77 protein-coding genes and 1 pseudogene (1 of these 78 running past the window's edge) are annotated in these 115,343 nt (G+C 42.8%); 57 read left to right on the top strand and 21 right to left on the bottom strand.

Annotation, left to right across the window (positions count from 1 at the left end; genetic code table 11):
• Positions 1 to 9: 9 nt before the first annotated feature.
• The 8 genes from LN995_RS04470 (at position 10) to LN995_RS04435 (ending at position 12,269) form a co-directional block, all read left to right on the top strand.
• On the top strand, positions 10 to 3,051 hold the full coding sequence (locus LN995_RS04470; protein WP_229958769.1) for a tetratricopeptide repeat protein: 3,042 nt from the start codon (positions 10 to 12) through the stop codon (positions 3,049 to 3,051).
• A 12-nt stretch (positions 3,052 to 3,063) separates the two neighbouring features.
• The gene (locus LN995_RS04465) at positions 3,064 to 3,789 is read left to right on the top strand and encodes an ABC transporter ATP-binding protein (protein ID WP_262910404.1); all 726 of its coding nucleotides are present in this window, start codon (positions 3,064 to 3,066) and stop codon (positions 3,787 to 3,789) included.
• Entirely contained in the window at positions 3,790 to 4,338 is a 549-nt protein-coding gene (locus LN995_RS04460) for a cob(I)yrinic acid a,c-diamide adenosyltransferase (protein ID WP_229958767.1), read from the top strand.
• Positions 4,339 to 4,367: 29 nt separating this feature from the next.
• Entirely contained in the window at positions 4,368 to 5,441 is a 1,074-nt protein-coding gene (locus LN995_RS04455) for a branched-chain amino acid aminotransferase (RefSeq protein WP_229958766.1), read from the top strand.
• Between the two features lie 95 nt (positions 5,442 to 5,536).
• Positions 5,537 to 6,614, top strand: a protein-coding gene (gene prfB / locus LN995_RS04450; protein WP_229958765.1) for a peptide chain release factor 2 whose coding sequence is annotated in 2 segments (ribosomal slippage) — positions 5,537 to 5,596 and positions 5,598 to 6,614 — 1,077 coding nt in all. Because the reading frame shifts where the segments join, the coding sequence is not laid out codon by codon here.
• A gap of 426 nt (positions 6,615 to 7,040) precedes the next feature.
• Positions 7,041 to 10,082, top strand: coding sequence for a SusC/RagA family TonB-linked outer membrane protein (locus LN995_RS04445; protein WP_229958764.1), 3,042 nt, complete (start codon positions 7,041 to 7,043; stop codon positions 10,080 to 10,082).
• Positions 10,083 to 10,101: 19 nt separating this feature from the next.
• Positions 10,102 to 11,496, top strand: a complete 1,395-nt coding sequence (locus LN995_RS04440; RefSeq protein ID WP_229958761.1) for a RagB/SusD family nutrient uptake outer membrane protein — start codon at positions 10,102 to 10,104, stop codon at positions 11,494 to 11,496.
• A 173-nt stretch (positions 11,497 to 11,669) separates the two neighbouring features.
• Positions 11,670 to 12,269 (top strand): ribonuclease HII, encoded by a 600-nt coding sequence (locus LN995_RS04435; protein ID WP_229958759.1) that lies wholly within the window; start codon positions 11,670 to 11,672, stop codon positions 12,267 to 12,269.
• 46 nt (positions 12,270 to 12,315) lie between these two features.
• Here LN995_RS04435 and LN995_RS04430 read toward each other — a convergent pair whose 3' ends face one another.
• Positions 12,316 to 12,750 (bottom strand): response regulator, encoded by a 435-nt coding sequence (locus LN995_RS04430; RefSeq protein WP_229958757.1) that lies wholly within the window; start codon positions 12,748 to 12,750, stop codon positions 12,316 to 12,318.
• Between the two features lie 55 nt (positions 12,751 to 12,805).
• Positions 12,806 to 14,266 carry a sensor histidine kinase gene (locus tag LN995_RS04425; protein ID WP_229958755.1) on the bottom strand — a complete coding sequence of 487 codons (1,461 nt, stop codon included), beginning with the start codon at positions 14,264 to 14,266 and terminating at the stop codon, positions 12,806 to 12,808.
• A gap of 396 nt (positions 14,267 to 14,662) precedes the next feature.
• On the opposite strand from LN995_RS04425, the gene gcvT reads away from it, so the two are divergent.
• Entirely contained in the window at positions 14,663 to 15,751 is a 1,089-nt protein-coding gene (gcvT, locus tag LN995_RS04420; protein ID WP_229958753.1) for a glycine cleavage system aminomethyltransferase GcvT, read from the top strand.
• Positions 15,752 to 15,841: 90 nt separating this feature from the next.
• Positions 15,842 to 16,573, top strand: coding sequence for a 2-phosphosulfolactate phosphatase (locus LN995_RS04415; RefSeq protein WP_229958751.1), 732 nt, complete (start codon positions 15,842 to 15,844; stop codon positions 16,571 to 16,573).
• A 96-nt stretch (positions 16,574 to 16,669) separates the two neighbouring features.
• On the opposite strand, the gene LN995_RS04410 is transcribed toward LN995_RS04415, so the two are convergent.
• From LN995_RS04410 to LN995_RS04395, 4 genes are all read right to left on the bottom strand, one after another.
• On the bottom strand, positions 16,670 to 16,996 hold the full coding sequence (locus LN995_RS04410) for a nucleotide pyrophosphohydrolase (protein ID WP_229958749.1): 327 nt from the start codon (positions 16,994 to 16,996) through the stop codon (positions 16,670 to 16,672).
• A 161-nt stretch (positions 16,997 to 17,157) separates the two neighbouring features.
• Positions 17,158 to 18,138: an MBL fold metallo-hydrolase gene (locus LN995_RS04405; RefSeq protein WP_229958747.1), complete on the bottom strand. Its 981-nt coding sequence runs from the start codon at positions 18,136 to 18,138 to the stop codon at positions 17,158 to 17,160.
• Positions 18,139 to 18,143: 5 nt separating this feature from the next.
• Complete coding sequence (locus tag LN995_RS04400) at positions 18,144 to 18,617, bottom strand: nucleoside deaminase (protein WP_229958745.1); 474 nt, start codon at positions 18,615 to 18,617, stop codon at positions 18,144 to 18,146.
• A 245-nt stretch (positions 18,618 to 18,862) separates the two neighbouring features.
• The gene (locus tag LN995_RS04395; RefSeq protein ID WP_229958743.1) at positions 18,863 to 19,633 is read right to left on the bottom strand and encodes a glycerophosphodiester phosphodiesterase family protein; all 771 of its coding nucleotides are present in this window, start codon (positions 19,631 to 19,633) and stop codon (positions 18,863 to 18,865) included.
• Positions 19,634 to 20,348: 715 nt separating this feature from the next.
• Here LN995_RS04395 and LN995_RS04390 point away from each other — a divergent pair.
• The 3 genes from LN995_RS04390 (at position 20,349) to LN995_RS04380 (ending at position 26,737) form a co-directional block, all read left to right on the top strand.
• A complete protein-coding gene (locus tag LN995_RS04390) occupies positions 20,349 to 21,923 on the top strand; it encodes a hypothetical protein (RefSeq protein ID WP_229958740.1) in 1,575 nt (524 codons plus the stop codon).
• Between the two features lie 60 nt (positions 21,924 to 21,983).
• Positions 21,984 to 23,090 carry a purine nucleoside permease gene (locus tag LN995_RS04385; RefSeq protein ID WP_229958738.1) on the top strand — a complete coding sequence of 369 codons (1,107 nt, stop codon included), beginning with the start codon at positions 21,984 to 21,986 and terminating at the stop codon, positions 23,088 to 23,090.
• Between the two features lie 389 nt (positions 23,091 to 23,479).
• Positions 23,480 to 26,737 (top strand): TonB-dependent receptor, encoded by a 3,258-nt coding sequence (locus LN995_RS04380; RefSeq protein WP_229958737.1) that lies wholly within the window; start codon positions 23,480 to 23,482, stop codon positions 26,735 to 26,737.
• A 119-nt stretch (positions 26,738 to 26,856) separates the two neighbouring features.
• Here LN995_RS04380 and dtd read toward each other — a convergent pair whose 3' ends face one another.
• Both dtd and LN995_RS04370 read right to left on the bottom strand, forming a co-directional pair.
• On the bottom strand, positions 26,857 to 27,309 hold the full coding sequence (gene dtd / locus LN995_RS04375) for a D-aminoacyl-tRNA deacylase (protein ID WP_229958734.1): 453 nt from the start codon (positions 27,307 to 27,309) through the stop codon (positions 26,857 to 26,859).
• Positions 27,310 to 27,509: 200 nt separating this feature from the next.
• Complete coding sequence (locus tag LN995_RS04370; protein WP_229958732.1) at positions 27,510 to 28,166, bottom strand: hypothetical protein; 657 nt, start codon at positions 28,164 to 28,166, stop codon at positions 27,510 to 27,512.
• Positions 28,167 to 28,305: 139 nt separating this feature from the next.
• Between LN995_RS04370 and LN995_RS04365 the strand changes: the two genes are divergently transcribed.
• Positions 28,306 to 29,199, top strand: a complete 894-nt coding sequence (locus tag LN995_RS04365) for an ATP-grasp domain-containing protein (RefSeq protein WP_229958730.1) — start codon at positions 28,306 to 28,308, stop codon at positions 29,197 to 29,199.
• 17 nt (positions 29,200 to 29,216) lie between these two features.
• Here the strand turns inward: LN995_RS04365 and LN995_RS04360 are convergent, their stop codons facing one another.
• The gene (locus LN995_RS04360) at positions 29,217 to 30,095 is read right to left on the bottom strand and encodes a universal stress protein (RefSeq protein ID WP_229958728.1); all 879 of its coding nucleotides are present in this window, start codon (positions 30,093 to 30,095) and stop codon (positions 29,217 to 29,219) included.
• A gap of 145 nt (positions 30,096 to 30,240) precedes the next feature.
• Between LN995_RS04360 and LN995_RS04355 the strand changes: the two genes are divergently transcribed.
• Complete coding sequence (locus tag LN995_RS04355; RefSeq protein ID WP_229958726.1) at positions 30,241 to 32,961, top strand: hypothetical protein; 2,721 nt, start codon at positions 30,241 to 30,243, stop codon at positions 32,959 to 32,961.
• A 9-nt stretch (positions 32,962 to 32,970) separates the two neighbouring features.
• Here the strand turns inward: LN995_RS04355 and corA are convergent, their stop codons facing one another.
• Both corA and LN995_RS04345 read right to left on the bottom strand, forming a co-directional pair.
• The gene (gene corA / locus LN995_RS04350) at positions 32,971 to 34,101 is read right to left on the bottom strand and encodes a magnesium/cobalt transporter CorA (protein WP_229958724.1); all 1,131 of its coding nucleotides are present in this window, start codon (positions 34,099 to 34,101) and stop codon (positions 32,971 to 32,973) included.
• Positions 34,102 to 34,142: 41 nt separating this feature from the next.
• The gene (locus LN995_RS04345; RefSeq protein WP_229958722.1) at positions 34,143 to 34,748 is read right to left on the bottom strand and encodes an IMPACT family protein; all 606 of its coding nucleotides are present in this window, start codon (positions 34,746 to 34,748) and stop codon (positions 34,143 to 34,145) included.
• Positions 34,749 to 34,946: 198 nt separating this feature from the next.
• On the opposite strand from LN995_RS04345, the gene LN995_RS04340 reads away from it, so the two are divergent.
• The 4 genes from LN995_RS04340 (at position 34,947) to LN995_RS04325 (ending at position 38,680) form a co-directional block, all read left to right on the top strand.
• Positions 34,947 to 35,360, top strand: a complete 414-nt coding sequence (locus tag LN995_RS04340) for a sugar 3,4-ketoisomerase (protein ID WP_229958721.1) — start codon at positions 34,947 to 34,949, stop codon at positions 35,358 to 35,360.
• Between the two features lie 27 nt (positions 35,361 to 35,387).
• Positions 35,388 to 36,506 (top strand): DegT/DnrJ/EryC1/StrS family aminotransferase, encoded by a 1,119-nt coding sequence (locus LN995_RS04335; protein WP_229958719.1) that lies wholly within the window; start codon positions 35,388 to 35,390, stop codon positions 36,504 to 36,506.
• 31 nt (positions 36,507 to 36,537) lie between these two features.
• A complete protein-coding gene (locus LN995_RS04330) occupies positions 36,538 to 37,500 on the top strand; it encodes a glycosyltransferase (protein ID WP_229958717.1) in 963 nt (320 codons plus the stop codon).
• Positions 37,501 to 37,699: 199 nt separating this feature from the next.
• Positions 37,700 to 38,680 carry an acyl-ACP desaturase gene (locus tag LN995_RS04325; RefSeq protein ID WP_229958793.1) on the top strand — a complete coding sequence of 327 codons (981 nt, stop codon included), beginning with the start codon at positions 37,700 to 37,702 and terminating at the stop codon, positions 38,678 to 38,680.
• 113 nt (positions 38,681 to 38,793) lie between these two features.
• Here LN995_RS04325 and LN995_RS04320 read toward each other — a convergent pair whose 3' ends face one another.
• The gene (locus LN995_RS04320; RefSeq protein WP_229958715.1) at positions 38,794 to 39,075 is read right to left on the bottom strand and encodes a DUF427 domain-containing protein; all 282 of its coding nucleotides are present in this window, start codon (positions 39,073 to 39,075) and stop codon (positions 38,794 to 38,796) included.
• A 177-nt stretch (positions 39,076 to 39,252) separates the two neighbouring features.
• On the opposite strand from LN995_RS04320, the gene LN995_RS04315 reads away from it, so the two are divergent.
• The 8 genes and pseudogenes from LN995_RS04315 to LN995_RS04285 all read left to right on the top strand — a co-directional run bounded on the left by LN995_RS04315 (position 39,253) and on the right by LN995_RS04285 (position 49,799).
• Positions 39,253 to 40,353 (top strand): vWA domain-containing protein, encoded by a 1,101-nt coding sequence (locus LN995_RS04315; protein WP_229958713.1) that lies wholly within the window; start codon positions 39,253 to 39,255, stop codon positions 40,351 to 40,353.
• A gap of 147 nt (positions 40,354 to 40,500) precedes the next feature.
• A complete protein-coding gene (locus LN995_RS04310; protein ID WP_229958711.1) occupies positions 40,501 to 42,024 on the top strand; it encodes a sigma 54-interacting transcriptional regulator in 1,524 nt (507 codons plus the stop codon).
• 690 nt (positions 42,025 to 42,714) lie between these two features.
• A pseudogene (locus LN995_RS04305) lies at positions 42,715 to 45,978 on the top strand (lectin-like domain-containing protein); the annotation flags it as partial.
• A 345-nt stretch (positions 45,979 to 46,323) separates the two neighbouring features.
• Positions 46,324 to 47,181 carry a T9SS type A sorting domain-containing protein gene (locus LN995_RS22140; RefSeq protein WP_394801830.1) on the top strand — a complete coding sequence of 286 codons (858 nt, stop codon included), beginning with the start codon at positions 46,324 to 46,326 and terminating at the stop codon, positions 47,179 to 47,181.
• A 78-nt stretch (positions 47,182 to 47,259) separates the two neighbouring features.
• Positions 47,260 to 47,529 (top strand): hypothetical protein, encoded by a 270-nt coding sequence (locus LN995_RS04300; protein WP_229958707.1) that lies wholly within the window; start codon positions 47,260 to 47,262, stop codon positions 47,527 to 47,529.
• Between the two features lie 396 nt (positions 47,530 to 47,925).
• Positions 47,926 to 49,173, top strand: a complete 1,248-nt coding sequence (locus LN995_RS04295; protein WP_229958705.1) for a cysteine desulfurase-like protein — start codon at positions 47,926 to 47,928, stop codon at positions 49,171 to 49,173.
• Between the two features lie 78 nt (positions 49,174 to 49,251).
• Positions 49,252 to 49,437, top strand: a complete 186-nt coding sequence (locus tag LN995_RS04290; protein ID WP_229958703.1) for a hypothetical protein — start codon at positions 49,252 to 49,254, stop codon at positions 49,435 to 49,437.
• Positions 49,437 to 49,799, top strand: coding sequence for a GNAT family N-acetyltransferase (locus LN995_RS04285; protein ID WP_394801829.1), 363 nt, complete (start codon positions 49,437 to 49,439; stop codon positions 49,797 to 49,799). The genes LN995_RS04290 and LN995_RS04285 overlap by 1 nt, the downstream gene beginning before the upstream one ends.
• 167 nt (positions 49,800 to 49,966) lie before the next feature.
• Here LN995_RS04285 and LN995_RS04280 read toward each other — a convergent pair whose 3' ends face one another.
• Positions 49,967 to 50,758 carry an ion transporter gene (locus tag LN995_RS04280; protein WP_229958698.1) on the bottom strand — a complete coding sequence of 264 codons (792 nt, stop codon included), beginning with the start codon at positions 50,756 to 50,758 and terminating at the stop codon, positions 49,967 to 49,969.
• Between the two features lie 361 nt (positions 50,759 to 51,119).
• On the opposite strand from LN995_RS04280, the gene LN995_RS04275 reads away from it, so the two are divergent.
• From LN995_RS04275 to LN995_RS04265, 3 genes are all read left to right on the top strand, one after another.
• Positions 51,120 to 51,722 carry a TetR/AcrR family transcriptional regulator gene (locus LN995_RS04275; protein WP_229958696.1) on the top strand — a complete coding sequence of 201 codons (603 nt, stop codon included), beginning with the start codon at positions 51,120 to 51,122 and terminating at the stop codon, positions 51,720 to 51,722.
• Between the two features lie 84 nt (positions 51,723 to 51,806).
• Positions 51,807 to 52,340: a YceI family protein gene (locus tag LN995_RS04270; protein WP_229958694.1), complete on the top strand. Its 534-nt coding sequence runs from the start codon at positions 51,807 to 51,809 to the stop codon at positions 52,338 to 52,340.
• A 178-nt stretch (positions 52,341 to 52,518) separates the two neighbouring features.
• On the top strand, positions 52,519 to 53,250 hold the full coding sequence (locus tag LN995_RS04265; RefSeq protein ID WP_229958692.1) for a hypothetical protein: 732 nt from the start codon (positions 52,519 to 52,521) through the stop codon (positions 53,248 to 53,250).
• A gap of 52 nt (positions 53,251 to 53,302) precedes the next feature.
• Here the strand turns inward: LN995_RS04265 and LN995_RS04260 are convergent, their stop codons facing one another.
• From LN995_RS04260 to LN995_RS04240, 5 genes are all read right to left on the bottom strand, one after another.
• A complete protein-coding gene (locus LN995_RS04260; protein ID WP_229958690.1) occupies positions 53,303 to 54,493 on the bottom strand; it encodes an NRAMP family divalent metal transporter in 1,191 nt (396 codons plus the stop codon).
• A gap of 14 nt (positions 54,494 to 54,507) precedes the next feature.
• A complete protein-coding gene (locus LN995_RS04255) occupies positions 54,508 to 55,269 on the bottom strand; it encodes a LamB/YcsF family protein (RefSeq protein WP_317206928.1) in 762 nt (253 codons plus the stop codon).
• A 4-nt stretch (positions 55,270 to 55,273) separates the two neighbouring features.
• Positions 55,274 to 56,278, bottom strand: coding sequence for a 5-oxoprolinase subunit C family protein (locus LN995_RS04250; protein WP_229958688.1), 1,005 nt, complete (start codon positions 56,276 to 56,278; stop codon positions 55,274 to 55,276).
• The gene (pxpB, locus tag LN995_RS04245; RefSeq protein WP_229958686.1) at positions 56,268 to 56,999 is read right to left on the bottom strand and encodes a 5-oxoprolinase subunit PxpB; all 732 of its coding nucleotides are present in this window, start codon (positions 56,997 to 56,999) and stop codon (positions 56,268 to 56,270) included. The genes LN995_RS04250 and pxpB overlap by 11 nt, the downstream gene beginning before the upstream one ends.
• A 218-nt stretch (positions 57,000 to 57,217) precedes the next feature.
• Positions 57,218 to 58,522 (bottom strand): dicarboxylate/amino acid:cation symporter, encoded by a 1,305-nt coding sequence (locus LN995_RS04240; RefSeq protein WP_229958684.1) that lies wholly within the window; start codon positions 58,520 to 58,522, stop codon positions 57,218 to 57,220.
• Between the two features lie 358 nt (positions 58,523 to 58,880).
• Here LN995_RS04240 and LN995_RS04235 point away from each other — a divergent pair, with 358 nt between their 5' ends.
• Entirely contained in the window at positions 58,881 to 59,645 is a 765-nt protein-coding gene (locus LN995_RS04235) for a ZIP family metal transporter (RefSeq protein WP_229958682.1), read from the top strand.
• A 160-nt stretch (positions 59,646 to 59,805) separates the two neighbouring features.
• Here LN995_RS04235 and LN995_RS04230 read toward each other — a convergent pair whose 3' ends face one another.
• Positions 59,806 to 60,267, bottom strand: coding sequence for a peptidylprolyl isomerase (locus LN995_RS04230; RefSeq protein ID WP_229958680.1), 462 nt, complete (start codon positions 60,265 to 60,267; stop codon positions 59,806 to 59,808).
• 129 nt (positions 60,268 to 60,396) lie between these two features.
• Here LN995_RS04230 and LN995_RS04225 point away from each other — a divergent pair, with 129 nt between their 5' ends.
• From LN995_RS04225 to LN995_RS04145, 17 genes are all read left to right on the top strand, one after another.
• On the top strand, positions 60,397 to 61,044 hold the full coding sequence (locus LN995_RS04225) for a fasciclin domain-containing protein (protein ID WP_229958678.1): 648 nt from the start codon (positions 60,397 to 60,399) through the stop codon (positions 61,042 to 61,044).
• Positions 61,045 to 61,744: 700 nt separating this feature from the next.
• Positions 61,745 to 62,761, top strand: coding sequence for a GntR family transcriptional regulator (locus LN995_RS04220; protein WP_229958676.1), 1,017 nt, complete (start codon positions 61,745 to 61,747; stop codon positions 62,759 to 62,761).
• Between the two features lie 309 nt (positions 62,762 to 63,070).
• Positions 63,071 to 67,150, top strand: a complete 4,080-nt coding sequence (locus tag LN995_RS04215; protein WP_229958674.1) for a two-component regulator propeller domain-containing protein — start codon at positions 63,071 to 63,073, stop codon at positions 67,148 to 67,150.
• Between the two features lie 508 nt (positions 67,151 to 67,658).
• The gene (locus LN995_RS04210) at positions 67,659 to 68,924 is read left to right on the top strand and encodes a BNR repeat-containing protein (RefSeq protein WP_229958672.1); all 1,266 of its coding nucleotides are present in this window, start codon (positions 67,659 to 67,661) and stop codon (positions 68,922 to 68,924) included.
• Between the two features lie 30 nt (positions 68,925 to 68,954).
• Positions 68,955 to 70,184 carry a glycoside hydrolase family 88 protein gene (locus LN995_RS04205; RefSeq protein ID WP_229958670.1) on the top strand — a complete coding sequence of 410 codons (1,230 nt, stop codon included), beginning with the start codon at positions 68,955 to 68,957 and terminating at the stop codon, positions 70,182 to 70,184.
• A 143-nt stretch (positions 70,185 to 70,327) separates the two neighbouring features.
• Positions 70,328 to 73,471: a glycoside hydrolase family 2 TIM barrel-domain containing protein gene (locus LN995_RS04200; RefSeq protein ID WP_229958669.1), complete on the top strand. Its 3,144-nt coding sequence runs from the start codon at positions 70,328 to 70,330 to the stop codon at positions 73,469 to 73,471.
• Between the two features lie 29 nt (positions 73,472 to 73,500).
• Positions 73,501 to 74,679, top strand: a complete 1,179-nt coding sequence (locus LN995_RS04195) for a glycoside hydrolase family 43 protein (RefSeq protein ID WP_229958667.1) — start codon at positions 73,501 to 73,503, stop codon at positions 74,677 to 74,679.
• Positions 74,680 to 74,704: 25 nt separating this feature from the next.
• Positions 74,705 to 75,685, top strand: coding sequence for a family 43 glycosylhydrolase (locus tag LN995_RS04190; protein WP_229958665.1), 981 nt, complete (start codon positions 74,705 to 74,707; stop codon positions 75,683 to 75,685).
• Between the two features lie 438 nt (positions 75,686 to 76,123).
• A complete protein-coding gene (locus LN995_RS04185; RefSeq protein ID WP_229958662.1) occupies positions 76,124 to 79,081 on the top strand; it encodes a SusC/RagA family TonB-linked outer membrane protein in 2,958 nt (985 codons plus the stop codon).
• A 24-nt stretch (positions 79,082 to 79,105) separates the two neighbouring features.
• Positions 79,106 to 80,728: a RagB/SusD family nutrient uptake outer membrane protein gene (locus tag LN995_RS04180; RefSeq protein ID WP_229958660.1), complete on the top strand. Its 1,623-nt coding sequence runs from the start codon at positions 79,106 to 79,108 to the stop codon at positions 80,726 to 80,728.
• Between the two features lie 197 nt (positions 80,729 to 80,925).
• Positions 80,926 to 81,204, top strand: coding sequence for a hypothetical protein (locus tag LN995_RS04175; RefSeq protein WP_229958658.1), 279 nt, complete (start codon positions 80,926 to 80,928; stop codon positions 81,202 to 81,204).
• Positions 81,183 to 81,926 (top strand): family 43 glycosylhydrolase, encoded by a 744-nt coding sequence (locus LN995_RS04170; protein ID WP_229958657.1) that lies wholly within the window; start codon positions 81,183 to 81,185, stop codon positions 81,924 to 81,926. Before LN995_RS04175 ends, LN995_RS04170 begins: the two co-directional genes overlap by 22 nt.
• A 103-nt stretch (positions 81,927 to 82,029) precedes the next feature.
• Positions 82,030 to 84,663 carry an alpha-L-arabinofuranosidase C-terminal domain-containing protein gene (locus LN995_RS04165; protein WP_229958655.1) on the top strand — a complete coding sequence of 878 codons (2,634 nt, stop codon included), beginning with the start codon at positions 82,030 to 82,032 and terminating at the stop codon, positions 84,661 to 84,663.
• 99 nt (positions 84,664 to 84,762) lie between these two features.
• A complete protein-coding gene (locus LN995_RS04160) occupies positions 84,763 to 86,022 on the top strand; it encodes a DUF2264 domain-containing protein (protein WP_229958653.1) in 1,260 nt (419 codons plus the stop codon).
• A gap of 19 nt (positions 86,023 to 86,041) precedes the next feature.
• Positions 86,042 to 87,934, top strand: a complete 1,893-nt coding sequence (locus LN995_RS04155) for a glycoside hydrolase family 2 protein (RefSeq protein ID WP_229958651.1) — start codon at positions 86,042 to 86,044, stop codon at positions 87,932 to 87,934.
• Positions 87,935 to 88,246: 312 nt separating this feature from the next.
• A complete protein-coding gene (locus LN995_RS04150; RefSeq protein ID WP_229958648.1) occupies positions 88,247 to 91,309 on the top strand; it encodes a SusC/RagA family TonB-linked outer membrane protein in 3,063 nt (1,020 codons plus the stop codon).
• Between the two features lie 18 nt (positions 91,310 to 91,327).
• Positions 91,328 to 92,845, top strand: coding sequence for a RagB/SusD family nutrient uptake outer membrane protein (locus tag LN995_RS04145; protein ID WP_229958646.1), 1,518 nt, complete (start codon positions 91,328 to 91,330; stop codon positions 92,843 to 92,845).
• Positions 92,846 to 93,372: 527 nt separating this feature from the next.
• On the opposite strand, the gene LN995_RS04140 is transcribed toward LN995_RS04145, so the two are convergent.
• Positions 93,373 to 93,579 (bottom strand): hypothetical protein, encoded by a 207-nt coding sequence (locus LN995_RS04140; protein WP_229958644.1) that lies wholly within the window; start codon positions 93,577 to 93,579, stop codon positions 93,373 to 93,375.
• A 22-nt stretch (positions 93,580 to 93,601) separates the two neighbouring features.
• Complete coding sequence (locus tag LN995_RS04135) at positions 93,602 to 95,023, bottom strand: purine-cytosine permease family protein (protein ID WP_229958642.1); 1,422 nt, start codon at positions 95,021 to 95,023, stop codon at positions 93,602 to 93,604.
• 593 nt (positions 95,024 to 95,616) lie between these two features.
• Between LN995_RS04135 and LN995_RS04130 the strand changes: the two genes are divergently transcribed.
• The 9 genes from LN995_RS04130 to LN995_RS04090 form a co-directional block, all read left to right on the top strand.
• Entirely contained in the window at positions 95,617 to 98,790 is a 3,174-nt protein-coding gene (locus LN995_RS04130) for a SusC/RagA family TonB-linked outer membrane protein (protein ID WP_229958640.1), read from the top strand.
• Between the two features lie 21 nt (positions 98,791 to 98,811).
• Positions 98,812 to 100,323 carry a RagB/SusD family nutrient uptake outer membrane protein gene (locus LN995_RS04125; RefSeq protein ID WP_229958638.1) on the top strand — a complete coding sequence of 504 codons (1,512 nt, stop codon included), beginning with the start codon at positions 98,812 to 98,814 and terminating at the stop codon, positions 100,321 to 100,323.
• A gap of 357 nt (positions 100,324 to 100,680) precedes the next feature.
• Positions 100,681 to 103,155 carry a glycoside hydrolase family 31 protein gene (locus tag LN995_RS04120; RefSeq protein ID WP_229958636.1) on the top strand — a complete coding sequence of 825 codons (2,475 nt, stop codon included), beginning with the start codon at positions 100,681 to 100,683 and terminating at the stop codon, positions 103,153 to 103,155.
• A gap of 57 nt (positions 103,156 to 103,212) precedes the next feature.
• Positions 103,213 to 106,950, top strand: a complete 3,738-nt coding sequence (locus LN995_RS04115) for a DUF4450 domain-containing protein (RefSeq protein WP_229958634.1) — start codon at positions 103,213 to 103,215, stop codon at positions 106,948 to 106,950.
• Between the two features lie 125 nt (positions 106,951 to 107,075).
• Positions 107,076 to 108,689: an arylsulfatase gene (locus LN995_RS04110; RefSeq protein WP_229958633.1), complete on the top strand. Its 1,614-nt coding sequence runs from the start codon at positions 107,076 to 107,078 to the stop codon at positions 108,687 to 108,689.
• On the top strand, positions 108,686 to 109,525 hold the full coding sequence (locus tag LN995_RS04105; RefSeq protein WP_229958631.1) for a formylglycine-generating enzyme family protein: 840 nt from the start codon (positions 108,686 to 108,688) through the stop codon (positions 109,523 to 109,525). The genes LN995_RS04110 and LN995_RS04105 overlap by 4 nt, the downstream gene beginning before the upstream one ends.
• A 49-nt stretch (positions 109,526 to 109,574) precedes the next feature.
• Positions 109,575 to 109,886, top strand: a complete 312-nt coding sequence (gene rhaM / locus LN995_RS04100) for an L-rhamnose mutarotase (RefSeq protein ID WP_229958629.1) — start codon at positions 109,575 to 109,577, stop codon at positions 109,884 to 109,886.
• Positions 109,887 to 109,973: 87 nt separating this feature from the next.
• A complete protein-coding gene (locus LN995_RS04095; RefSeq protein WP_229958627.1) occupies positions 109,974 to 112,835 on the top strand; it encodes a glycosyl hydrolase in 2,862 nt (953 codons plus the stop codon).
• Between the two features lie 648 nt (positions 112,836 to 113,483).
• Positions 113,484 to 115,343: the 5' portion of a SusC/RagA family TonB-linked outer membrane protein gene (locus tag LN995_RS04090; protein ID WP_229958625.1), read on the top strand. Its footprint extends 1,278 nt past the window's final position; only the first 1,860 of its 3,138 coding nucleotides appear in the window; it begins with the start codon at positions 113,484 to 113,486; its stop codon lies beyond the right edge, outside the window.

The raw sequence follows: 115,343 nt of genomic DNA, 5'->3' as shown, positions 1-115,343 counted from the left end.
GGTTTACTGATGAATAGAATTAAGTTCTGGAATAACTGGGATACTGGTCATAAGTATCCCTATATTTTTTTATTGACTCTAGCTCTTGTAGCGTTGCTACAGGGCATATATTATTATTTTACAGGAGATAATTATGTCTTTGGCTGGGATAAGATCTCTGATCTGCAAGTAGTGCCTGTACCAGTAAATGAGGTGACAAGGTTGCTGGAACCGTTTACGCTGTCTATAGACGGTTATCTTGTGCTTGAGCAATATGATGTAGCGTTACCGAGACTAAATATAATTGCGGCCTGTGTTTTCCTGGCTGTTCTGGCTGTAGCGTTGGCTTACTATACGGCAGCTATCAGTACCATGCTACGGTTTGCTTATTATGGTGCTGCACTGCTACTAATGCTGTTTCTGGCCACTTTTAACTTCGATTTGCTAGATGTTTTCGGGAGCAATGCCAGCCAAACGACATTGTTGGTAAGCATTGTGCTTTTAATTGGAGTGAGCTATGGCTTCCAGGCGTTTTGGCAGCAGGTAAGCTTTGTATGGCGGGTGCTGGTTATGCTGTTGCTGATTGCCTTGCTAGGGGGCCTGATCTTTAGTGAAGCAAACCTTCCGGCAAGGCTAACTGCTTTACATCTTGTTAATTACAGTTCGCTTGGCACATTGATCGTCACTGTGCTTTTCATGATTTGGGTTTCTTATGAAAACGTTAATGCACTGCTTTGGATTAATACCCAAGGCAAAAGTCCGGAAAGGCGCTTTAGTCTCTGGCAGTTTATACTGATTAGTGGCCTCTACCTTACAAATCTGCTTTTGTTGTATCTGCGGCATGTAGGGTATATACAGGAAGAGTTGTTTTATGTAAACGCCTATGTTATTCTGTTCTTTTCAACGGTGGCAGGCTTTTGGGGAATGCGGCAACGAGAGGCATATTATAAGAGATTGTTCTCTTTTCAGCCTGCAGGTGCTGTGCTGTATCTTGTTTTTGGAACTATCGCATTCCTTAGTATAGGATATGCTTTTGCTACAGCTAATGACTCCCTAACTGTACTCTACCATGACCTGATTGTGTATACGCATCTGGCCTATGGTTTTATGTTCTTTGTGTACATCATGGTTAACTTTGGTCGTATGTTAGGTGAGCGTGTGGCAGTATACAAAGTAGTCTATGATCCCAGGAATCTGTCTTTGTTCTCCTTCTTCCTGATGGGAACAATTATATTAGGTATACTGGTGATGCGTACGCAGTACAGAACCTATTTTTATGCTCAAGGTGGTTATTACAACTATATAGGAGACTTTTATAGCGCCTCTGATAACACCATTTTAGCAGAGCGCTTTTATATGGAAAGCGATGTTTTTGATGCCAACAATGTTAAGGCTAACTACAGCCTTGCTGGCATGTACCGGGAACAGGAGCAACGGAATAATGAAATTCTGAGGCTACAGGATGGCCTGCTTAAACGCCCTAACCCAAAGCTTTACATTCGCCTGGCTAACCTGTACGATGAGAAGAAATATTTCTTTGAGAAACTCTATGTGTTACAGCAGGGAGTGGAGAAATTTCCGGAAAGTGCAGAACTCTACAACAACCTGGCGCTATTGTATACAGAGACAAGTATTATTGATAGTACCAACTACTATTTTAACTTAGCTCAGGAGTATACTTCAGACAAAGACTTTATTCGGAGCAACAGGTTAGCCTTTTATACGCGGCAAGCTATGCTGGAACCAGCACAGGAACTTTTGGATGAAAGTGGCAGAGGGAAGTATAAATCATTGCGTAGTAATATAGCTGTGTTGCGGCAATTGCTTGGGCAGGAGCCTGAAAGCAGAGAAGCTTTTGTGCCAGATTCGCTGAAGTCTGTAGAAGATTTTACTTTGTTTTATAACCAGACTGTCAGTGCTCTGGGAAATGGTGATACAACAAATCTCAGGTATATTAACAATTACCTTAATGTGCAAGGGAACCAGCTTTTCTACGAAGATTTACTTTACCTGAAAGGATTGGTGCATCATTACGATGGCAGAGCTAAGGAGGCCAGAAGCGTGGTAGAAAACCTGGCGCTTTCATCATCATCAGCGGAAAGTGGCTACTACTACAATGTCTTAGGGATATGGATGCTGGAGGAAGAGAATTTCAGAGCCGCCGCGCATTATTTTGCCCAAGCGAAAGATTTAGGATTTACACAGGCGTTCTTGTCACAGGGATATGCACTTGCACTGGCAAATCAGCCGAAAGAAGCCGTCTCGGCACTGGAAGAAGTAGGCTTTACAGAAATTGAGTCGGCTATGTCTGTCGCACAAAGTTTAGCAATGGTACTAAGGCAAGACATTTCCTCTATACTTACGCAGGCTTCCGATAAAGACAAAGTACAGTACTTATTGACTTACCTGCCAGACCTTAGCTCGGAAGAAGTAAGCTCTTTAGTGCAGTCTGTACAGGAGAAAGATCTTAAAAGAAGAGCACTGATAGCACGTATAGAGTATTTCTTAGCTAAGCAACGTTGGCGTGCAGCATATGATGCCATCAAAGAAACAGCCCCCTACCTGCGGGCTGAAGGGGAATTACGTTCGGCTCTTAACCTGCAGCAGTTAAAGCTGTGGCTCTATACAGACAATTACGATGCTTTGCTAAACCGCTTGGATAACTTGTACCTTAACGATCGGGATAAACGATATAAGTTCTACTTTCGTGCAAGAATTGCGGATGCCAAAGGCAGAAAAGAAGATGCTGCAAACCGTTATGAACAGGCACTCAAAGTTTTAATCTATGATGAAGAGGTTGTTATGGCAGCTGCTGATTTCTTTTCAAAGCAAGCCCCGGATAGCTTGAAGGCTTATAACATTCTGCTAGATGGAATTACCTATAACCCTTATGCTGCTCCCTTACTGAAAGCTTATGCGTTGGAGAGCATTGATCAAGGCTTGGGCAGCTATGCAGAGCATGCATTCGCTACTTTAGAAGATTTGCTTCCTGCTGAGGAATACAGTACATTTATAGAGAAATTCGAGAACCAGCGCCAGGAGGTTGAGGCTCGTGCCGAAAACTGGCAATAAAGAAAAAGCCCTATGAGCACCATCATCGAGACACACGACATCTCCAGGGTATACCGCATGGGTAGTGAAACTATACATGCATTGAAGTCGGTATCCATCAGTATTAACAAAGGTGAATACGTTGCTTTTATGGGGCCATCTGGTTCGGGAAAGTCTACGCTGATGAACATTGTCGGCTGCCTCGATACTCCAAGTGGCGGAAACTACATCCTGAACGGGAATGATGTAAGCAACATGACAGACAATGAACTTGCCGAAGTGCGGAATAAGGAAATTGGCTTCGTGTTTCAGACATTTAACCTGTTACCGCGTCAGTCATCTCTGGAAAATGTTGCATTGCCTCTGATTTACGCTGGTTATAGCAAAAGCCAACGCGAAGAAAAAGCACAGCGAGCCTTAGAAAGCGTTGGGTTGGGACACAGAAGCGGTCATAAACCCAATGAACTTTCAGGTGGCCAGCGCCAGCGTGTCGCGATAGCACGTGCTTTGATTAACGATCCTAGTATTATACTAGCCGATGAACCTACTGGTAACCTCGATACCAAAACTTCTTATGAAATAATGGAGCTTTTCGAGAACCTGCACGCCAAAGGCAACACCATTATAATGGTTACGCACGAAGAAGATATTGCCAAGTATGCACATCGCATTGTGCGCCTGCGTGACGGGCTTGTTGAGTCGGATATTATTAATGATGATGTAACCACTTTTGCTAAAATTCAGGCAGAGCAGCACTAAATGAAAATTTACACTAAAACCGGTGATAAAGGTACAACCTCCCTTATTGGCGGAACGCGTGTGGCAAAATCACACTTACGTATAGAAGCGTATGGTACTGTTGATGAACTAAACGCTTATATTGGTTTGGTGCGTGACCAGGATGTTAACAAAGGCAGATCAGGTATATTAAAAGAAATACAAGACAGGCTGTTTACCATGGGGGCTTCCTTGGCATCTGATCCTGAAAAAGAAACAAAAAAGACACCAGACCTGCACGAAAAGGATATAATACTACTGGAGCAGGAAATTGATGTTATGACGGCTGAAGTGCCCCCGCTGCGTGCCTTTGTTCTGCCGGGCGGGCATCAGTCGGTCTCTTTCGGACATGTGGCCCGGTGTGTATGTCGTCGTGCCGAGCGTCTGATTATTCGGTTGCAGGAAGAGTCGCCGGTAGAAGATCTGGTGGTTATTTATCTGAATCGCCTGTCTGATTACCTTTTCGCTCTTTGCCGTAAAATGACGTATGAGTTACAGGCAGAAGAAATTGTCTGGAAACCAAGAATGTAATTACCTAACCTAGAGATAAATATTGATTTATGTCAGTAGATACATTTACCATACCTGTACAACGCGTGGAGAAGTCGCGCATTTCGGAAGTAGATTTCGATAACCTTCAGTTTGGGAAAACTTTCTCTGACCACATGTTTGTGGTTGATTATAAAGATGGCGTTTGGCAAGACCCACAGGTACTGCCTTACGGCAATATGTCGTTGAGCCCTGCCACTTCATCATTGCATTATGGGCAGGCTTTGTTCGAAGGCATGAAAGCGTATAAAGATGCCAATGGTGATCTTCTGCTTTTCAGACCGCTGGCTAACCTGAAGCGTCTTAACTCTTCAGCAGAGCGCCTGTGTATGCCAGAACTACCGGAAGAACTGTTTATGCAAGGCCTGGAGCAGTTGCTTCGCCTTGATGCAGCGTGGGTGCCGTCAAAAGCAGGTTCTTCGCTTTATATTCGTCCATTGATGTTTGCCACCGATGATTTTATCGGTGTAAGACCATCTTTAACTTACCGCTTCCTGATAATAGCAGGGCCTGTGGGTAAGTATTATGATGTGCCTGTAAAAGTAGCTGTAGAACCTAATTATGTGCGTTCAGCAGAAGGTGGAGCAGGGTATGCCAAGGCTGCAGGTAACTATGCCGCTGCCTTGTTGCCAACCCGCAAGATGCAGGAGAAAGGCTATGATCAGCTTATCTGGACAGATGCCAAAGAGCACAAGTACGTGGAGGAATCTGGTACTATGAACGTGATGTTTGTAATTGATGATGTATTAATTACGCCAAGCTTAAGTACAAGCATTTTGCACGGAGTAACACGCGACAGTGTACTACAGGTTGCCAAAGATCTGGGTTATAAAGTAGAAGAGCGTAAAGTTGCAGTAGAAGAAGTGATAGAAGCACACAAAGCTGGTAAACTTCAGGAAGCTTTCGGTACAGGAACTGCAGCCATCATCTCTCAGATTGCTCTTATTCACTACAATGGACAGGATTATGAACTGCCTCCTGTAGAGGGTCGCAAAGTGTCTAACCAGGTAGCTATTGAGCTGGATAAAATAAGGACAGGCCAGGCACCGGACAAACACAACTGGGTGTACAAAGTTAGCCTTTGAGCTTTACAGTAAATTAAGATGCTGAAGTGTATGCGACTGTGCTTATACTTCAGCATTTTTCCTTTTTATATATTTGAACATTAATTATAAAACAGATGACTGCTGAGCAGGTAAAAGAGTTAAAGGCCAGAGTAGAGGCCTTGAGGAGGTATCTTTGACTACGATGCCAAAAAGGAACAAGTAGAAGAAACAGAAAAACAAACTACTGCCCCTGATTTTTGGGATGACCCAAAAGCAGCCGAGAAACTTCTAAAAGATATAAAGTCAGTAAAAGTGTGGACAGACCACTATGAAGAGGTAGAGAAGGCCGTAGCTGATTTTGAAGTGCTGTTCGACTTTTATAAAGAAGGCGATGTATCGGAAGAAGATATTAAGCAGGAGTTTAGTAAAGCCTCAGAAGAAGTAGAAGGTTTAGAGTTTAAGCGTATGCTTAGTGGGGAAGAAAACCAGCTAAGCGCTATACTGGAAATCAACCCTGGTGCAGGTGGTACAGAAAGCCAGGACTGGGCTGAGATTCTTATGCGGATGTATATTATGTGGGCTGAGTCGCATAAGTTTGGTGTGAAGCAGATTAACTACCAACCTGGCGAAGGAGCGGGTATAAAGTCTGCGACGTTAGAGATTACTGGAGACTTTGCCTACGGTTACCTAAAGTCAGAGATTGGTGTACACCGCTTAGTGCGTATTTCGCCTTTCGACTCCGGGGGGCGTCGCCATACATCTTTTGCCTCTGTGTTTTCTTATCCAGTTGTGGATGATACCATTAATATTGAGATAAACATGGGTGATATTGAATGGGACACTTTCCGGTCTGGTGGTGCCGGAGGGCAAAATGTGAACAAAGTAGAAACGGCTGTTCGCTTGAAACATAAACCTACAGGTATTGTGATTGAGTGCCAGATAGAACGCTCACAGCTCATGAACAAGGAGCACGCCATTCGTATGTTGAAATCACGCCTCTACCAGATGGAAATAGAGAAGCGGAACGAGGAACGTGACCGCATTGAAAGTACTAAAAAACGTATTGATTTTGGTTCTCAGATACGAAACTACGTGCTGCACCCCTATAAACTCATTAAAGACATTCGCACCGGTGTAGAACGCTCAGATGTGCAAAATGTGTTGGATGGAGATTTGGATGAATATATTAAAGCTTATCTGATGCAGGCATAGTCCAGCGATCCTATAAAAAAGCCCCTAATAACTGCTATTCTCTTAATAATAGCAGTTATTAGGGGCTTTTTTATAGATTATAGTTTAGCTTTGTTATGAAATTTTAAAAAAAAATATATTGCACAGAATAAAAAAAAAGTTAATCTTGTGTGCGAAACTAAGATGAATTAAATAAGAGTTTATATGAAGTACTAGTTTACAAAGAACCGCGCTGTTCCTATACCAATTCTGATATCTATTACTTATTAGGAGCTACAACAACCTATCTTAAGAAAACTTACTTAATATTTTAGGGGTCTCATTTTATGAGGCTTTTTTATTATTACTTTAAGACATACCTAACAAGGTATGTGGCAATGTATTGCCCATTTTTTTATTACAAACCCAAACACAATCTAACTTTTAACTATTTACACCTTAACACAAATGAGAAAACTGCTATTACTAAGTTTTACTCTGGTGCTGACCCTGATGCAGCAGGCTTTTGCCCAGAGTAGGACAGTGTCTGGTACGGTAACGGACCAGTCTACTGGACAAGGATTACCCGGAGTGTCAATTCAAGTGAAAGGAACTTCGGTAGGTACAGCAACAAATGCTGATGGCGCATACACAATTAATGTGCCAACTAATGGTACAACATTAGTATTTCGTTTTATTGGCTACAAAACTGTAGAACGAGATATCTCTGGGGCAAGTAATATAAATGTTTCTCTTAGCCTTGATAATGCGCAACTTTCAGAGGTTGTTGTAACAGGTTATGGAGAGAGAAAACAAGAGTCATTTACAGGGTCTGCTGTTACATTAGGAGGTGCTAAGTTTGAGAACAAACCTTTTGCAACAGTGGATCAAGCGTTACAGGGCAATGTACCCGGCTTGCAACTTTCTTCCTCTTCAGGTACACCTGGTGCTGTTCAAAATATACGCATCAGAGGGATTAGCTCGATCACAGCTGATAATGAACCTTTGTATGTAATTGATGGGATTCCAGTTATGAACCAGAATGTTAATGATGAAGATACAGGAACAGGTAGTTTGAGTCCTCTTTCGTCTATCAATAGTAATGACATTGAAAACGTAACAGTGCTGAAAGATGCCAGTGCAACTGCGCTATATGGTGCTCGTGGCGCTAACGGTGTTATTGTAATAACTACAAAAAGAGGAAAGGCCGGTAAGCCTGTTGTTAGTTTCTCCGCTCAAACAGGTGTGGTTTCCAGAGCAGTAGATGGTGCTGATATGTTAAGTGCAGCACAATTAGATGAACTGTATTATGAAGCGCGTGTAAACGCTGGCCAGGCCACAAGCATTGAAGATGCCAGAGCTAGGTATAACAGTGGCTGGGATGGTGTTACAGATACCGATTGGAAAGATGTAGTAACAAATGATGATGCCATAACCCGTACTTATGACTTATCAGTAAGAGGAGGTAATGAGAAATCCAGATACTATGTTTCTGCAGGGCATTTCCAACAAGATGGTGTAACCGTAGGTTCAAATTATAAGAGAACAACCGGTAAAATTAATTTTGAAAATGAGCTTTCTGATAAGTTTACTTTAAGTACTTCCACAAACGGATCGTACGTGTTGCAAAACGGTCAGTTGGAAGGTGCAGCGTATTATGGTAACCCTGAATCAGCTTATTTATTTACAAGTCCATTTTATAGTCCTTATAATGCAGATGGATCGCTTAATCTAGATTTAGGAGGAAGCCAGTATAACCCGTTATATATTGCTGAAAATGACATCAATCGTAGAAAGCAATCCCGAATACTTAATTCAACTGCAGTAGAATACAGGATTCTAAACAATCTAAAATTTACTTCTTCAATTGGCCTTGATTATATCATCAATGAAGAACTGCTCTATGATAATCGTCATCATGGTGATGGCGTTAATAGTGCAACTGATCTGAGCCAGAATGGTAATTCTTATGTGTATAACAACAGAAACTTTACCTACGATTGGAAAAACATGTTGGATTACAGCTGGGTTATTAACAACAATAACAAGCTGGATTTTAAACTAGTGTATGAGGCTCAAAAAAATAGCTACTACACAGTTGCTACAGGTGGTTATGGTATAGCAGCTGATGGTTTGGTTTATCCTTCATCAGTTGGCACAGTAGATTATGGTACTGCCGCTGCTACTGACTGGGCTATTAACTCTGCAATGGCTTTAGTTACCTATACGTTAAGAAACAACATCTTTATAGATGGTACATATAGAAGAGAAGGACACTCTAGATTTGCACCATATAACAAATGGGGAACGTTTTACTCAATAGCTGGATCTTGGTTACTTTCTGATGAAGCATTTATGCAGGGAACCAGTGAGTGGCTTAGTAATGCTAAGCTAAAAGCATCTTATGGAAAAACAGGTAATGCTGGTATTGAAGAGAACCTATATCAGTCTTTCTTAAGTTATAGCGGTTCATACAACTCCAGTCCGGCTGTTTCTCCGGGCCAATTTGGTAACAAGTACTTAACCTGGGAAAACAACTATTCCTATAACGTTGGACTAGACTTTGGACTTTTTAACAGAATAACTGGTTCAGTTGAGTATTTCAACAGAAAGTCGACTGATCTTTTACAGGATGTTCCTCTTTCTTATACCACTGGGTTTAGCTCTCAATACCAGAACGTAGGCGACATGGTAAACAAAGGTTGGGAAGTAAGTGCTAATGCCGATATCATTAGAAGTACAGACTTTAAGTGGAATTTAGGTGTAAACTTTACTTCTGTGCATAACGAAGTAACCAGACTTGCTGAAAATTTAGATGGTGGGGAAATTACGATTACTGAGAATAGTGTAAGACGAGTGGCAGAAGGACAGCCTGTATTCTCTTGGTATATGCCTACATGGGCCGGAGTAGACGTGCAAACAGGTGCTCCTCTATGGTATGTAGAAGGCACTAGTGGCGAAACAACTTCTACATACAGTAAGGCAGGGTATTCTTATCATGGAAGTGCTATGCCTACCTTCTTTGGTGGTTTAAATACAAGGTTTGACTATAAGGGGATCTACTTGTCTGCAAGCCTGTACTATTCAACAGGAAATAAAGTATATGACAGCTATGCTCACTATACATTATCTGATGGTCGTTACAACTTTACCACATCAAATGGATATGCAACCCTGTATGATAGATGGCAACAGCCAGGGGATGTAGCAGAAAACCCTAAAAATGTTTACGGTAATACTTCAAACTCCGCTGCAGCATCTACCAGGCGTTTATATGATGCTGAATATTTAAGATTAAGAGACGTAACACTTGGGTATAACCTTCCGGCAGCGTTAATTTCAAAGTTAGGTTTAAGTAATGTTAATCTGTACGTGAAAGGAAATAACCTGTGGACTTGGGTTAAAGATGATAAACTTACTTTTGACCCGGAAGTTAAGCCTAACGGATTGTTACAAATAAATGCGGCTCCGCTTAAAACAATTGCAGTAGGTATCAATGCAAGCTTTTAAAGTTTAAAAGAATAAGAAAATGAAGACTTTCAAAATATATAAATACTGTCTTGTACTGCTGGCGCTAAGCTTAGGGTCATGCGAAAAAGATTATTTAGAACCAGAAGTTACAGATAACTTAGAAACAGAATTAAATATCAACACAGTTAGTGACTTACAAGGTTTAGTATTGGGTGCTTATGATCGCATGAATTACTACACTTACTATGGTAGAGATTACGTGGTCTTTGCTGAAGTTCGCTCAGATAATGCCTTTAGTTCTGGTAATTCAGGTAGATTCACTGGGCCTGCTCAGTTCTTTTTGAATGCTACAGATGCGTACCCAACTGATACTTGGTCACGAATTTATCAGGTTATTTCAAATGCTAATCTTGTAATCCAATCAGAGGTAGAAGATAATGAAAGTGTCGAGGTAAAGTATACCAAAGGGCAGGCTTATGCTATTAGAGCCCTGGCTCACATGGATCTTTTGCGTCTTTATGGGCAGCAATGGTCGGGTGGAAATTTGGGCGTACCTTATATCACAACTTATACAGACGGTAACAGCGAGCTTACCGAGGATGTTCTCTACCCATCACGTGCAACGGTAGATGAGACATGGGCTAAAATCGGTGAAGACTTCCAGACTGCTCTTAGTATGATGGATCCAAGCTTGGATGAGTCTACCCCTACTAAAATCTCTACCTGGGCGGTATATGCGTTACAGTCTCGTTACTATCTTTATACAGAAGATTATGCAAAAGCAGCAGAAGCAGCTAAAAAAGTAATTGATTCTAAACAATTCAGTGTTGTTGATGCCGGTTCCTATACAAGTGCTTGGGGGGGGGCAGCGGCAAACTCTGTTTTTGAATTAGCTCTTACAGACGCAGATAATAATGGTAGCAACGGCTTGTCTTATATGTATAATGAAGGCAATTATGGTGATGTAGAGGTTACTCAAGACCTTTATAACACATATGCTAAGAACGATGTAAGGCTATATTTGTATAGCAAGAAGTATGATGCTGCAGAAAAGGATACTACCTATCGTATGGTGGGTAAGTATTCAGAATACTCAGATAATATAAAAGTTATCCGCTACGAAGAAGTAATCCTAAATTATACTGAGGCTCTAGCACACTTAGGGTCTTCAGAGGCATTGACTTATCTGAACATGATTCCTTCTAACAGAAATGCTGCGGAATACACAGCGGCAACCTTAGAGAATGTTCTTACTGAAAGAAGAAAAGAACTTGCTATGGAAGGTCATCGCTTCTTTGATCTTGTGCGGAATGAAAAGGATATCCCTTATGTTGATTCAAGACAAACATACAGTAAATCTGGAGTTGCTTATGGTTCGTCTGTGTTAGCATTCCCAATACCTCGTAAAGAGATTGATGCAAATCCTAATATTGAGCAGAATGCTGATTATTAGGCAGCTAATAGTCTTATAACAACAAAGGAGGGTAGTTACCTACCCTCCTTTGTTGTTTATCATCTAAAATAAAAGGATAAGAGGGAATGTGTATTAAAGAAATTGGAAAATATGGTATCATCTAATAAATAGAGTTATTTTACGAATTAAGTTTGCACTCTAAAATTCACATTATGCTCTTACCAAACTACAGTGGCAACAGATTAGAAGCTGGCATTGACGAAGCAGGCAGAGGATGTTTAGCCGGGCCAGTTGTGGCAGTTGCCGTTATACTACCAATAAACTATCAGAATGCCCTCCTGAACGATTCTAAAAAGTTAAGTAAGAAACAGCGGGAAGAGCTGCGTGAAATAATCTTACACGATGCTGTAGATTGGGCAATAGGGGAGGCATCGTCTGCCGAGATAGACGATGTGAACATACTGCAAGCTACTTATTTGGCAATGCACCGGGCAATAGCGGGGTTAAAGCAGGTGCCGGAATATCTGATAATTGATGGCAATCGCTTCAAACCTTATCAAACGTTGCCCCATACCTCTATCATAAAAGGAGATGGGAAGTACCTGTCTATAGCTGCAGCGTCTGTATTGGCTAAAACACATCGTGATGACTTGATGGTGCAGTTAGCGCAGGAACATAGACAATATAAGTGGGAGCAAAATGCAGGTTACCCTACTAAGGCGCACAGGCAGGCTATACAGGAATATGGTTCTACAGTGCATCATCGGCATTCTTTTACACTGCTGCCCAAGCAAACAGAGTTCAAGCTTTAGAGCTTGTTTGTTGATAAAGTAAGAAGCTGCATGTAATAACAGCTTCTTATTTTAACTTAATCAAATCAAGGAAGAGGCTGAAGCTGTCGAGGGAAGAATGGCTTTTTTCGAAGCTGTCAAAAGTAAGAGGCTTAACAATATAACCTGATACATTTAGCTTCTGAGCTGCCACACGGTCTGTCTCTTCATTAGAAGTTGTCATAATAAAGACAGGAATGTGACTGAACTCCGGGTCGCGGCGTAGTTCGGCTAAAAACTCCAGCCCATTCATTCGGGGCATATTAATGTCTAACAGAATAACACTGGGCGCAGGAGATATTTTGGGCACATCATCACCTCGCAGCATGTTTAAAGCCTCTCTGCCATTACGTGCCACATGTACAGGATACGAAATACTGATTTTCTTTAGCTCCCGTTCTACATTCATTATATCCAGGTAGTCATCTTCTACTAACAGGACATTTACATCTTTCTCACTCATTGTATAACCTAAGTGCTATGCTTACAAAGCTATTATAATATGTTTTTTCAGCCTATTATTTGGGCCAGGTAAAAGTAAATGTTGCTCCTCTGCCTGGTTCGGAATTAACCCAAATAGAACCTCCTTGCCACTCAATAATCTTTTTCACAATGGTTAAACCTACCCCTGTGCTTTCTACTGCATCGCGCTCCTGTAGTGTCTGAAACAGCACAAAAATACGCTCATGATATTCCGGCTCTATGCCTGGGCCATCGTCTGACACAGAAAACACATGGTAGCTTTCTGTCTCATGGTGTTTAACAGAAATCAATCCATTGTCTCTGTCATGATATTTTATGGCATTGCTAATGAGGTTGGCGAACACTTGCTGCAGCTGTATACGGATAGTATGTAGGACAGGCATATTTTCTTGCACATCAATTACAAATCCTTTTGGAGGCGTCATCATATCAGCTACTTCCTCCAGCAGCACATTAACATCTACTTTTTCTTCTACCTGCTTGGTTCTTCCCACACGTGCCAAAGCCAGTATACCATTTATCAGGTTTTCCATACGGCCAACTCGGGCACGCATCATTAACAGGTACTCCTGAATATTTCTGGGTAACTCTTTTCCCATATCTTCTTCAACCCATCGCGATGCTATCTCTATACCACGCAAGGGAGCTTTTAAGTCGTGTGATACCACATAGGCAAACTGGTCCAGTTCTTTATTTTTCCTGTCGAGTTCGGTGAACGATTCATCAATGGTGGTAGACATTCTGTTCAATGAACGAGACAGATGACTAAGCTCATCTTTGGAATTGTCTATTATTTTTGTCTTGAAGTCTCCTTTGGAAATTTCATCCGCCAAGGTTACCATTTTATTAATGCGGTTAGAGATAAGGCGGGTAATATAATAGGCCCAACATAAACCTATCACAACAGACAAAACTGTGAGTATAATTGACACGCTTCGTGTAGTATCTATACTTTGGTTTAGTAAACTGCGTCGATCGTCCCGAATTTTATATTCAATCGCATTAAATTCTTTAAAAGCAGTTCGGATGGAGTCCATCAACACTTTCTCTCCTAATACTAAGCTGTCTAGCTTGCCGTACAATGCAATGTTGTTAGAGATTGTATCTGCGCTTTTCATCGAAATTAAAGGCTCTGCATAGTTCTCTTGAAGCCGGCGTTGCAGGTTATAGATCTCCTGAATTTTAAGTGTTTGCTGTTCCGACTGTGCGGTAGAAGCCTGAATGTCCTTAAAAAGGCTTGGCAGTTGGTCTTTAGCCTGGTAATATGGTTGCAAAAAAGTTCTATTCTCATTTAGCAGAAAACCCCGCATACCAGTTTCCATATCAATAATGTTACGCTGTAGCGCTGCAGAGTTCCTGACAACAATTTGCGAACGGGAAACCCACTGCGAATTTTCAATCACAACTTCAGATAGCTGAAAGTTTATAATTGATACGATTGTGAAAAGTACTGAAATAAGTACAAACCCCGCAAAAAGCTTAACTGATAATTTCATTATACCTGCTATAGATAGCGATGACTTAAGATCAATATAATAATTATAGTATAGAAGAATTTGATGATCTTAAAGCTGTGCTAAAAGTATGTAGCAGCTACACATGTAAGGTATGTATGATGGGATAAAACTGCAGGTACTGCAGGTAAAAACACATATTGAGTGGATAGAGTAATAAGGGCGGTAGTCATGAGGTCTTGGTCTAAAAGAGACGAGAGTGTATACGGTTTCAGGTAAATAACGTTGTGTTTTAATCTAAATATAAGAATTTTGTAATATAAGCGTAAATTGGAGATCAAGTAGAGGAGCTTAAGTAAGAGCTTCTCTACAAAATTTCGGAAGCGGATTAAATTTAACTATTTTTGCCTCTCAATCACATGAGAAAGTATAAAAGGAATGGAACTTAAGAAGATTGCACTTAATGATACACATGAGGCTTTAGGAGCTAAAATGGTACCTTTTGCCGGATACAATATGCCTGTGCGTTATTCATCCGACTTAGATGAACACAACACAGTGCGTAATGCTGTTGGTATTTTTGATGTGTCGCATATGGGAGAGTTTTTGGTGAAAGGCCCTGGTGCCTTAGACCTGATTCAGCGTATTACCTCTAACGATGCCTCTAAATTAGCTGATGGAAAGGTGCAATATTCTTGTTTCCCTAACGACGAAGGTGGTATTGTGGACGACCTGCTGGTATATCGCTTAGGTGAAGAAGACTACATGTTGGTAGTAAATGCCTCTAACATAGACAAAGACTGGGCCTGGGTAAATAAGTTTAATACCGGGGGAGTTGAGTTAGAGAATGTCTCTGATAATATTTCGCTGTTTGCGGTGCAGGGACCTAAGGCTACGGAAGCATTACAGGCGCTTACTGCAGTTAACCTGAGCAGCATGGCCTACTATACTTTTGAGCGTGGCGAGTTTGCCGGTGTGCAGAATGTAATTATATCTGCAACCGGGTATACAGGTGCCGGTGGCTTTGAGATTTATGTAAAGAATGATGATGCCAAGCGTGTATTTGAAGCCATAATGGAGGCTGGTAAAGAGTTTGGTATAAAGCCAATAGGCTTGGGAGCACGCGATACACTCCGCCTGGAAATGGGCTTCTGCTTATACGGAAATGATATAGACGATACTACTTCACCTATTGAAGCCGGGCTTGGCTGGATTACGAAGTTTGATAAAGAATTTACTAACTCTGAAAGCCTGAAAGAGCAAAAAGCTAGTGGCGTATCACGTAAGCTGGTTGGTTTTGAGATGGTGGACAGAGCCATACCAAGATCTCATTATGAAATAGTAAATGCGGAGGGCGAAAAAGTAGGAGAGGTTACTTCCGGTACTATGTCGCCATCGTTAGGCAAGGGAATAGGTTTAGGTTATATAACCAAAGAGCTTAGCAAGCCAGGTAGCGAAGTGTTTGTGCGGGTGCGTAACAAAGACATGAAAGCACAGGTCGTAAAACTTCCGTTTATCAAAAAGTAAAATTATAAGAGAGTAAAATAGCCAGGACTAAAGGCTTTTAATGTGTAAAGTATTACAAAGCCTTACTTCTGAAAGTGTAAAAAATAAGATATGCCAAGTATAGACGTATGTTTCAGCCCGGAGCTGTTGCACTTGTACAACCTAAAAGGTAAGGCTGTAGTGGCCGTGGATATTTTGAGAGCTACCTCTACTATGGTAACTGCTTTTGCACACGGTGCTGCCGACATTATTCCGGTAATGGAGCTGAATGAGTGCCAGGCATATGCCAGCCAGGGCTGCTTAACCGCTGCTGAACGTGAGGGAATAAAAGCTGAAGGATTCGACTTTGGTAATTCACCTTTCAGCTATATGGAAACCGATATCACAGGGCGTACCATTGCTATTACCACCACAAACGGTACCCGCGCTATTCGTATGTCTGAGGAGGCAGCGGAAATTGTTATTGGCGCATTCCTAAACCTTGATGCGGTAGCAAAGCACCTGACAGAGCTGCAGCTGGATGTAATTATTGTATGTGCTGGCTGGAAAGGCATGTTTAACCTGGAAGATACACTTTTTGCAGGTGCACTTACTGAACAACTGCTTGACCTTGCTCAGTTTTCTTCTGCAAATGATGCTACACTTGCAGCTTTACACTTGTATAAAAAGGCAAATTCTGACGTACTTTCTTTTCTGAATGATTCATCGCATGTGCAGCGTATGAAACGGCTTGGGATTCAAAAAGATATTGAGTTCTGCCTGCAGCACAATGTATACGATGTATTACCAGTATGGAAGAAAGACCGGTTAGTTGATTTAAAGAAGGAGATAATTGAAAAATAGGTAGCTGATTTTTGATAACTGAATGATAGAGCAACTTTAAGGATTTGTTTCTGATGCTGACATTCTATCATTCAGTTATTTAACCTCTTAATTCTTTTACCGCAGCTTTTCGTTTTGCTTATGACGTTCGCTGTCGCGGTTAGTTTTCTTTTCCAGGTTTTGTTGTAAAGCTTCTGTTAGGTCTATGCCTGTTTGGTTGGCCAGGCAAATCAATACAAACAGCACATCAGCCAGTTCATCTGAGAGTTGCTTCCCTTCGTCACTTTTCTTAAACGATTGCTCCCCGTATTGTCGTGCAATAATGCGGGCTACTTCGCCAACTTCTTCGGTAAGCATAGCCATATTGGTTAGCTCATTAAAATAGCGAACGCCATTCTCTTTAATCCACTTGTCTACTATGGCTTGTGCTTCGGCTATGGTCATGGTTAATTTGTTGTTGTGATTTAAGGTACTAATTAAGTGTGGCTGAAAGAACGTTTAAGGTATTAGCTCAACAGCCATAACATGAAGGTAATTAAAATCAACATAAAAAAGAGAGATAGCAACATGGCTTGTGCTACTAACCGGGCTACACGGTCGTAAGGTTAAAGAGTGATTGCTTCTCCTTGCTCAGGAAAAATGAGGTTTAGTTTAAGGCTGTTTCTTTCTCTGAGTTGCCTTTTTATAATTTCTTCACTGTTACCGGTTGGCTTCATGTGTGTGATAACCACATTTAGTCCTTGCATAGCATTTGTACCAGACAGATTATTCAGGTTGCCCATTTCCTGCATGAGCCAACGAGGCGTGAGGTGCCCGAACAGGTTGTTATCCGGTTGGTCATCTGGGTAAGAAACTTCTATAAAAATAGCTTTTAGCTGCTTCGCTTTAATAAGCGGCGTAATGCTTTCCCAGACGGCCTGTAGATTATCACTCTTCTCTACTTCATCAGGTCCTGTGTCACCTAGATAAAGCACAAAGTTATCTTTACTCCGGATTAGGAAGGCAGTACTCTGGTAAGGGGCGGAGTGGCTTAATGGAAAAGCCTGTACCTGCATGTCTGTGTTCTCAATATGTACTTCTGTTGCATTGGCAGGAAGCACTTTGTACTGATACTGTTTAAGTGTGAAGCCTTCTCCGGCATTTCCGAAGTTAGGCCAGCTTTTCCAGTTAAAATAATGCTCTTTTATCTGGCTGATACAGCTCTCTGTGGCATAAATGTTTTTGGTAGAATCTTCTGTGGAGTTAATGATCAATCCTGAAATATGATCTAAATGTGGATGAGAAATCAGGTAAGCTTTAATATAGCTTTTGAGAACTACACTTGCAGGTACTGTAAAAGCCTTATTAGATACCGCTTTGGAAATTCCATAATGTAGTGTTCCAGCATCAAGGCATATGTAGCTATTCGAGTTGCCAGGGGCCAGCATGTAGGCAGAAAGGTTACTCTCATCCACGCCTCCTTTTACTCCCAAAGGCACTACACGAAAAGCTAGGTTACTATCTGTACCTTGAGGTAAGGAGACACAGGAACTTAAGACCAGTAAGAGAAATAAGATACTACTGTTTATAAATTTATGAGTACTCATATAGTTTAATATTCCTGCTTATCCGGATTACTGTTCCACTTCTGAAAGGCTGCGATTGCTTCTTCAGGTAACATTTGCTCCATCGGAATAGAACGCTTAGGTAAAGGCTTTTCAATTTCTTCGTAAATAAACTGATCGTCGAAGCCTATGGCAGCTGCATCTTGTTTTGTGTTGCCGTAATATACCTTTCGGAATCGGGTCCAGTAGATAGCACCGAGGCACATGGGGCAGGGTTCACAGCTGGTATAGAGTTCACAGTCGTCTAGCTGGTGCTTTTGTAATGTTTCACACGCTTTCCGGATAGCGTCTACTTCGGCATGTGCCGTTGGATCATTGGAAGAGGTTACGTTGTTAAACCCTCTGGCAACTATTTCTCCGTTGCGTACTACTATCGCCCCGAAAGGTCCGCCAAAGCCTGCCTGCATTTTTTCGATAGAAAGCCGGATAGCTTCCCGCATAAACTGTTCTTTATTTTCCATTAACTTTAAAGTTATTCATAAGTTTTTTAACTCAGGTTACATTTTATAATGGAGGTACCTGGTGCTGGGAAAAGTTGAAAGCTTTCTATCTAAATTCTTTATCAAGTTTATACATAATCTTAATCCTGAAGGCCTTTATATTTTTTTGTTCAAGAGGAAGGCACGCTCATAGGTAGCCCATCAGCAATATATAACAGCCAGTTCCTGTTTTGTATGGAGGGAATTAGGAAATGAACGTAGTACTATTACATATTCCTTTTGAACATATTGTAAACTGGAATCGGCCGATCTGTCGTGATGATATCAACGCCTTCCTGATAAAGTTTAAGGTAAGCCTCGTCACTGGCGTTTTCATCAAAAGCTCCGTAAGTTCCCATGGAGCCCAACATACCGTGTTGGTGAAGGACGTTATAAAATTCTCTACTTTGGAGAGAGCCCGGAGTTAAGGCAACTATGTTCTTAAAAGGAAGACCTGCCTCTTTAATTTTTTCCAGTTTCTCCATATTATCTACGCCAACAGCCAGCATTAACTCAGGATATATTTGATGCACCTTTACGGCATCCTCTATTGAATAAAGAATAATAAATACAGAACTTAAGCAGTTTTTATCCTGTAAAGCGTTTAGCATGCGATCTAAATCTATGCCTGGTTTTGCATCGATCGCTAAAATGGTTTTGCCGCATACCGAATCCAGCACATCCTCAAATAAAGACATGTGATATGGCGTAACTTCTCCTGTTATATCTTTTAGCCGCAGTTTATCTGCTTCTTCCCAGGTTATGGTGTTTAATAAGCCGCTACCAGTAGTTTCCCGTTCCAGACTTTCGTCGTGCAGCAGCACTATTACACTATCTTTAGTCATGCGAACATCCATTTCTAAAATAGCATTAGGTACATGCTTCAGCGTGTGCTTAAAAGTTGCCAAATTGTTTTCTGGATACCCTTTATCCGGGCCGCCCCGGTGAGCTAAAATAAGAGGGGATTTTCGTGTCGGGTTCCAGCGTAACTTTTGCATCTCCTGATAGCTTTCTGCCTTTATCAAGCTGTTCTTACTCGATGTTTTGGGAGAGGAGCACCTAACAGTTATTAATAAACATAAAAACAAAAAAAGATAGCTGATTACAGACTTGTTATTCATTTGGTTTATATGGTAATGATGTTTGGCGATGAAGTAAATAATGAGTGTGAGGCAGGAGATAAAGAAGCAATAGCTTTACTGTGCAAGCACATAGTTCCTCTATCCCTGGCTCTAATTTTAGCTGCCTCTAGACTTAGATCATATCAAATTACACTTTTAAATACTGTGCCTTCCTATGTACCAGTTCTGAATCATTTATCATTAAGGATGAACTTTATCGATACAAGATATTTTAGCCCGAAAAGTAATTTTAATAATTAATTACCAGATTGAACAATGTAGTAGTGTTAAACTTTTAAGTAAATGTTAATTTTGGTGTTTAGGTAACAACATTAGTGGAGGTCTGGCTATTTAATGGGGTTTTCTAAACAAGAGAGGTTAGGGAGCAAAAGTATGTCTCTTAGTAACTTCTCGAAATAGAGTACTTGAATGACCGTTAGCTAAGGCGACCGAATTGACTTTAAATTAGAAGCTCAAGTACTTTTTAAACAGTGGCTTTGTGGTTACCTGCTTTTTATTTAAACTTAAATAATTTTTAATGGCTTGTCTTATTATTTAATATAGATGCAAGAATAGGCCTCACCTCATGCAAATGCAAAAAAAGTTTACGTTCATTTATCTTGTTTTTGTCACTTGCTTATTAGCTGCCTGCGCGACTAAAAAGCCAACAGGTAACACTACTCCATCAGCATCAGATTTACCGCTGGCAGTCTCCTACTCAAATGCCGATGATTATGAGACACAACGTCAGAAACTGGTACAGAAAGATAGCTTACTCTCTTTTGAAGGAACCATCAGCTTGTCTGAGAAAGAAGAAGCTGCCAATCAAAAGCTTATTGCGCTAAGGGAAGAAATGATAGCCTATTATGACTCTGTTCATTTTTTCCCACCTGCACATCATTTCTTTAAGTCTAAGGAGCATATTTATTCAACTAAACTGTATAAGATACTGAAGAAGATACCTAAAGGAGGAATACAGCATCTTCATCCGAACGCAGGTGGTAGCTACCGATGGATTGTGGAGCGGGCGTTGCAGGAACCGCATTGTTACGTTTACTGGCAGCCGGATAACAAACAGTATATTAAAGGGCAGATTCACTTTTTTAAAGATGGGAAAGTCCCAGCCGGCTTTTATCCCATAAAGGCTTTAAACGATACGGTGAAAGCTTTTCCGGATCAGCTGTATACGCTCCTTACTTTCGACAAGTCTATGATGGGAGATTCTGTAGATATATGGGGAGAGTTTGAGCGCCGCTTTCAGCGTGTGGGAGGTTTTACCTCCTATCAACCAGTTTTTGAAGATCTTTGCACAGCTACTTTCGACTCACTGGCAGCCGATGGTGTACAGCATGTAGAGGCCAGAACTCACCTTGGTGGCAGCTTGTATGACTTAGAACATCCTGCTGGTTCGTTTCCCGGCGATTCTGTTATCTCTTATTATCAGCGGGCGGTGCAGCGGGTCCGCACAACACGAGAACCTGACTTCACATTTAAGCTTATTTACACCAATATTCGTTTTCACCCCCTGGAAAAGATTAAGGAAGACTTGGTGACGGCTTTTAAAGTGCGACAGCGACATCCAGATGTTGTAGTAGCTTATGATCTGGTAGCGCATGAAGACAAAGGCCATACAACACAGTTTTACAGAGATGCATGGCTAATGCGGGATTCTCTTGCAAAAGTATATGGCATTGATATGCCGCTCAGCCTGCACGACGGGGAAAGCAGTTGGGAGCACATCTCTAATGTATATGATGCCGCAATGCTTAACAGCAAACGTATCGGACATGGCTTTAACCTCGCTTTTTTTCCGACAGCAGAAGAAATGGTTCAGCAGCAGAATATCTGTGTTGAGGTAAGTCCGCTCAGTAATCAGATTCTGGGGTATGTGAAGGACTTAAGAATTCATCCGGCTCACTCCTGGATTAAGAGAGGCATTCAGATTTCTATCAATCCTGATGACCCGGGTATTTTTGATTATGTAGGCGTTACACCTGATTACTGGTCAGTTTTTCTGGCGTGGGAGCTTGACCTGCGGGATTTAAAAAAGCTGGCTATTAATTCCATTACTTATAGCTTCCTGAGCGCAAAAGAAAAGGAGCAGGCCCTGGCTGCTTGGGAAAAGAAATGGAACAGCTTTATAGACAACTTAAACACAACATTCTAGGCTACTACTAGGCCGTCAGGAATTCAAATTAGCTTAAAACACCAACCTATATTTCTAATTATGAGAAAATTTTTATGCGTTCTTATTTTCGGAACAGCCCTTATCAGTACGTTCTGCCAATCTCCAGGCTCAGAAACGGCTAACAGCAGTACAGCATTGAGCGAAACTGCCGTAGAGTCTTCTGATAAAATTCCTGTTAAGGTAGTTATTGTTACGGCTTTTGAAAACGGGAAAGATACAGGAGACCGTCCGGGAGAATATCAATATTGGGTAGAGCGGTTACCATTACCAGATTCTATTCCTTTTCCGCAGGGCTACCGTACATTACGTTATAACCCGGAAAAGCAGGTACTGGCTATATGCACAGGTATGGGAACTGCACGCTCCGCCGCTTCTATTATGGCACTTGGCATGGACCCCCGGTTCGACCTGTCCCAGGCTTACTGGATGGTAACAGCTATTTCAGGTATTGATCCGGAAGATGGAACAATTGGCTCAGCCGTTTGGGCAGAGTGGCTCGTGGATGGCGATCTGGCGCATGAAATTGATCCGCGTGAAACTCCAGAGGATTGGACTACCGGTTATATTCCGCTTGGCAAATCAAAACCGTATGAAGAGCCTACACGGGAAAATGACTATAACAATGCCATGCACCTTAACCCAGCCCTGGTAGATTGGGCCTATACTATCACTAAAGATGTAAAGCTGGACGATGATGAGAAGATACGAAACATGAGGGCGAAGTATACTAATTATCCTGAAGCACAGAAACCTCCGAGGGTAATGAAAGGTGACCACGTAGCCGCTATGACTTACTGGCACGGAAAGTACAATAACGATTGGGCAAACGCATGGGTAAAATACTGGACACACGGACAGGGCAATTTTGTTACTTCAGCAATGGAAGACACCGGCACAGGCCAGGCCTTAGAATTTCTGGCGCAGGCAGGCAAAGTTGATTTTAACCGCTATCTTGTTTTGCGCACAGCCAGCAACTTTACAATGCAACACTCATACAACACAGCCACAGAAAGCCTTTCTAACAAAGAAATAGGCTATGTCGCTTACATACCGTCTTTAGAGGCAGCTTACAAAATAGGGGTAGTAGTAGTAGATAGCCTTATAAACAATTGGGAAACTTACAAAGACAGAACACCCGGAAATTAATAAGAAGGCACAACAGCATAAATAGTAAAAAAGCTTCAACGTTTCTTTAGCATCCTGCAAAAGGTAGTCTCTTCCTAAGAGGGTACCTTTTGTGTTTATAGCTGAATGTTCCTTGGCCCTTCAGTTGTTATAAATATTACCACTTTTCCTGCTTCTTTTTATTTTAAGAAGTTCCTGTAAAGCTATATTTTTTAAGGTAACGGCTTGTAGCAAAGTATTAATATTGCTAACGACCATTTGTAAATAATTATAATATAAGGTCTTATTTTATTTGTGTTATTAAGATTAGGTGCAATTTGTTAACAAATATATAATCATAGTTTTATATGAAAAGTTTGTTTTCTATCTTCAACCGATAAAAGCTTTATATATAACTTTCCCACTATTTTATGAAGAACTTCTCTCTAAGAATTCTCTTGTTCCTGGTGTTTATGCTGCCTTTGCAGCTGGCCTGGGCGCAAGGTGTAACAACATCCTCTATTACAGGTATTGTCACTGATACTAACGGTTCGGCATTGCCTGGTGCCTCTGTTGAGGCAGTGCATACACCTTCAGGTACGCGGTACGGAACTGCCACAAACACCGATGGGAGATATACCATTCCTAACATGCGGGTAGGCGGGCCTTATACGGTTACAGTAAGCTATATCAGCTTTCAGCAGCAGGTAATTAACAATGTACAACTGAGCTTAGGTACTGCTGCCACTTTTAATTTTAAACTGTCTGAGCAGACGAGCGAGTTGAATGAAGTACAGGTGGTGGCTGATCGAAACGCCGTCTTTAGCTCTGACCGGACAGGTGCCGCAACAAATATTTCACGTGAGGCTATTAATACACTTCCTACTATAAACCGATCTATTAATGACTTTACACGTCTAACTCCTCAGTCTAACGGGCAAAGCATCGGAGGGCAGGATAACCGCCTGAATAACATTACTGTTGATGGTGCGGTTTTGAATAGCGCCTTTGGTTTAGGATCTGGTCAGCCAGGTGGTAGAACAGGTTCGGCTCCTATAAGCTTGGATGCCATTGAGCAGATACAAGTAAACGTTGCACCGTATGATGTAAGACAAAATGGTTTTACAGGTGCCGGTATCAACGCCGTTACCCGAAGCGGCACGAACGAGTTTTCAGGTTCTGTATTCTATAATATCCAGAATGAAAACCTGGTCGGTAATGAAGCGAAAGGTTCAACCGTATCAGTAAATGATTTCCAAAATAAGCAGGCAGGCTTTCGCCTGGGTGGCCCAATTATCAAAAATAAACTCTTTTTCTTTTTGAACGGTGAACTGGAGCGCCGCACAGAACCAGCCACACAGTATAGAGCTAACCGGGGAGGAGAGCCTGTGGAAGGAAGTACTACCAGAGTACTGGCATCAGACCTAGATGAACTCAGCAGCTTCCTCAGAACTAACTTCGGCTACGAGACTGGGGCATACGAAAATTATAACCTGGAGCGTAAAAGCGATAAGATTCTTGCTAAGTTAGATTGGAACATAAACCAGAACCACAGAGCCAGCATCCGTTATAATATGCTTGATTCCCGGCAGGATGTTTTAGTTAGTAACGGCGCAACTGTAAGTGGTGACAGAAGAGGAAACGCTAATGCGCTAAATTTTCAAAACTCAAATTATGTTCAGCTGGAAAAGATTCATTCTGTAATAGGTGAACTAAATTCTACTTTTGGCAGCAGATTCTCTAATAACTTTAAAATAGGATACACTTATCAGGATGAAGGCCGGGAGCAAACAAATCCTTTCCCGCATGTAGATATTCAAAACGAAGGAACTACTTATATTTCTTTTGGATATGATCCTTACACTTATTTCAATGAACTGTCCTATTCAACATTCCAGCTACAGGATAATTTTACTTATTATGCTGGCAAACATACTTTAACGGCTGGCTATAACCTGGAGCGGATGAGTTTCGATAATACCTTTGTGCAGATGGCTGTAGGTGTTTATACTTATGCTTCATTGAACGATTTTTATACTGCAGCCAATGCCTACCTGGCTGACCCTGCTGCAACTACATCGCCAGTGAATGTAATCCGGTATCAACAGCAGTATTCAGCTCTGCCTGGCAATGCAAAGCCAACTTCCCGAACAAAGGTAACTTATACAGGTCTTTATTTTCAGGATGAATGGGCGCCTCTTGCTAACTTAAACCTGACAGCAGGCATACGTGCTGATGTACCTTTCTTTGACAAAACAGGGCTTTTGAATGAGGCTGCAGCTGAAATGACCTTCAGAGACGAAAATGGCAATCCTCTGATGGTAAGGACAGATGAAATGCCAGATCCTAAAGTCTTGTGGTCGCCGCGCCTGGGTTTTAACTGGGATGTGTTCAGCGACAAAAGCTTACAAGTACGTGGAGGTACAGGTATCTTTACCGGACGTCCTCCTTTTGTGTGGATAGGTAATCAGATAGGGCAGAATGGTGTTATAATTGGCACCACTTCGCTTAACAACACTACAGATATTCCTTTTAACCCGGATATCACAGCGAACTATCCAGCAAACCCAACACTTCCTCCTACATATCAATTGAATATTTCAGATCAGAATTTCAAATTTCCACAGGTTTGGAAAAGCAACATTGCAGTTGACAAGTCTTTGTTTGCTGGTATAGTAGGTACATTAGAATTCATCTACAGCAAAAACCTGAATGCTGTAAGATACCTGGATGTTAATCAAGCTGATCCTATAGGTACTTTTGAAGGTTCTGATAACAGATTACGCTACCCTGAAGGCAATGCCAACAGATTAAATTCATCTATCACAAACAACTATTACCTAACCAATACAAGTAGAGGTTATGCCTACAGTTTAACTGCACAACTAGAGCGACCATTTAACAATGGCTGGTTTACGCGTGTTGCCTACAACTATGGCAGAGCAAAAGACCTTATGTCGGCTGGTAGCACTGCTTCAGGCTCTTATAATGGTATTTATTCTATAAACGGAAGTAACTATCCTGAAGTAGCTTATTCTGATAATGATCTGCGTCATCGTGTAATCGGCTCTGTTTCTTATCGTAAAGAATATGCTGGTTTTGGTGCAACACAAATATCGCTGTTCTATCAGGCGCAGAACCAGGGGCGCTTCAGCTACACTTATAGCGGAGACATGAATGGAGATAACATTTTTGGGAATGATTTGCTTTATGTTCCAAATAGCGCCAGTGAGTTAACTTTCTTGCCGATTACCAACAATGCCGGTACAGTACTGTTTACACCAGAGGAGCAGGCGAATGCATTTGATGCTTACATTGCACAGGATAGTTACCTTAACGACCGCAGAGGCCAGTATACTGAGAGAAATGGAGTGCTGATGCCTTGGGTATTCCGTGCTGACCTTAGCCTTGTACAAGAGTTTTTTGTGAATGTAGGTGGCAAGAGAAATACACTACAACTTAGAGCTGATGTGTTTAATGTAGGTAACATGATTAATAGTAATTGGGGAGTGGGAGATAGATATATTAACAGATCTCCTCTGATTGCTGCCGGCACTAATGCTGATGGTATTCCTCAATTCAGAATGGCTACTTTAGGCTCTGAATTATTGAACAGCACCTATCAGAACTCTATTACACAAAACGATGTTTGGACAGCTCAGTTAGGTATCCGTTACATCTTCAATTAATTGGTAATAACCAGTAAATAAAAAAGGAGCGTTTAGCTCCTTTTTTATTTAAATCCCCCAAACGTTAGCCCAATAAAAGAACAACTATTCTTGCCTGTTTTCTTTAGCCGAAAAAGTTACTACTCCTTATTTTTCGAGTCAACCAAAATCGTAACTGGCCCATCGTTTAGGAGCGAGACCTTCATATCTGCTCCAAAGTCACCTGTTTGAACTCTTTTGCCTAAGGCAGTCTCTAGTAAGGCAATGAACTTTACATAAAGTGGAATGGCTATGGCCGGAGGGGCTGCGCTAATGTAAGAGGGGCGATTACCTTTCTTCGTACTGGCATATAAGGTAAACTGACTGATAACAAGTATATCTCCCTGTACATCCTGCACACTTAGGTTCATTTTTCCGTCTTCATCCCCGAATATGCGCATCTGAGCCACTTTTCCGGCAATCCACTTCAGGTCCTCTTCGGTGTCGTCTGCACAAAAACCTGCCAGTAAGAGTATACCTTGCCCAATCTTACCTTTTATTTTCCTTTCTATTTCTACGGAAGCCTGTGTTACACGCTGTATTACAACTCGCATCGTTAGCTATAGTTTAGTTCCTCACAAAGATAGGATTTACAAAGCGAAAGGTTTATAGGAGTTATTAGTACGTTAATATGAAAAGTGATAAGAAAGCAATTCTGGCAACTCACCGATTTCCGTCCTGCAGTAACTACAGCTAAGTTGATATCGGGTAAGCTAAGCTGTTCAGAATATTTGCAATAACGATCAGGTTCAGGCTAATCTACATAACCGTCATAACGGATACGGCTTACTTTCCCGTTCTTAAGAAAGAAACGCAACGATGTAGGGGCGCCGTCTTTGTTGGAGGCTATTACCTCGTTCGGGTTTTGTGTAACAACTATTTCCTGAGTTCTTAATTTCCCCAGCAGTTCAGCATGGCTCATGCCGACACGCATGTTGTTGCGAAGTACAATACTATTATTTTGTATGTCTGCTACTTGTATCAGCAACTGGCCTGTTTGAGACGGTGCGTAAAACTCTATCAGAGAACTACCGAACCGGATAGTGTAAATAGTATCTGTAACACTAGACCTATGTCGGTTTTCAATAGGATCAGCATCAAGAGTAAAATCGTCGTTAATGCAGTTAAAATAAGAGCTAAGGCTATTGCTCTGGCTGGCGTTAGCCACAAATGGGTTACCTAGTAAGGCAATGGTTGTGGGCTTATGCCTTGTAGCACGGCGTGCTGCTGTCGTGTCTGAGCTAGCAAGTTGTTTCTGGTTCCGCTCACGTGTTACATCAGTTTCATGCTCATCAGTGGGCGAGTCTGTGTTACAGGCTGATGCAACAGTATTTATAAGCAACAACAACACCAGTAAACGTACAGTAAGGCTGTACTTCCAGCGTAGGGTGTTGTGAGTAAAATCAGACATTATGTATGAGCAGTAATAGTAGGATAAAGATATATACCTTTCATACGTAAACTGCCCTTCTAAAAGTTTTAGTTTAAAGTACCTTAACGGTGGTTTCTACGCGAGATAAAGTATAATTTTGCAGCAAATATCATAAAAAATGGAATTACAACAAATAGCTCTTGCAACTTGTCGGAGCTTAGGAAATTATACTGATAACGCGGATGCTGAAGATGAAAGACTGTACCAGTTTTTGAAAGAAAAAGGATTGTCTGTATCGTTTCAGGTGTGGGATGATGAGCAGGTGAACTGGGAGCGGTTTGATGCAGTTATCATTAAATCTCCATGGGATTATTTTGATAAAATAGCGGCCTTTTATAAATGGCTCGATAAACTGGAGGCATTGGGTTGCGTTGTGTTAAACCCGGTGCAAACGCTTCGCTGGAATGCTGATAAAATTTATTTTAAAGATATACAGCAGCAGGGGGTGAAAGTAGTGCCGACGGTATGGCTGGAGCAGGAGAGGGCTTTTGATGTTGAGCATGTGTTTGAACAGCTACAAGCCGAAAAGATTATTGTAAAGCCTCGTGTAAGCGGAGGTGCTAAGAATACGTTTGCCTTAACCAAAAGCGAAGCAAAGGCTAAAGCACAAATTATTAATGCCTTACTGCAAAAGGAAGCATTCCTGGCACAGCCATTCCTAAACGAGGTTAAAACACAGGGTGAGTGGTCTTTTATTTTTTTCAATGGGGTGCTTAGCCATGGTGTGCTTAAGACCGCAAAGTCAGGCGATTTCAGAGTGCAGCATTTCTATGGGGGCACAGTACACACCCCGGAGCTACCGGCTCGTTTGTTAGCTTCAGCTCAAACCATAGTTGATCAGTTTGCACAAAACTGCCTGTATGCCCGCGTAGATGGTGTAGAGCTGGAAGGCGAGTTGGTACTGATGGAACTGGAGTTAATAGAGCCGTTCCTATTCTTATCTACCAGCGAGGGAGCCATAGACCGGTATTATGAGGCACTGCAAGCTAATCTGCCACAGCTTGCCTTGTAGTAATTGTTTGTGCGCTTCTAAGAGTTATGGAAAACAAGTAATGGTATCTCTGATGTCAGCACCAGCTTTTTAGCCAGGCTTGGGCGGATAATGCTGTCAAATAGGCTTCGCTGGCGAGTGGTTAAAGCTAATAAGTCTATGTTTTCCTTCTGTACAAATTCCTGCAAAGCCTCTGCCACGCTACCTTTTTTTAACAGTACAAAACGGGTATTTGTGGCGGCGGTATTCTTTTGCAGTTGCTGTTGGAGTTGCTCCAGGTGTTCCTGGTCCTGCTGTTCGTTTTGAGCCGAAACATGTACACAGGTTATAGCAGGCGAAAATGGCTGTAGCAGGTTCTGCAGAATAGCAATGGCGCGAACGTCTGCTTTATCAAAGTCTGTGGCATAAAGTACTTTACTCAGGCTCCGGCCGTTGTACTCTTGTGGTAAAGTGAGAACTGGTACCTGGGCATCCAGTGCTATTTTTGAGCTAACAGTGCCAAACAGGTTCTTTGCCAGCCCTGGTTCTCCTTTGGTACCCATCATTATAATAAGGTCAGGCTTAAATCGCTGAACTTGGGCCTGTATTACATCCTGAGGTGTGCCATGTATAAAAGCTCGCTCTAACTGCACGTGTTGGCCATTTTTTCGGGATAGCTTTAGCAATTCATGATAAAGCTCGTCAAGTTCTTCCTGAGCATCCAGTTCATTCCGGTGAATAACCCGGTCTGAGATGGCTTCAGAGGAAGCGAAGCCCGAAGTTGAATTGACAGTAGGTGCATCATCAGCTAAATAATCCAGAAAGCAGTGCAGAAGTACGAGCCGCGCCTTATTCGCTCCTGCAGCAAGATTAAGAGCGTAACTGCAGGTTTTTAGTGTGCCATCAGAGAAATCAACAGGAAGTAATATTTTAAACATAAAGTAAGTGTCCGGTTCGATGTTGGGTATACGGATGATACTTCCTGTTCAGTTATTATATTTAGGTGCTATACGCTTTGCCACGCCTTCGCCTTTTCAGGTATTAAATTTTTTCAGTTAGTTTTGTGGTTTGAAAATTCTTGCCATGCCGAAACGCATTGTATTCTTTTTTATCGGATTTGTTGTACTGGCCTCTCTTGTCTACTATGGTTTTAACCAACTGAAAGACTCCAGAGAGGAAGTGGATTTGTGGACGTTGGTACCTGAGGATGCTGTGTTGGTAGTAGAGACTAATAACCATACAGCACTAGTAGAGCACCTGCGGGAAACTGAACTGTGGGATAATTTCTCTATGCTGCCTGCCGCCCGTCATTTCGAGGAAAATATAGCATACTTAGACAGTGCAGCCGCTGGTAATCAGCGACTGGAACGCTTTCTTGATAAAAAAGATATCCTCACTTCTATACATGTAGAAGGGAAGAACGATATTCAGTTTGCCTATTATATACCTATTTCAACGGTCGGTGAGCATCGGTTTTATCGTACGTTTATCGAGAGCATTAGCAAAAGCAGTGCGTTTACAGAAGAAACCCACGATTACAAAGGTTTTTTGCTGACCGATATTACCAATACCCGGTTGGGAACGACTTTTACCTACTTCTCCTACCATAACAATGTAATTGTGAGTCCATCGCCGGTACTTATCGAGGAGATCGTAAGACGTATCAACCGGGCCAAGCTTACCTCTATAGCTACAGGCTTCGAGAAAACGAATTACCTGGACCAGCCCGATGTCTATGCCAATGTGTTCGTCAACTACAGAGCTTTGCCAGATCTGTTTGAACTGTTTGTGCGCGATGAGCTTATGCCACAGGTGCGTTATCTGGCAAGTCTTTGCCAAAATGGTAAACTGGAGCTTAAGTTAGAACAGGATAAAATTTTTATGAACGGGTTTTCTAACCCCGAGAGACTAAAAGATTCATTTCACAGTAATATAGCTCCTGTTAAACCACAACCACTGCTGATTAGAAACTATCTGCCCATCAGAACGGCAGTAATGATGCACTTTGGCTTAGATGAGGTAACACGTCTGCGGCAGGAGGCGCAGGCGGAAGGGACAGCTTATGGTACCATATTAGATAGCTTGTCGCAAACCTTTAGCAACGAGGTTGCCTTAGCCTATATGGAGGCTTACAACATCACTAGCAGCCCGGATAAAATTGTTTATGCTCATCTTGGTAATGTAGATCTGGCAGGAACACTTTTAAGCAGGCTGGGTGAGCATCTCAGTGATGCCCGTAAAAAAAGTGCCTTCACAGAGCAGTATGGTAGCTATACCATTCAACTGTTAGATGTTCCTGAACTGCCTGCACAGCTTTTTGGTAAATTATTTTCTGGTTTTGATCAAAGTTATATCGTGCAGGTAGACGATTACCTGATCTTTGCGCCTGATATATCCACCCTGCGGGCACTGTTGGATGATATTTCGGATGAGAATGTGTGGGGCAAATCTGTAGCACAAAAAGCTTTCTTGGAAGAAACGCTGCAGGAGGCAAATTTTAGCCTCTTTATTAACACCGTTAATGCCTGGTATGTACTTAGCCGTTCTGTTACTGATGATGACCGGGAGGAACTGCTACAGAACGCGTTGCTGATTAAGCGCTTTAATCAGGTAAGTTTGCAGTTTGCTAAGGTAGAGAAGCAGTATTATACCAGCTTAGTTATCAGAAAACAGGAGCGAAGTTCGACTTCCCGTGAAAGTAGGTTTACTGTTGGCTTAACACTGTCTTTCGGTAACCTGCTGTACTCCAGGCCGCTTCCTATACAGAATGCCGTAGATAGGAGTAAAGAGATTGTCGTGCAGGACTCAGTTAACGTACTTTTCAATATCACAGCCAATGGAAGTTTAGGGTGGGTAGACTCTGTCGGAAGTAAAGTGCGTGGCACCATAAAGCAGATTGAGTACGGGCCGGATAAAAAGCTGCGACACGTATTTGTAACTGAGAACCGCATTCATGCTATTGATAACCAAGGAAGGAGCCTGGATAACTTCCCTTTTAACCTGCCAGACTCTGTTAATGTACAGCATTTGGCTGCTTTCGACTATAATAAAGATGGCGATTACAGGTTGTTGGTTGATGATAACCTAGGTAACCTGTACATGTACGATATATTGGGGACTGCCATACCCGGCTGGCAGCCTCGCCGCATGGATTACAGGTTAGCTGCCAAGCCGCAACACTTGAGCGTAGGGGGGCAGGATGTCATACTGGTGCTGCTCGAAAATGGCTATGTATATGCGCTTAACCGCAATGGAGAAACATATCCGGGCTTTCCGTTCAGCCTGAAGTCTCCTGTTACGTCTGGTGCTTTTGCAAAGCTTGGCTCTGATTTAAAAAGATCAGAAATAACAGCTGTAACAAAATATGGTGCCGTAGTGGTGTTTAACCTCCAAGGAAAAGTGCTGCAGCGTGAGCAGTTAATAAGGCCATCTAAAAGTGCCATGTTTAACCTGGTGCCAGAGAGCAGCAACGGACGCTCATTTATCATAGCAAGGCAGGATCAGGGGCGTGTTGTACTGTTTGACCAGGACCTGAAAGAGGTGCTTGACAAGCGATATGTAACCTCAGCTCCTAAAATTGTGCAGTACTACCATTTCGGAGGTGATAAGAAGGTGTTTGCCATAACCGAGACAGGCCCGCAGAAAACATATTTGTACAACTCTAAAGCTACCCTTATAGGCGACCGTACACTGGAGAGCAATCAGCCAGTAACCATTTACTATAACGAAGTGGCTAACAACTACAGTTTGTACAAAGTGTATGGGCGTGAACTGACGAAGTTAGAATTTAAGCTGCCGGAGTAATACTTCATTTCAGAAGCTTTTAAACCAACCCTTCCGGTAAAAGAAATAAAGTTGTAGTACTACCATCAGGAACATAAAAAGCAGTAGGGAAGGGTAAGCATAAGGCTGGTACAATTCTGGCATGCTCCACGGGTAAACTTTGCCTGTTTCAGGGTTTTCACGGGAAAAGTTCATGCCGTATACACCGGCAATAAAACTTAACGGTATAAAAATACTGGAGATGATTGTCAGCACTTTCATAATCCCGTTCATATGGTTACTGACCGTAGACATATATAACTCTACCAGGCTAGAAGTCATTTCCTTATGGTTATCTATCAGGTCAATTAACTGTACCGTATGGTCGTAGGCATCCCGGAAGTATACGTCCAGGCTGTCAGGAATAATGTCATCATCCATGCGGAGTATCTCATTCATCTTATCCCGCTCCGGCCAAGCAATGCGGCGAAGCTTTACCAGTTCTCCCTTCAGATCCAGAATCTGTGATAAAGTCCTTTTGGTTGGGTCCTGTAATACCTTTATCTCCAGGTCATCTAGATAATTGCTGATTTCTCCCATTACCGGAAAGTAATAATCCAGTACCACATCGAGTATGGCATACACCATATACATAGTGGGGCGTTGCCGGATAATGCCTTTGCCTATTCTGATGCGTTCCCGAAGCGGATCAAGGCAATCGTCATAGTCACTTTGAAGCGTTAGCACATAATTGGAACCGGTAAACAGAGAGAGCTGCACGTCGTCGAGAGAGTGCTGTTCAGTGGACCAGCGCAGCATGCGGGTAATAATAAACAATCTTGTGTCCTGAAAGTCCTCCACTTTAGGGCGCTGGTAATCGTTTATTACGTCTTCCATATGCAGAGGGTGCAGTGAAAAGTCAGCCATCAAGTGCTCCAGAAGCTTTAAATCACCATAGCCTCTGATATCTATCCAATGCCGAGCATCCGGCCTTTCATTTACTTTTTTCAGTAATTCTGCATAGCTAGGTAGTTCCAGCTCCTCAAACATTTCATCCGTAAAAGACATCAGAAAGAAACGCGGTGCATAAGCGTTGGTGGGTACATATAAATGCCCCGGCTTTGAACCTGCTTTACGATCTAGTATTTTATTTCTGGACCTGTTATGCTTACGTTTTGCCATAGTTAATGCTGCTGTAGCCTGCAAGGTAAGAAAAGCTCAGGCTATTCAATCACGGAAATTGTAACATTTTCCAGTTCTTCAAGTTTACCTGCCACCTCAAGCTCCAGCTTTTTTCGAACCTCCACCGTAAGGCGGCACTCCAGTTCAAACTGCTGCTTTTTAACATCCAGGTCATACTCTTTCACCAAGCTCATGACATCATTCATTTGTGGGTAAGAGAAGTGTATGAGCAGTTGTGAGGCCTCGTGTTTTTCAACGATAACGGCATTCGCAATGGCATCAGCTGCAGCTGTTTTATAGGCATTAATCAGGCCACTTACACCTAATTTAGTGCCGCCAAAGTAGCGAACCACCACAATAAGTACATTGCTTAGATTAGCAGAACGAATCTGGCCAAGTATAGGGTCTCCGGCAGAGTGATTGGGTTCACCATCGTCGTTAGCACGGTAGCGGCTTTTATCTGCTCCTAAGCTATAAGCATAACAATGGTGACGGGCATCGTAGTACTGTTTTTTCAGTTCAGCCATAATCTCCTTAACATCTTCTTCAGAATATACCGGATAAGCAAGCCCGATAAACTTGCTCCCTTTCTCTTTGTAAAGGCTTTCGGATGGAGCTTCTATAGTAAGGTAGGTGTCTTCTTGCATCTTTTAATGGCCAGGTACTTTAAACCTAAACGTTTAGCCCGTTGAAATTACATAGCAATGTAGGCTCCGGAACGAACTTGAGCATTTGAATTATTCACAAATTTAGCTTAAGAACAGGCAAGGGCAAAACCGGCACAGCTGCAGTGGCATATTTACCGTAAAAAGTATTTATTTGTAGTACCATTAATTTATACTGATTTGCCAGCATCCCCACTACTGATACACTTCGACAGCATAGGTAGTCCTACAGAGGGCTTTATCACGACAACCCAATACGCTGACAAAATTCCTTTTGCTATAAAGCGCGTATTCTGGGTGCACGGCACACCACCGGGGGTGGTACGAGGAAACCATGCCAATAAAGCTACAGAAGAGGTTTTAGTTGCTGTTCATGGAACTGTAAGTGTTAAAACAGATACAGGAAAAGAGCAGTTGGAGTTTGAGCTAAAGGACGAAAAAACAGGCTTATATATTCCTGCCATGTGTTGGACAGAACTTACGCTTGCACCCGGAACAATAGCTTTATGCCTTACCTCAACAGAGTTTGATGAAAAGGATTACATTCGGGATTATAGTAAGTTCCGAAAGTTTGCTGATCATGTAGTCCTGTAAGCTATCCGGAACTCTGTGTTTAACCTGATGAAAAAGCAACAGCTTCCTTATTTTGAGTTCAGAGATTTCCCAACAGGCATGGACGAGGAAGTAAAGCAAGCGCTAATAAAAGCTACCTATAGTAAGCAGTATATATTAGGTGCAAAAGGAGCGGCGTTTGACCACGCTTTTGCTTCCTATATAGGTGCCGGTGCAGCAATAGGTGTGGGTAATGGCTACGATGCTTTAGTGATAGCTCTTAAAGCTTGTGGTATTAGTGTCGGAGATGAAGTGTTGCTGCCTGCTAATACTTTTATTGCTACAATCAATGCTGTACTTCAGGCAGGGGCAAAGCCTGTGTTGGTAGAGCCCGATGTAAATACTTTTAACATAACTGCTGCAGGAGCTGCTAAAGCTATATCATCTGAGACAAAAGCCATAGTGCCAGTGCATTTGTATGGGCAGGCTTGTGAGATGGAAGAGGTAGTGAAACTAGCTGAGAAGTTTAATCTCAAAATAATAGAGGATGCAGCACAGGCACACGGAGCTACTTACAAGCAGCAAAAGGTAGGTTCCTTCGGCCATGCCAGTGCTTTTAGTTTCTACCCTACAAAAAACTTGGGAGCTTTGGGAGATGCCGGTGCTGTAGTCACCTCTGACCCTGAACTGGAGGCCTTCATAAGGAGATACCGAAACTACGGAGAAGCAGGCAAGTACAATAGTGTACTGGTAGGTGTTAACTCCCGGCTGGATGAGTTGCAGGCAGCAGTGCTCCGGGTTAAGCTACAGTATCTGGATGAACTAAATGCAGAACGACAGCGGCTGGCGGAAGTATATCTGTCTGAACTACAAGATATAGAAGGTTTATCTTTACCGTATTCTGCCCCTTGTTGCGCTCATGTTTTCCATATTTTTAATGTTCGCACAAAGCATCGGGATGCGCTTCAGGCAGGGTTACAGCAACAGGGAATTAGTACAGCTATACATTACCCGGTGCCCTTACATCTGCAACCTGCTTACAGTTTCTTAGGGCATAGGCAAGGAGATTTTCCTGTGGCAGAAGAACTGTCTCAGACAAGCCTGAGCTTGCCTTTGTTTCCCGGGCTAAAAGAACAGGAGCAGGAATCTGTAATTAATGCTGTTAAAGCCTTCTTCCGGAATAAATAATTATTGCTACTGAGTTACCTGGTTTTACTTTATGAGCACTATTCCACTTGTCTCTATTATATGTTTATGCTATAACCATGAGCGTTTTCTGACGGAGGCACTGAATTCAGTGCTGGCTCAGACATACCCAAACATTGAAGTAGTTGTGGTGGATGATGCCAGTACAGACGGAAGTGCTGACATCATTCAAACATATCTGGAGGCAAACCCACAAATAAGGTTTATCAGCACAGAGTATAACCGGGGTAACTGCACTGCTTTTAATATGGGGTGGCGTGCCAGTAACGGTGATTATCTAATTGACTTTGCTACCGATGATGTCCTGCTGCCAGACAGGGTAGAGAAACAGATTACAGCCTTTACACAGCTAGACCAAAGCTACGGTGTCATTTATACTGATGCTGCTTACATAAATGATAATTCAGAGCCCATTGGCTTTCATTATAAACGGGACAGAAAGGGCCGGCTTCTTTCTTTTGCTCCATCCGGGTACATCTTTAAAGAGCTGCTGCAGCAATATATCATCTGTCCGCCAACTATGATGGTGCGCCGCCAAGTGTTGGAGACGCTAAAGGGATATGACGAATCGCTGGCATACGAAGACTTTGATTTTTGGATAAGATCATCGAAACTTTATCAATATTTTTATCTGGATCAGGTAACAACAAAACGGCGGGTGCATGCCTCCTCTTTATCAAAAAGCTGGTATGGGAAAGGGAACAGGTTGTTGGCTTCCACTATAAAGGTATGCGAAAAAGCAGCTCGTTTAGTGCAGACGGCCGAAGAGAAACGTGCTTTGGTACAGCGCCTGAAGTACGAGGCCCGTCATGCTTACCTGACAGACAATTTTGAAGAAGCAAAGGCGTTGCTTTTGCTGTTAAAGAAGGAGGCTCGCTTGCCTCTCTCTTACATATTTTTGCTCCTGCTTTCTAAGTATAAATTGAGCTTTAGTTTTGCACGCCGGTTCTACTACCGCATCAGGTATGGTACATAACTATACTGATACTTGTGGTACAAGAAAAAGTATCTTTAGCTTGAGGTATAACAAAATTGTTTTTTTACGTAATAAACACTTATAGTCTTATACCCTCGCTTTTTCAGCTATTTAACAATTTGCTAAATATGTTAAACAATTTGGCTGTTAAAATATGGTATATAATAAGTATATTTGACATTCAACAAACATGAACAACATGATTACAGCTCCATTTGCCTCCCGTATAGAAGTATTAAGATGGATGGAGGATTTCGTTGGTGAAAACCTTTCTGAGTTCCTTAAAACGGTAGAAGAAAGCTGGCAGCCTGCAGATCTTTTGCCTGACTCAAGACTTGATAATTTTTTGGATGAGGTAAAAGCTTTGCGTGAGCGCGCTCGTGACTTAAGCTATGATTTATTAGCTGTTCTTGTTGGCGATACCATTACAGAAGAAGCGCTGCCTTCCTATGAAAGCTGGTTAATGACTATAGAAGGCATGCCACAAGAAGCTGATAGCCCTTGGATTAAGTGGAACCGTGGCTGGACTGCCGAAGAGAACCGACACGGAGATATACTAAACCGTTACCTTTTCCTGAGCGGGCGTATAAACATGCGCGAGATGGAAGCTTCAACGCAATACCTGATAGCCGATGGTTTTGATCTGCAGACAGATAATGATCCATATCGTAGCTTTGTATACACTAGCTTCCAGGAAATGGCTACCAATATCTCTCACCGGCGCGTGGCAAAGCTAGCTAAACAGGAAGGAGATAACGTGTTGGCAAGACTTTGCGGCAACGTTGCTGCAGACGAAGCCCGACATGCAAAAGCTTATAGAGCCTTTGTGAGCAAAATATTCGAAGCAGACCCTAGTGAAATGATGTTGGCTTTTGAAGATATGATGCGTAAGAAGATTGTGATGCCGGCACATTATATGCGTGAGTTGGGAGTGGAGTTAGGTAAGACTTTCGGCCATTTTACCGATGCCGCACAGCGTATTGGAGTATACACTTCGCATGATTATACGGCTATTCTGGATAACCTGATTAATGATTGGAAAATTGAATCTATATCAGGTCTGAACGAAGCCGGTGAACGTGCCCGTGATTACGTGATGGGACTGCCTAACCGATTGAAGCGCGTGGCAGACCGTATGAAACCACCTCAACTGGAGTATAAATTCCGTTGGATAGACTAATTACAGAAAAGAAGTACAAAAAAAGGACAAAAGATAAAGGAGTAAAACCTGATGCTTTTGTCCTTTTCTTTTTAAAAGAGATTATACTTTGCTGTAGCGTACGCGTATGAAGATTATTCTTTTACCGTTACTCCTTTCCAGAAGGCTACATGGTCTTTTATTCCTTTTGCAGCATCCTTTGGGTTGGGGTAATACCAGGCGGCATCAGGGTTTACGTCACCATTTACTTTTACATGATAATACGCTGCTTCGCCTTTCCAGGGGCAGTTAGTGTGGGTTCTGCTGTTTTCAAGAAACTCTTTTTTAACGGTGTTAGCGGGAAAGTACTGGTTACCTTCTACCTCAATAGTTTTGTCGCTATCGGCAATAACTATGTTGTTCCATATTGCTTTCATAGGTCTGAAAGATTTTATTGAATATAAATAATCTACTGTTTACGTCTATAAAATGTTTATACTTATTGATTTATAACTTATATTAGAAGTGTTAGCTGCACTTTAGAGCTGTAACACTGTAGGAGGCGAACATTCCGTCTGCTATTGTTGTTGTAACAAATAAATACAGATATTATTATGGCTTTAGGATTTCGCTTTTCAGAATACGTTCCGCCACAGGAAGACAAACCAAATTTCGATTCACTTTTAAAGATATTCATGCAACTGGTTACCGTTACCTCTGGTGATGTAGCCGAAGCACTCTCGTGGCTCAGCTCTTTAGACAAACAGTACAAGCTTACGGGGGATGATTATGGTATTGGAGATTTTATTGAAGATCTTAAGAAGCAAGGATATTTAGATGAAGATCCGCAGCGACAGGGATCTTTTCAGCTTTCAGCAAAAAGTGAGCAAGGCATTCGTAAAAGTGCGCTGGAAGAAATCTTCGGTAAACTGAAAAAAAGCGGTAAAGGAAACCATGCTACTCCGCATACAGGCACTGGCGACGAAGCTACTACTGACCGCCGGGAGTACAGATTCGGTGATACACTGGAGCAAATCTCCATGACCGACTCTATTCGTAATGCTCAGATAAACCATGGCCTTGGAGACTTTAGACTTACAGAGCAGGACCTGGAGGTAAATGAGACAGAGCATAAGTCACAGTCATCTACAGTGCTTATGATCGATATCTCACACTCTATGATATTGTACGGAGAAGACAGGATAACACCAGCCAAAAAAGTAGCCATGGCGCTGGCAGAGTTGGTGAAGCAGAAGTACCCAAAAGACACACTTGATGTTATTGTGTTTGGTAACGATGCGTGGCAGATAGAGATAAAAGACTTGCCTTACTTAGAGGTAGGGCCGTATCACACCAATACAGTGGCAGGCCTGGAGTTAGCCATGGACATTCTGCGCAAGCGTAAGACAGCTAACAAACAGATTTTTATGATTACAGATGGTAAGCCAACCTGCCTGAAAGAAGGCATACATTACTATAAGAATAGTTTTGGCTTGGATCGGAAAGTAGTGAATAAGACGCTGAACCTTGCGGCACAATGCCGCCGTATTAAAGTGCCTATTACTACTTTTATGATTGCCTCTGACCCATACCTACAGCAGTTCGTAGAGGAGTTTACTAAAGTGAACAATGGGCAGGCATACTATAGCAGCCTGAAAGGTTTAGGGCATCTTGTCTTCCGCGATTACCGTCGTAACCGGAAAAAAACATTTTAGGTTTATTCCATATGGTCTATGTGGAATAAGCTGTTCTTCCTGGTTAGGTTTAAAATAGCCTTTACTTAACCCTAGAGCAGAATTAGCATCAACTATATAAAACTCAGTTATTAGTAACTGAAAATTGTTTACCTGATAAAGTAAAAGATGAATTATAAAGATATTCCAGCAGAGAAGCTATTACAGATAAAGACATTAGGACAACTGAAAGCAGCAGGCTATGAGCCAAAGACCGTAAAGCAGGAACTACGGGATAACCTGATAGAAAAGTTGCGGAACAAAGAAGACGTTTTTCCGGGAATATGGGGATATGAAGAGACTGTAATTCCTGATATGCAGCGGGCCATTCTTTCTATGCACCACGTAAACCTGTTAGGTTTGCGCGGGCAAGCTAAAACACGTATTGCTCGTCAGATGATTGACCTGCTGGATGAGTATATTCCGGTAGTGCAGGGCTCTGAGTTAAACGATGACCCGATGCAACCACTTTCACGCTTTGCAAAAGACCAGGTGCAGGAGCATGGCGATGATACACCTGTAATTTGGCTGCATCGCTCAGACCGCTATACTGAGAAATTAGCTACCCCTGATGTGTCAGTAGCTGACCTGATTGGGGATGCTGACCCTATAAAAGCAGCCACAATGAAACTGCCTTATTCTGATGAGCGTGTGATACATTACGGGCTGATTCCACGTTCACACCGCGGAATATTCGTTATTAATGAGCTTCCTGATTTACAGGCGCGTATCCAGGTGTCTTTGTTTAATATTCTTCAGGAAGGCGACATCCAGATAAGAGGCTTTAAAGTACGCTTACCATTAGACATACAGTTTGTGTTTACAGCCAACCCGGAAGACTATACAAACCGTGGTTCTATTGTAACGCCATTAAAAGACCGTATCGACAGCCAGATTATTACGCACTATCCGAAGTCTATTGAAATTGGCAAGAGAATTACCAAGCAGGAAGCTATTGTAAAAGAAGGGCAGAAGCAACTGGTACAAACCAATGAAATTATTGGTGACCTTATTGAGCAGGTTGCTTTTGAGGCACGCGAAAGTGAGTATGTAGATGCAAAAAGTGGTGTATCGGCACGTTTAACTATATCAGCATACGAAAGTTTAGTTAGTGCTGCGGAACGACGCGCTTTACTAAATGGAGAAGATGCAACGTATGTGCGTGTGTCAGACTTTTTGAACACCATACCAGCCGTTACAGGTAAGGTTGAACTGGTTTACGAAGGAGAACAGGAGGGAGCCGGCCATGTGGCACAGGTGCTGATGGGCAAGGCCATTCGTACACAATTCCTGAATTATTTTCCAGATCCGGATAAAGCGAAAAAAGCGAAACAGGGAAACTCCTATAAAGCCATTACAGATTGGTTTGGTGATGGGAATACTGTAGATATTTTAAATGACGCTTCTGTCGCAGATTATAAAAAGGCACTGCAGGTAGTTCCTGGTCTGGCAGAACTGGTAGAGAAATATCAGAAGGATGCTACAGGAGATGAGAAGCTGTTTATGATGGAGTTTGCACTTCATGGCTTGGCGGAACACAGTCAGTTAAGTAAGAACCGACTTACTGCTGGCCTTCAGTTTAAAGACCTGCTAAGCGGTATGTTCTCGATGCCAAGTTTTGGTGATGAGGATGAAGACGATGATAACTACTAAGGAAATTATTATTTGTAGTTAATTATGAATTATAATAAAAAGGCAGAAAGTTAAGTAGCTTTCTGCCTTTGTTCTTTATTACAGTTAAGCATATTTAATTCTCTCAGATAAGCTTTATAAAGCATATTACCAATAGTTTTGATATCCTGCGCAGTAATCCTCCAAGTAAATGGTGAGTCGCGCAAGGGCATATCAAGCCAATCATTGGATATAATAAGGTGCGGCATACTCTTTCCTTTGAACTTAACAAAATAGCAAGTTACATTTTAACACCTCTTATATAAGTGAAATCATCTTAGATGGTATCACTCTATGGAAGCCCACTAACTCAAGAAGGTTTACTGCTCGTTTAGTGCCACAACTTTAAAGTTAGTCACAGATAAGCTAAAATTATTTTGTTCGATCACTTTAGTATAATATGTATATGTACTATGAGTAGTATTATGCATGATTTAAGCTTATGAAGTAGCTCTATGTTTATATAGTAAGTGTTTTTGATTATATATTATATTTTTGCTTTTAATAATACAAAAACAAATTTTGTATTATTTTTATAGTTTAGTTTTAAGTTATGTCTTTTATGCAAGATGATTAGTTAAAAATTAATAATTAATATATAAGTATTAAACTATATTTAGTTAATTTTGACTTGTTAACATTATAACAGTTGATTTTAAACTATATATTAATATGCTGACCTCTATTTTTAATCAGGCCAAAAGGTGTAGCATCTGCTTCATTAGTCTTCTATTGTTTTTTCTGTCAGTAAACTTCGAATTGTTTGCACAGGTTTGCTCTTCACCGGGTAAAGATGGCATACTAAATAGTACAAGCACAATTGTAAATACCTATTATCCAGGTACAGCGTCTGTAACAGCCGGAGATAATGTTTCCGTTTCTGTAGGGCCAGCTAATGCCAGTGGAAATACAACCCCCATTTCACAAGGTGACTTAGTTTTGATTATCCAGATGCAGGGAGCTGATATGGATGTAACCAATACCAATACGTACGGTACTTTGTCAAATAACGTAGCTGGTACCTATGAGTATGCCATGGCCATCAGCCAGATCGAGAATGGAGCTTTTACAGTGGCACACCTCAAGAACTCTTACATACATGCTGATTATGGTGCACAAGGCCAGAAACGGTTTCAAGTAGTACGTGTGCCACAATATAGCACTGCAACCTTAATGTCCACTATTACCAGCCCTGCATGGGATGGATCGACAGGTGGTATTGTAGCTATGGATGTAGCTGGTTTCCTAAACTTTAACAACCAGGCAATTGATGTGAGCGGTAAAGGCTTTAGAGGAGGAGCTGGAAGACGATTGAGGGGCGGAACAGGTGGTAGCGAAACTGATTACAGGACACTGTCTACTAACGATGCAAACGCTCAAAAGGGAGAAGGGATTGCAGGTACTCCTGCCTTTGTAAACTTTGGTGGTACTACACCGACATATACTGGTGTAGAAGGTTATGTTAACGGAAGCATGGGGCGTGGTGCCCCTGGCAACGCAGGCGGTGGTGGTACTGATGGTAGCCCTGAGATAAATGACCAGAACTCTGGCGGCGGCGGCGGTGCCAACGGTGGCGCCGGAGGCCAGGGAGGTAACTCATGGAATTCAAACCCGAGTCTGCCTACAGGTAAACCTATAGGTGGTATAGGAGGAGCTCCGTTTAGCACAGCCGGAACGCGTGTAGTAATGGGCGGCGGCGGCGGTGCGGGTAGCACTAACGACGGGTCTGGTACGCCGGGCAATGGGTTTGCCAGTAGTGGTGCAGCCGGTGGAGGTATAGTAATGGTGCGTGCAGGTTCTATAGCAGCTAATGTAGGTACTATAAGTGCTAATGGTGCAAGTGGCTATACTGCTGGTTACGATGGTACTGGCGGCGGTGGGGCAGGCGGAACAGTATTGCTTACTGCTGCTAATGGCCTAAATAATGTCACTGTAAATGCAAAAGGTGGTATAGGCGGTAGCAATGGCAAAGGTCATGGGCCTGGCGGCGGTGGCGGTGGCGGTGTTATTATGGCTAATGCTGCTCTCAATGCTTCCAGTAGTGTAGAAAAAGGCTATGCTGGTTCCGCAAACTCTTCAGGGGCTTTTGGTGCAGTAGATGGTGAAGATGGTGTGAAAAATGAAGCATTAAGTACTGCAACGCTTACCAATTCTGCCTCTGGTTCTAACTGTTTACCTGTTTTAACAGTAACTAAAACAACTTCCTCAGCCAATATAACCCGTGCTACAGATGGTACAGCAACAGCTACTTATAGCATAAAAATAAGTAACACAGGTGGGGCAGCTCAAGGGGTTACTGTTACAGATGTGCTACCAGCAGGCTTTAGCTTTGCCTCTCATAACTCTATAGATTACAGCGATGGTGTTTATGCCGACAATGGAGGCGATGCCACTACCGGTGCAGTTAGCCTTGGTCCTGCTTCCACTTTTCCTGTTAACGGTAATACGACACTAAACTGGGGGACCTTTACTCTTCCATCCGGAAGCAATGTGAGCATTACGTTTACGGTTAACATTGCTAAAACTGTAGGTGATGGCACTTACCAGAATGGGGTTACAGTTACATACCTCGACCCTACTCGCAAAACTGCCACCCGTAAAATTTCTCCTGCTACAGGGGGGGATGCTTATAATATTGCTTATGAAACAGGTGCATCTACTACTGTTGCTGGCGCTAACTATATTGCAGAGTCAAGTACTGCGGAAAATGTTACAATTACGAACAGTGCACCAACTGCCAGCAATATTACTTTTTCTCCGGCTATACCAAATACGGCTGCAGCCACCATTATTAGTCCTTTAACCGCTACTGATTCTGACGGCACTATTGCCAGTTTCAGAATATCAGTTTTGCCAACCTCCGGTACACTCTATATTAATGGAGCACCTGTAACCAGTACAACAGATTCATACACCGCAACCAACGGAAAGCTTAACGACATTACATATAAGCCTGATGCTGGTTTTGTTGGCGAGGCAACATTTAATTTTACAGCCACTGATGACAGAGGTGCTACTGTAACGGCCACTTATACTATTCCGGTTGTGTCAGATAGAGCGGCAGTTTATACTACTCCTAATGTGTTTTCAAGATATGCCATTACTGTTGGTTTAGTTGTAGCAACAGCCAAAGATGCGGATGGTACTATTACTAGCGCCACTGTTTCAGGTAGTGCACTTCCTGGTTTCCTGACACTGAATACCCAAGGAGCTGTTTCAGTTAATAACAACGCAGTTGAAGAAGGAGTTTATACAACAAATATCACCACGACAGACAGTAAAGGGGGCATATCCACTGTTCCTGTAACTATAACAATAAATTCGGATGCTTTCCAGGCAAACAGCGATGCGACAAAGAACGGAGAAAACTGTTATACATTAACTTTACCTGAAGAGTTTAGGCAGGGGGAGGTTTGGTCTGTTACGCCTATTGACTTAACAAAGTCATTTGAGATCAGCTTTAACATTAATTTAGGTAGTAATGATAATGGTGCTGACGGTGTAGCCTTTGGGTTACAGCAGCAGGCTTCAAATCCATTGTTTGCCAAAGGGGAAAGTGGGCAGGGTTTGGGCTTCCAGAATATAGCTCCTTCTGTGGGTGTAGAGTTTGATACCTACGATAATGGTAGCAATGATCTGTCAGCAGACCATGTAGGCTTTTTTCTTAATGGCAAAGTTACGGAGCCTGTAACAACACCAGTACAAATGAGCAGCACGAGCAACAATACAGAAGATGGAGCCGATCACGCAGTAAAAATCATCTGGGTAAAAGATTTAAACACACTTTCGGTTTATTTTGATGGTGAGTTTCGTACCAGTTATAGTGCAGATATTGTAAATGAGGTGTTTAGTGATAACCCACAAGTGTACTTCGGCTTTACTGCCAGTACGGGTACTTTAGTTAACCAGCAGTCTGTTTGCCAGATTAAGTACAACCAATCTCCGGTTGCGATAAACTATACAAACTCAGTTGCGCTTATTAGCACGGCAGCAGCTACAGCAGTCGACGCGTTGCCAGGTAGTGACGCAGATGGTATGGTGGCTTCTTTCAGGTTTAATTCATTACCAAGTGCAGGAAAATTGTATATAGATGGTGTCGTAGCAGACCTTATAACTGATTATGCCTGGTCTTCCAGAAACTTGATTACGTATGATCCGGTTACAGAAAACCCGGATGATATAACCTTCAGTTATTCCATTAAAGACTCTGAGGGGGCAGTTGACGGAACTCCTGCTACTTTTACAATCCCAATAAATAGAGAACCTGAGGCAAAAGATATAATGTATTCTGAAAGCGATTTGGCTGAGGAGGCCACAGAAGTTAAACTTACTCCGCTTTCTGGTGTTGATTATGATGGTACCCTGGCAAATTTCCGTATCACGACACTCCCGGTAACTGGTTTATTAACTATTAACGCTGTGCCAGCTGAGGCTGATAAGGACTACAGTTGGGATCAGGCCAATACTTTAGTATATAAACCAGTAGCTAATGCCACATCAGACGTAACTTTCCATTACACAGTAATAGATGCCGAAGGTGTTGCCGACGCTTCACCTGCTACTTACACAATACCTGTTATGGTCTTAAATTCGCTTCCGGTAACACTTGTTAAATTTACAGCAGTTGAGAAGCCGGGGGGGAATGTTCTTTCTTGGACAACTGCCACTGAAGTTGATAATGATCACTTCCTGATAGAGCGTAGCACGGACGGTAAAGTGTTCATGAATATTGGAAAGGTGAAGGGCTCAGGCAGCAGCAACCAGCTTCTCGACTACAGCTACACCGACAAGAGTTCTCCAATTGGCACAGTATACTACCGCCTTAAGCAAGTGGGTCTAAATGGTGATTATGAGTATAGCCATGTTGTCTCTGTTACTACTCTAAAGAGTGATGGCATTACAAAAGCACAGCTGTACCCAAACCCGGCGTCAGATATCGTTCATCTGAATATGGACATGTTGCCTAAAGATAACTACACTGTTCGCATCATTAGCATGGAGGGTCGCACAATTCAACAAAAGACGCTAAACAACGAGGTTGAGCAGGAACTGGATGTGCATGCGCTATCGACTGGAAAGTACATTATTCAGATCCAGGGTAAAGGAACTATACAGACTATTAGCATGATTAAACGCTAGACCGAGGTCTGGCAGATTAAATATACTGGACTCTCACTCGTTGGCTAATTTAAAAATAAGGTTAGAAGGATAGTTGATATGCTGAAGAAGCAGTCTGCAGACCAGCAATGGCTTGGAGTGTCTATTAGCAGCCTTTGTTTCTGGAATACCAGCTTAAGGAATTATCTGTTAGATTTGTGTAAAAAGCGTGGCATCGGCCTTATAGCAGTAGGAAAAAGAACTAAAGTTGTGCTGATGCAGGAGCCAGGGAAATTTACCTGGCGTAAACGTGACTTTATTTCTCATTATAACTCTGAAGAACAAATTCGATTAAGCTTGTCGAATTCTACTTGCCTGCGTGTAGCTTAGAAAAGGTCTTGCGCTGTACAAGTTAAGTAAAGTGTCTCCTGCTAGGGCAGGTAGAAAGAGACCGGCAGGATATTCTTAATGCCAGGCAGGTCTGCTTATGAAGACGATGATGATTGTTAAGGAGTGGAACCCAAACACCAGAATAAACTATCAGCAGCTTTTCTCTACATTAAATTTCTTTAGTTGATAAAAAGGCAGGAAGTTAAACAACTTTCTGCCTTTTTTATACGCAACTCAGAAAAGAAAATAACCGGAAGCAGTATATAAGCTGTACCAGCGGCAGTTTAATAAATAAACTTTTACTTGTTCTAATTTCACATTAATTTGAGAAAGCTTAGGCTGTGCCTGTCACATTAAGTTATTCACCTTTAACCAGACAACAAGACCCTCTACAATATGACCAATGTATTTCCTATAGAACAAGTCCGAGCTCAGTTTCCAGCATTACAAAACACCATAGATAAAGAAAAACCGCTTATATTTTTCGATGGCCCTGGCGGAACACAAATGGCACGGCAGGCAGTAGATGCTATGGTAGCTTATATTTTCAGCGGCATGGCTAATTTACACGGTGCCTTTCCGACAAGCGTAAGCACTGAAGATACCATTGTTGCCAGCCGCAGCGCTGTTGCTGACTTCCTGAATTGTAAACCCGAAGAAGTAGCCTTTGGGCAGAACATGACCAGCCTTGCCTTTTCTATTGCCAGAAGTTTAGCTGCATTTATTGAGGAAGGCGATGAGGTTGTGGTAACAGAACTAGACCATCGGGCAAATGTTGATCCCTGGCTTGCGCTTGCCAAAGACAGAGGAACCGTAGCTAAATTCATAGAGCTTAACCCTGCTACTTACTCACTGGAACTGGAAAATTTAAACAATATTATTACAGAAAGAACAAAGTTAGTGGCTGTTGGCCTATCTTCTAATGTAACTGGCACCGTAACAGACATAGCCAGAATAGTAGCAAGAGCAAAGAAAGTAGGTGCTATAGTAGTGGCAGATGCAGTGCATGCTGTACCTCATCTGGCTATTGACTTCGAAAAAATGGGGTGTGATATTTTATTGTGTTCAGCTTATAAGTTTTTCGGTCCGCACATTGGTATGGCAGTTGTTACTTCACAGCTTTTTAAGAAGTTGCCAGTGTATAAGCTACAACCTGCTCCGGTAGAGATACCTGACAAATTAGAAACAGGAACGCAAAACCATGAGGCCATAGCAGGTTTAGCCGGAGCTATCAATTTTATTGAAAATTTAGGCGAAGGCGCTACACGAAAAGAAAGGTTGCGATCAGCTATGGAGCACATAGAAGCCTATGAAACAGAACTGGCTAACATGGTAGAAAGCTTTCTGAATGAAATACCGGAAGTGCATCTTTACCGTTCGCCAGCAGGCACGCATAAGACCCCAACGTTTGCTTTTACTATAAAAGACATAAATGCCAGAGAGGTAACCAAATGGTTTGCTGAAAACTATAACATGTGTATTGCCGATGGACATTTTTATGCTTCCACCATGGCTGATAAGCTAGATGTAAACCCTATGGGCGGCTGGGTACGTATTGGCTTTGCTCCATATAATACTATGGAAGAAGTTAAACTATTCCAGAAAGGCCTGAAAGAGTTTCTTGCCATTAATACTAAAAAGTAGTGTGAAAAAGCAATCCTCTCTGAAGGATGGCTTTTTCTTAAACCATAATCTCTTAATATGTTTTCTTTATTGCAGATAATGAACTGTACTTTTGATGCATTATACAGTAAAACTTGCCGAGCGAGGGACAAAGGCAAAATATCTAATCTTTATAAACAGGTAGCGAAAACTATAGGAGGAATAGCGAGGGTGGAAGATGACATAATGCCTGCCTATGTGTCTGACCATTTGCAAAAGGCTCTTGCCAACGGTATTGCTTATTAATTAAGCACCCTATTGACAAAAATGTTTTAGTAGCAGAGGTGCATTGCTATAAGTTAAAGCCAAGAATTTTTAGTCACGTTCTTTCTGAGTTAACCATTGTTGTTTATTCAGGTTTTCAGAACCAGAGGCTTGGTAAACTACTTTTTACAACTCTTCTAACGTACATTAAAGACAACAGAAACGATATTATACGTGTTGAACTTGTAGCACGTGAAAGTAACGCGATTGAATTCTATAAAAATATAGGTTTTGTAGTGGAAGGAAGGCTTGAGAAAAGAATCAATAACAAAACTGGTGCTTTTGAAGCTGATGTTCCAATGGCCTGGTTTAACAGGAACTTTCAAAATTATTCTGGTAACTAAAAGTTTTCTTACCCATGTGAGGCTTTACTAATACAAAGTCTACTATGGTAAGAAAACTTTAGCCTCTAATGGAGCCTGTGTTTTATCATATCTAATTCCAACTGCAATAGAGCAGTTACTTCTGTACTACTCTTTCTTTACCTTACTAAAAGGATGCTGAGGGTGTTTTATCCTCTTTTCAGTTCCTGCCCGCAATGTGGGCAACAGTCTTTTTTGCTGTTTGTTTTGGTAAGATGCTCAGAGAATCCTGAAGCTAAGATACCTGCTGGCAGGGCAAACAGTCCAATGCCTAAAACGGCAATTATTCCACCTAACAACTTTCCAAGTGCTGTTATTGGATAGATATCACCATAGCCAACTGTAGTTAATGTCGCAATACTCCACCACATTGTCTCCGGAATGCTCGCAAAGCTCTCTGGCTGTGCCTCATGCTCAACATAGTACATAAGTGTTGAAGTAAAAAGAAGTAGAAAGAAAGTAAATATAATAGCAATGAAAAGTTCTTCTCTTCTTTCTTTAAATACGTTGTTAATCACAGTCAGTGCTTTAACGTAGCGAGCTATCTTAAACAGGCGGAATAATCTGAAAAGCCGCATGACTCTTACAACCCTTAAGTCTAAACCAATAAATGGCAGGTAGAAAGGTAGAATTGCAAATAAGTCAACAATTGCAAGAGGTGTTAAAGCGTAGCGAATGTTACCTGTTATAGGCCTGTGAAACCTTTTGATTTCATTAGCTGTCCAAATTCGTAGTACGTATTCTATCGAGAAAATTATAACAGAAACAAGTTCCAGTCCCTTAAAAAGGGCTTCATATTTTTGCCTGATAGGTTCTACAGATTCAATAACAATGGCAATAACATTCAGAGAAATGAGAATGATAAGAAAGAGATCAAACCACCAACTTGTGTCACCAGGTGTTTTTGAAACAGACAATAAGTTGTAAATTCTTTTTTTCATTTATTAATGGAAGGCACTATTAGACAATGCTACAAATTAAGCATATCATACCTGCCGTGGCAAACTGTCTTAACTGGACAAGCATATTCTTAACATGCAAAACCAACATAAATAACATACCTGTTGCTCTGATACTCTTGATACCAAAAATCACTTACTTGTTTGGCTAATAAGCTATGGTAGTTACTTTGGTGCTATTGCGGCTAAAAACGTTCTCTGGCTGTCTTGTCTAGTGTTAAGCTACAGCTGTGAAGACATTCATAATGTGCTAAAATATAAAACTTAGTCACTCTGTTCTTGACAAAGTAGAAATGAATTTCTTAATTTTGCTAACACTGTTAGGTAAAATAACACGTGGCAAATGGGAATAGCAGAAAGAAAGAAGCGGCATAAAGAGGAATTGCGATCTTCCATACTGGAAGCCGCATGGCAACTGGTGGTTCAGGAAGGATGGCAGGCGCTGTCTATTCGTAAAATAGCGGAAGCTATTGAATATAGTGTTCCTGTAATTTATGATCATTTTGCGAATAAAGAAGCTATTCTGCTAGAGTTGACAAAGCAAGGGTTTCAAAAGTTAAATACAGCACTGATAAAAGCTCAGGAGGGAACTGTTAGTACTGAAAGCCAAATAGAAGCAATGGCTTATGCATATTGGAGATTCGCATTCGATAATAAAGCTTACTACCAGGTAATGTATGGTTTGGGAATCCCTTCCTGTGAAACAGTAAACCAGATAAGTGAATTGAGTACTTTTAGTGAGCTGATTTTACAGCCAGTTAAGAAATTAATAGCTATTGGTAAAAATCCTGAAACAGACCCTTTCCTGAAGCTGCATACTTTTTGGTCTATGCTGCATGGCTTAGTGTCTATCAATATGATGGGAGGAGATCAGGACAAAGAAGAATTAAACCAATTAGTGTTGCAGGATTTTATCAGTGGCTTTATCTCAAGTATGAAAGTATAGTTTATCTGATAGTGTTGAAAGATATAACAACAGTAAAATATAATTACCAAAAAATTCATTAAACAATCATTTAAACATAACATTATGGCAACAACGAAATGGGCATTAGACCTGTCTCACAGCGAATTGGGCTTTAAAATTAAGCACATGATGATTTCCAACGTTACAGGAAAGTTCACTAAGTTCGATGTAGAGACTGAAACAGAGGATGATGATTTCTCAAATGCAAAAGTAGTAGCAAATGTTGACGTTGCTTCTATCAACACTAATAACGAGCAACGGGATGAGCATTTACGTAACGCAGACTTCTTTGGAGCAGAAAGCCATCCGAATATGAAGTTTGTCTCAACCAAAATTGAAAGAGTAGATGATGATACGTTCAACTTGTATGGTGATCTAACTATAAAAGAAACAACAAAGCCTGTAAAGCTTGTTGTTGAAGATAATGGTGTTGCTACTGACCCATGGGGCAATGTAAAAGCAGGTTTCTCCATCAGCGGTAAAATTAACCGGAAAGACTGGGGCATTAACTACAATGCAGCACTTGAAACAGGTGGTGTAATGTTAGGAGAGGAGTTGAAAATTCAAGGTGAAGTGCAGCTAGTAAAGCAAGCTTAACCTCAGCGTTTTCTTTATTTACAAACAGGGCTGTTCCAAATTTCGGACAGCTCTGTTTGTTTTAATACATGGGGCTAGCAGGAAACAAGAACGACAAGAACAATTACACATGTTCTTTACTCTGCTCTTGCAATGCAAAAGCAGAAACCCTAAAACGTTCGATTAGGTAGTTGTTGCTATGGAACATTATGTATCAATATGGCCAGTACTGGCGCTGGCCCTTATTCACTTCTTTGGAACTCGTCTCAGGTTTTTAGGTGGGGTACCTCGTAGTATATGGCTCTCAGCAGCAGGTGGTGTATCGGTAGCGTATGTGTTTTTGCATTTATTTCCAGAACTGAATGAAGGGCAGGAACATGTGCAGCGGGTGTTTCCTGGTGAAGGTTTCTTAAGGCACCATGTATACATTATGGCCCTGCTTGGTCTTGCCATTTTTTATGGGTTGGAACGTACCGTGGTTACATCAAAGCAAAAGCGGCAAGCTAAAGAGGGCAAAGAAGAAACATCACCTGGAATTTTTTGGGTGCACATTGGCTCCTTTGCTGTATATAATGCCTTAATAGGATATATTCTTTTCCAAAGAGAAGAGGGAACACTCCAACAGCTTTTTCTTTTTTCTGTGGCTATGGCACTTCACTTTGTAGTAAACGACTTTGGCCTGTTAGAGCACCATCGTGAAAAGTATCAGCATGTGGGGCGTTGGGTATTGGTACTGGCTATATTCTTAGGCTGGGCTACAGGCTATCTGGTAGAGCTATCGCATACGCTTATTGTTTTAGTTACTGCCTTTGTGGGAGGCGGCGTTATATTGAACGTATTGAAAGAGGAGCTGCCTGAAAACCGTAAAAGTAGGTATTGGGCATTCATAATGGGAGCGGCTGCTTATGCCGCACTTCTACTGTCAATATAGCTCACAGATAACTTAATGAGAGAGTTGCCATGTAATGATAAGAAGCTTAGAACTAAGAAAATAGTTGGGGAAGCTGCTCAAGTAGGGTATACCCACTCATATAAGCCATTACAAGTACAACCAGCACACCAAAAACAGTAAGCAGCACCGGGTGCTTATAATCGCCTGTTATGTTTTTGTTATACGCTGCAAAAAGAATGGTTCCTAATGTGACCGGCAAGATAAGACCATTTAAGGCACCTGCTAAAATAAGCAGGCTCACCGGGCGGCCAATACCTATAAATACAGTAGTTGATACAGCTATAAAGCCAATTATCATCCAGTTCTCATGTTGCTCTACATATTTGCTGAATGATTTAAGGAAGGAAACTGAAGTATAAGCCGAGCCAATAACAGAGGTAACGGCAGCAGATAACATCACCACGCCAAATAATTTGTAGCCAATGTTTCCGGCAGCCAACTTAAAAACAGAAGCGGGTGGGTTAGTTGCATCTAACGTCAGCCCCTGGCTAACCACACCTAAGGCAGCCAAAAAAAGAAAAATACGAATAATAGAGGCCACCATAATGCCTGACACGGCGCTAGTGTTTACCTCTGATAAAGCAGCTTTCCCTTTTATACCTGCATCGAGCAAGCGATGGCCACCTGCAAAGGTAATATAACCGCCTACTGTGCCGCCTACCAGCGTAATAATGGAAATAAGATCTATCTTATCAGGAGCAAATGTTTTAACGATGGCTTCCCCTACCGGGGGAGAGGACGTAATGGCGACATACACGATCAGGATAATCATAAGCAGCCCCATAACCTGTGCAAAGCGGTCCATAACTTTGCCGGCTTCTTTCACCAGGAAAACAGCAATGGCAATTGCAGCTGCTATTACAGCACCGGCTTCAGGGGAAATACCAAACAAAACATTAAAGCCTAAACCTGCACCGCCAATATTGCCAATATTAAAAGCCAGTCCGCCCAAAACTATAAGTACCGATATAAAGGCTCCTAAACCAGGCAACACCATGTTTGCTACGTCCTGCGCGTGCTTTTCTGAAACAGCAATAACCCGCCACACATTTAACTGAACACCAATGTCCAGTATAATAGAGGTAAGAATAACGAAGCCAAAGCTGGCCGCAAGTGTCTGTGTAAAAACGGTGGTTTGGGTTAAAAAGCCAGGGCCTACGGCAGAAGTTGCCATCAGAAATGCTGCACCAAGCAACACACTCCAGTTTCTTTTTTGCTTCATTATGGATGATCTTTTTACGGGGCCTGTAAAGTTACTGCTTCACGTAACAGTACTTCCCTAATATGGCGGGCAAAGGCAAGAGCATGTGGTCCGTCTCCATGAATGCAAACAGTTTCAGCCTGAATTGCGATATCTTCTCCCTGCTGTGATAACACTTTGTTTTCCTTCACCATCCGCACTACTTGCTTCACAGCCTGATCGTGATCCGTGATTAACGCGTCAGGAGATCTTCTGGAGGTTAAGGTGCCATCTTGCTGGTAAGTGCGGTCTGCGAAAACTTCGTTAGCCGTTTTAAGCCCAATCCTGATTCCGGCTTTTATAAGTTCGCTGTTTGCCAGGGCATATAAAATAGCATTGGGAGTTACTTTATAAATAGCCTCAGCAATAGCCTCTGATAATTCTTTGTTTACAGATGCCATATTATAAAGCGCCCCGTGTGGTTTTACATGGTGCAGGTACGCGCCCTCTGCCTGTAAGAAAGCCGATAAGGCACCTATCTGGTACATAACCATGTCAAAGGCCTCTTCAGGTGAGATAGCCATGCTGCGGCGGCCAAACCCTGCCAGGTCGGGCAGGCCTGGGTGTGCACCAATGGCTACATTGTGTTTCAGGGCAAGCTTTACTGTCTTTTTCATAACAGAAGGATCTCCTGCATGAAAGCCACAGGCTATGTTAGCCGAAGTAACATATTGCAAAACTTCCTCATCGTTGCCCAGGTTATAAACTCCAAAGCTTTCGCCCAAGTCACAATTAAGATCAACTGTAAACAATGCCATTAATTTAACTTCTTTTGATATCTAATGCCCTTTTGATTTGCTCTATATTTTGCTCCTGCTTTACATAAAGCTGCTGTGCCTGCTGTAGTGTTACTTCTGTAAACCGAACAATTTTGCCGGGCTGTATCTGGGCTAGTTGTGAGAAATCAGCCGTTATCACCTGTGCAATGCGAGGGTAGCCTCCGGTTGTCTGGCGGTCTGCCAGTAATATAATGGGGCTGCCTTGCGCAGGAACTTGTATAGTGCCAAACGTTACCGCACTGGAGATAAGCTCTGTATCTTCTTGTAACGATAAGTTTACTCCCTGCAACCGATGGGCCATCCGATCAGACTGTGATGTTATCTGAAATTTCTCTTTCCACAAATAGCTTTTACTGCTTTCTGAAAACAACTCATATTCTGTGCCTTTCACTACCCTTATAGTAGGGTTCTCCTCATAAGCCGGGTAAAGTTGCGGTGCCAGTTTCCATTTTACTTCAATAAAAGCTTTGTCGCTGTTGGTTAGTCCTCTTTTCTTGAGTAGAGCGAGTATGTCTGTTGCCGGATCTTTACAGGGAATAACATCGCCTGCCTGTAAGGCTTTACCGTTCAAGCCACCGAATTCTGCCCGTAAGTAGGTGGAGTAGCTATTCATCACTTTCGGAATAGCAATGCTTCCAGAAATAGCTATATAAGCACGACTACCATTAACGGGACCTTTAAACTGTAGCAAACTTCCTGCTTTTACATAAACAGGCCGCCACATTTGTACTTGCTCTCCATCAATTTCAGGGGCTAAGTCTGCACCAGTAATAGCAATCAAATGGTTTTCATGAAAGCGGATTTTAGGACCTACGAGCGTTACTTCAATGGCAGCCTCATTTTCGTTGTTGTCAACAAGTAAATTGGCAATACGCAATGCTGTTGCATCCATAGCGCCACTTACAATAATACCATCTTTCTGATAGCCATATCTCCCTGTATCCTGAATAGTAGTAAGCAGCCCTGCCTTTTCTATTTTAATGCTCATATACCTGCTCCTTTCTCTCGTTAAATTCTTCTTTAGAGATAGGTACAAAACGTACTGTATCACCTGCTTTCAACAAACTTGGCGAATCCAGAAAAGGGTTGAACAGGCGTAGGGGCGTACGCCCAATCAGCTGCCAACCGCCTGGTGTTTCAATAGGATATACGCCTGTCTGTACACCGGCAATGCCAACAGAGCCCTTCGGAATAACAGTTCTTGGTGTTTCTTTTCGCGGAGCGGATATTTTATGACTCATGCCGCCTAAATAAGGAAAGCCGGGAGCAAAGCCAATCATGTAAACGAGGTATTCTGCACCAGCATGAATAGAAATAACTTCTTCTGGTGTTAATTGATTCTGGGTAGCCACAAACTCAAGGTCAGGGCCAAACTCACCACCATAACACACAGGTATGTCTACTACTCTGGGGGCTAGTCCTTCTTCTTCCTCAACATGCGTCATCAGGTCCAGCACAATATCCACTACTTTTTCATAAGGGTTGTAATTCCCTTTCTCACTTATTACCCAGGGGTTGTAATAGATGGTGACAGTGGTAAAAGCCGGAACATATTCTATCATTCCCCAAAAAGGGTATTTATCCAGGTGCGCTGCTACAGCTTTTACTTTGTTGTGTATGCTTAAAGAGATTTCTTCTCCGAATTGTAAAACAATGGCTGCATCACCAAGCGGAAACATTTTAAATAAGGGTACATCATTTAGGGTCATGCTTATTATGTTTTACAGCCATTTTCTCTTTTAACAGTTAATCAGAAACGGAGACTGTTTATTAGTGTTGCATACAAGGCTATGTCTGGTAATATTTACAAGTTTAATGTAAGATATATAAACTGATAAGAAAAACTCTGTTTACTATTTTGATGCAATTTTACCTGGAACACTTATAAAGGAACGGCATCACAATTTTTTACTGTTACAGCCAAACTTTACACTTCATTTGTTGGCACAGGAGTTTGTAGCTCTCCCTCTGTTCGTGCCACCATCATAGATACTGTCGCATCACCCGTAATATTTACCACAGTACGACACATGTCCAGGATACGGTCAGGGGCGAGAATGAGTGCTATACCCTCAATGGGGATACCTGCCTGTTGCAGTACGATTACAAGCATTACAACACCGGCACCCGGTACGGCGGCAGTGCCGATAGAGGCCAGCGTAGCGGTAAGAACAATGCCTATCTGGTCTCCTAAGGTAAGGTCAATGCCATAAGCCTGGGCAATAAAAACGGCAGCAACAGCCTGGTATAGACTTGTGCCATCCATGTTAATGGTAGCACCCAGCGGTAATACAAAACTAGTTATTTCCCTGGAAATGCCCAGGTTCTTCTCACAGCGCTCCATAGTTACAGGCAACGTGGCTGCACTGGAGGAAGTGGAGAAAGCAAGCATTTGGGCAGGAAACAATCCTTTAAAAAAATCACCATATTTTATTTTACCTATCGTAGTTGCCAATATCGGGTATGTAACAAAAACCATAAAAGCCAGCCCGATCAATACCACAATGCAATAGTAGCCTAATACCAGCAGCAGTTCAATGGCTGAAGCAGGGTCATCTCCGGCAAATTCCACTACCAAACCAGCCAGCAAGGCAAAAACGCCATAAGGAGCCATTTTCATGATAATGTCTACTACCTTCAATATGGCTAAATTAACTCCGTCAAAAAAGCTAATGACAGGAGCAGCTTTTTCCGGGGCAATTAAAATAAGGGCAATACCAAAGAGAAGCGCAAAAAAGATAATCTGCAGCATTCGCCCGTTATCTGTCAGGGCTCCGAATATATTGCTTGGCACAATATCAATGAGCGGCTGTAAAGGCCCCTGCTGCTTTACAGTTGCTGCGTCTGAAGAGCGCTGTGTAGTAGTGGCAGCGAACTGCTTCTTAAACTCTTCTCGTTTTTCTGCCGAGAAAGCATTGCCAGGCTGAAAAACATTAACCAGTAACAAACCCAAGACAACAGCAATTACGGTTGTAGACAAGTAAACCCCCACTGTTTTAGACCCGATGCGTGAAAGCTTACTTATATCACTAAGGCTGGAAACTCCGGTAACGAGCGAAACAAGTACCAACGGTACTGCAATAAGCTTAAGAAGGTTGATGAATATGGTGCCAAAAGGTCTTATCCAGTCAGTTGTAAACTCTACAAGGCCAACAGAACTGGCGAACATTCCCCATAATATGCCTAAGGCCATACCTATAAGGATCAGCCAATGCAAAGCAAGTTTATTCATATAGTAGCAGGTGACGGGGCATCAGCCCTTTTTTTATTTTAACTAGTTTAGAGCATGGTATCACTAAAGCCGAGGCAGGCGATATAGGAAGCCTCTACGGATACCGAATAACTTAAAGCTAACGATAAATCCGCATTAAGCTAATAAAATATTGGAAAGATACTTTAGTAATAGCAAAAAATGCAATGGCAGGTTAGTATACTCTGCTTGTGCTACATTAAGTGAAATGGACTGTTCTGCTGGTAACGGTGTAAATCCAGAGGGAGTTGCTGATACAGGATAACTACTTTTTATAGCGCAAACAGATTATGGTATATGCCGTTAGATAGGAGAGTTTTGCCTCTGATAAATGATACTTATGATATTTCCGCTTTGGTTAAAGGCAGGTCTATGGGGATTACTTGCCGGATCTGCACTGCTGCTTGGTGCGGCAATGGGATATTATATACCTATTAAGCAACATGTTGTTGCTGCTATTATGGCTTTTGGCAGTGGTGTGCTCATTTCTGCCTTGTCTTTTGACCTGATGAGTGAAGCATATGAACAAGGAGGTTTCTACCCAACGGCGCTAGGCTTTTTGGGCGGTGCAGCCATTTATACCCTTGCTAACTGGGTACTGGCTAAGCAAGGGGCGAAGCATCGGAAACGGTCAGGGCATCAGCAGCCATCAGAGGAAGATAACAGTGGTAGCGGGCATGCAATGGCTATCGGAGCGCTAATAGACGGAATACCTGAGTCTATTGTAATAGGTATAAGTATGATTGCTGGCGGAGCCGTAAGCTTAGTGGCTGTGGCAGCTATATTTCTGTCTAACCTGCCAGAGGGGCTTTCTAGTTCGGCAGGTATGAAAAAGGCAGGGCGCTCCCGAAAGTACATCTTTGGTGTCTGGTTTAGTATTGCCGTTATCTCTGGTATAGCCGTTCTTTTAGGATATGCTGTTTTCAGTGGCTTTCCGCCGGGTGTTATTGCAGCTACCACCGCTTTGGCGGCAGGTGCCATACTTGCTATGCTTTCCGATACCATGATACCGGAGGCATTTGAAGAAGCGCATAACTTTACCGGGTTAATAACTGTCCTGGGTTTTTTAACAGCTTTTGTGTTAAACCACTTAGGAGGAGCTTAATAAAGGCAATGTTCTGCCTCAACTAAGTTGTATGTTACTATTCTAGTTCAGTTTAAGCAATAAAGCCCGGATTGATAGCCCGGGCTTTTTATTGTTCAGGTAGAAAGGAAAAAGTAGACTCCTTTTACCTTCCTACCTGAGAAAAGCTTTAGCAGCTTTCTTAAGCTTCCTCGTTTACAACAACCTTTTCAATTCTGTCGTTTGCCTTGATCTGATCAATTACATCCAGGCCTTCTACTACTTTACCAAAAACAGTGTGGTTGCGGTCCAGGTGAGCTGTGTTTTTGCGGCTGTGGCAGATAAAGAACTGAGAGCCTCCTGTGTTTCTGCCTGCATGTGCCATAGAAAGCACGCCACGGTCGTGGTACTGGTTTTCACCGTTAAGTTCACAGTCTATTTTATAACCTGGGCCTCCTGTACCTGGTGTTCCTTTGGCACCCTCTCTTGAGTTAGGGCAGCCTCCTTGAATAACGAAATCAGGAATAACACGGTGGAAAGTAAGACCATCGTAAAAGCCTTTGTTGGCAAGATCTATAAAGTTTTGAACTGTGTTAGGAGCATCTTTCTCGTAAAATTCTACTTTCATTACCCCTTTGGCAGTATGAATGTCTGCTGTCTTCATTATTTCTTCTTGTTTTATGTACTGTAATGTATAAAACAAAAGTACACAATTTCTAGTTTAATATTATTAGGCAAGCTTATCAGAAGGCTAGCCAGATCGCATGAAAAAGCACAATAATACTATAAAGCTATGAAGAAAACACAGTTATTTGCATTATCTATAAGTTTACTTTTCAGTACTCTGCTTTTAAGCTGTAATGGTACTAATGAAGAAAATAGTAAAAATGAGGCCCAACGTGAAGCTAGATCTCCTGATCTGCGGATGGAGAACAAAGTGAACCCTGCTTCCCATTATTCTCGGGCTAACACTGATGAGGCACCTCTTACAAGTGCTAATGTAGGAGGAAACGAGATGTTCCCGTCACAAAATGTTGTAGCCAATATAACCTCCAGTCCCAAGTTAACTACTTTTACTTCTGCCATAAAAAAAGCAGATCTAACTACGTCCCTTAACGGAACAGGGCCATATACTGTGTTTGCTCCTTCCGATAAGGCATTTGAAGCAATTGGAGAAAATACTTTTGAGGACCTGATGAAACCTGAAAATAAGCAGCAGTTAGCAGAGTTGTTAAATAACCACGTGGTCTCTGGCATGATTCAATATGCTGATCTGAAAGATGGCTCAGTACTAAGAACTGTAGGAGGGAAACAACTACAGGTTTCTACATCAGGAAACAAAGTGATGGTTAACGGAGCTGAAGTAGAAAATATAGAAGGTGAGAGTAGCAATGGCACAGTACACATTGTAAATAAAGTGCTTACTGCCAACAACAGCTAAGTTTAGGATAAAAATCAACTTAAGGAAAGCCGCTGTGGCAGCAGATATAAACTTCTGTTGGCGCAATGGCTTTTTGTTTATATGGTTGTCATACCCGAATGCTTCTTTATAAGGTAATCTGGTGTGCACAGTTTTATAGCCCAATTTCTCTGCCTAACCATAATTTATAAACACCGACATCATCTTAAGAATAAGTAACACAAGTTGTTGTGTAAACGATTGCATTGAATGTGAGCATCTGCGTAATAGTTGCACAGATAAAAGGAATAATTACTCCCGTTAAAAGCTATTTATTTTCGATATTACTATTTTTCTTAATTGTATCCAATATTTCTTAATAATTGTAATAATGTAGGTGTTATCTATATAATTTAAGAATGTTTAGCTTTGTTTTTAGCAACTATAGAATGAGGAATTGCTAACTTTTCAATAGCTACAGGTCAAGAGCTTTAAAATAAATTAACGAATGTTTGTTAATGATAAAAAATATTGTTAAAATGTAATCGATTGCGCGACTAAGGACAGTTGTTTGAATTAAAACAGGTAGTGCAGTAGAGAAGGTGAGGCGTGTTTTGCTGTAAAGTGGAAGCTGTAAAACGTTGTGAGTGTGGGTGATGAAGAGCTATGGAGGTTTGTGCTTTACAACACGGCAAATTGAGTAAGGATTTTTTTGTCTACTAATAAATAGATTATATGCTATATGGAACTTCTAGACCGTATTGATTCAACATCTGCTACTCCTAAATACATACAGGTAGTAAATGCAGTTATAGCTGACATTGAAGCAGGAATTCTAAAACGTGGAGAGCGGGTCCCCTCTATCAATGAAACCAGTGAAATGTACTACCTCTCACGGGATACAATTGAGAAAGCATACAAGGTATTGCGGAAACGTGGAGTAATTAGTTCTGTGAAAGGGAAAGGGTGCTATATCAGCAAAACTTTTTCTTCAGATAAAATTCGTGTTCTGTTACTTTTCAATAAACTAAGTGCCTATAAAAAGACTGTTTACTACTCCCTGCTTAAAACATTAGGCGAAGATGCTATAGTAGATCTTCATATACATCATTACGATGGTAAGATCTGTGAAAGCCTTATCAATGATAGCCTTGGCAAGTATAACTACTTTGTTATTATGCCTCACTTTTGCAGAAATGTTGAAACAGCAATGCAAACAATTCAAAAGATTCCTGCTGAAAAGCTGCTGCTGCTTGACAAGAACATTGAGAACTTTACGGGTAAGTGTACGGCAATTTATCAGGACTTTGAGCGTGACATCAGAAATGCGCTGCATTCCGGTAAAGACTTGCTGGAGAAGTACAACAGGTTAGTTTTAGTTTATCCGAAAGATGTCTCTTACCCAATGGAAATTGTAAAAGGGTTTCGCCATTTCTGTAGAGAGACTTCTTTTGACCATGCTGTCATAAACCATATCAATGAGGAGCCTCTTATACCTAAAACGGCTTATATTGTACTGGAAGAATCTGACCTGGTAGATTTAGTTGAGCAAAGCAGAACACAGGGAATGGCCTTAGGCAAAGACATTGGCCTGATCTCGTACAACGATACGCCTTTGAAGAAGATATTAGACAACGGGATAACCGTAATTTCTACAGACCATGAAAAGATGGGAGAAACAGCGGCTTACATGCTGAAAAACAAACTCAGAGAAAAAATCCATAACCCATTTACGCTTATCCGTCGCAATTCACTTTAAACATTGTACTATAGAAGAGTAACCTGATAGTAGACATAAACTTAGGTGGTGCTTGCGCTATAGAACAGCATTCTTTCAGAAGCTTTTTCTCAATCATCTGAACATACGCACATCAGGCGCTGGCATGGCTCGCGCCTGATGTGTTTAAATAAAAGCTACAGTTGCCAGGTAGCTTTTCATAGCTTATATAAGCTAAACATTTCTGCTAAAAATTTAAACCCAATAAAGATGTCCTTTTGTACACTGTGCATCTGCTATGGCAGGATGTATAAGTGTAGCCGAGGAGCACAAAGTTTAATACTGTTTCTTATGAAGCTAACTATATCTTTACTTTTCTTGTTCTTGAGTATCTGCTATAAAGGGCTCCCACAGTCTTTTGGTGTGCTGGGAATTGAACATGGCCTTTCCAACAATACAGTAAATACCATTTATAAAGACAGGTTGGGTTTTATGTGGTTTGGCACCGATGATGGGCTGAATAAGTATGATGGCTATGAGTTTCATGTATATAGGAACAGGATTAATGACACGACATCTTTAATTCATAATCAGATAAATACTGTGTCAGGAGATAGTTCCGGCAACCTGTGGATTGGTACCAAAAAAGGGTTATGCACCTTTAATCCTAATACATCAAAGTTTTCACTTGCTTACTATTACCCCCTGACGCAGACTGACAGAAAAAAGCTGGATGCTGAAGTAGTAGAAATAGCTGTTGACAGAGAAGGTAGCCTGTACCTGGCTACTGTAGGCTTAGGTCTGTTGACCAGCAATAAACTATCTAGAGGGTTCAGGCAAACACCTTTGCAACCAGCCCCGGCGGCTTTCAAACCCTATTCTGTTAGAGCCCTCCATATCGATAGCAAAGGCAGAGTATGGGTAATGATACAAAACATTGGACTTCACCGTTTTGATCCTCAGAAAAGTGAATTTCAGTTAATCTCAAGTGTCGTCAAAAGTGCCAATGTTATCAAAGCTGATTCTGGAAATGTACTATGGATAGGTACTGATAACGGCTTGTACCAGTATAATATTGCTGCAGAGACTTATGAGTTTTACGGCTCGGGTGTAGGCAAACTGTGCCACAGAAGAGTTGTTGATGTTAGTGTGGCTGAAGAAAACAAGCTTTGGATAGCCACTGACGGGGGAGGCGTTAACATATTAGATTTAAAAAGCAATCAGATTAGTTCTATTCAGTCCGGTGCTGGCAAAATGCACCTAACCAGTAATGCAGTTACCTCTTTGTGCAAAGATAATGAGTCAAGATGGTGGATAGGGACACAGCGTGGCGGAGTAAATATCATAGACAGGCAGAAAGACAAGTTTACAACCATCCGGCGCGACATACTGGACAAGAACAGCCTTATAGACAATTTTACTTTATCCTTTTGCGAAGACTCTGATAAAGCTATCTGGGTTGGAACTGATGGAGGAGGTGTTTCTTTATGGAACCGTAAAGACAACATATATCGTAATTTTGTTCATAATGAAGCCGACCCCACTTCTTTAAGCAACAACAATGCGACCAGCATTTTAAGAGATTATGAAAATAACATTTGGATAGCTACCTGGGGTGGCGGTATTAACAGGTATAGCCGCGCTACAGGAACTTTTAAACATTATGCATGTGGAGATGATGTGTACGTCTGGAAGCTGTATGAAGACCGGGAAAAGAACTTATGGGCCGGTACAACTGAAAGTGGTCCTTTATACAGGTACAACAAGGCTGCTGATAAATTTGAAGTATATGATGCTTCACTGACAAATGCCATCAGTATACTGGAGGATCAGGCAGGTAATTTGTGGTTAGGTACTTTCGACCAGTTAATAAGAGTAGATAAACAAGCCCGGAAACATAAAAAGTACAAAATAGACTATCCTGTCCGTGACTTATACCAGGACAAAAGCGGCAATTTCTGGATTGGTACTCAAGGCCTTGGACTATTAAAGTTTGACTTTGGCACCGGGAAGTTTCAAACCTTTACCGAATCAGAAGGGCTGGCTAACAACTCTGTTCATAACATAGAGGAGGATAAGGAGGGAAATCTTTGGATCAGTACCTATCATGGGGTGTCTAAATACAACCCTAAAGAAAACAAGTTTAAGAACTTTTATGAAACCGATGGGCTGCAAAGCAATCAGTTCAACTACAACGCTTCGCTGAGTTTAAGTACTGGTGAGCTGGTGTTCGGTGGTATTAAAGGCTTTAATATTTTTAATCCGGATAGTATTAAGGCCGAAAGTTCTTTTCCCAAGTTAGTAATTACCGGCATCCGGTTGTTCAATCAGCCGGTCACATCTGCTGATAACATACTGAAGCCAGGGCAAAGCCTCTGTAATATTAATGATATCACTCTGCCTTATGATAAGAGTTTGATTTCTTTTGATTTTAGTGCCTTAGAATATTCCTCACCGGGTAATATAAAATACGCTTACCTGCTGGAAGGCTGGGACAATACCTGGAATTATGCCGAAAACCACAGAACAGCCAATTACTCTAAACTGAAAGAGGGAGATTACAAATTGCGAATAAAATCTACCAACTCAGAAGGAGTCTGGAACTGCGAGGAGCAAGTGGTGAATATTAAAGTGCTGCCCCCGTGGTACAGAACCTGGTGGGCATACGGCATTTATGGTAGTGGCCTACTTGGCTTGCTGTATATGTTTAACCTGTACAAATCTAAGCAGGCACGGTTAAAGTATGAGGTAGAGATTGCTAACATCAAGGCTGAAAAAGAAGCAGAGCTGAACGAGAAGAAATTGTCTTTTTTTACAAATGTTTCTCATGAATTCAGAACACCATTAACCTTAATTATTAATCCTGTAAAGGAACTGGTGGATAAAAAGCGGGAGAAGGTGGATTTTAATGACCTTTCGGTTATTTACCGTAATGCCCGCAGGCTGTTAAGTTTAGTTGATCAGCTCCTGCTTTTCAGAAAGGCAGAAAGCAATGCAGACACGCTAAAGGTTTGCAAGCTGAACATGGCACAGATTTGTGAAGAGGTATTTTTAAGCTTTACCTGTCAGGCAAACACCAAAAATATAGCCTACACTTTTGAGTGTGAAAATAAAAGCCTGGAGCTGTACGCAGACCGGGAAAAGGTTGAAATTATCTTGTTTAATTTGCTTTCCAACGCTTTTAAATTTACTCCTGCGGCGGGCAAAGTTGTGATGGCTCTAAGAGAACTGGCACATCAGGTAGAGATAACGGTAAAAGACAGCGGCTGTGGCATTCCAGCTAATACCGGGGCAAAACTGTTCGATAAGTTTCACCAGGTAAACAGTACTGGTGCTACTTCTGGAGGTGGCTTTGGTATTGGTCTGTACTTGGTTAAGCAACTGGTAGAAAAGCACAAAGGGGAGATCCGGTATGAAAGTGAGCCAGCTAAGGGAACCCAGTTTTATATATTACTGCCAAAAGGTAAAGAGCATTTTTCAGCAGACAGTATTAGTGAGGATGGTGCAGATAGCTCTGTTTTTCTGAATGAGCTTTTAGAAAGCATAAGAACGGAAGAAGAACCGGTTCTGGTAACAGACGCCAAACCTGCAAACCACCTGGATGAGCTGATACAGGAAAAGGGTACTATGCTACTGGTAGAGGATAATGATCAGATCAGGCAGTACGTAAAGGATATTTTCAGCAGCTCCTTTACTGTTTTTGAAGCTGATAACGGTGAAACCGGATTTGAACTTGCCCAGGAGTATCTGCCGGATATTATTATCAGTGATGTACTAATGCAAGGCATGAGTGGTCTGGAGCTTTGTAGTAAGATCAAAGAAAATGTATCGCTGAGTCATATACCGGTTATCTTGCTAACAGCAAGTTCCTCACCGGAGGTAAAGCTAAAAGGCATTGAAGGCGGTGCTGATGATTATATAACAAAGCCTTTTGAAAAAGAACTGTTAGTTGCCAAGGTAGATAATATTCTGAAAAGCCGTGACAACCTGCAGCGGTTCTTCTACAACGAGATAACACTCAAAACAAATAAACTCCGCATCTCCGCCGAATACAGCAACTTCTTAGCTGTATGTATTGAGACAATTGAAAGCCACCTCGATGATCCTGATTTTAATATTAAAGCCTTTGCAAAAGAAATGGGCATGAGCCACTCTAACCTCTACAACAGAGTGAAGTCTATTTCTGGCCGTTCGGTAAGCGACTTTGTGCGGTTTATCCGCTTACGTAAAGTAGCCAAGCTGCTGATTGATACTGACTGCAAAGTAAACGAAGCTGCTTTCCAGGCAGGCTTCAGCGACATTAAGTATTTCAGAGCCCAGTTTCATAAGCTGTTCGGCATGAACCCATCAGAATATATCAAGAAGTACCGAAAGCCATTTCATAAAAGCTATACCTTAAATGAAGAAGTGCTAAAGCCGATGGAGGTTTGAAAGCGTTAGATGCGCTTTACTTGGGAACTTGAAATAAACATGAGTCGACATCTAAAGAAGTCGAAGCTCCGATAACAGATGTTCAGTTGTGCATCTGTTATCGGAGCTTTTTCTCTTCCAAACCCCCTCATCTCATCAAAAACAGCCTTTATTATTGATTTCCCCCCTTTAAATAAAGATTTACCCCCCTTACATTGTAAAGTAGTTATGGCAATTTTGTTCTGAAGGTTTTGAGAAATGACATGCAAGGAAGCTGGTTTCTTTAGCAGTCATTAGAACAGAGAAAACTGCTTTCTTTATTTTAACTAATGTTTGTTAATAATATTTTTTGCTTACTAACACAAATCTTTAACTTCTGAAGAAGGAAGATCGTGTGGGGAAAATCAGTATGCTGAAATTATTATCTTTAGAAAGCTAAAAGCAATAATAACTAGAAAACAAAATGCACAACACCCGGCGAGTTATACTGCTTCTTTTATGCGTTGCCTGTTTATCGGCAGCATTCACTTTGCTTAAGTTAGCAGAGCAGGTAAAAATAATACCTATTGGAGAGGGCTGGGCCAAAAACTCTGTGAATGCTGTTATCTTCCGGCGCAACTCACTTTTTACACATCAGAACACGCAATATACTGCATATTATGATCCGGAGCAGTACCTGGTGCTGGCAAAACGCAAACATGGCTCCGAAAAATGGACTACCAAACGGACAGCATATAAAGGCAAGGCAACAGACGCACATAATACTATTAGTATTGCTGTGGACGGAGACGGCTTCCTGCATGTGTCCTGGGACCATCATGGAAACCAATTGCGCTACGCCCGCAGCACTAAATCGGGTGGGTTGGAGCTAAGCGAGAAAATTCCCATGACAGGCAAAAGCGAAGACAATGTAACCTACCCGGAGTTTTACAAGATGCCTGATGGCAATTTGTTGTTTTTCTATCGTTATGGAGCTTCTGGCAGGGGAAATTTGGTGATAAACAAATACGACATTAAAACCCGCTCCTGGTCACAACTGCAGAACAACCTTATTGACGGAGAGGGAGAACGCAATGCTTACTGGCAAGCCTGTGTAGATAAGAAAGGCATCATACATGTTTCGTGGGTGTGGCGTGAGAGCCCTGATGTAGCCAGTAACCATGACCTCTGCTATGCCCGTTCTATAGACGGAGGTAAAACCTGGCAAAACTCACACGGAGAGCAGTACAAGCTGCCCATTAACGTGAAAACAGCCGAAATAGCTTATGAAATATCGCAGAACAGCGAGCTGATTAACCAGACTTCAATGACCACTGATAGTCAGGGAAATCCTGTTATAGCTACTTATTGGCGTAACCAGAATTCAAAAATACCACAGTACCGCCTGGCTTATCACAACGGGCAGGAGTGGCGTTCGCTTTCTGTATCTTCCCGCACAACGCCTTTTTCACTAAGTGGAGGCGGCACCAAGCGCATTCCTATTTCAAGGCCACAGGTGTTGCTCCGACAGGCGAACCAGAAAGAGCAGGCATATTTAATTTACAGAGATGCAGAACGTGGCGATAAGGTTTCGGTGGCTATTTGCAATGATTTTCCTGAAGCAAAATGGCAGGTCAGCGATCTTACCAAAAATGCAGTTGGCTCCTGGGAACCCTCTTACGACACAGAGTTCTGGAAAAGCAAAGGAGTTCTAAATCTTTTTGTACAGAAAGTAGAGCAGGTAGATAGCGAAGGTGTAGCCAACAGCCAGCCTGAAACAGTAAGCGTGCTGGAGTGGAAGCCAGCAAGTAAATAATTATAGAAGTTTAATAACATAATTGATGATATGGTAAATATACGTTCTTGTTTTAAGGTGCTCCTGCTAAGCGGGCTGTTTCTGCAGGCGGCCTGCAGTAGCAGCAGTACAAGCCAATCTGAGCTTAAAGCGAATCAGGAGACTGTAGCACAGATAGAGAACAATTTTAAGGATGCCGCTGCACAATATAAGGTACTGATGAGCAGACTGCCTGAAGGCCGCTTTCCTAAGACTTACTTTGCCGACAAAGACGAGTTGGAAACCAGTGGCTCAGATTGGTGGGTAAGCGGGTTCTATCCAGGCACGCTGTTATACCTCTACGAAGAAACCGGAGACAAGCAGCTTTATAAGGAGGCTGAACGCATAATGCAACTGCTCGAAAAAGAGCAGTACAACACTACAACCCACGATTTGGGCTTTATGATGTTTTGCAGCTTTGGCAATGCCAACAGAATTGCTCCAAAGCCAGAATACAAGGAAGTGCTGTTAAACAGTGCTCGTTCTCTGGCCAGTCGCTTCGACCCTAAAGTGGGTGCTATTCGTTCCTGGGATTCTAATGCTTCTGATTACCTGGTGATTATTGATAATATGATGAACCTGGAGTTGTTGTTCTGGGCTACGCAGGTTACCGGCGATTCGTCTTTCTATAATATTGCCGTAACACATGCCAACACAACCATTAAAAACCATTTCCGGCCTGACTATAGCTCGTATCATGTTATAAATTATAATCCTGCAACCGGTGCAGTGCAACAAAAACGCACAGCCCAGGGAGCAGCCGACGAATCGGCTTGGGCAAGAGGGCAGGCATGGGGACTGTATGGCTATACGGCTACCTACCGTGCTACAAGAGACAAAAAGTACCTGGAGCAGGCTAAGCATATAGCCGACTTCATTCTGAATCATCCTAACCTTCCAGCCGACAAAATCCCGTACTGGGACTTTAATGCACCTGACATACCAAACGCTCTTCGCGATGTTTCAGCCGGAGCCATTATGGCCTCTGCTTTCTTAGAGCTAAGTCAGTACACAGACAAGGACAGCAGTAAGAAGTATCACGACACCGCAGAAACGATCATTAAAAATTTATCTACAGATAAGTACAAAGCAGCCCCAGGTACAAACGGTGGTTTTATCCTGACGCATAGTGTAGGCCATATACCACAGGGAACAGAAGTTGACGTGCCTTTAACTTATGCCGATTACTATTTTGTTGAAGCAATGAAGCGCTACAAAGAGCTGGGAGAGAAGCCTATGTAGAGCTAATGGGTTATTCATCTGACCTTTAGGACAGCAACATCATCTTGGCCAGAGATTCAGGAAGAGCAATGCCCAACAGATAATTATAAAAACAACTCTGTCTTATTGCAAGCAGATCAATTAAATAACTGAAATAAAAAGCTATGCGTAAAATAATTACACTTTGTTGTTTGCTATGGGGGCGTATGCTGCTGGCACAGCAGGCGGGAAATGAGTGGGAGAACCCTACCGCGATAGAGTTCAACAAAGAGAAGCCCCATGTTACCTTTATGGTATATGACAACGTTGCTGATGCTCGTAAAGATGACTATAGCAAATCTCAGTACCACCAATCGCTGAACGGCTCCTGGAAATTTTCATTAGTGAAAAAGCCAGCCGACAGGCCACAGGATTTTTATAAGGAGAACTTTGACGACAGCAAGTGGTCTACTATACCGGTGCCTTCTAACTGGGAACTGGAGGGGCACGATATTCCGATTTATACCAATGTTACGTATCCTTTCCCGGCTAATCCGCCTTATGTAGATAACAACTACAACCCCGTAGGAACTTATCGCAGAACTTTTACAGTGCCTGCCGCCTGGAACGGCCGTGAGGTAATACTGCACTTTGGCTCTATTTCAGGATATGCGCAGGTATATGTAAACGGGCAGAAAGTAGGTATGACTAAAGCTGCTAAAACTCCTGCAGAGTTTGACATTACCAAGCAGCTTAAAAAAGGAGGTAACCAGCTGGCTGTACAGGTGTTTCGCTGGCACGACGGCAGTTACCTCGAAGACCAGGACTTCTGGCGATTGAGCGGCATAGAGCGAGATGTGTACCTGCAGGCGCTTCCTAAACTAACCCTTTGGGACTTTTTCCTGAGAGGGGACTTAGACAACAAGTATACCAATGGCTTGTTCAATGCTACTGTAGATCTGCGCCAGTTTGAAGGCAGTAACTCAGGCAAAGCAAGTGTAGCTGTAGAGCTTTATGACAGTAAGAACAAAAAGGTATTTACGCAGGAAAAAAACCTGTCAGCAGGAGCAGAAGCCAATAAGCTTGATTTTTCTGGAACGATCAGAAATGTGCAGAAGTGGAGTGGAGAACAGCCAAACCTTTACGACTGTGTAATCACCTTAAAAGATAATAACGGCAAAACACTGGCTGTAACCGGCAGCAAAGTAGGCTTTAGGAAAGTAGAAATAAAGGATTCGCAGCTGCACGTAAACGGAATGCCGATATTAGTGAAAGGTGTGAACCGTCATGAGCATGATGAAACCAAAGGGCACGTGATCAGCAAAGAGTCAATGTTGAAAGACATTGAGCTGATGAAGTTGAACAATATTAATGCTGTGCGCACCAGCCATTATCCGAACGACCCACTCTGGTACAAACTCTGCGACGAGTACGGCATTTATTTAGTAGATGAAGCCAATATTGAAACACATGGTATGGGAGCCTCTCTGCAAGGAAGGTTTGATGAATCTAAGCACCCTGCTTACCTGCCACAGTGGGTGGAGGCTTACGCTGACAGAATCCACCGCATGGTGGAGCGCGACAAGAACCATGCGTCCATCATTATTTGGTCTATGGGAAATGAAACAGGTAACGGGCCAGTGTTCCACGACTCTTACAAGTGGATGAAAGAGCGTGACAATACACGTCCGGTGCAGTTTGAGCAGGCAGGAGAGGAAGAGAATACCGATATTGTTTGCCCGATGTATCCTCCTATAAGATATATGAAATCTTATGCCGCAGATGCAGATAAAAAGCGGCCATTCATTATGTGCGAATACTCACATGCCATGGGTAACAGTAGCGGCAATTTTCAGGAGTATTGGGATATTATTCGGGGCACACCAAAGATGCAGGGCGGTTTTATCTGGGATTGGGTAGACCAGGGGATAAAGACAAAAGACGATAACGGAAACGAGTTCTGGGCCTACGGCGGAGATCTTGGTGGCTATCATTTGCAGAACGACGAAAACTTTAACGCTAACGGGCTAGTAGCTGCTGACCGATCAGTGCATCCGGGTTTATATGAGGTAAAGAAAGTGTACCAGGATATCTTGTTCAGCGCAAAAGATGTTGCGAAAGGAGCAATCACAGTTAAGAACGAATTTAACTTTACGAACCTTAGCAACTACAACTTTAAGTGGCAACTGTTTAAAAACGGTGAATTACAGAAAGAAGGTGATTTTGATGTAAGTCTTGCGCCACATCAGCAAAAAGATGTGAAGCTGAAATTGCCTAAAGTAAATGCCAGGGATGGAGAAGAGTACTTCCTGAACGTGTATGTCTACACCAAAGCCGCCACGAACCTGGTTCCTGCCGGTCATGAAATAGCACGTGAGCAGTTTAGCCTGGGCGAAAGCAATTATTTCGCAGCTTCACCTGCCAAAGGAGAATTAAAAATTAACAGAGACGGCAATAAATTAACGTTTAGCGCAGGAGATGTTGCCGGTGAGTTTGACACAGAAAACGGACGTTTCACTTCTTACAGTAAAGATAATAAGCGTATTATCAGTAGCCTACCGGAGCCTTATTTCTGGCGTGCCCCAACAGATAACGACTTTGGTAACGGTATGCAGTATAAGTCTGGTGTGTGGCGTACGGCGCACGTCAACCGTAAAGTAAAAAGCGTGGATGTAGGGCAGCAGCAGTCTGGAGGGCTTCCTGTTAAAGTTAACTACGAACTGACAGGCATTAATGTACCCTACACAGTAGAGTACCTTATCCAGAATGATGGCTCCATTAGAGTAACAGCTTCTATAGATATGGAAGGAAGAGACCTGCCGGAATTGCCCCGTTTTGGTATGCGCATGGAACTGCCACAACAGTACGATAACCTAAACTACTATGGCCGTGGCCCTTGGGAGAACTATAGCGACCGTAAAACAGCTTCCTTTATTGGCAGCTACGAAGATAAAGTAGAAAATCAGTTTGTTAAAAATTACATACGTCCGCAGGAAAACGGTTACCACACCGATGTGCGCTGGTTAAAGTTAACTAATGGTGCAGGTCAGGGAATATTGGTAGAAGGAATGCAGCCAATCGGCTTTAGTGCCTTAAACTATCAGGCTGAAGACCTGGACCCGGGGCTCACCAAAAAACAACAGCACCCGACAGACATCAAACCAAGAAAAAATGTGTACCTGCACGTGGACCTGAAGCAGCGTGGTGTAGGTGGTGATAACAGTTGGGGTATGCTGCCGCACGAAGAGTACAGGCTGCTGGACACAAAGTATACTTACACTTACCAGATAAGCCTGATTGATGATAAGCAGAACAAAGAGAACCTATAACAGAAGCTAAAAGAAGAAAGGAGCTTTAGATGAATAGATGTTATTACCTGCTGTTGACATTATGTTTTAACATAGGGCTGTTACAGGCACAACAAAAGGAGAATACTTCTTTTAAACCCGGAGAAATCTGGCCGGATACTGACGGTGAACACATTAATGCACATGGCGGTGGCGTGCTTTACCATAAAGGTACATATTACTGGTTCGGGGAGCATAAAACAACAGGCCGTAACGGTAACAGGGCTATGGTAGGAGTCGGCTGCTATTCATCTAAAGATCTTAACAACTGGAAAAACGAGGGCATTGCCTTGCAGGTGGAGGAGCAGGATACTACTTCTGATATCATAAAAGGCTGTATTATCGAAAGGCCTAAAGTTGTTTATAACAACAAGACTAAAAAGTTTGTGATGTGGTTTCACCTGGAGCTGAAAGACCAGGGATATAGTGCAGCACGAACGGCGGTTGCCATTAGCGATACACCTGTGGGACCTTACACTTACCTTAAGTCTTATCGGCCTAATGGAGGGCAATGGCCACTGAATATGCAGGAGGAGTGGAAGCATAAAACGGTAAAAGAAGCTGACCTGAAGGGATGGACTGATGAATGGAAAAAAGAAGTAGCTGAAGGCCTGTTTATCAGGAGAGATTTCGACAAAGGCCAGATGGCACGGGATATGACCGTTTTTGTAGATGATGACGGCAAAGCTTATCACGTACATGCTTCTGAAGAAAACCTCACCTTACACATTTCAGAACTTTCAGACGATTATTTATCTTTTACAGGTAAATGGACTGTGGTGGCACCTGCCGGACATAACGAAGCGCCAGCTATCTGTAAATACAAAGGGAAGTACTATATGATTACCTCCGGCTGTACTGGCTGGGACCCTAATGCTGCCCGGTCTTTTGTGTCAGAATCCATATGGGGGTCATGGAAAGCGTTAGGGAACCCTGCTGTAGGCACAGGTGCCGATCTAACTTTCGAGTCGCAGAGCACTTTTATTCTACCTGTGGCAGGTAAAAAAGACGCTTTTATTTTTATGGCAGATCGTTGGCGACCTAAGAAACCGATAGACGGTCGCTACATCTGGCTACCTTTAATATTTGAGGATGAAAAACCTGTAATAAGGTGGCAGGATGAATGGACCTTGGAAAGTACTTTCGGTAAAAATAAAAGTCAAGCTTTAGGTAAGGCAGATAGCAAATAATAACATTTAACAGTCAGAAAAAGATATGAAATTTATTTCTATACTGTCGATAACCTTTTTAGGACTTGTATCCGGAGGGTATGCGCAACAACAGCTAAACGATACCACAAAAGCGCCTGCGCCAGCATTGCCAGGTGTGTATGCTGATCCTCATATTGCTGTGTTTAATGATAAATTTTACCTGTATCCGACTACAGACGGTACTGAAGGATGGATGTCTACAAACTTTACCTGCTGGTCTTCTAAAGATCTGGTAAACTGGAAAAACGAGGGAGTTATATTGGATCTGCCTAAAGACTTAGCTTGGGCTGATGCCAGAGCATGGGCACCCGCCATTGCCACCAAGAACGGAAAATATTATTATTACTACTCTGCCGATGCCAATATTGGTGTAGCTGTTGCTGATAAGCCTACAGGTCCATTCAAAGATCCGCTGGGCAAACCGTTGGTTGCGAAGGGTGCGCTTCTGGGGCAAATGATAGACCCAATGGTTTTTGTGGATGACGATGGAGCTGCCTATCTGTACTTTGGGCAAGGCAACTGCCATATAGTAAAGTTAAATGAAGACATGGTTTCTTATAATCCTGCTGCCGTTGTTTCATTCAAACCTCAGGGGTATAACGAAGGCTCATTTGTATTCAAGAGAAATGGAAAATATTACCTGATGTGGTCAGAATACGATACCCGCGACCCTCGCTACTCAGTTGCCTATGCCACTTCTGACTCGCCTTTGGGACCCTTTGTGAAAGCTGAAAGTAATCCTGTACTTAAAGGAAAAGGTAGTGTAAAAGGTGCTGGTCATCATTCTGTTGTGAAAGTACCTGGCAAAGATGAATGGTACATTGCCTACCATCGGTTCAAAATTCCTGGCGGTAACGGGTACAACCGTGAAACTTGCATATCTCCGATGCGCTTTGACAGTAAAGGTAATATGTTGCCTGTAGATGTGTTTGAGGCTGTTAAACCAGTTAAGGTTTCTAAGAAAGGCAGAGAAGCAGAACGCTAGTAGTAACTCCCCTGTTTTATCTTAGAACTTGTTATAGATTCAGCTTACTGTTCTAAATACAGGGAAGGTAAGTTGTGTTATAAGTGATGAGAACCTTCTTAAACTTTCTTTCAAGGGTAAAACAGGACAATCAAAATGAGCAAAATTAACTAAACTGGCCTTTGGGCAGCGGAATAGCTGATTTTAGCTGAAATCACCCCCCTAATTTGTTGTTTTGTCCCCCCTATTTACGGTGCATTTATATCATTTTTGTTTAACAAATGTTTGGTAGGGGTGCCATAAAAATGAACAATCAAGCTAAGGATATGTAAAACAGAGAATGCTTTACGAACGCTTATGGAGCCTATATATACAGGTGCCATAAAGCTGCAAGATATGGTGACTTTATCTTTTATCATGAATCCTACAGATTTTAGAAAACCTTTAAGACGATAAACTATGCAACATCATTTACACCAAAAGCTGGGGTACTTACTTATCATCCCTCTTTTTCTATTAGCGATTACAGGGGCTGTGGCTCAGGGTGTTACTGTACAGGGTAAAGTTACAGACGAAAGCGGCCTTGGTTTGCCGGGTGTAACAGTGCTGTTAAAAGGTACCTCTACAGCAGCACCTACAGACGCAAATGGCGCTTATTCTCTTAATGTACCTGATGGTAAGGGTACTTTGGTTTTCTCTTACATTGGCTTTGAAACGCAGGAAGCAGTTATCAATAACAGAACCACAATAGATGTGCAGATGGGAACTGATGCGAAAGCACTTGAGGAAGTAGTGGTGGTAGGTTATGGAACACAAAAGCGATCTGATATAACAGGTTCTGTTGCTTCTGTTCCCAAAGAAAGACTCTCTAATCTTCCTGTTACAGACCTGACACAGGCTATACAAGGCACAACCGCCGGATTGAATATTTCCCAAGGTTCATCTGTGCCAGGGAGTTCAGGAAGTATGCAGATAAGAGGCCAAAACTCTATTAGTGCAAACAACTCTCCTTTTATTGTAGTGGATGGTACCCCGTTCTTTGGCGAAATCAATGATATTAATGCGAATGACATTGAGTCAATCGAAATTCTAAAGGATGCTTCTGCTGTAGCCATTTATGGTACAAGAGGATCTAACGGTGTAATTTTGATTACAACTAAAAGAGGTAAAACCGGAGAGCCAAGAATCAGTTATAGCGGCTATTATGGTGTGGAAGGTTTAGCTCATAAGTTTGAACCAATGTCGCCGGAAGCATATGTGCAAAAGTATAAAGACTATATGATTGCCCAGGAGTTGGAGCAAACGCAGGTACTACCAAATACTTATGAGGTAGATAACTATAATGCGGGACGTACTACAGATTGGCTGGATGCGGCTACTCAAACAGGCAAAATTACAGAACATAATGTAAGTATTGCTGGTGGTACAGATAACCTGCAATACTATGTGACAGGTGGCTACCTTAATCAAAAAGGAGTTATAAAAGGCTACGAGTTCCAGCGTGCTAGTGTCCGGACAAACTTAGACGCGACTTTTACAAAATACCTTAAAGCTGGTACTTCTTTATACTTTGCAGATCATAATTCAGACGGTGGCCGAGCTAACATGCTTAATGCAACTGCTATGAGTCCTTACGGGCAGGTATATAACGAAACAGGTGATTTTGAAATTTACCCAATGTATCCAGAGTTATTATTTGCAAATCCGCTGTTAGGCTTAACAACAGACAGGCTCGACAGACGGAAGTACATAACAGGTACGGCTTATACAGAACTGACTCCTGGGTTTGCAGAAGGATTAAAATACCGCCTAAATGCGTCCTACACTTATGAGATTGGCAGGCAATCAGGTTATACAGGGCGGCAAGCTAATGACTTGGTTGGCTCTGCTTATGCTAATAACAACGAAACGAATAACTGGGTAATTGAAAATATCCTGACGTACACAAAAGATTTTGGTAAACATCATATAGATTTTACAGGGCTATACAGCGCGCAGGGCACAGACTATTTTCAGTCTGGTGCATCTGCTAATACATTCATAAATGATCAATTATCCTTTTATAATCTTGGTGCTGCTGAAAACAGAACCTCTTCTTCAACCAGTAACAGGACTAACCTGCTTTCTCAGATGGGAAGAATCAACTATTCCTATGACAGCCGTTATTTACTTACCTTAACTGCCCGAAGAGACGGCTATTCTGCTTTTGGAGCGAATTCAAGTAAATATGGAGTCTTTCCATCTATGGCCTTAGGCTGGAATATTGCAAACGAAAGTTTTATGCAGGATGCCGGCTTCTTAAACCAGCTTAAACTGAGGTTTTCATACGGACAATCAGGTAACCAAGCTCTTGATCCTAACCAGACAGCCACCACATACAATGCAGTTCGTTTTCCTTTTGGTGGAGCAAGTACTATTGGCGTATTGGCCGCAAGGCTTGGTAACGCTGATCTGAATTGGGAAACAACAACATCGGGAAACATTGGTTTGGATTTCGGATTCCTGGGGAACAGAATTAGTGGTACTTTGGAAGTTTATAATGCAAAAACAGAAGACCTTCTGCTTCAGAGAAATATCCCAAATGTTACAGGTTATTCAAGTGTATGGTATAACCTTGGCAAAGTGAAAAACAGAGGAGTAGAGCTTACGCTAAATACTGTTAACGTTGAGGCTGGAAAGTTCAGATGGGAAACTAATTTAAACTTCACACGAAACAAAAACGAAATTGTAGACCTGTATGGTGATGGTCAGGATGATATAACTAACGGCTGGTTTATTGGCAAATCGCTAGGAGCAGTATATTCCTATAAATGGATAGGTGTATGGCAGGAAGGGGATGAAATACCAGAGTCTATGAACGCCAAGCCAGGAGATTTGAAGTTTGAAGATATAGATGGTGACGGTAAAATAACCGGTGATGACCGAATGTATCTAGGGTCTACAATGCCAAAATGGTATGGCGGCCTTACCAATACCTTCCACTATGGAAACTTCCATTTTAGTGTTTTCCTCCAAACGTCACAAGGCTCCATGAAAGGAAATCCAGATATATATTACGGTGATGAAGCCGGAAAAAGAAACTTACCGGCTGAGGTTGGCTACTGGACGCCTGAGAACAGAAGTAACGAGTGGCCATCACTTAGCTACAGAAATCCGCATGGCTACAACTTTGCCAGAGACAATAGCTATGTAAGGATAAAAGATGCCCGCTTAAGCTATACGGTGCCGCAAACCTTTTTAGATAAATATGGCATTGGCGGCCTGACAATTTATGCAGCCGGAAGAAACCTCTATACTTTCACGGATTGGGTAGGATGGGATCCGGAGAGTAACCAATCATCAAGAGGTTCTGGAGATTGGACTAATAATTACCCGCTCGTCAGATCTGTTTCTCTCGGAGTTAACCTGACGCTATAATCACAATATTAACTCATTGATAAGATGAAAAAGTATATAAAGATATTCGTTTGCGCTTGCCTTGGTTTAGAAACCTTTACAGCCTGTAAGGATTCTTTTCTGGATGAAGAAGTATTAAGCTCTTACTCTCCGGAAACTTTAAGGGATAAAGCAGGTTTTGAAGCTTCTTTGGTAGGATTGTATAACCACAACAGTACATTTTACTCGGTAAGCTGGGCTCAGGGATGGCCGGCCGTTTGGCAGGTAGGTACTGATGTAGCATGGCCAACGCAACCTCAGGGTATTGAGGTTCCTTATTATGACTACAACACTTTAACACCATTAGATGGAGCCGCAGACCATACTTGGAACTGGAGCTACACCATGATTAATAATGCAAATGTTATTATACAGAATGTTGAAAGTCCTGCCCTCTCCGGGTTAACTGATGAGGAAAAAAATAAAATAAATGCTGAGGCTCGTTTCTTTAGAGGATTAGCTTATAATGTACTGGCTACTGCATTTGGCGGGGTTCCGTTAACAACAGAGCCCCTTACTGCTCCCAAAACAGATTTTGTACGAGCCTCCCTTGAAGATGTTAATAATGTTATTTTAACCGACCTGCAGTTTGCTGCAAAGTACTTGCCAGCTATTTCTGAATTACAAACAAGTAAACAAGCCAGAGCAAACAAATACATGGCACACCAGCTTTTGGCAGAAGCATATCTGAGAATTGATCAGCCAGCTTTGGCCGAGGCACATGCTGATACTGTTATTAACAGTGGCGAGTTTAGCCTGGTTAAAAATCGTTATGGTGTAAAAGCTAACCAGCCCGGTGATCCTTTCTCTGACATGTTTATCTATGGCAACCAGCGCCGTAGCCAGGGCAACACAGAAGCTATCTGGGTAATGGAGGCAGAAAATCCAAGAGACGTACCAGGTGGTATGACAGATAACCCGCAGCAGCGCCGTGTATGGCAAGCTTCTTATCATAGCCGAGCAGGTATGGTTCCGGCAGATTCGCTTGGAGGAAGAGGAGTTGCCAGACTTAGGCTTAGTAATTGGCTACTTTACGACCTGTATGATGAAGGCGACATGCGCAATTCTAAATTTAACATCCGCAGAGAGTTCTGGTACAATGACCCAGATCCTAAGTACAGCTCAATTTATAAAACAAAAGTGCCATACGAAGGTGCTGATACACTGTTTATCATCAATCCTTATACTACAAAGTGGGGGCATTTTGATCCGCAGGACGTATTCGGGTATGGTATGTGGAAAGACTTTATCCTGATGCGACTTGGTGAAACTTACCTGCTGCGTGCCGAGGCAGAATTCAAGCAAGGCAAACTTGGAGAAGCAGCCGAGTCCATAAACGAGTTAAGACTAAGAGCTAATGCTCCACTGGTGTCGGCATCAGATATTACGCTTGATTTTATTTTGGATGAAAGAGCAAGAGAGCTGATAGGGGAAGAAAACCGCCGCTTTACGCTTATGCGCACAGGTACGTTAGTGGATAGAGCCACAAGATTGAACAGTAATATACCTGGTTTGCCAACAAACAGGCAGATTGTTGGTTTAAGGGAAATGCACCTGCTGATGCCTATCCCTCAAAACGAGATAGACCTGAACAAAGATGCTGTACTAGAGCAGAATCCGGGATATTAATGCTTGCGTAAACGCCGTGACCTTGTTATGTTAAACTTTATCAAAGCCTCTAAAACCTGATTCAGAGGCTTTGGTTTTTTATCTTTTCTTTAGTTAGTTAAATATATCTCAGCTAAGGCTTCTCGAAAGGTGCAGAGTAATTTGCCAAGTATCAGGAATAGAGATTAGATATAACGTAGTGTACAAAACACAGCACAATGGTTTATAAAAAAGCTTTACCTGTACTAGCCTTTATTATTTTAAACCTGTTTCCTGCTTTTTCTCAGAACAGGGGTAGAAGGATAGTAAGAGAGAATGTGCCCTTAGACTCCATTCGCCTGAGCGATCCATTTATTCTGGCGGATAAAAATACAGCTACCTATTACATGACGGGTACAGGCGGCATGCTGTGGAAAAGCAAAGACCTGAAAAAATGGACAGGTCCTTTTAAGATAGCAAAACCCGACCCTACATCGTGGATGGGGAGAATCCGATGATTTGGGCGGCTGAACTGCATCATTACAAAGGTAGGTATTACTACTTCGCCACCTTCACAAATCGAGATGTAAAAATTGATACTGTCAGAGGAAATGTTATTGAGCGTCGTACCAGCCATGTGTTAGTCAGCGATAAACCCGATGGACCTTATGCGCCCATGAAAGACCCTGTGTACCTACCTGCAGACAAACCTACGCTAGATGGTACTTTTTGGGTGGGCAAAGATGGAAAACCTTACATGGTCTATTGCCATGAATGGCTGCAAAACTGGAACGGCACTATCGAAAAAATAGAGTTGAAACCTGATTTAAGTGGTTCGGTAGGTGAAGGAAAACTGCTTTTTCTGGCCAGTGATTCTCCCTGGAGCAAGGAGCGCAGAGAAGATGGCAGCATTGTGCCCAACAAGGTAACCGACGGCCCCTATGTGTTTCGCACTCAAACCGGCAAGCTAGGCATGTTATGGACAAGTTGGATTTATAATGTATATGCACAGGGGGTAGCTTATTCCGAAAGCGGAACGCTAGATGGCCCTTGGGTTCAGGAAGCAGAACCGATTACGCCGCCTGATTTCGGTCATGGAATGCTATTTCGTACGTTTGAAGGAAAGCTTCTGATGGCAATTCACAGTCATAAATGTGTTAACGGACGCTATATCCGCATTCCTCATCTGTTTGAAGTGGACGATGCTGGCGATAAAATTGTAGTTGTAAAGTCTTTTTAGTTCTGGTTTGGCTAGTAATCAAGCAGGCGCAGGCCTGGTAAAGCATGATTGTCTAAAACAGGCTTTTAGAGAGTAATAGTAGATTACCCGAATAAAATAACCCATGTTAGAACACTTTACCCATACAAATAACATTACCTTAAGTGCTGTAGGGCGAACCTTGGGTTTATTATGCTTACTCATTTTCTTCCCAGGTTTGGCCTCTGCAGCCAACATTAGTGCACAGCCAGATTCTGTATTTCTTCTTGCTTATTCAAAAGATGAGGGCAAAAGCGGCCTGTTGCTGGCCTGGAGCAACGATAAGAAGAACTGGTATGGCATAGGCCCTGACCATCGTTTCCTGTTTTCGGACTTTGGAAGCTGGGGAACTCAAAAAAGGATGTTTGCACCAGACCTTTTCCAGGATGAAAAAGGAGTGTGGCACTGTGTCTGGAGCCTGAACGATAATGTGCAGCAGTTTGCCCATGCAGCCTCTGCAAACCTTTATGACTGGGGGCGGCAGTCGTACCCGGTAGTAATGAAAAGCGGCAGTGTCAGCAATCCTGAGATTTCAGGTAAAAACGGAAAATTTCTGATTACCTGGCAGCATGAGGAGGGGGAGAGCAATGGGTATTATCAAACCACCACTACTGATTTTAAAAATTATGCACCAACTACGGCAGTTGCCGACAAGGAGCGTCTGAACCGAAGAGTAAAGGCAGAGATTGACGGAACAACTTATGAGGGGGTTGTTAATAAAGTGTCATGGGGTTTGGTGGATGATTTAATAAAAAACTACCAGTGGACGAAGTTTCATGAAAGTGAGAAAGCTGAGAAAATGGCCGATGACCCGGTGCGCTTCGCTTCTCTAAAACCCGTGAATGCTGAAATTAGCCTGAGGCCGTCGGAGAGGAAGCAGATAAGTGACATGCTGATTGGAGCTTTTTTTGAAGACATTAGCTATGCTGCTGATGGTGGCTTATATGCAGAACTTGTGCAAAACCGAGATTTTGAGTATAAACCAAGCGAAAAGAAAGGAAAAGACAAAAACTGGAACCACACTACCGCCTGGGTACTTGAAGGCGACAATGCCAGCTTCAGGATTGATTCGCTCAACCCGATCCATCCTAACAATAAATACTATGCAGTACTGGATGTAAAACAACTTGGCAAAGGTTTGGTAAATGAAGGCTTTGATGGCATTGCTTTAAAAGCAGGTGAAAAGTATAACTTTTCTGCTTTCGCCAAAGCTATCGACAGTAAATCCAACACATTGACTGTGCGACTTACCGATAAAAATGGCCGAAACCTCGCTGAAACTAAAATCAACAACATCGGTACTGCCTGGAAAAAGTACAATGCCACGCTTATGACAAAAGAAACCGTAGCTGACGCCAAAATTGCAGTAGTGCCGCAAAAAGCAGGGAAGGTGGGCCTGGATATGATCTCGCTTTTTCCGCAGAACACCTTTAATGGGCGCAAGAATGGCTTGCGGAAGGACCTGGCCCAAACCATTGCCGACCTACACCCAAAGTTTATGCGTTTCCCGGGCGGTTGTGTAGCACACGGCGATGGTATTGAGAACATCTACCGCTGGAAGAATACGATTGGGCCGCTGGAAGGGCGTGTGCCGATGCGCAATTTGTGGGGGTACCACCAAAGCATGGGCTTGGGCTATTATGAGTACTTTCAGTTCTGCGAAGACATAGGCGCTGAACCTGTGCCTGTGTTAGCTGCGGGTGTGCCTTGCCAGAACTCTTCTACCGGCGGCCACGGGCAGCAGGGCGGCATCCCGATGGCAGATATGGATGAATATGTGCAGGACGTGCTGGACCTGATTGAATGGGCTAATGGAGACAAAAACACGACCTGGGGCAAAAAGAGGATAGAAGCAGGTCATCCTGAGCCTTTCAACCTTAAGTATGTGGGCATCGGAAATGAAGACCTTATCACCGATATTTTTGAAGAACGGTTTACCATGATCTTTAACGCCGTCAAAGAAAAGCATCCGGAGATTACGGTAATCGGGACAGTGGGGCCTTTCTACATGGGAACCGACTATGATGAGGGCTGGGCACTGGCCAGAAAGCTGCAGGTGCCGATGGTAGACGAACATTATTATCAGTCGCCGGGATGGTTTATCAATAATCAGGATTTTTACGATAGATACGACAGAGCGGGCACTAAAGTATATTTAGGCGAGTATGCTGCTTTTGTGGACGACAGACGCATGAACATAGAGTCTGCTTTAAGTGAGGCGCTTTACTTATCGGCAATTGAACGAAACGGCGATGTAGTAAGTATGACCTCTTTTGCGCCACTGTTAGCCAAAGAACACCATACCAGCTGGAATCCTGACCTTATTTACTTCAACAACACCGAAGTTAAACCCACCGTGGATTACTATGTGCAGAAACTATATAGCTTAAACTCTGGCGATACTTATGTGCCAGCCAAGGTGGAGCTTACAGAGAAGCAGGAGAATGTGCAGAAACGCATTGGTGTTTCTGTGGTGCAGGATACCAGGAGCAAAGATCTGATTGTAAAGTTGGTAAATTTACTGCCTGTTGATGTAAACTCCGCCCTTGATTTATCTGCCTTTAACATGGCAGGCAAAGAGGCTACGCTCACTGTGCTTCAGGGAAAACCAACAGACGAAAATGTCATGCCAAAAGAAAGCACTGTGCAGGTATCAGAAAAGCTTAAGTACCAACTTCCTGCTTATTCTTTTTCGGTAATTCGCATAAAAACAAAATAGGATATTGCTCCATTAGAGAAGCCAGATAAGCTGGCGGAGAGAGCAGGCACTTTTACTTCTAAACCACAACTGCATGTATATGCTGTTTTTAACTTAACTATGAGCTTGACAATATTAAGAAAGTTTCCCTTCAGTGTACTTTTAGCTGTGCTGCTGTTTTATGCATCGGTAGGCTCTGTGCTGGCACAAAAGAACAACCGTGTGCCACAAAACGACAGAAAAAATTGGCTTAACTACATGGATAAAGTGGCCAGGCCTGTAATGATGAACCTGGCTAATGATGAACTGAAGAAAAATATGCCGGTTGTTCTGTCGAGCAGGATAGACAATAAAGCTTCTAGAGAAAAAGTAGCTTATTTAGAGGCTTTTGGCAGGGTAATGAGTGGCATAGGTCCATGGCTGAACCTGGAGGGCGGCTCAAAAGAAGAAGTGGCTTTACGAAACCAATACCGGCAGTGGGCTGTGAAAGCGATGGCTAATGCCGTAAACCCATCTGCTAGAGATTACGTGCAGTGGGAGGGTGGGCAGCCGTTAGTAGATGCTTCTTTTCTGGCTTTGGGCCTGGTTCGATGTCCCTGGCTCTGGCAAAATTTAGATAAAACAGTGCAGGAGCAAACCATAGAAGCTTTTAAACTTACCCGAAACACAGTGCCTGTTTACTCCAACTGGATTTTGTTCTCTGGCATGATAGAGGCATTCTTCTGTAAATATAATATAGATTATGATCCTGTGCGTGTTGAGTATGGCATCAGAGAATTTACCGAGCACTGGTATGTTGGAGACGGCTTATATTCAGATGGCATGAACTTTAACCTGGATTATTACAACAGCTATGTTATTCAGCCATACTTAGCTACCATTCTGGAAACAGTCCGGAAAAAAACAGACCGGTACAATGGCTATATGCCTAAAGTTGATAAAATAAGTAAGCGTTATGCTGTTGTACAGGAAAGGCTTATCCATACAGACGGGAGCTTTCCTGTTCTAGGGCGTTCCATAGCTTACAGAGGAGGGGCTTTTCATCATTTGGCCGATGTAGCACAAAGGCAACAGCTACCAGAGGAGTTAGATCCAGCTCAGGTACGAAGTGCCTTAACGGCAGTAATCCGGAAAACATTGGACGCTCCCTCTACTTTCACTAAAGATGGCTGGCTAAACATTGGCCTGTATGGCAGTCAACCTGGTATAGCTGAATTTTACATCACAACCGGAAGTTTATATCTCTGCTCTGCAATTTTCTTGCCGCTTGGCTTGCCGGAGTCAGATGAGTTTTGGTCTGCGCCGCCAGCTGCCTGGACGGCTGTTAAAGTATGGAGCGGACAGGATTTGCCAGCTGATCATGCCTTGGAAGTTCATTAATCAAACTAACAATATAACCATGACACGTACACTAAAGGTGTTTGAAAAAGTAATACTCGGGTGCTTTCTGCTACTGGCTATATCTGGTAGAACTTTAGCTCAATCAGATTTAATAACTAATATTCCTGCGCGAGAAACCATCAGCCTAAACGGTAAGTGGCAGTATATTGTAGACCCTTATGAAACAGGTTACTACGATTATCGCTATAAAGAGCGGCGGGAAAATGACGGAGAGGCTTACTGGAACAATCCGGTGCAGAAGGACAAAACAGACAGGAAAGAACATGCTTATACCGACGAATACACTTTAGAAGTACCCGGCGATTGGAACTCACAAGACCCTAAGTTTCTATACTACGAGGGCTCTGTCTGGTATAAAAGAACGTTCGATTTTGATAAGTCTGATCTGAATAGCAAGCGTGTTTTTCTGCACTTTGGTGGAGCTAATTACCAGACTGATGTTTACCTGAACGGCAAAAAGTTAGGTATGCATAAAGGTGGGTTTACTTCTTTTAATTTTGAAGTACCCGCTTCTGTACTAAAAGAAAAAGATAATTTTCTGGTAGTACGGGTAGACAATAAACGGGCAAAAGACGAAGTGCCTACTGTAAACACCGACTGGTGGAACTACGGAGGCGTAACAAGAGATGTAAACCTGGTAGTAGTGCCAGACAACTTTATCCAGAATTATTTTGTGCAGCTTAAAAGACCTGCACCAGGCACTGCTCCTAAAACAAAAAACACCGAGGTACAAGGCTGGGTAAAATTAAGCAAAGCAGCTGCCGGAGAAACAGTTACAATCGAAATTCCTGAGCTGAAATACAAAAAGTCTTTTCCAGTAACGAACGGCACAGCAGATTTAAACTTTAAATTGCCTAAGGTGCAGCTTTGGTCTACAGATACACCTAAATTGTATAATGTTGTTATCAGCAGCAAATCAGACAGAGTAGAAGAAAAAATTGGTTTCAGAACTATAGAAGCGCACGGCAAACAAGTGTTGCTGAACGGGCAACCTGTGTTTCTGCGTGGCATTTCCGTTCATGAAGAAATTCCGCAGGAAATAAGAAGAGCTCATAGTAAAAAAGATGCGGCGCAACTGTTAGGGTGGGCAAAGGAGCTGAATGCGAATATGGTGCGCCTGGCCCACTACCCGCACAACGAGCATACCACTCGTCTGGCAGATTCACTAGGTATCTTAGTGTGGTCAGAAATACCCGTTTACTGGACAATAGATTTTGGCAACCAGGAAGTGTTCGAAAAAGCGAAGAAGCAGCTAGACGAAATGATTGCCCGTGACCAGAACAGAGCCAGCATTATCATTTGGTCGGTTGGTAACGAAACGCCGGTTAGTCCGGTACGGACAGAGTTTATGCGCAACCTGATTGAAGAGGCTAAAGAGCAGGACCCTACACGACTTATTTCGGCTGCACTTGAGGTACATTACAACGAAGGCAAAAACACGATAGACGATCCGCTGGGGCAGTACACCGATCTGGTATCGGTAAATGAATACCTGGGGTGGTACGGCGGATTACCTAACACCAACCGCACCGCTGTCTGGGAGACGAAATATGACAAACCTTTGTTCTTTAGCGAAACAGGTGCTGGTGCTTTGGGTGGCTTCCATGCCGATTCTCTGACCCGCTTTAGCGAAGAGTTTCAGGAGTGGTATTACAAAGAGCAGGTAGCTATGATGAAACGCATGCCCGACAACTATGTAGGCCTTTCCCCCTGGATTATTGCTGACTTTCGATCTCCTAAGCGGAACAACCAAGTGTATCAGGAAGGATGGAACAGAAAAGGTTTAATTAGCTCTGATGGAAAAAAGAAGAAAGCCTTTTGGGTGCTGAAATCTTATTATGACGAAATGGATGAAGTGAAGAGTGCTAAACCTAAAGCGAGCAGCAAGTAATTATGTGGTGTGATTGGAGTAGATAAAGTCGCAGAGAAGGCATTCTTAAGGTTTGTTTTCTACTATAAGAGAAGTTAGCTCAGCCTGTTTTAGTTTAACACACTACAGTAGTTTAAAAGGTTAGAGGTCGTTTAGGTGAAATGACTTTCTAACCTTTTGCTGCTTTTACTGAAATCACCCCCCTTTATTAAGAATTTACCCCCCTTGTTTAAGAGTTATATATAGCATATTTGCTTAACAAATGTTAGGTAGTGTAATGGGTTTTGTTTTCTAACTACCAAACAAATGTGAGAAACTTAAACAAAGAGAACCATGCAACAAATTTTACTAAAAGAGCTGAGATATTTACTAGTGATCCCTCTCTTCCTTCTATCAATTGCCGGAGCCTGGGCTCAGGGTATTACTGTGCAGGGTAAGGTTACCGACGAAAATGGTACTGCATTGCCTGGAGTAACCGTGTTACTTAAGGGCGGCTCCACTGCAGCTCCTACAGATGCAAACGGAGCTTACTCCATAACTGTACCCAATGGTAATGGTACCTTAGTCTTCTCTTATATTGGTTTTCAATCGCAGGAAGTACCTATAAACAACCTGTCTACTATTGATGTGCAGATGGGGGCCGATGCGGAAGCTTTAGAGGAAGTAGTGGTAGTTGGGTATGGTACTCAACGCAGGCAAGATGTAACAGGGGCTATATCATCTATAAAAGCAGACGATATTGTAACACAGGGAGCCAACACAGTGGAGAAATCTTTACAGGGGCGGGTAGCTGGTGTACAGGTAGAGTCTGCTGGTGGTAACCCTGGTTCTGGTGTGAGAATTCTGGTTAGAGGAACAGGTTCCTTAAATAATAACAACCCTTTATACATAGTGGATGGAGTACAGGTAGATAACATAAATAACCTTGCACCTACAGACATTGCCTCTATGGATATTTTAAAGGATGCTTCTGCCGCTGCTATTTACGGTTCTCGTGCTGCCAATGGTGTGGTGCTGATAACAACGAAATCAGGCAGAAAAGGAGAAAACGTAATCGACTTTAATGCTTATTATGGTATTCAGAATATAACAAAGAAGCTAGACCTGCTAAATGCATCGGAGTGGGCACAGGTGAGTAACGCTGCTTATAATGCCGCCGGACTTGAACCATTAGATATTGCGCAGAATCCACAGTCTTTAGGCAAGGGCACAGACTGGCAGGATGAGATTTACCGTACAGCCCCAATGCAAAACTACAACCTTGCAGCCAGTGGAGGAGGAGATGCATATACTTATAGTTTGTCAGGCGGCTACTTGAGCCAGGATGGTATAGTAAAGAATACAGGTTATGACCGCTGGAACCTGCGCCTCAAATCTGATTTTACGAAAGGAAGAGTTCGGATTGGAGAATCTGTAATTTTAAGTAAAGAAACTTTTGACCCTTTAACAGGAGGTTTAGGCGGACAAGGTGGTAACCCGGTTGGCTCTGCCATTAAAATGATACCTGTGTTTGATGTTTACAACCCAGACGCAATAGGAGGCTATGGTGGGGCTTATGGACCTGTGGTTGATATTGCTAACCCCGTTGCACAGCTGAATTTAAGAGATGTGGAGAACAATGTAAACAAAGCCATCATCAATGCTTTTGCTGAAGTTTCCATACTGGATGGATTGAAATACAAGTTCAATGTTGGCTATACAAACACATCAGAATACTATTATGAGTACACCAGGCCGTATCAAATAGGTGCCCTGTTCACCAACCTGGATGCGGACTTGTACGAGAGCAGAAACCAGACTAACTACTTCCTACAGGAACACACCTTGTCTTACGACAAAATGTTTGGCAAGCACAATATTCAGGCGCTGGTAGGCTACACTTATCAAAACACACAATATAGAATACTGGAAGGCCGCAAAAGTGGAATGCCAGATGGTATAAGCGTGATAGATGCAGGAACTAGTAATACAGCTAGCGGAAGTCGTGCCTGGGAAAACGCGTTGATTTCCTACTTAGGGCGATTGATTTACTCTTATGATGATCGTTATGTGCTGACTGCCATTGTCAGAAGAGACGGTTCGTCCAGGTTTGGAAACAATTACCAATATGGCAACTTCCCATCTTTGGCTTTTGCCTGGAATGCGTCTAGCGAAGAGTTCTTTGAGCCACTTGAGTCTGTTTTCAGTATGCTTAAAATAAGAGCAAGTTATGGAGAATTAGGTAATCAGGAGATCGAAGATTATGGCTTTGTTCCTTCCATATCTCCAAACTTAAATTATGTAATCGGAACAGAGCAAACGTTGTGGCCTGGCGCCATACAAACCGCTTTTGCTACGCCAAACATTAAGTGGGAAAGCTCTAAAACACTTGATTTTGGGGCCGATCTGGGTTTCTTTAATAACAAGCTTTTCCTTACTGCTGATTATTTCATTAGAAGAAATACAGACATTTTGCTGCAGGTGCCTATTCCTTTATCTACCGGAGCAAGTAGTAACAACCCGTATATAAATGCTGGACAGATCACGAACAGAGGTTTTGAAGCTGCATTATCTTATAACAATACTGTTAACGACTTCACTTATGGAATAACAGGAACTTTCTCATCTGTTAACAACGAAGTAGATAATTTAGGTACTGGTTCTCAGCAAATGTTTGGTGGGCAACCCACGCACCATGGTGCATCCGCTACAGTAACTCAGGCAGGCTATCCGGTAGGTGCATTCTATTTGATTAAGACAAATGGCATATTCAACTCTCAGGAAGAGATTAATGCGCATTCGTATGAGGGGCAACTGATACAGCCGAATGCTAAGCCTGGTGATATTCGCTTTGTGGATTATAACAACGATGGGCAGATAGACCAGAACGACAGGCAGTTTTTGGGAAGTCCGACACCTAAATTTACCTATGGGTTTGGTGGTAGCTTAGAGTGGAAAGGCTTTGATATGAACCTGTTTTTCCAGGGGACCTATGGCAACAAAATCTATAATGGCCTTCGCCAGGATATGGAAAGTATGAACCTTAATACGAACTACTCTACAGCTACGCTTAATGCCTGGACTCCAGAAAACCATACAGATTTTCCTCGTGCGGTTATAAACGACCCTAACCTGAACAGCCAGACCTCAGACAGGTTTTTAGAAAATGGTTCTTATTTACGATTCAAAACATTACAATTTGGCTACACGCTGCCTAAATCGCTGCTGGATGCTGCAAAAATCAACAGTTGCCGTGTCTACCTTAGCTTTGACAACCTCTTTACTATTACTAACTATAAAGGCTACAACCCAGATTTAGGTAGAACAGGCTCAGTGTTAGATCGTGGTGTTGACTTTGGACATGCTGCTTATCCTTTGGCTAGAACCTCTATGGTAGGTGTTCAACTTTCTTTCTAAACCTTAAAAAGTATTATTATGAAACGCAGTTTATATATTTTCTTATTGTCGTGCTCAATGGTTGCCTGTACAGACGAGCTTGACCAGGTTAACCCAAACGTTTTAACAGAAGAAACTTTCTGGAAAACTGAGAATGATGTCTTATCAGCATTAGCAGCTACTTACAAAACATTAAGAGTGCAGGAAAACGGTTACTGGGCTGTTAGGGGAGTTGAACTAACCAATGGCAGAGGCGACGACTTTTTTATCAGAAACGACGTAAAAGATCTGTATCAACTATCTACCTTTACCAATAACCCTACTACTGGTACTCCTTCTAACTTATACGCAACTGCTTACATGGGTATTTTTCGTGCTAACCAAGTAATTGAAAATACGCCTAATGCAGACATTCCAGATGAAGCAAAAGCAAATTTTATTGCAGAGGCCAAGTTTTTAAGGGCGCTAAATTACTTTCACCTGGCAATTAACTTTGGAGATGTACCTCTTATCACATCCGTTCCTCAGGTAAGAGAGGATTATTTTGTAAAACAGTTGCCGCAGGCAGAAATCTGGGCCCTGGTAGAAAGCGACTTACAGGATGCGAAAGCCGTTCTGCCAGTTTCTTACTCAGCAGAGTGGGTAGGACGTGCCACACAGGGAGCTGCTATTGGTTACTTAGGTAAAGCTTATGTGTATCAGGAAAAATGGGCAGAAGCAGAAAATGAGTTTAAACTGTTAGCGCAACCTGATGGCCGGCCTCAAGCCCCTTACAACTACGATTTGCTGGAGAATTACGAGCAGAATTTCATGAAGGAATATGATAACAACAAAGAGTCGTTGTTTGAAATTCAGAATCAGAACGTTGGAGGTTCTCAACCCTGGGCAGGAGAAAATGCCAACGAGTCGCAGGGGGTAACTACAGCGCAGGAGTTTGCTCCAACAGAAGTGGGAGGTTGGTTTGAGGCTTTCCCTACAAACAAAATGTTTAATGAATTTCAGGAGGAGAAAACAGTTGATGGAGATTTTGACCCTCGTATGTATGCCTCTATTGTGTGGGACTACCCGGAAGCAACTTTTTATAAAAAACCATATAGTGAGTTTGAAGAAGTCTTTGGTTTTAAGTCCAGAATAAGGAAGTATCAGAACTGGCGCGACGAAAATGAGGGTATATGGATTTCTGAAATTAATGAAAAAGCACTTCGTTATGCTGACATTCTATTGATGTATGCTGAGGCGCTAACCATGCAGGGTAGAACAACAGAGGCTTACCCCTTGGTTAACAGAATCAGGAACAGAGCTAATCTGGCAGATTTGCCTACAGGATATTCTCAGGAGCAAATGATGGCTGAAATTCGCCACCAACGAATGGTTGAGTTTTTCCGTGAAGGCTTAAGGTTCTATGACCTGAAACGCTGGGGACTATTGGAAGAGGAGATTGCCAACAGTGATAAGGAAGGGCGTGAATTCTTTAACCTGGCAAGGCACGAATACTTCCCGATTCCGCAAAATGAGCTGAATACAAACCCGGAAATTGAGCAGAATCCTAACTGGTAAGCCAGCCTAGACATCAGTTAAAAATAAAACTAGCCTTTCATACTCCCTGTTGTATAAACCAGCTTTGGAGTGTGAAAGGCTAATTTTTTCTCTTGTAGTATTGTCTCTATTCCTACTGAATAGGGCATGCAATATTATAACAGCAGAATAAAAAAGTCTTAAGGCAGGCTCTTTGCTTTGGCAATAAGAAGCTTTCCGTTAAACAATGCTGAAAAAAAGGGACAATGAGAGGTATGGCAGAGCTTTACTGAATATAAACCTTACTTGTAAAAGAAAATAAAACCAAACTTAACCTTTCAAATTTGCCAACCGTCTACACTGCCCCAATTTTATGTATAAGCATGACAAAGAACTAAGCGGTCATGCTTTGAACTGATATAGCTATGGCCACTGGCATAGCTACAGGAGAAAAATACCTGTCAGTATATTGTATAAGTTACTACCAAGACGTCTGTCACGTGTCCTGTACTATCCTGATTTGATAAATATTGTTATATTGATTTATAATAAAATTTTCTGGCAGCTGTTTATACAGCATTATCAACCGTCGCTGGCTTAAGCTGCTGTTTCTGTTTGTTCATCCAGAATGGTGCTGTTGAGAACCAGAGCAGTGTGCCTATAAACATAAGCGTTTTATGAAAGCTTAGTTCTATTATTCCAGCAAACACCAGAAAAGAAGGTACCACAGTCAGAACTAATCCGATTAAAGAAAGTAGTTTTAAGATGGTTTGCATACGATAAATGTTAAAGGTTAGGTTAGTACTCTACTTTTTTTAAGCCACTAGCTGAAACAGCTACGGCAGGCTGATCAACTACCTTACGTTGATACAACTTGCTTAAAATGATGTATAATGCTGCGGCCACAAACCATCCGGGGAGTCCTAAAAAGAAGATTTCAATCCCTTGATAGAAATTAAGGAAAAGACAAAACAACAAAGTAGCCACCCATGTTACGCCGGCAGCCACATTAAAAGATGAGTTTGTAACACTGGCATAGTTACTTTTCAGGTTTAGCTTTGGAATAACATAGAAGTCAATAAAGATGATCGCGCCCATTGGCATCAGAAGCAGTCCGTATAAGGCTACAAAATCAAGTAATCGCATTACTAAAGCAGGGAAAAAAGCAGCAATAGTTGTTACTAAACCTACTAAAAGTGTAACCTTCCATCTCTTAACCTGGGGAACAATAGATTGAACAGCCAGGCCTGCACGGTAAATAGTTGGGTTAGCTGTTGTCCAGCCCGCAATCATCACACACATAGCTCCGGCAATTCCGGCACTGCTGTAAGCTATAGGGCCAGGAGGAATCTCACCACCTGCAGCGGCACATAAGATACCGGAGGAAACCCAGGCTAAAACGTGCCCTATGAACATACCTGTAACGGAAGCAAAGCCATGGTACCATTTTTTTGCATACCTTAAGATAGACAAGTCGCCCATGCCAATATGCATAGCCGCATTAGCAAACCAGGCAAAGAAAGTAACATGCCAGAACGTAAACTTGCTATAACCTTCTACCGGAACACCTGTCCAAATTTTAGTCTGGGCTACTTCCCAGAAACTACCTATAGAAGTAATCCCTAAATCAGGCATAACGGCAAAGGCAGCAGCTATAAAAATCAGCACCATCCATGGAGCACATACATTGGCAAACTTAGAGATTTGTTCATATCCTAAAATAGCAACAGCCGTGATGACCATGCCAACAAAAAGTACCGTTACAATCCATCTAACGCTATTAGGGTACCAGTCGTCCAGACCTGGCATGGCAATATCAAAAGGTATTCCGACTGCCGTGGCTGACACAGCAATCATAGAGCCAGCCAGGAAACAGAACATGAGCGCATTCACAATATTATATCCTGATACTAGGTACCTACCGCATATTTTTTCTAATTGGTAATAAAGTGTTAGCCTTGCTTTAACAGCTATCGGAGCACAAAGAAGCGCCCAACTTAGCACAGCAAGTAAATTGCCTGCTAATAAACCCAAAAGAAGGTCTGAAGCACTAACGCCGTGTATAACAAACAAAGGGCCGATCACAAACTCAGTACCCGCAATGTGCTCTCCGGCATACATGCCAATAAAGCTCTTCAACCCCTTTAGTTTACTACTTGGAACTGGCTCTCGCTCATATTCATTAATTGAATCCAGTTGCTGTGCTAAGGCTTTCTTCATATTATTTATTGTTGTTTGCGTTTTGGTAAAGCTTGTTTTAACAGATTAGCTTAATAGTTAAGAATTTTAGATATTATTAACTAACATTAGTTTACTTTATAAGTCATATTTTCTCAAGTTTAGTGCAAAGGGCTTGCCCTTTGGATTGTTGTCATAACATTAGATGTAAGATGCATGCTTTAGACTTTTAGTACCTGATAAGCTGCACTAGTACATTCTTCAGAACAACAGATAATATTGTTAGATGTGTAAGCTAATTATAATAAAGTGGAATAGTGTCCGGTGGTATCCTGTATAGTTAGCTGTGCCTGCCGTCGGTTCTGCTTTAAAAGAGGCGCTGAGACACAGGATATAACAGGATGGAGCGCCAGTTGATAAGCTGTACTTTTGTTTAAAGATGATTCTGCTCCTTAAGATCATACTATGATGTGAAGAGGAGTTCTATTATTATGTAAGCTAACTAATGATAGTTAATAAGTGAATAAAATTTTAACAGAACAGTTACTTACCATGATATAAACATCAATTGAAATAAATATATGAGTGCCTAAGGATTATAGGTGTTTTAGCCAATGTAATTAAAATCTTTATTTATGAGAAGTAAGAAACCGTTATGGCTGCTAAAGAGTAGCTTGGCTTTTATTCCGTTAGCTTTATCAGGAGCTGTTCTGCCTCAGGAGGTATTTGCCAGTTCAGCCGTTGTTTCAGCAAGGTTTTTTGACTGGAGCATCTCAGGTAAAGTCACTTCCAGTACAGGCGAACCGCTACCTGGAGTAACAGTGCTTCTAAAAGGAACTACCAACGGTGCCTCTACAGGTCCTGATGGTTCATTTTCTTTATCAGTGCCGGAAGCACCAGGAACACTGGTTTTTTCTTTTATCGGTTTTACGACACAGGAAAAGTCTTTCTCCGGGCCAGGAGCCGTAAATGTAACTCTGACAGATGATACAAAAGCACTGGATGAAGTAGTGGTAGTGGGCTATGGAACTCAGAAAAAAGCAAATATAACCGGTGCAGTGGCCACCATGGATGCCGAAAGATTAACTGAGCGGCCTGTAGCCCGGGTAGATCAGGCGTTAGTTGGGCAGATGGCTGGTGTAAGGGTACAACAGACAAGTGGAGTGCCTGGCAGAGGGTTTAGTATACAGGTCAGAGGTACAGGCTCGATTACTGCTAACAATGAACCTTTGTATGTGATCGATGGGTTCCCGTTGGCAGTGCAGCCTCAAAACTCTGGAGGCGGCTTTTCGAGTGGCAACCCTTTAGATAACATCAATCCAAACGACATTGAATCTATACAGGTACTAAAAGATGCATCTGCGGCAGCTATTTATGGCTCTAGGGCATCGAATGGTGTTGTCTTGATCACTACAAAGAAAGGAAAGTCCGGCAAGGCCAAAATCAGCTTTGGGACTTATGCTGGAATAAATAAAACAGCTAAGAAGTTAGATGTTCTGAATGCGGATGAATGGATAGATCGGGCTATAGAAAGTATAAACTACAACTGGGTACGTTCCGCACCAGGCAGAACAACAAGTCAAACAACCGAAGAGCGCCGGGAAATATTAGGACTGCCAGCTGGTTCAGTAAATAGGAACTACATGATTGATGAGCGGTGGCTTCAGCCGGGACATCCGGGCCTGGAGTTTGTTGACTGGCAGGATGAGTTATTCAGAACAGGAGTCGTTCAGAATTACCAGCTTTCCGCCAGTGGCGGTACAGATGCTGTTAGCTATTATGTTTCCGGAGATTATCTTGATCAGGAAGGTGTAGCCATAGGCTTGGATTATAAAAGATATACTGCCAGAGCTAACGTGGAAGTAAAAGCAAACGATAAATTGAGGCTAGGCATCAATATTTCACCTTCTTATTCTATAACAAACGACCCTGGTGTAGAAGGAAAAGACCAGCAAATGCACCTTGCTGTGTCTATGCCGCCAGTTGTAGAAGCAAGTGCCGGGGTGGAGACTGGTGTGGCACCCAACAACGTTTATACTTGGGGGCCATCAAGGGTGAGCCCTGTTGCTGTGGCACGGGAAGCACTGGGTGAAACTAAAATTTTCAGAACCCTCGGCACGATATACGGGCAGTATGATATCTTACCTGGACTTTCGTTTAGGACAACCTTCAACCTGGATCATGCAGATGGCACTACTGAGAGTTGGCTTCCTGCTAAATTAGCTATAAACAGAAACACCACTGGTAGCCTCGTTGGTTACCGCAGGCAGACTTTTGTAAACGAAAATACCCTTACCTACAATCATTCATTTGCGGGTGTACATCATTTTTCAGCGTTAGCAGGGACATCGTATAGTAACTACACATTCGATAGCTGGCGACTGAATGGGGCTGGGTTTTCCTCCGACGAAATTCCGACGCTGAATCAGGCAACTTCCTTTACAGGGGCAAGTAACAAAACCAGAAATGTCTTGATCTCTTATTTCGGTAGATTACAGTACGACTACAATGATCGTTATTTACTCTCTGCATCTATCCGCCGGGATGCATCTTCTAGGTTTGGAGATGAGACGCAATGGGGTATATTTCCTTCGGCTTCCGTAGGCTGGAGAGTTTCCCAAGAAAGTTTTATGCAGGACATAACTGTCATAAATGAGCTAAAACTACGGGCTAGTTGGGGAATTGCTGGTAATAACGGTGTTGGCGACTACGATGATATTTCCCGCTTGCAGGTGGCCAACTATTCACTTGGAGGAACATTGACAAATGGACAGGTGCCACAGAACTTCCCAAACCCAAGATTAGGCTGGGAGGAGTCTGAAACCGTGGATATTGGTTTGGACTTAGGGCTTTTCGGAAACCGAATCTTTTCTTCATTCGATTACTATACCAAAACGAACAGGGACCTTTTGCTTAACATACCTGTTCCTACAGCTTCTGGCTTTACAACCGCTCTTACTAACATCGGAAGGGTTGTTAACAAAGGATGGGAAGCTGAATTAACTAGCCATAACTTGACTGGAGCCTTTGAATGGAACACGAGCATCAACTTTAGCCATAACGAAAACGAAGTAGAGCAACTTGGGCCTAACAATACGCCTATTCCAGGTGGTGACTGGGACATAAATCATAACCTTTTGATGGTTGGTCAGCCCATGTATAGCATTTGGGTAGTACATCAGGTAGGGCTTTTGACACAAGAAGATATTGAATCAGGTTATCCTTTATATGGGAACCAAGAGCCTGGAGATCCAAAATATCTGGATGCGAATAATGATGGACAAATTGATGCAAATGACCGTGTGCTTTCAGGGCATCCTAATCCAGACTATGTCTGGGGTGTTACAAACACCTTTAGATACAAGGGCTTTGATCTGAATGTGTTGGTGCAGGGGCAATGGGGAGGTAAGATATATTCTACCTTCGGCCGTGCAGTTGACAGAACAGGTATGGACTTTATAGATAATACATTGGGCAAGTACCGTGATCGGTGGAGATCACCTGAATATCCTGGTGATGGGGAAACACGGAAAGCCCCGTCAAGCTTTGGGCGCATTAAAAATACAGACTGGCTTTATCCTTCAGATTACTGGAGAGTCAGAAATATTACCTTAGGATACAATTTGGGGGGGGTATTAAAAAGTAACTTTATAAGTGGAGCAAGAGTGTATGTAACAGCTGAAAACTGGTTTGGGAAGGACAAATACACAGGTGGGTTCAACCCGGAAGCAGTTAATAATGGAGGTGATGACTATGGCTCATTTCCATTGTCTAAGTCCATGATAATGGGGCTTAATCTCACGTTCTAAGTCTTCTAAAATTCTCTGAAAATGAAAAAGATAAGTGTTGTTTTATTATCGGTCCTATTGCTAGGAATAAGTGCCTGTGAGGATGATCTGGATCAGGCACCAATATCAGATGCAAGTGCTGCTAACTTTTACCGTAACACAGCTGACTTTCAGCAGGGTGTAACAGGAATTTATAACGCGTTAACAAATTACCCGGTCAGGAGGTTTAACCTATCAGAAGTAAGATCTGACAATATATTTGCTCCGGGAGTATCTGGTGTGAGAGATTGGAACCCAGTGAATAATTTTGAAAAAACACTAGAAACAAATCCCCTCATTATAGAAGCCTGGAACACTAACTACAATGGTATATTAAGAGCCAACACAGTTCTTGATAAAATAAATGAAACTGCAGTACCAGATGCCACAGTAAGAAGCAGGCTAATTGGTGAAGCCAAGTTCCTGAGAGCGTTTTACTATTTTGATCTGGTAAGGTTATTCGGAAGAGTACCTCTGTTCGACAAAACTGTGTCCCCTGATGAGGCACTAAGTATACCTCGAAGTCCTGTAGCAGATGTGTATCAATTAATCATTTCGGACTTGGAAGATGCCATTGCGAATTTGCCAGAATCGTATGATGCTTCTAACAAAGGCAAGGCAACATCCCACGCTGCCAGGGGGATTTTAGCGCTCGTTCACCTGACGCGGTCAGGACCACAGCTACATCCTGATGGCCCAACGTTGGGTTTAAACGAATATGACAGAGCACTTACCCTGTTGAATGAAATTATTAACAGCGGGCAGTATTCATTTGTGAATGATTATGCCAGCATTTTCTCTTATACCAACGAGAACAATCCGGATATAGTGTTTGATGTGCAGGCTGTAGGCGGTAATGCAGGTGATGTAGGAGTAGGGTCTATATTACCAACAGAAATGTATGAAGAACCGTTTGCACGTGCCATAGGGATTCCCTTCGCTGGCGGAATACCTATAGATGGACCTAAAGCTCCCTCTGATGATTTGCTAAACTCATTTCAGGAAAGTGATGTTCGGGATGACTTTAGCATCCTGCCATCTTATACTGATCCAAACGGGGCACTGGTTAATCGTGCTCAATTCGTGAAGTTTCTGGATGTGAGCAAAGCTGGCGTAGATCGGTTTAACTGGCCAATAAATTTTCCAGTTCTTAGGTATACTGACGTACTGCTGATGAAAGCGGAAGCTATACTGATGAGCGGAGCAGGTGGTAGTCAGAATGAAGTAGATGGAATTGTTAATGATGTAAGAGCCAGGGCAAACCTTGATCCTGTGTCTAACGTCGATATGGACATGCTTCTCGCCGAAAGAAGACGTGAGTTTTTGGCAGAAGGTCTTCGCTGGCATGACCTTGTAAGAACAGGAAAGGTTATAGATGTGATCACTGCCTGGGATGCTGTGGAAGATGTTACGAATAAGATGAGCCCTATTACAGTTAATGATATCATTTATCCGATTCCACAGACGCAGCTTGATGTTAAAGAAGGGCTATATGAGCAGAACCCCGGATACTAAACAAAAAGTCTTCTATGTATAGGAGAATCGACTTTAATGAAAGGAGCGGGCATGTTGGTTCGCTCCTTTTTTCATTGATGTATAGATAACCTTTAGTATACTCTTACTAAGAGCATCAACATGTGGAAGAAGTAAATAAGAAGCAGGTAATCCTTTGATACACGACAACGAGCCAAAACCGGATAGCACAGGATGATTTATTTAAGAGTACTTATTTACTTGGGAATCACTTCAAGTAAAGTGGTGAATTGAAGCCTGATATTACTCGTTCAGTCATACAGTTCTTTCGTGTAGGCTGGCAGGTAACAGAAACAAGAGAGCTAACTGTTCTCTTAAATTTTAATTATATAAGATCAAATGTCCAGAATAGCCAAACAAGTATTTGCCCTCATCGTTCTGCTCCAGACTTTTTCTTATGCTGTGCAGGCGCAAACCTCAGTAGGAAACTACCAGTCAGGTTTCCGAAAGCAGGGGAATGAAATCTATTTCACAAACACCAACGCGGATGTAAAGCTGGAGTTCATGACACCTGACATGTTCCGGGTAAGGGCTAACTGGGATAGAAAGTTTCAGCCAAATGAGCCTTACATGGTCGTGAAATACGGCTGGCCTGCGGTAGCTGTGCAAACTTCAGAACAGGCCGACCATTTCCTTCTTAAAACTGATAAACTAGACATTAAGATAAGTAAGGCTCCCTTTGGTATAGCCGTTTATACAAAAGACGGTAAACTGCTTACTTCCGACGCTACTGCTGGAAATGGCTTAACAAAAAACGCTGAAGCTGTTGGAGTCACTAAACAGCTAATGCCTGACGAGCACTTCTTCGGCTTTGGCGAAAGAATGGACTTCCTGGATCAGCGGAACAAGAAACTAAAGATGAATGTAGGAAGGGGGAAAGGTTTGCCACACCATGTAGGGGCATATAACGTACTGGAAGCAAACTACTCTCCGGTGCCTTTCTTTATGAGCACCCGTGGTTACGGCATTTTCTTCCATACAGCCTATCCTACAGAGTGGGATATGGGCATGAGCAACCCGGAGAGCTACAACTTTAAAGCTGAAGGAGGGGAGTTGGACTATTACTTCATGTACGGGCCAACCTTCGCGTCGCTCCTGGGGAGTTATACTTCGCTTACCGGAAAATCACCGCTTTTGCCTGAATTTGCACTTGGCCTGCATGTAGGCACCTATAGCGGTGGCACCTGGGGACACGAAGAAGATACCTCCGACCAATATGTAGTGGAGCTAGGGCGTAAGTTCAGGACATATGGCATACCAGCTGATATTCTGCACCTGGACTCTACCTGGCGCATATTTGGGAAGCAGGGAGGCAAAGGAGCTACCTCTTTTGAGTGGCGTCCGACTTTTAAAGACCCCAAGGGCATGTTCGACAGTCTGTATGCCATGAACTACAAAATGGTGGGCTTGCACCTGCGGCCGCGCTTCGATGATGGCAATCAACTTAACCTGCTGGCGATGGCGCAGGAAAAAGGATTTGTTTATCCGGAGCAAAACAGCCCCGGCGAGTTTGTTAATTTCTTTGACCAGAAAGCCGTAGACTGGTGGTGGAACAATGGCGTGAAATTAATTGCAGACCAGGGAGCTATGTTTTTGAAAACAGATGAAGGAAGTGCCTTCGGAGCCCTGGCAAACGAAAGCGAAAAAGTGGGGCCGACAGGGGAGGACATTAAGTGGAAACATAACGTTTTCCCGGTGATCTATACCAAAGCCTCTTATGAGAAGTTCCAGGAGCACAATGGCATACGGGGCATGGCTCACACCCGCGAAGGCTATGCAGGCATTCAGCGCTACCCGTTTATATGGGCAGGCGACTGGCCAAGCGAATGGCAGTATTTTGCTCCTGTAATCAAAGCCGGGCTCAACATTGGGTTGTCTGGTGTAAGCAACTGGTCGCACAACATGGGTGGTTTTGAGCATGTGGCCGATCCAGAGCTGTATATCCGTTGGGTGCAGTTTGGTATGTTTAGTCCCATTGCGCACCTGCTGGGCATGGAGCATCCTACCTACAAGGAGCCCTGGAACTATGGCGAGGACGCCTTAAGAAACTTTAAGAAGTACGACCTGCTGCGTTACCGGCTAATCCCTTACATGTACAGCAATGCCTATAGCAACCATACTACTGGTGTACCACTTATGCGTGCCCTGGTGCTGGAGCACCAGAATGACCCCAACGTGTATGATGTAACCGATCAGTATATGTTCGGGAATAACCTGTTAGTGAACCCAGTTACGACGAAGGGAGCCAAAACACGTACGGTTTACCTGCCCGAAGGCACCTGGTTCAACTACTGGACAGGTAAGCAATACAGTGGTAAGCAATATGTACACGTACTCACACCGCTGGATACCATTCCGGTATTTGCCAAAGGCGGAGCTATTATCCCGATGCAGCCAGAGATGAAGTATTTTGGTGAGAAGCCGGTGAACACGATTACGCTGGATGTTTTCCCGCATGGTTCCTCTAAGTTTGAGCTTTACGAAGATGATGGCAAGAGCCTGGACTACAAACAAGGTGAATATGCCATTACAGAAATAAGCTCTGATCTTTCTACCTCAGGTCTGAACCTTGTTATTCAAAAGCCAAAAGGGAAGTACAAACCCACCACGCATAACTACTTGGCTAAAATCCATTGGAATGAAGCGACAGCTCCTGCGGGTATTACTGAAAACGGAAAAAAGGTGTCAGCGGCAGCAAACGCAGCCGCCCTGGAAAAAGGAGCAGGCTGGTACTTCGATGTACAAAATAAGCTTCTCTGGATTAAAACAAAGCGTTCTAATAAAGACGACATCAACCTAACGGTGAAGCTGTAAGAAAGTAGCAAGGAGTGAAGGCTTAATTTGAATGGAGGCAGTTATACTATTGGGCTTATGAAGGGTAAAAGAATCAGCGCATTTTTCTTGATGTTGTTGGTGGCATGCCAGTCGCAGCATGTCTCCAATACCAGCGTACTTTCATTTACCGAAGGCAAAGCCGATCATCAGCAAACTGCACAGGAGAAACCTCAGGATAAGCTAACTATAGCGCGCCCGTTGCGCTACAGGCCGCAGGGCTCTGACTTTGTGATTGTAAACGGTACAAAACGCTTTAACCGGGCCTTGTATGGTACAGGCACGGCCTTTAGAGTAGAAACAGGAGACCTGCCGGAGTTCCTGATGTATATGCCGAACAAAGGCGGCAACCTGAAAATGGGTATTGCAACCGCTGAAGGCAATAAATGGCTGATAGATGCAGCCCACATCAAAGCCATCTACAACCCGGGTGCCATGCGGTACGAGATCAAGGATCCGCTGCTGGGGGAAGGACAGTTGAACCTCCAGGTACTCGCTATGGCTGATGCCGAGGGCATGCTGGTTTCGCTGGAAACAACGCCTGATATAAAACCCTTCGAGCTGATTTGGACGTACGGCGGTGCCAGTGGACACAGACCAGCCAGAGATGGCGACATTGGTGCTGATCCTGAAGAAGGCTTCTACCTGTATCCGGAACATGCAAAGGGAAATGTGTTCGAAATAAAGGATAATACCTTTCTGCTGGGCTTTGAAATCGGGAAGAAGAACGCAGATAATTACGAACAAGACATAACAGGAGTAGAAGATAAAGGAGCACAGATTTATGGTATAGCTGCCCCGGGTACTAGTCTGAAAATAGGAGATGCCAATCAGCAAGACTCTCCCAAAACCTTGTGGCAATCTGGTAAGTCTGACCTGCCTTTGGTAGTAGGCAGCAAAGAGTTGAAAGGAAACCAGAAAATTTATTTTGGCCTTCAGAATAACCTTAGTGCAAAACCTAAAACATATCAGGAACTGCCGGATGCGTTCAGCAAGGCAGATGAAAAGCGAAAGAAGATAGCAGGGCAGGTAAAGATTAAAACTCCTGACCCCTATTTAAATACATTGGGTGGTGCTTTGAGCATTGCCGCTGATGCCATCTGGGACGGGCAGAGCTATATGCATGGTGCCATTGCCTGGCGTATGCCGCTGAACGGCTGGCGCGGTGCTTATGTGGCTGATGCCTTAGGCTGGCACGACAGAGCACGAACCCATTTCCGGGGCTATAGCGATGCACAGGTAACGTCACCTGAGAGCGGGCCTGTAGTGCCTGATCCGGAAAAGAACCTGGCAAGGCAGAAAGAGGAGATAGGGATTTCACTTTACACGGAAGGCTATATCTCCAGAAATCCAACTAAAAAGAAGGTAGCGCACCACTACGACATGAACATGGTGTTTATCGATGAAATGCTCCGACACTTCTTATGGACAGGGGATAAAGCCTACGTACAGGAAGCCTGGCCTATCCTTGAGCGGCATCTGGATTGGGAGAAGCGGAACTTTGATGCAGACAATGACGGGCTTTACGATGCCTATGCCAGCTTTTGGGCAAGCGATGCGGTGCAGTACAGCGGAGGTGGCGTTACTCATTCATCCGCCTATCATCATTTTTCCAATAAAACGGCCGCGCGGCTGGCAACCCTTATTGGCAAGGACCCAAAGCCTTACCAGCAGGAAGCTGATAAGATAAAAAAAGCGTTAAACGCTACGTTGTGGCTATCAGACAAAGGCTGGTACGCGGAATACAAAGACCTGCTTGGTTTGCAAAAGCTGCACCCGGCGGCAGCTCTCCTCACGGTGTACCATACGCTGGATTCCCAGGTGCCGGACCCTTTTCAGGCGTACCAGACGCTACGTTACGTAGATACACAAATTCCGCATATCCCAATACTAAATTCTGACCTGCCGGATGAAAACCTGGTAACACTTACAACTTCTAACTGGATGCCTTATACTTGGTCGGTGAACAATGTGGCGATGGCAGAGGTGGCACATACTGCTCTGGCTTACTGGCAGGCAGGTCGAATAGAGGAAGCAAACAGGCTGATGCGTAGCATATTGATAGAAAGCATGTACATGGGGTCCAGCCCCGGTAATTTACAGCAGCTTTCTTATTACGACCATTACCGTGGCGAGCTGTACCGCGATTTTGCCGATGGCATTGGCATCAGTTCACGTGCCTTGGTAGAGGGAATGTTTGGTATAGTACCGGATGTGCTGGCCGGGGAACTGGAGATTCGTCCGGGATTGCCAGCCGGTTGGAACCATGCCAGTCTCGAAACGCCAGATATTAAGTATGCTTTCAAGAGAGAAGGAAACAAAGAAACATATACAATAGAGCCGCATTTTGATAAGCAGCTAAAGCTGAAATTCAAAGCAGCTGCTCAAAAGGATAAAGTAGCTGCTGTAACTGTAAACGGACTGTCTGTAAAGTGGGCTAACTATGCTGAAGTGGTAGGGACGCCCCAGATTCTGATAGAGCCTGAAGTTGCTGACAAGTATGAGATAGTGATCAGCTGGAGCGGCGAAAGCCCTGCGAAAGCAAAGTATACACCAATTGTAGCCAAAGGTGATGAGGTAACCCTTGCTTTAGGCAAGGCAGAAGTGCTGGAAGTAAATGATCCTCAGAAGATAATAGCTAACTCAAGTCGCAATAAACATGAACTGAAAGCCAGATTAACTGGCGGCGAAGGGCACCATACTTTCTTTGTGCGTACCAGGCAGGGTGACTTGAACTGGTGGCAACCTGTTGATGTGGAACTGCGAGCAGCATACAAGTTAGTGGCTAAATCCGGTGCTGATGCGCACGTTATACTTCAGAATAACACGTCAACTGCCTTTGATAAAGAAGTGACGGTTACAGCGGGTAATTTCTCAAAGAAACTGAAGCTACAAGTGAAGCCATATGGGGCTTCTGAAGAAATAACTATACCCACAGCTGCTCTGCTGCCAGGCACGAACAAAGTCGTGCTGAAAGCAGGAAGTGAAAGTATAGCCACAGCAGAGCTGACAAACTGGGAACTTTCAACGCCAGAGGGGCAGGGGGCACTGCTGTATGAAACAGTTGATCTAGCTGACCACTTCAATGATAAAGTAACGCAGATTTTCAAAAACGAATACCTTGCGCCACGTCCTGCCGTTGCTACGCTTCAGCTGCCTAAGCAGGGAATAGGCAACTGGTGTTACCCATTGGTGACGGCAGAAATAGATGATGCCGGTTTGCGGGCTAAAGCAGGCGAGGCTGGCATTGTGGTACTGCCAAATGGCCTTCCCTTTAAGACCACAGGTACAAGCGAAGGAAAGAACATCCTCTTTACCAGCCAATGGGACAATTACCCTGATCAGGTGGCGATTCCACTACAGGGGAATGCCTCACATGCTTACCTGCTGATGGCGGGTTCTACAAACCCCATGCAGTCACGCTTTGACAACGGTGAAGTAACAGTTAACTATACCGATGGCACACAGGATAAACTGGTGCTGCGTAACCCGGAAACATGGTGGCCCATAGAGCAGGACTATTACATCAACGATTTCTCTTTTGCTGTCGAAAAGCCAAAGCCGATGCGGGTACACCTCAAAACAGGGGAAGTACTGACGAACTTTGATTATGCTGACATCAAAGGCTTTGCCTATGACAGCTATATTCCCGGAGGCGCAGCAACGGTATTGGATCTGCCTTTGAACCCGGAAAAAAAGTTGAAGTCTCTGGAAGTAAGAGCGCTGGCGAACGATGTGGTGATTGGGTTGATGGGAGTGACGCTCGTAAGAATTTAATCCTGGAGCAACAGGTATAAGGTTATCTGCCATAAAGCAGGATATAGCAGGATAATCATATACCTAGCGAACAGTAGCTTTATGTGCAAAGTATGTAGAACCTGATTCTCTTAAAGCCTCTGTTTATGATAAGAAAGCGTAGCCTGAGCCTTTCACTGATTTTAGCAACCGGTTTCCTGTTAAGCCTGACTCCACAACAAAACAAGCCAAATATCATTATTATCCTGGCTGATGACATGGGGTATTCTGATATTGGAAGCTTTGGTTCTGAAATTGAAACGCCTCACCTGGATGCGATGGCAGAGGGTGGGCTTAAAATGACACAGTTCTATAATGCCTCCCGTTGTTGCCCTACACGCGCTTCCTTACTTACAGGCGTATACCCACATCAGGCGGGGGTAGGTCACATGGTAAACGAAAGAGAGCACCCTTCTTACAGAGGTATGCTGAGTGATGAGTGCATTACCATTGCCGATGCTTTAAAAGAAAACGGCTACACCACATTAATGGCAGGTAAATGGCATTTGAATGCCCGGAAAGAACACTGGCCGGTAAAACATGGGTTCGACCGCTATTTCGGACTGTTGGACGGGGCAAACAGTTACTTCGGTAATCGCCCTTACAGGCCAAACCAAAAACTAACCTACGCGCTGGACAATGTCCCCTACACACCTAAAGAAGGCTTTTATGCCACTGATGCCTACACCGACTACGCCTTGAAGTTTATAGAAGAGGGAAAAGAGAAAGGCAAACCCTTTTTCCTGTACCTGGCTTACACGGCACCACACTGGCCCTTGCATGCTTTAAAAGAGGATATTGCTAAATACAAGGGACGGTACATGAAAGGCTGGGACGTATTGCGTAAAGAGCGTTTCAGACGTATGCAGGAAATGGGAATTATTGGTCGTGAAGTAAAGCTTTCACCACGTGACGAAAACGTGCCGGAATGGGAGTCGCTTTCGGAAGAAGAAAAGAGAAGGTGGGATGAGAAAATGGCTGTTTATGCAGCTATGGTCGATCGCATGGATCAGAATATAGGCCGGATCAGGCAAAAGCTGAAAGAACTTGGAGAGGATCAGAATACCATTATCATGTTTCTGTCAGACAACGGGGGAAGCTACGAAGCCATTGATGGCAGGGGATTTACTGCTGAAATTCTGGAGGCGAGTAAAATGCCATCCAGTAGCCCGGCTTCTTTTACTTCTTACGAGTATGAGGGAGCCAATGTAAGTAATACTCCGTTCCGTAAGTTCAAGCGCTGGGAACATGAGGGAGGTGTATCTACTCCTTTTATCGCTTATTTTCCGGGTACTATCAAACTAGGCAGTACCAGTCAGCAACCAGCCCACATCATCGACCTTATGGCTACCAGCCTTGATCTGGCCGGGGCTTCTTATCCTGCAACTTATAAAGGAAAATCCATTAAACCGATGGAAGGCTTAAGCCTTGGGCCGTTGTTCAATGGTCAGAAGTGGCAGGGGCATGAGGCTATTTTCTTCGAACATGAGGGAAACCGAGCCGTCCGGCAGGGCGAATGGAAACTTGTGTCTATATATCCTGAAAATGAATGGGCACTCTATAATATGAAAACAGACCGGACAGAGCTACATGACCTTAGTGCCCGTTATCCGGAAAGAGTAAAGGAAATGGAAAAGCTTTATGAAGGCTGGGCCGCACATGCTAATGTCGTGCCCTTTGCAGAACTTGTTAAGCTAGATAAACAGCGGAAGAGTAAATGAGAAATACAGTTCTTTTATTAGTGTTGATGCTGGCGCTCTGGGCGTGCAAGGACCAAACGCAGGAAGAGTTGCCGCTGGAGCAGGTTCCGGTGGGGATGCAGTATATTCCGGGAGGTACTTACCTAAGACCTGATGGAAAGGAACAAAAGACTGTAGAAGTAGAAGGCTTCTTGATAGATCAACATCCTGTTACGGTAGCTGATTTTCGGAAGTTTGTGAAGGCAACAGGTTATAAAACAGATGCAGAGAAATTTGGCGACGCCGGGGTCTTTGACACAAATGCACAGGGCTGGCGACTTGTACAAGGTGCTTGTTGGGAGTATCCTTTGGGCAAAAGCAGGCCCAAAGCAGTAGATGACCACCCGGTAACACAAGTAAGTTGGAACGATGCTATGGCGTATTGTAAATGGGCAGGAAAGCGCCTGCCTACTGAAAAGGAGTGGGAGTATGCAGCTCGCAGTAACGGCAAGAAAAGCACCCGCTATAGCTGGGGAAATAAACTGGTAGAAAATAACCAGTACAAAGCGAATGTATGGCAAGGTAAGTTCCCGGAGAAGAACAGCGAACAAGACGGCTATACTTATACGGCACCTGTGGGAGTCTTTGGCAAAACAGGCCACGGCCTTACAGATATGGGCGGTAATGTCTGGCAATGGACTTCTGAGATTTATGCAGAAGCAGGACAATCCGTAAACCCTGATATTAAGCTATTGAAGGGAGGTTCCTTTATGTGCGATTCTACTTTCTGTCATAACTACCGTATTGCAGGTCGCACTTCCTCCTCCCGTGAAACGGCGCTTTTTCATACTGGTTTTCGATGTGCCCGGTCTATTTAAACCAGGGGCGGTAGTCAGGCAGGGAATAACAAGTTTAGGAGTTGAAAATATGCAGCGATTTGCTTTCAAAATGAAGTTAAGGCCCGGATGCGAGGCAGAATATAAAAAGCGACACGATGAAATATGGCCGGAACTGGCGCAGCTTTTGAAAAAAGCAGGCATAAGCGATTACGCTATTTTTCTGGATGAGGAAACCAACACGCTCTTTGCTGTGCAAAAGCAGAGCGGTGCATCGTCACAGGATTTAGGCAGTACAGCAATCGTGCAGAAATGGTGGGCTTACATGGCCGACATCATGGATACCAACCCTGACGGCTCACCGGTAAGTGTTCCTCTAAAAGAGGTTTTTTACCTGGAATAAAGCTAAGCAAATATTATGTAGTAAGTTCCTGCAATCAGTCGGGGTTACCAGTTTGCTAAAAGTTAGTATTAATTAGCCTTTAATCTCATGATACATAAATTCAAGCTTTTTTCTGCACTTTTACTGTGCGGCACTATACTAACAAACTGCCGTCAGTCGAAGGTGCCAAATGCTGTCGCAGACAAGGCAACAGCAGAGCAAATACAAGCTGTTACAGTTTGGCCGGAAGTAAAAAAGGAAACCCGCCCCTGGACACGCTGGTGGTGGATGGGAAACGCCGTGGACGAAAAAAACATTGAAAGGCTGCTGAATGAGTATGCATCGGTAGGTATTGGTGGTGTGGAGATAGCGCCTATCTATGGAGCTATTGGCTACGAGAGCAGGTACATTGACTTTCTTTCTCCTCAGTGGATGAACATCCTTAATTTTACCACGGAAAAAGCAGGTGAGTATGGTATGACTGTTGATATGACGCAGGGGACAGGCTGGCCATTTGGTGGTCCACAGGTAAAGCCCGAATATGCTGCGTCTAAACTCGTAGTGCAAACCTATAGCCTGAAAGGAGGGCAGGCTCTGAAAGAAAATATAGTCGTGAAGGACCCAAAGCAACGGGAAGTAGGTGCTGCACTACAGGCTGTAATGGCTTATAGTGACAAAGGCGAGATTCTGAATTTAACGGATGAGGTAAACCAGGATGGAAAACTGGGCTGGATGCCAAAATCAGGTAACTGGACACTATACGCTGCTTTTAACGGAAAAACCAGGCAGATGGTGAAAAGAGCAGCACCCGGAGGTGTAGGCTATACGCTGAATCACCTTTCAGAAGATGCGGTAGAGGCGTATCTAAATCGTTTTGACAGTGCTTTTGAAGATCAGAACTACGGTGTCAGAGCCTTTTACAACGATAGCTACGAAGTATACGGGGCCGATTGGTCGCCGGAGTTCTTCGATGCGTTTCAGGAGCGCAGAGGCTATGATTTGCGCCAATACCTGCGTGAGTTGGTAAGCGAAGAGCATACTGAAACAGTTGCCCGTATAAAGGCGGACTACCGTGAAACCATGGGCGAAATGCTTCTTGATAATTTCTATAAGCCATGGAATGCGTGGGCACACAAGCGCAACAGTATCACCAAGAATCAGGCGCATGGCTCACCTGGTAACTTACTGGACTTATATGCAGCCGTTGATATACCAGAATGTGAAACCTTCGGCTCCAGCTACTTTCCTATTCCTGGCCTGCGCCGCGATAGTGCCGATGTACGCAACGTGGATCCTGATCCGATCATGCTAAAGTTTGCTTCTTCGGCTGCGCATGTGGCCGGTAAGAATTTAGTGTCCAGTGAGACTTTTACCTGGCTTGGGGAACATTTTAAAACCTCTTATTCCCAAATGAAACCAGAAGTAGAACAGGTGTTCCTTTCAGGGGTTAACCATGTCTTTTACCATGGCGTTACTTACTCACCGGAAGATGTAGTCTGGCCGGGTTGGCTGTTTTATGCTTCACTCAATTTAACACCTGCCAATAGTTTATGGCCGCAGTTTAGCGGGTTTAACAACTACATTACACGCGTACAATCTGTGCTGCAATCAGGTAAAGCAGATAACGAAATACTTGTTTACTGGCCGATCCATGATGTATGGAGTAAGCCGGAAGGCATGGAGATGCTGATTAAGGTACATGATATTGATGAGTGGCTTCACCCGACACAGTTCTATAAGCAGTCTAAAAGATTGATGGAGGCTGGTTATTCACTTGATTTCGTTTCAGATAAAATGCTGCAGGATGCCAGCGTGGATAGGGGCCAGATTATGACTGCTGCATCAGCTCCGGCGCATAAAGTGTTGATTATTCCGCAGAGTAGGTATATGTCCGTCTCCACGTTTGAGCGGATAATTGAACTTGCAAGACAAGGTGCAACGGTCATAATAGAAGAACTGCCAGCCGATGTGCCAGGACTAAACGATCTGGAGGGAAGAAGACAACAGCTGAAAAAACTGAAGGAAGCTTTAGCTTTCACAGATGCAGGTAACGGCATCAGGCAAATGAAAACAGGGAATGGAGAGATTTTGCTTTCAAAGGATGTGCAGCGAGCGCTGGAGTACAAAGGAATACAACGTGAAGCCTTAACTGACACTGGGCTTAAATTTACCCGGCGACAGATAGAGAATGGCAAGTATTATTACTTGGTTAACCATTCGCCTAAAACCATCGATACAACTATTCCTTTAAATATGGCTGCATCTGCTGTTGTGCTGATGGATCCACAAAGCGGCAATACCGGGCTGGCCATCTCTTCAACAGTAAATAACAAAACAAATGTACGGGTACAGATGCAGCCAGGAGAGGCACTTATACTTCGTGCCACTACAAATCAGACCACTGATCTGCTGTCGTGGCAATATCTGGAAAATGCTGGTGCGCCTATAGAAGTGCAAGGCAACTGGATGCTACGTTTTACACAGGGAGGCCCTGAATTACCTGCTGAGCAAAAGCTGGATGAATTAAAATCCTGGACAGAACTTTCGGACAAAAATGCAGAAGCGTTTTCGGGTACTGGTGAGTACTTCATCACGTTTGATGTGCCTTCTAAAAAAGCGGATGAATATATACTGGATTTGGGTACAGTAAACGAAAGTGCCAAAGTATGGATTAATGGTCAGGAGGTAGGTGTTTTGTGTGGAATTCCGTTTCAGGCAAGAGTAGGACAGTATTTGAAAACAGGAAAGAACACACTAAAGGTAGAAGTGGCTAACCTGATGGCTAACCGTATACGTGATATGGACCAGAAGAATATAGAGTGGAGAAAGTACCATGAAATAAACTTTGTAAACATAGACTACAAACCTTTCGATGCTTCGGTATGGAAACCTATGCCATCTGGTTTACTAGGTCCGGTAACTATCACGCCTTATAGTACCTCTGCTAGCAAAGTCACTAGTTCATTATAAACCGCTCCCAAACTAGCAGGTATTAATACTTTTTTACAATTATGGAGAATATTATAAAATAGAGGGGAGGTTCTATTCCTCTATGAAAGAAAGATACTATGAACGTAGCGCATAAACTCCTTTAGTTAAAGAAGGTAAACGGTTACCTATCCAAGCCTTTATGTTTAAAGTTAGCTTCATGTATGCAGGAATAATAGCTGCAGATTACATTTAACCCGCTTTAGTGTTTGAATTGCCCCTGTCATTTATGCATCTCAGTAAAATATTTTTAACTACTGTTTGTTAGTTGATAAATTTATTGTATTTTTAAATTCATTCTTGATTAAGGATAACTTAAAAACAAGTGTAACATGAAGATTGGTGTTTATAACATAAGATGTAATGTGGAGACTCTGATTTAAAAGAATAGGAATATTTTTTTTCCGATATGCGCAATCGATTGCGCATATCGGAAAAAGGTAAGTCATCTTTATTGGATTAGGCAATAGGCTATTATGATAAATTTTCCTGCTACAGCTATTGCATGATAAAGAAAGATAAGTTTCATGTTCTTTTAACTTATATAACACTTGGGAAAGATAAGTTATAGTGCCTCTTGAATTCAAAAAAATATTATGTGTCAGCTAATAAAGTACAAAACCTATACATATGAAGAAGAATATGCATTATGCTCGTTATGTTTTATGGGCATTACCCTTATGGGGAGTGGGCCTTCATTCAGCGCAGGCTGAGTTAAAGCATTTTGCAGGGTCTGATAATCATGTAAAAGCTGGTTATAACAGGACAGAGGCTGTTTTATTGGAATCTGGTATTTACATGAGTGGCCTTAGGCAGTCTGATGTTCCGGTAAGTGGTAAAGTAACAGGGGAAAACGGAGAGGGCCTTCCAGGAGTTACAGTACAGTTAAAAGGTACCACAAGGGGTACTGCTACAGATTTGGAAGGTAATTTTACACTTCCTGTTCCCGATGGAAAAGGTACTTTGGTTGTTTCATTTATTGGGTATACAACACAAGAAGTTGCTGTCAATAACCAAACTTCAGTTAACGTGTCTTTAAGCCCCGATACGAAAGCTCTCCAGGAAGTGGTAGTGGTTGGCTATGGTACACAAAGCCGGAATGATCTTACTGTGTCAGTAGCAAGTGTGGAGGGGGAGGCAGTTGCCGAAAGAGGCACTGTAAGCCCATTGCAGGCTGTGCAGGGGCAGGTAGCCGGTGCGGATATTTCGGCTAGTTCTGGCCGTGCAGGTGCCAGTTACAACATCCAGATACGCGGTGCTAACACTTTGTCAGGAAATACTTCTCCGTTATATGTAGTAGATGGAGTTATTACAGACAACATTGATTTCCTTAACCCGCAGGACATTGCAAAGCTGGACGTGCTGAAAGATGCAGCCTCTACTGCAGTATATGGTTCACGTGGTTCTAATGGTGTTGTTATTGTAACAACTAAGCGTGGAACAGGGGTAAAAGGAGGCACAACAATATCTTATGATGGTTATGTAGGTATACGGCAAAATGCTCGTATGCCAGATTTTATGAATGGTGATGAGTTTTGGGAGTACAGGCAAAATGCCTATATCACACCAGAACTATTAAAAAGCCCTGTCGGTGATTATGAGACTGTAATACAGAACCAATTGAATAGGAGCCCTACGCTGGCAAGAAGAGTAGCTAACAGAGAATATTTCGATTGGCCTAGCTATTTGCTGCAGACAGGAATACAGACTAACCACTGGCTAAACGTTTCTGGAAACAGCGGGAAAGGCATGCAGTATGTTATAGGAGCCGGCTACCAGAAGGAAAAAGGGAACCTTTCTAATGAAACATTTGAAAAATATAACCTGAAAGCAAGTATTGACCATAAAATAAATGAGAAGTGGTCTGCAGGGTTAAACTTTAACTTGTCGCTTTCTGAACGCGAGCTAGGTAGCGATTTGGCTATCACGAATGCTTATCGTATGTCTCCTTTAGTGTCTCCGTACGATGAAGAAGGAGAGCTTGTCTTTAGACCGGGACAATACGATAATCTTGGCTTTACCAGTTCCGTAAATCCGATAATAGATAATGAGAATTCTGAAAATAATACAAGAACTACTTTTGGCTTAGGTAACATCTATCTTCAAGTGGCTCCAGTAAGCTGGCTAAATGTTAGAACAACCCTTTCGCCTAACTTTAGGAACTCACGGCAAGGCCGTTATTCAGGTTCGTTAACAGAAACACGCGGAGGCCAGCTGGCATCCGCCAGTCTGGAAAACGCGTCAAGGTTTGGTTATATATGGGATAATGTACTTACCGCAAACAAGTCTTTTGGGGAACATGCTTTTTCTTTTACAGGGCTTTACAGCATGCAGTATGATCGTATAGAAGCCAGCGAGATTATAGCAAACAATTTACCGTTCAACTCTTCATTTCACAACCTGGGAACAGCCTCAGACAGGACTGTAGGAAGCGGTTTTGAAAAGTCCACCATATTATCATACATGGTCAGATTAAACTATTCATTTAAG

The organism is Pontibacter silvestris, from assembly GCF_020907275.1.
GTDB classification, from domain to species: domain Bacteria; phylum Bacteroidota; class Bacteroidia; order Cytophagales; family Hymenobacteraceae; genus Pontibacter; species Pontibacter silvestris.
The sequence above is the reverse complement of the archived record's forward strand: the minus strand, read 5'-3'. Positions and strand labels throughout refer to the sequence as shown.

Coding starts and splice junctions, on each gene's coding strand:
- LN995_RS04470 (WP_229958769.1), top strand. CDS start 10: ATGAATAGAATTAAGTTCTGGAATAACTGGGATACTGGTCATAAGTAT.
- LN995_RS04465 (WP_262910404.1), top strand. CDS start 3,064: ATGAGCACCATCATCGAGACACACGACATCTCCAGGGTATACCGCATG.
- LN995_RS04460 (WP_229958767.1), top strand. CDS start 3,790: ATGAAAATTTACACTAAAACCGGTGATAAAGGTACAACCTCCCTTATT.
- LN995_RS04455 (WP_229958766.1), top strand. CDS start 4,368: ATGTCAGTAGATACATTTACCATACCTGTACAACGCGTGGAGAAGTCG.
- LN995_RS04445 (WP_229958764.1), top strand. CDS start 7,041: ATGAGAAAACTGCTATTACTAAGTTTTACTCTGGTGCTGACCCTGATG.
- LN995_RS04440 (WP_229958761.1), top strand. CDS start 10,102: ATGAAGACTTTCAAAATATATAAATACTGTCTTGTACTGCTGGCGCTA.
- LN995_RS04435 (WP_229958759.1), top strand. CDS start 11,670: ATGCTCTTACCAAACTACAGTGGCAACAGATTAGAAGCTGGCATTGAC.
- LN995_RS04430 (WP_229958757.1), bottom strand. CDS start 12,750: ATGAGTGAGAAAGATGTAAATGTCCTGTTAGTAGAAGATGACTACCTG.
- LN995_RS04425 (WP_229958755.1), bottom strand. CDS start 14,266: ATGAAATTATCAGTTAAGCTTTTTGCGGGGTTTGTACTTATTTCAGTA.
- gcvT (WP_229958753.1), top strand. CDS start 14,663: ATGGAACTTAAGAAGATTGCACTTAATGATACACATGAGGCTTTAGGA.
- LN995_RS04415 (WP_229958751.1), top strand. CDS start 15,842: ATGCCAAGTATAGACGTATGTTTCAGCCCGGAGCTGTTGCACTTGTAC.
- LN995_RS04410 (WP_229958749.1), bottom strand. CDS start 16,996: ATGACCATAGCCGAAGCACAAGCCATAGTAGACAAGTGGATTAAAGAG.
- LN995_RS04405 (WP_229958747.1), bottom strand. CDS start 18,138: ATGAGTACTCATAAATTTATAAACAGTAGTATCTTATTTCTCTTACTG.
- LN995_RS04400 (WP_229958745.1), bottom strand. CDS start 18,617: ATGGAAAATAAAGAACAGTTTATGCGGGAAGCTATCCGGCTTTCTATC.
- LN995_RS04395 (WP_229958743.1), bottom strand. CDS start 19,633: ATGCAAAAGTTACGCTGGAACCCGACACGAAAATCCCCTCTTATTTTA.
- LN995_RS04390 (WP_229958740.1), top strand. CDS start 20,349: ATGCAAAAAAAGTTTACGTTCATTTATCTTGTTTTTGTCACTTGCTTA.
- LN995_RS04385 (WP_229958738.1), top strand. CDS start 21,984: ATGAGAAAATTTTTATGCGTTCTTATTTTCGGAACAGCCCTTATCAGT.
- LN995_RS04380 (WP_229958737.1), top strand. CDS start 23,480: ATGAAGAACTTCTCTCTAAGAATTCTCTTGTTCCTGGTGTTTATGCTG.
- dtd (WP_229958734.1), bottom strand. CDS start 27,309: ATGCGAGTTGTAATACAGCGTGTAACACAGGCTTCCGTAGAAATAGAA.
- LN995_RS04370 (WP_229958732.1), bottom strand. CDS start 28,166: ATGTCTGATTTTACTCACAACACCCTACGCTGGAAGTACAGCCTTACT.
- LN995_RS04365 (WP_229958730.1), top strand. CDS start 28,306: ATGGAATTACAACAAATAGCTCTTGCAACTTGTCGGAGCTTAGGAAAT.
- LN995_RS04360 (WP_229958728.1), bottom strand. CDS start 30,095: ATGTTTAAAATATTACTTCCTGTTGATTTCTCTGATGGCACACTAAAA.
- LN995_RS04355 (WP_229958726.1), top strand. CDS start 30,241: ATGCCGAAACGCATTGTATTCTTTTTTATCGGATTTGTTGTACTGGCC.
- corA (WP_229958724.1), bottom strand. CDS start 34,101: ATGGCAAAACGTAAGCATAACAGGTCCAGAAATAAAATACTAGATCGT.
- LN995_RS04345 (WP_229958722.1), bottom strand. CDS start 34,748: ATGCAAGAAGACACCTACCTTACTATAGAAGCTCCATCCGAAAGCCTT.
- LN995_RS04335 (WP_229958719.1), top strand. CDS start 35,388: ATGAAAAAGCAACAGCTTCCTTATTTTGAGTTCAGAGATTTCCCAACA.
- LN995_RS04330 (WP_229958717.1), top strand. CDS start 36,538: ATGAGCACTATTCCACTTGTCTCTATTATATGTTTATGCTATAACCAT.
- LN995_RS04325 (WP_229958793.1), top strand. CDS start 37,700: ATGATTACAGCTCCATTTGCCTCCCGTATAGAAGTATTAAGATGGATG.
- LN995_RS04320 (WP_229958715.1), bottom strand. CDS start 39,075: ATGAAAGCAATATGGAACAACATAGTTATTGCCGATAGCGACAAAACT.
- LN995_RS04315 (WP_229958713.1), top strand. CDS start 39,253: ATGGCTTTAGGATTTCGCTTTTCAGAATACGTTCCGCCACAGGAAGAC.
- LN995_RS04310 (WP_229958711.1), top strand. CDS start 40,501: ATGAATTATAAAGATATTCCAGCAGAGAAGCTATTACAGATAAAGACA.
- LN995_RS22140 (WP_394801830.1), top strand. CDS start 46,324: ATGTATTCTGAAAGCGATTTGGCTGAGGAGGCCACAGAAGTTAAACTT.
- LN995_RS04300 (WP_229958707.1), top strand. CDS start 47,260: ATGCTGAAGAAGCAGTCTGCAGACCAGCAATGGCTTGGAGTGTCTATT.
- LN995_RS04295 (WP_229958705.1), top strand. CDS start 47,926: ATGACCAATGTATTTCCTATAGAACAAGTCCGAGCTCAGTTTCCAGCA.
- LN995_RS04290 (WP_229958703.1), top strand. CDS start 49,252: ATGAACTGTACTTTTGATGCATTATACAGTAAAACTTGCCGAGCGAGG.
- LN995_RS04280 (WP_229958698.1), bottom strand. CDS start 50,758: ATGAAAAAAAGAATTTACAACTTATTGTCTGTTTCAAAAACACCTGGT.
- LN995_RS04275 (WP_229958696.1), top strand. CDS start 51,120: ATGGGAATAGCAGAAAGAAAGAAGCGGCATAAAGAGGAATTGCGATCT.
- LN995_RS04270 (WP_229958694.1), top strand. CDS start 51,807: ATGGCAACAACGAAATGGGCATTAGACCTGTCTCACAGCGAATTGGGC.
- LN995_RS04265 (WP_229958692.1), top strand. CDS start 52,519: ATGGAACATTATGTATCAATATGGCCAGTACTGGCGCTGGCCCTTATT.
- LN995_RS04260 (WP_229958690.1), bottom strand. CDS start 54,493: ATGAAGCAAAAAAGAAACTGGAGTGTGTTGCTTGGTGCAGCATTTCTG.
- LN995_RS04255 (WP_317206928.1), bottom strand. CDS start 55,269: ATGGCATTGTTTACAGTTGATCTTAATTGTGACTTGGGCGAAAGCTTT.
- LN995_RS04250 (WP_229958688.1), bottom strand. CDS start 56,278: ATGAGCATTAAAATAGAAAAGGCAGGGCTGCTTACTACTATTCAGGAT.
- pxpB (WP_229958686.1), bottom strand. CDS start 56,999: ATGACCCTAAATGATGTACCCTTATTTAAAATGTTTCCGCTTGGTGAT.
- LN995_RS04240 (WP_229958684.1), bottom strand. CDS start 58,522: ATGAATAAACTTGCTTTGCATTGGCTGATCCTTATAGGTATGGCCTTA.
- LN995_RS04235 (WP_229958682.1), top strand. CDS start 58,881: ATGATATTTCCGCTTTGGTTAAAGGCAGGTCTATGGGGATTACTTGCC.
- LN995_RS04230 (WP_229958680.1), bottom strand. CDS start 60,267: ATGAAGACAGCAGACATTCATACTGCCAAAGGGGTAATGAAAGTAGAA.
- LN995_RS04225 (WP_229958678.1), top strand. CDS start 60,397: ATGAAGAAAACACAGTTATTTGCATTATCTATAAGTTTACTTTTCAGT.
- LN995_RS04220 (WP_229958676.1), top strand. CDS start 61,745: ATGGAACTTCTAGACCGTATTGATTCAACATCTGCTACTCCTAAATAC.
- LN995_RS04215 (WP_229958674.1), top strand. CDS start 63,071: ATGAAGCTAACTATATCTTTACTTTTCTTGTTCTTGAGTATCTGCTAT.
- LN995_RS04205 (WP_229958670.1), top strand. CDS start 68,955: ATGGTAAATATACGTTCTTGTTTTAAGGTGCTCCTGCTAAGCGGGCTG.
- LN995_RS04200 (WP_229958669.1), top strand. CDS start 70,328: ATGCGTAAAATAATTACACTTTGTTGTTTGCTATGGGGGCGTATGCTG.
- LN995_RS04195 (WP_229958667.1), top strand. CDS start 73,501: ATGAATAGATGTTATTACCTGCTGTTGACATTATGTTTTAACATAGGG.
- LN995_RS04190 (WP_229958665.1), top strand. CDS start 74,705: ATGAAATTTATTTCTATACTGTCGATAACCTTTTTAGGACTTGTATCC.
- LN995_RS04185 (WP_229958662.1), top strand. CDS start 76,124: ATGCAACATCATTTACACCAAAAGCTGGGGTACTTACTTATCATCCCT.
- LN995_RS04180 (WP_229958660.1), top strand. CDS start 79,106: ATGAAAAAGTATATAAAGATATTCGTTTGCGCTTGCCTTGGTTTAGAA.
- LN995_RS04175 (WP_229958658.1), top strand. CDS start 80,926: ATGGTTTATAAAAAAGCTTTACCTGTACTAGCCTTTATTATTTTAAAC.
- LN995_RS04165 (WP_229958655.1), top strand. CDS start 82,030: ATGTTAGAACACTTTACCCATACAAATAACATTACCTTAAGTGCTGTA.
- LN995_RS04160 (WP_229958653.1), top strand. CDS start 84,763: ATGAGCTTGACAATATTAAGAAAGTTTCCCTTCAGTGTACTTTTAGCT.
- LN995_RS04155 (WP_229958651.1), top strand. CDS start 86,042: ATGACACGTACACTAAAGGTGTTTGAAAAAGTAATACTCGGGTGCTTT.
- LN995_RS04150 (WP_229958648.1), top strand. CDS start 88,247: ATGCAACAAATTTTACTAAAAGAGCTGAGATATTTACTAGTGATCCCT.
- LN995_RS04145 (WP_229958646.1), top strand. CDS start 91,328: ATGAAACGCAGTTTATATATTTTCTTATTGTCGTGCTCAATGGTTGCC.
- LN995_RS04140 (WP_229958644.1), bottom strand. CDS start 93,579: ATGCAAACCATCTTAAAACTACTTTCTTTAATCGGATTAGTTCTGACT.
- LN995_RS04135 (WP_229958642.1), bottom strand. CDS start 95,023: ATGAAGAAAGCCTTAGCACAGCAACTGGATTCAATTAATGAATATGAG.
- LN995_RS04130 (WP_229958640.1), top strand. CDS start 95,617: ATGAGAAGTAAGAAACCGTTATGGCTGCTAAAGAGTAGCTTGGCTTTT.
- LN995_RS04125 (WP_229958638.1), top strand. CDS start 98,812: ATGAAAAAGATAAGTGTTGTTTTATTATCGGTCCTATTGCTAGGAATA.
- LN995_RS04120 (WP_229958636.1), top strand. CDS start 100,681: ATGTCCAGAATAGCCAAACAAGTATTTGCCCTCATCGTTCTGCTCCAG.
- LN995_RS04115 (WP_229958634.1), top strand. CDS start 103,213: ATGAAGGGTAAAAGAATCAGCGCATTTTTCTTGATGTTGTTGGTGGCA.
- LN995_RS04110 (WP_229958633.1), top strand. CDS start 107,076: ATGATAAGAAAGCGTAGCCTGAGCCTTTCACTGATTTTAGCAACCGGT.
- LN995_RS04105 (WP_229958631.1), top strand. CDS start 108,686: ATGAGAAATACAGTTCTTTTATTAGTGTTGATGCTGGCGCTCTGGGCG.
- rhaM (WP_229958629.1), top strand. CDS start 109,575: ATGCAGCGATTTGCTTTCAAAATGAAGTTAAGGCCCGGATGCGAGGCA.
- LN995_RS04095 (WP_229958627.1), top strand. CDS start 109,974: ATGATACATAAATTCAAGCTTTTTTCTGCACTTTTACTGTGCGGCACT.